Here is a 111,043-nt window from a genome sequence, read left to right on the forward strand (position 1 = left end):
TTCGAAGGTCTTGTAGTGGTCGCCGGTGTAGTAGCGCTCGGAGTGACTGCCGGTCACGATGCGGCGGGCGCCGCGGTTGCGGGCCTCCGGGGTCGGGACCGTGTACTCGTGGTAGTAGCCGCGGGGCTGCTTGGGCAGGCGGTTCTCGTAGTTGCCGAAGACGGTGCCGTCCTTCGGGTAGGGGAACGGGCCGCCCTTGTCGATGAGTTCCAGGGTGCGGCGGGCCTCGGGCGGGAGGCGGTCCGGGGTGACGGTCCGCATGCCCTTGGCCCAGGACGGGGTGGATCCGGCGGGCCCGGAGCCGGAGGTTCTGCCGGACTGGGCCGGGGCCGTGGTGGAGGTCTTCCCGGTCTTGCCGTGGCCACCGGAGGAGCAGGCGGGGAGGAGGAACAGGGGCAGGGCGGCGAGCAGCACGGTCAGGGAGCGCAGGGCGCGCCCGGCCGGCCGTCGTCCGTCTCGTCGGAACACACGTCGAAGCACGTCCATATGGTCGCAGCCCGCGCCGTCGGCGCCTCGCTAGGCTGAGCGTTCACGTGTCCATCGCGTACTGGAGGTGTCTCCGTGTCAGCTGCTCAGGGCCGTCCGCCGCTCCCTCACGACTTCCTTCCGCCGGTTCCCTCGTTCACGGTGGTGAGCGAGGATGTCGAGCCCGGGGCCCGGCTCGGTGACGGCCAGGTCCTCGACGGGGGCAACACCTCTCCCCATCTGCGCTGGGAGGGCTTCCCGGAGGGGACGAAGAGCTTCGCCGTGACGTGTTTCGACCCTGACGCGCCGACGGGCAGCGGGTTCTGGCACTGGGTCCTCTTCGACCTCCCCGTCACGGTGACGGAGCTGCCTGCGGGGGCCGGGAGCGGGGACATGAAGGGGCTGCCGGCGGGGGCGGTGCACGTCCGCAACGACTACGGGACGCGGGACTTCGGGGGTGCGGCGCCGCCGGCCGGGGACGGGCCGCACCGGTACGTCTTCACCGTGTACGCCGTGGACCGGGAGAAGTTGGGTCCGGACGCGGAGGCGTCGCCGGCGGTCGTGGGGTTCCATCTGCGCTTCCACGCGTTGGCGCGGGCGCAATTGATCGGTGAGTACGAGGTGCCGGCCGGGGGCTGACGGCGCGTCCGGGCGCGGGGCCGGCGGCCGGAAATTCCGTTGCGCGGGCGGTTGGTGTCCTGCACAGTGGTTTCTGCCGACGGTTTCGCATGCGGCCGTCGGGCGGCGGATACCGCGATGGCGGGGGCGGGTTGGCGCCGTTCTGGTGCGCCGGCCGTCTGCCGGAGCTCCGGGCGTGGGCCCGGGGTGGCCTCGTCCGTCGCAGTGCGCTCCGGGCCCACGTTTTGTACGGGGGAAGGGCCCGGAGCGTTTCCGTTTCCCGGGGGAGGGTGCCCCAGTCCCACCCCAACCCTCTTCCACAGGGGCTGCGCCCCTGTGCCCCCCCGCCGGCGCGGGTGGGGCGGGGCTTCGCCCCTGCACCCCACCGGGGGCTGCGCCCCCTGGCCCCCGCTTCGGGGCTCCGCCCCGGACCCCGCAACCGCGCTCCGCGCGGTGTCCTCAAGCGCCGGACAGGCTTCATCGCGGCTTCGCCGCCCGTCCTCAAGCGCCGGACGGGCTGATTCAGCCCGCCCGTACCCCCTTCACGGAAGCTCGACGACGAGCAGCGAAGCCGCGACCCGGGGGGTGCAGGGGGTGCAGGCGGCGAAGCCCCCGCCACCGCGCGGAGCGCGGACCCGCCCCCGGGGCACAGCACCGCCTACCCGCGCGCAACGCGATGCCGAATCCCAGGGGGCAGCCCCGCAAGGGGGCCCAGGGGTGTAGCCCCCGGTGGGGCGCAGGGGCGAAGCCCCGCCCCACCCGCGCCGAGCGCGCGGCCCCGCCTCGCCCGCACGGCAGTGCAGCCCGGACGGGGCGCACGCAAAAGGGGTCCAGGGGGCGCAGAGGCGAAGCCCCGCCCACCGCGCAGCAGCGCAGGCCCGATGGGGCACAGCCCGAAGGAGGCCCAGGGGCGCAGCCCCCGGTGGGGCGCAGGGGCGAAGCCCCGCCCCACCCGCGCCGAAGGCGCGGCCCCGACCCACCCGCGCGGCAGCGCACAGCCCCGCCCCACCGCGCGCAGCGTGGTCCCACCCCAGGGCCCGCGCAGCGTGGTCCCACCCCAGGGCGGGCGCCGCCCCGAAGAAACGGTGAAAGGGCGGGTCCGGGGCTCTCAACTCGCCTCAGCGCAGCAGCAGTTGCGCGATGGCGACGGCGCCCACCGCGACGATCACCCCGCGCAGCACAGCCGGTTTCAGGCGGCGGGCCAGTTTCGCGCCGAGTTGGCCGCCCAGGGTGGAGCCGGTGGCTATGAGGAGGACGGCCGGCCAGGCGATGGGGGCGGCGAAGAGGAAGAAGAGGGCGGCGACGCCGTTGACGACGACGGCCAGGACGTTCTTGAGGGCGTTGATGCGCTGGAGGTCGTCGGCGAGCAGCAGGCCCATCAGGGAGAGGTACAGCACGCCCTGGGCGGCGCCGAAGTAGCCGCCGTAGGCGCTGGCCACGAGGAGGCCGAGGAGCAGGGCGGCACCGCCGTGCGCGTGCGGGGCGGTGCCGTTGCGTTCGCGGCGGCGGGCGAGGGCCCGGGCGAGGCGGGGCTGGAGGACGACCAGGACGAGCGCGAGGGCAATGAGCGCGGGGACGATCGCGTCGAAGGCCCGGGAGGGCAGGGCGAGCAGCAGGGCCGCCCCGGCAAGGCCGCCCGCCAGGGCGACGAGGCCGAGGCGGACGATCCGGTCGCGCTGGCCGCGCAGTTCGCGCCGGTAGCCGACGACTCCGCTGAGGTTGCCGGTGATCAGCCCGAGGGTGTTGGAGACGTTGGCGGTGACGGGCGGCAGCCCGGTGGCGAGCAGCACCGGGAAGGTGAAGAGCGTACCGGAGCCGACGACGACGTTGAGGGTGCCGGCTCCGACGCCGGCGGCGAAGACCGCGAGTGCTTCCCAGATGGTCAAGGCCGTCTCCTTCTGGTCAGTTGACGCCTCCCCGCCATGGCAGGTCGGGGGGCGTCACTGATCATGCATGAGAACGGCCGGGAAGCATACGGCTGTTAGTCGATCGGCGGCTCTTCGCGGCGCGGGCTCTCCTTCGTCGTCCGCGGGCCGGTCCGGGGTCCGAGGTTGCCGACGGCGCCGCTGAGGCCCTTGAGGGCGTCGCCGATCTCGCTGGGCACGATCCAGAGCTTGTTGGCGTCGCCCTCGGCGATCTTCGGGAGCATCTGGAGGTACTGGTAGGAGAGCAGCTTCTCGTCGGGGTCGCCGGCGTGGATGGACTCGAAGACGGTGCGGATCGCCTGGGCCTCGCCCTCGGCGCGCAGGGCCGCGGCCCTGGCCTCGCCCTCGGCGCGCAGGATCGCGGACTGCTTCTCGCCCTCGGCGGTGAGGATCTGGGACTGGCGGATGCCCTCGGCGGTGAGGATCGCGGCGCGCTTGTCCCGGTCGGCGCGCATCTGCTTCTCCATCGAGTCCTGGATGGAGGTGGGCGGTTCGATGGCCTTGAGCTCGACGCGGTTGACGCGGATGCCCCACTTGCCCGTCGCCTCGTCGAGGACGCCGCGCAGGGCGGCGTTGATCTCCTCGCGGGAGGTGAGGGTCCGTTCGAGGTCCATGCCGCCGATGATGTTCCGCAGGGTGGTGACGGTGAGCTGCTCGATGGCCTGGATGAAGCTGGACACCTCGTAGGTCGCGGCACGCGCGTCGGTCACCTGGTAGTAGATGACGGTGTCGATGTTGACGACGAGGTTGTCCTGGGTGATGACGGGCTGCGGGGGGAACGGCACGACCTGCTCGCGGAGGTCGATGCGGTTGCGGATGGAGTCGATGAACGGGACGACGATGTTGAGGCCGGCGTTGAGCGTCCGGGTGTAGCGGCCGAAGCGCTCGACGATGGCGGCGCTGGCCTGCGGGATGACCTGCACCGTCTTCATGAGGGCGATGAAGACGAGCACCACCAGGATGATCAGGACGATGATGATCGCCATCGTGGCTCCTCGTGCCTTTGTCTCGGGTCGACCGTGGGGTCGGTCGTGCGGTCGTCGGTGATGGGCGAGTCTTCCAGAACCGGCGGGAGTGCGCAGGCCGGGCCGGTCCGTAACGGCCGTCTCACATCACCACCGCCGTGGCGCCGTCGATGTCGACGACGTCGACCTGCTGCCCCACTTCGAAGGCCCGGTCGCCGTCGAGGGAGCGGGCGGACCAGATCTCGCCGGCGAGCTTGATGCGCCCGCCGTGGCCGTCGACCCGCTCCAGGACGACGGCCTGCCGGCCCTTGAGCGCCTCGATCCCGGACTGCAGCGCGGGCCGGCCGCGGCGCTGCCGGTTGGCGATCGGCCGGACGACGGCGATCAGGGCCACGGAGACGACGGCGAAGACGACGAACTGGGCCACCGTGCCTCCGCCCAGCGCGTCCGTGACGGCCGCCGCGACGGCGCCGACCGCGAGCATGCCGAACTCCGGCATCGCGGTCACGACCAGGGGGATGCCGAGCCCGACGGCGGCCACGAGCCACCACGCCCATGTGTTCACATGGTCATGGTAGGCGCGTGGGCGGGGTCGCCGACAGGGCTCCTCGGCCCGCCGGGGGCGTCCGGCCGGTTACGAGAGCGGCAGGCCGTGGGCGGTCCAGCGGTCGCCGCGGCTCTCGACGACCAGGGGGAGCCCGAAGCACTTGGACAGGTTGCGCGAGGTGAGTTCGAGCTCGATGGGGCCGGCGGCGAGCACCTGGCCCTGACGGATCATCAGGACGTGGGTGAAGCCGGGGGCGATCTCCTCGACGTGGTGGGTGACCATCACCATCGAGGGGGCGAGCGGGTCCCGGGCGAGCCGGCCGAGGCGGCGCACCAGGTCCTCGCGGCCGCCGAGGTCGAGGCCGGCGGCGGGCTCGTCCAGCATCAGCAGCTCGGGGTCGATCATCATCGCGCGGGCGATGAGGGTGCGCTTGCGCTCGCCCTCGGAGAGGGTGCCGAACTTGCGGTCCAGGTGCTCGGTCATGCCGAGGACGTCGAGGAAGGCGCGGGCGCGCTGCTCGTCGACGGTCTCGTAGTCCTCGCGCCAGGTGGCGGTCATGCCGTAGGCGGCGGTGAGCACCGTCTGGAGGACGGTCTGACTGCGCGGCAGCTTGTCGGCGAGGGCGATGCCCGCCATGCCGATGCGCGGCCGGAGTTCGAAGACGTCGACGCGGCCGAGCGTCTCGCCGAGGATGCGGGCGGTGCCCTTGGTCGGGAAGAGGTAGCTGGAGGCGACATTGAGGAGCGTGGTCTTGCCGGCGCCGTTGGGGCCGAGGATCACCCAGCGCTCGCCCTCCTTGACCGACCAGGAGACCTGATCCAGCAGAGCCCGGCCCTCGCGGACCACGGATACGTCCACCAGTTCCAGCACATCGCTCATGAGCGCGTTGTCTCCCATTGCAGTTCGTCGTCGCTGGCGCCTGTCGGCGCAGCCCCCAGGGAAAACCTACGCCACCGGCCGTGGTCGCCAGTCCCTAGGCTGGGGCACATGCTCGATGAACATCGCTCAGGGCGGCTGACAGCCTGGGGAAATGCCCTTCTTGCCGGATTTGCCGCACCGGATGACGTGGCGCTCCACGTCACCGGCGAGGACGCCGTCCACCGGGTCGTCGGCCTGCCGGGTGAATCCGGTCCCGTGGGCCTGACCCTGGCGCTCGGGCGGCTGCGCGCGCTCGGTGCGACGGGCCTGCGGCTGGCGCTGCCCGCGCCCGGACACCCGCTGGGGCTGAGCGGGCCGCCGGAGTTCAACGCCCTCGCCCTGGAGGCCGGTGAGGCGGTCGTCGCCGTGGGGGCGGCCCTGGGGCTGGTGCCCGAGGTGCACGCGGCGGGGCCCGAGGGCGACCAGCACGTGGAGGTCCTGTGGCAGTGCCTGCCGGTGCGCGAGGCGCCGCCGGCGGACGTGCCGTCGCTGGGCGAGGCGGAGCGCGAGCTCGCGGAGGCGCTGCGGGAGGCGACCGCGGTGCTCACCCGGCTCGACGTCGCGGGCTCGGGGCCGGCGGCGGACGCGGCACTGGAGGCGTACCGGGCGCGCGCGACGGGCGGACGGGAGATCCTCGCGCCGGGTTATCCGCCGCGCGCGGCGCGCGTGCTGGAGCTGGCGCAGCGGGTGGGCGCGCTGGTCGCCATCGCGAGCGGATCCGGGGACGGCGGCGGGCGGGAGCACGGGGCCGCGGTGAGCGCGGCGGAGATCACGGCGCGGGCGGCGGCGCTGCGTCCGGTGGAGCGCACGGCCCGGCGGGCCCAGGTGGCCGCGTACAACGCGCCGTTGGAGGAGCGGGAGCGCGGCAGGCCGTGAGACGGCGCGAGGCCCCGCGGACCGACGGGTCCGCGGGGCCTTCGGGCGTCACTTGTTGATGCAGACGTTTCCGAACGTCGGGTTCAGGAGCCCGATCAGGATGTCGATCGTGTTGCCGCACGCGTTGATCGGCACGTCCAGGGGGATCTGGATGACGTTGCCGGAGATGACGCCGGGCGAGCCCTTCGCGACTCCGTGGGCGACGGCGCCGTCGTCGTGCGCGGCTGCGGTGCCGACGGAGGCGCCGACGGCGACGCCCGCGGCGGCCAGAACGAGAGCGGCCTTTTTGGCTCGGTTCATGGGTGTCTTCCTTTGCTGGTGACCTCGCGGCCCCGGTGACGGAGTCGCGCCCTGATGAACGCCACCACACCACCGACGGCACGGCCGTCCGCGGCGTTTGCCCTCGTTCGGGCGAGTTATCACCCTCGGACGTCGGCCCCGCCGCTGCGGGGCCGACCGGCCGGGCGAGTGATCGCCGGTGGGGTTGTTACTCGTTGACGCAGACGTTGCCGTGCGCCGGGTTCAGCAGGCCCACGATGCTGACGGTGTTGCCGCACACGTTGGCGTCGACCTCGACGGGCGCCTGGATGACGTTGCCGGAGACCACGCCGGGCGAGTTCTTCGCGATGCCGTCCGCGCCGTGCGAGGTGGTGGCGGAGGCGACACCCGCACCGGCGAGGGCGAGACCGCCGACCGCGAGCGTGACGGCAGCGGCCTTCTTCATGTTCTTCACTCTTCCTCTGACCTTCCTGGAACGTCCCACGGCCAGCCGCCGCGGTTACGTCATGGAGAACGGGCCACCGCCATCCGGGTTATCGGCTCGGGCCGACAATCACACGACCGCATGACCCGGTCGTCGGAATGAGACGCTCCGAGGCGACGGGGAACCCCTCCGACCAGGCCGTCAGTCGCCGACCCCGTGCCGGACCGCCCAGAGGGCCGCCTGGGTGCGGTCGGCGAGGTCGAGCTTCATCAGGATGTTGGAGACATGGGTCTTGACCGTCTTCTCCGACAGCACCAGCGCGCGGGCGATCTCCCGGTTGGACCGGCCGTCGGCGATCAGGGCGAGCACCTCCCGCTCGCGCTCGGTCAGGGCGTTCCCCCGGCCCTGGCCGCCGCCCGTGTCGTCCTGGGTCAGCAGCGCGCCCGCCACCTCGGGCTGGAGCAGGACGTGCCCCGCGTGCACCGAGCGGATGGCGCCGGCCAGCGCGTCGGGGTCCACGTCCTTGTAGACGTAGCCCGCCGCCCCGGCCTTGAGCGCGGGGATCACCGTGCGCTGCTCGGTGAAGCTGGTGACGACCAGCACCCGGGCCGGGCTGTCCAGGGAGCGGAGCCGGCGCAGCGCCTCGATGCCGTCCATGCCGGGCATCTTCACGTCCAGCAGGATCACGTCGGGCCGCAGCTCCTCGGCGCGGGCGACGCCCTCGGCGCCGTCGGCCGCCTCGCCCACCACCTCGATGTCGTCCTGGATCTCCAGAAAGGTGCGCAGGCCCTTGCGGACCACCTGGTGATCGTCCACCAGCAGAACCTTGATCGTGTGGTCCTCAGCCACCGGGCACCTCCATCTCGATCGCGGTGCCCTTCCCGGGCTCCGAGACAACCTTCAGCCTGCCGCCGACCCCGTTGGCCCGGTCCCGCATGGAGACCAGGCCCAGGTGGCGGCCCGCCTGCCGGACGGCGGACGGGTCGAATCCGATGCCGTCGTCGGCCACCCGCAGGGCGGCGCCCTGGCCCCGCCGGGCGAGGGTGACCTCGACGTGCTCCGCGCCGGAGTGGCGCAGGGCGTTGTGCAGGGCCTCCTGGGCGACGCGCAGCAGCGCCTCCTCCTGGGAGGCCGGCAGGGCGCGCATGCCGTGGGCCGCGAAGGTGACGCGGGCGGCGTGGGCCCGGTCGAGCACCTTGACCTGGGTGCGCAGGGTGGCGACCAGGCCGTCCTCGTCGAGGCCGGCCGGGCGCAGTTCGACGACCGCGGCGCGCAGTTCGTCGGTGGCCTCGGCGGCCAGGTGGGCGACCTGGTGGAGCTGCTCCTTGGCGCGGGCCGGGTCGCGGTCCACCAGGGCGGTGGCGGCCTGGGCCGTCAGGCGCAGGGAGAAGAGCTTCTGCGCGACGGCGTCGTGCAGCTCGTGGGCGAGGCGGGCGCGCTCGTCGGCGATGGTCAGCTCGCGGCTGCGCTCGTAGAGGCGGGCGTTGGTCAGCGCGATGGCGGCGTGCTGGGCGAGGACGGCGAGCACTTCCTCGTCCTCGTCGGTGAAGCCGCAGCCGGTGCCGCCGCGCTGGTACGCCTTGTTGGCGAGGAAGAGGACGGCGAGGTTCTCGTCGCCGTCGGCGACGGGCATGCCGAGGAAGTCGGCCATCTCGGGGTGGGCGTCGGGCCAGCCGCCGAAGCGGGGGTCCTCGCGGACGTCGGCGAGCCGCTGGGGGTTCTTGTCCTCCAGCATGGCGGCGAGGATGCCGTGCTGGCGGGGCAGGGGTCCGATGGCCTTCCACGTCTCGTCGCTGACGCCGTCGACGACGAACTGGGAGAAGCCGCCGTGGTCGTCGGGGACGCCGAGGGCGGCGTACTGGGCGCCGAGCAGTTCGCGGGCGGAGACGACGATCGTCTTGAGGACGTCCCGCACCTCCAGGTGTCTGCTCATGGCGAGGATCGCGGAGCTCACGGCGGGGAGGCCGGAGCGTGGGCCATGGGTCATGGGTTCACCGTAGTGCGGTGGGCGATCTCCGGGGATCGGACCGGTGGCGGGCGGGCGCTTACACCGCGCGCCCTAGGCCGAAGGGCCCTGGGGCGCCAGACTCGTGTCATGTCTATACCAACGCAGTGGACACCCACCCATGGCGATCCCTACCGTCCGGTCCCCTACCGGCCGGACCGGATGCCCGTGGCCGAGTCGCTGGCCCGGGCCGCGGAGCTGCGCGCGCGGATGGCGGAGCGGCGGACGGTGCGGCAGTTCGCACCCGACCCGGTGCCGGAGCAGGTGGTGCGGGACGCGATCGCCTGCGCGGCCACGGCGCCGTCCGGGGCGCACCAGCAGCCGTGGACGTTCGTCCTGGTCAAGGACGCGGAGGTGCGGGCGCGGATCCGGGCGGCGGCGGAAGAGGAGGAGCGCGTCTCGTACGCCGGGCGGCTCGGCGAGGAGTGGCTGGCGGCGCTGCGGCCGCTGGGCACGGACGAGGTGAAGCCGCACCTGACGGAGGCGCCGGCGCTGATCGTGGTCTTCCAGCAGCGGTACTGGCTGGGGCCGGACGGGGCGCGGCGCAAGCACTACTACGTGGACGAGTCGGTGGGCATCGCGGTCGGGATGCTGCTCTCGGCGCTGCACCTGTCGGGGCTGGCGGCCCTGGTGCACACGCCGAGTCCGATGCGGTTCCTGTCCGAGGTGCTGGGGCGGCCGGTGAACGAGAAGGCGTTCGCCGTGGTGCCGGTCGGGTATCCGGCGGCGGACTGCCGGGTGCCGGACCTGGTGCGCAAGAGCCTGGACCAGGTGCTGGTCGAGGTCTGAGCCGCTGCCCCGCCCGCCTGCCCGGCGGGCCGGGGAGCGGGCCGTACGGAAGGTGCGGACGCGGTCACACCGAGTGTGAGCGAGCGCTGCTCGGTGTGACCCCGCGCATAGGACGCACATCACCTACGACGGTGCATAGTGGACGGATAAACCGCCCGTAAAGAGGGGTGTGAGCGGGAGTCCCCCGGTTTTCGGGGCGGCCTCGCCGGGGGTTCCACAACGAAGCCGGATAGTACGTCACACCTTTGCCAGGGCTTTTTGCAGCCGCTAACAATTGCCCCGTCGCAGGGCGCCGTAGATCGATACGGCGCTTCTTTTCGCGCCGATCCGGGCCCGCGACCCCACGCGATTGGAAGAGGTTCAGCTCAGTCATGCGCTCCATCTCCGGCTATAGCCGTCTCACCAAGGTCCACAAGTTCTCCGCGGCGGGCATCGCCGCGGCCGGTGTCGCCGCTCTGGCCCTCGCGGTCGTCCCCGCCTCCGCCGAGGACGGCGAGCAGGCGATCGCCGTGAAGCCGGTGGCCTGGAACGCCAAGACCTTCGGCACCGACGACCTGGGCGCGGAGCTGTCGCGGCAGTCGGACGACGCGGCCCGGCAGGCCCGTCACGAGGCCGAGGCCAAGAAGAAGGCCGCGGCCGAGGCGAAGGCCAAGGCGGACAAGGAGCGCGCCGCGAAGGAGGCCGCAAGCCGTTCCGCCGAGCGCAAGCCGGTCGAGGCCGCGCCCGCCGCCCCGAAGGCGTCCGCCGCCCCGGCGGCCCCGGCCCCCAAGGTGTACGCGAACAACCTGGACGGCTGGATCCGCGAGGCCCTGGACATCATGGCCGCCAAGGGCATCCCGGGCACCTACGACGGCATCTACCGCAACGTCATGCGGGAGTCGACGGGCAACCCGAACGCCATCAACAACTGGGACTCGAACGCCGCCGCCGGCATCCCCTCCAAGGGCCTGCTCCAGGTGATCGACCCGACCTTCCAGGCGTACCACGTCGAGGGCACCTCCTGGAACATCTACGACCCGGTCGCCAACATCACCGCCGCGTGCAACTACGCGTGGAAGACCTACGGCTCGATGGACAACGTCAACTCGGCCTACTGAGCCGGGCGGCAGAGCGAAAAGGGCGGGCATCCGGTTTCCCGGGTGCCCGCCCTTTTCGCAGTGGCAATGCGGACTACTTCCGCATGACCTCCGGCTCGTGCCGGCGCAGCAGCCGCGCGACGGCGAATCCGCAGATGACGCCGAGGGTGACGAGGACGGCCATGTCGATGCCCCACTGGCCGACGGTGTGGGCCCACAGCGGGTCGAGGTTGGTCAGGTCGTCCTTGTCCATCGGGGCCATGACGTGGGAGAGGTCCAGCGTGGCGCCGGCGGCGGCGATGGCCCAGCGGGAGGGCATCAGCCAGGCGACCTGCTCGACGCCGGGCGCGTCGTAGACCTTGAACATGATGCCGGTGAAGACGACCTGGACGATCGCGAACATCACCAGCAGCGGCATGGTCTTCTCCGCGGTCTTCACCAGGGAGGAGATCACCAGGCCGATCATCATGGACGTGAAGCCCAGCGCGATGATCACCAGACAGAGCTCGACGGCCGGCAGCGCCTTGAGGACCAGGCCCTCCGCGGGCAGCTCGCGGATCGAGAAGCCGATGGCGGAGATGATCACGCCCTGGACGGCGGTGATCACGCCCAGGACGACGACCTTGGACATCAGGTACGCCGACCGGGACAGGCCCACGGCCCGCTCCCGTTCGTAGATCACCCGTTCCTTGATGAGCTCACGGACGGAGTTGGCCGCACCGGAGAAGCACATGCCCACCGCGAGGATCAGCATGATCGTGCCCGCGTCCTGGTTGTGGCCCTTGGGGGGCGCGGCGAGCCCGTGCTCGGCGGGGATCACGCAGCTCACGCCGCCGAGCACGGCGGGCAGGATCAGCATCAGCCCCATGAAGCCCCGGTCGGAGGCGATCACCGACAGGTAGCGGCGCATCAGCGTCCACAGCTGGGAGCCCCAGCTCTGCGGCACCGGCGGCTTGACCACCTGCGGCTGGACGTGGACGGACTGGGGCGCCACCGCGTCGATGTCCGCGGCGTACATCTGGTAGTGCTGCGAGCCCTTCCAACGTCCGGCCCAGTCGTAGTCGCGGTAGTTCTCGAAGGCGGAGAAGACGTCCGCCCAGGTCTCGTAGCCGAAGAAGTTGAGCGCCTCCTCGGGCGGGCCGAAGTAGGCGACCGAGCCGCCGGGCGCCATGACCAGCAGCTTGTCGCAGAGCGCCAGTTCGGCGACGGAGTGCGTGACCACCAGGACGGTGCGGCCGTCGTCGGCGAGGCCGCGCAGCAGCTGCATCACGTCGCGGTCCATGCCCGGGTCGAGGCCCGAGGTGGGCTCGTCCAGGAAGATCAGCGAGGGCTTGGTCAGCAGCTCCAGGGCGACGGAGACGCGCTTGCGCTGACCGCCGGAGAGCGAGGTGACCTTCTTGTCCTTGTGGACGTCGAGCTTGAGCTCGCGCAGCACCTCGTCGATGCGGGCCTCGCGCTCGGCGGGCGCGGTGTCGCCGGGGAAGCGCAGCTTGGCCGCGTAGCGCAGCGCCTTCCGGACGGTGAGCTCCTTGTGGAGGATGTCGTCCTGCGGCACCAGGCCGATGCGCTGGCGCAGTTCGGCGAACTGCTTGTAGAGGTTGCGGTTGTCGTAGAGGACGTCGCCCTGGTTGGCGGGCCGGTAGCCGGTGAGCGCCTTGAGCAGGGTGGACTTGCCGGAGCCGGACGGGCCGATGACGGCGATCAGCGACTTCTCCGGGACGCCGAAGGAGACGTCCTTGAGGATCTGCTTGCCGCCGTCCACCGTGACGGTCAGGTGGCGGGCCGAGAAGGAGACGTCGCCGGTGTCGACGAACTCCTCCAGGCGGTCGCCGACGAGCCGGAACGTGGAGTGGCCGACGCCGACGATGTCCTGGGGGCCGATGGCCTGCCGGCGGACCGGCTGACCGTTGACGTAGGTGCCGTTGTGGCTGCCGAGGTCGACGATCTCGAAGCGGCCGTCCTGGCCGGCGCGGAACTCCGCGTGGTAGCGGGAGACCTGGAGGTCGGCGACGACCAGGTCGTTCTCCAGGGCACGGCCGATGCGCATCACGCGGCCCGCGGCGAGCTGGTGGAACGTGGTCGGGCTGCGGTCGCCGTGGGCGGGCGGGGCCCCCTCGTCGCCCGGGGAGCGGTGGCCCTGCTCCGGCGAGGACGCCTGGTGCGGGATGTGCGGCTGGGGCTGCTGCCAGGAACCGTGGGGCTGTTGCTGCTGGTACGGCTGGGCCTGCGGCTGCTGGTACTGCTGCTGCGGGTGGGCCTGCGGGGGCTGGTGGCCCCAGTCGGCGGGCGGCTGCTGGTACCCCGGCTGGGCGTGGGGCTGCTGCAGGTGCCCCTGCTGCGCGTGTCCCTGTGACGCGGCCAGCGCGGTCTGCGCGCTGAACAGGTCCGCCGCGGGTGCGGCGGCGGCCGCGGCACCGGCGGTCAGCCGTGGGCCGTCCGTCGCGTTGCCCAGGTGCACGACGGAGCCGGGGCCGATCTCCAGCTGGTGGATCCGCTGCCCCTGTGCATAGGTGCCGTTGGTGCTTCCCTGGTCCTCGAGGACCCAACTGCGGCCGTTCCAGCGGACGATGGCGTGCCGCCACGAGACGCGGGCGTCCTCCAGCACCATGTCGCCCTGCGGATCGCGTCCGAGGGTGTACGACCTGGACGCGTCCAGCGTCCAGGTCTGTCCATTCAATTCCAGTACGAGTTCAGGCACTCCATGCCCCACTACTTGTCCCCCGATGTACCTCCCCGCACAGGGAGTCTGTACAGGGAGTCTAGGGATGGCGAACATCGGGAGGAACTATTTCAGGCACAGTCCCCCGATCGAAAGTCGGGCATTGACGGCGCTGCCTTCCCACGGCCTTCCCACGGCCTTCCCACGCGTTCCGCACCCGCTTCCGCCGCGCTTCCCGTGCGCCGTTGACGGGCGCGGAAACACCACCGGAGAGTGGTAATCGCCCACGGCCGCGCGGAAATCACACGCACCCGGCGGGCGCGGGGTACGGACCGGGGGGCCGTGATGACCATCACCCAGGGCAGGGGCACGGTACGGGCGGTCCTGACCGCGGTGGCCGCAGCGGGCTGGGCCTTCCTCGCCATGGCGGCGGTGGCCGCGCTCGGGCTGCATCTGCTGGGCGCCGACCGGGCCGGGTCGCTCGGGCCGATGACCGCCGCGGTCGTCGTGCTCGCCACCGGCGGCTCGGTGGCGCCCTCGGGCGCCGTCGAGGCGTTCGGGCTCACGGGCGCGGACGCCCGGTCCTCCATCGAGGTGATGCCGCTGGGCGTGACGCTCGTCGGGGCGCTGGTGCTCGGCCTGGTCTTCACCCGCTCCCTGCGGCCGTACGGGCCCGTCCTCGCCGGGCGGCAACTGGCGCTGCGGGCCGGGCTGGTGGCCGTCGTCTTCCTGGGCCTGCTCGGCGGGCTGGCCTGGGCCGGCGCCGGCGCGGTCACCATCGACGGCACCGACCTCGTCCCCGGCGGGCCGGCGCCGGAGCTTCCCGGCGTCGGCGACCTCGGTGACCTCGGCGGCCTCCCCGACCGGCTGGCCGGGCTCGCCCGCGCCAGGGCCGCCGTCGGCTTCTCGGTGCGGACCGGGCCGTCGCTGCTCGGCGGCGCCCTCTGGGTGACCGCCGTCCTGCTGGTCGCCCTCCTCGCCTCCCGCGCCGCGCCGCTGCCGCGCGGCGCGCGGGCGCTCCACCGCTCCGTCCGGCCGGCCGCCTCCGCGCTCTGCGCGGTGCTGGTGCTGGCCGTGGCCGCCGGCTGGGCCGCGGCCGTGGGCGCGGCCACCGGCGACGACCGCCCGGGGCGGATCGCCGGCGCCGCGCTCCTCGGGGCGCCGAACGGGGTGTGGCTCGGGCTGCCGCTCGGGCTCCTCGTCCCCTGGCACGGCCGCGCGGCCGGCAGCCTGCTGGGCGTCCTGCCCGATCCGCTCGGCCGGCTGCTGAACGGCGGCGCCGAGCAGACGATCGGCCTCGGCCGGCTCGTCGCCCTCGACCACCGCGTGGCCCTCCTCCCGGCCGCCTGCGCCCTGGCCCTGCTGCTCGCCGGGGTGCTCACGGCCGTGCGGACGCCGCGGGGCACGGGCGGTACGGCGGCCTACGCGGGCCGGTGCGCCCTCGCCCTCGGCGCGGTCACGGCTCTGGCCCTGCCGCTGCTCGTCCTGGCCACCCGCGTCAGGGCTGACGCGAGCCTGTCCGTCCTCGGCTTCGACGCCGCCGGGGCCGGTCTCGACCTGCGCGGCAGCGTCCCGCTCGCGGCGGCCCTCGGCGCGGCGTGGGGCCTGGCCGCCGGCGCGGCGGGCGCCCTCCTCGCCCGGGCCGCGGGAGCGGCGGGCCGCCGCTCCACGCCCTACGCCCACGCCACGGCCCCTCCCCCGCCCCCCGCCCCCTTCGTCCCCCACCGCCCCGCCTCCCCGGACACCAACCCGTATCTGCGCCCGCCGCAGTATCCGCACCCGGCGGACGGGACGTCCCCGGACCGGGCGGCGGGGGGCGCGGCGGCCGGGTACGGGGTGCCGCCCGCGGGCCCGCCCGGCGGCGGGCCGGCGCCCTGTCCCGGACACCCCGGACGGGGCCCGGCTTCCGGCGCTGCCCACCCCTGTCCCGGGCCACCGGCGGGCGGGCACCCGCGGCGGGCCGGCGACGGCCCGTACCGCCGCCCCCCGGCCGCCGGGCCGGCGGAAGGCGGCGGGTACCCGCCGGGGACGGCCGGTGATCCGTACGGGCGCACGGTGTCCTCCGGGGCGGTGGCGGACGGTGGCGGACGGGCGGAGGACGGGGGTGATCCGTATCGGCGGGGGGCCTCCGAGGAGAGGCCGTCGGAGGGGCCGCCGGGCGGGGCGGGGCGGGGGTCCGGGGAGGAGGGCGGCGGACGGCGGTACGGGAGTGCGCCCCCGCCGCCGCCCGGTCCGCCGCCGCCCCCACGCGGGTGGCCGCGGTCCGGACGGCGGCCGCCGCCCCGGTGACCCGGCGGTGAACAGTGCGGTCAGCGGTGGTTCCCGGGCCCGGCTCCCGTACGGCGGCCGGCGGGGCACCGGCTACGGTAGAGGGACCATGAGCGCACCGCAGATCCCGCCTGCCACCGCTGTCGCACCGCCCGCCGGTGACGACGCCCCCACCCTCCTCGTCAAGATCTTCGGGAAGGACCGGCCGGGCATCACCGCCGGGCTCTTCGACACCCTCGCCGCCTACGCGGTCGACGTCATAGACATCGAGCAGGTCGTCACCCGGGGCCGGATCACCCTCTGCGCCCTCGTCACCGCCCCCGCCGGGGCGGGCCGTTCCGAGGGCGACCTGCGGGCCACCGTGCACAGCTGGGCCGAGTCGATGCACCTCCAGACCGAGATCATCTCGGGCCGGGGCGACAACAGGCCGCGCGGCGTGGGCCGTTCGCACGTGACCGTGCTGGGCCACCCGCTCACCGCGGAGTCCACGGCGGCCATCGCCGCCAGCATCACCGGCACGGGCGGCAACATCGACCGTATCTTCCGGCTCGCCAAGTACCCCGTCACGGCGGTGGAGTTCGCGGTCTCGGGCGCGGAGACGGAGAAGCTGCGCACGGCGCTGGCCGTCGAGGCCGCCCGCCTCGGGGTGGACGTGGCCGTCGTGGCCGCGGGCCTCCAGCGGCGGGCGCAGCGTCTGGTGGTGATGGACGTCGACTCGACGCTGATCCAGGACGAGGTCATCGAGCTGTTCGCGGCGCACGCCGGCTGCGAGGCCGAGGTCGCGGAGGTGACGGCGCGGGCCATGCGCGGCGAGCTCGACTTCGAGGAGTCGCTGCATGCCCGGGTGGCGCTGCTGGCGGGGCTGGACGAGTCGGTGGTGGACAAGGTCCGTTCCGAGGTCCGGCTGACGCCCGGCGCCCGGACCCTGATCCGTACGCTGAAGCGGCTCGGCTTCCAGGTCGGCGTGGTCTCCGGCGGGTTCACCCAGGTCACGGACGACCTGCGGGAGCGGCTCGGGCTGGACTTCGCGTCGGCCAACACGCTGGAGATCGTGGACGGCAGACTGACGGGCCGGGTCACGGGGGAGATCGTGGACCGGGCCGGAAAGGCGCGGCTGCTGCGGCGGTTCGCCGCCGAGGCGGGGGTGCCGCTGGCCCAGACCGTGGCGGTCGGGGACGGCGCGAACGACCTGGACATGCTGAACGCGGCGGGGCTGGGGGTGGCGTTCAACGCGAAGCCGGTCGTGCGGGAGGCCGCGCACACGGCGGTGAACGTGCCGTTCCTGGACACGGTGCTGTATCTGCTGGGGGTCACGCGGGAGGAAGTGGAGGCGGCGAACACCCACGAGTGAGTGGGTGTCCGGACCTCGCTCCGCCGGTATCGGACCTCGCTCCCGCCCCGTAGCGGGCTCGGGGGCTCAGGCCCGCGGCGTCCAGAAGGCCGCCAGGCGCCCCACCCCGTGCTCCAGCCCCTTCCACGACCCGCCGAAGGAGATCACCGCGAGGGCGGCGGTCGGGAAGCCGGTGCGGTTCAGCCGGGCGAGCAGATCGCCGTCCGCCTCCCCGGAGAGGGCGTCCGCGAGCGCGTGCATCCCGGGGTTGTGGCCGATCACGACGAGGTCGGAAACCTCGTCGGAGACCTCGTTGAGCAGGGCGATCAGTTCGCCGAGTGACGCCTCGTAGAGCCGGTCCTCGTACACCGTGCGCGGCCGCTGCGGCAGTTCGTGGGCGGCGAGCTTCCAGGTCTCGCGGGTGCGGGCGGCGGTGGAGCACAGGGCCAGCTCGGGGGTGACGCCGGATCCGGCGAGCCAGCGCCCGGCGACCGGAGCGTCCTTGCGGCCGCGCTCGGCGAGCGGGCGCTCATGGTCGTCGACGTCGGGCCAGTCGGCCTTGGCATGGCGGAAGAGGACGATCCTGCGGGTCGTGTCGGCGCTCATGCGATCCAGCTTCGCACGAAACGGGCCGCGAGGCGCGGGGTGTTGGGAGGCTTGCCCTCCCCGGGGGGACGGGTCGCGGCGGGCACCTCACGCGGCCCAGTGCTCGACGAGCAGCACGACGCGGGCCAGCGGCCCGGACGGCTGCGCGGCGGGGGCGTCCTCCGCGGCGGGGGCCGGGGCCGGGGCGGCCGGCAGGGCGAAGAGGGCGGCGAAGAGGGCCACGAAGGCGAGCGCGGGCAGCGCCGCGGCCCACCACGGCAGGCGGGTCTGCGCGGTGCGCGTGCGGTCGTGCCTGCGGGCGGGCATGGCGGGGCCTCCGTACGGTCCGGTCGGGTGCGGGCACCGCGTCGCGTACGCCGCGGTGCCCCTGCCCTACGAACCTACGGAGCGGGCGCCTGCCCTCCCATCCGGTGAACCCCCCACTCCCCCCGGAGGCCCGCCCCCTAGGGGACGGTGGTGCCGGCACCACCATCACCGGCAGGACGGGCCGCCCGGGGGGGGACGGAGGGGGGACGGCCGGGCAGGGCTCAGCCGGAGGCGAAGGTGGCGATGACGCCGATGACGACGGTGATGCCGAGCATCGCGCCGAGGATGGTCAGAAACGCCTTCTGACCTTTCTTGGGGTCGGGATTGGTGTCCATGACGGGCATGCCCCCAGTGTCCCAGTCCGTCCGCCCGTTCCCGCACCGGGGTCGGCCCTCGTCCTCGACGCTGCGGTCGCGCCCCGCCAGCACCGCGGCCACGGCCTGCGGCACCAGCAGCGCCGCCAGCAGGGCGACGGGCAGGTCCCAGCCGCCGGTGGCCTGGTAGAGGCGGCCCACCAGCAACGGCCCGGGGACGGAGAGGAGGTAGCCGACGCTCTGCGCGAAGGCGGACAGCCGCACCACGCCCGCGCCGGTCCGCGCCCGCATGCCGATCATGGTCAGGGCCAGCGGGAAGGAGCTGTTGGCGATGCCGAGCAGCACCGCCCAGGCCCAGCAGCCGGCGGCCGGGGCGAACCGGAGCCCCGCGTACCCGGCGAGGCCGCAGGCGACCAGGGCCAGGGCGACGAAGCCCTGGTTGCGGACGCGGGCGGCGATGCCGGGCAGCAGCAGCGAGAAGGGCACGCCCACGAGCATGGTCACGGCCGCGAGCAGCCCCGCCGTCCCCGCGCCCACGCCCGCGTCGCGGAAGATCTGCGGCAGCCAGCCCATGGTGATGTAGGCGCCGGTGGCCTGGAGGCCGAAGAAGACGGCGAGGGCCCAGGCGGTGGGGCTGCGGGAGACGCGGACGTGCGGGGCGGGCGCCTCGCGCACCGGCCCGGCGGCCGGCGCGGCCCGTCCGTTCCGCCGGGCGAGCCCCCACCAGGCGCCCGCCGCCGCGAGGGCGAGCAGCGACCAGACCGCGAGCCCCGGCCGCCAGCCGCCGCCCAGCGCGTCCGCCAGCGGCACGGCACCGGCCGCGGAGACCGCCGAGCCGGCGGTGAGGGCCATCGAGTAGACGCCGGTCGCGGGTCCGACCCGGTCGGGGAACCAGCGTTTGACGACGACCGGCATCAGGACGTTGCCCACCGCTATGCCGGCCAGGGCCAGCGCGCTCAGCAGCAGGAACCCGGCGGTGCCGCCGGCGAACGGCCGCAGGGCCAGGCCCGCCGCGACCGTCGCGAGACCGCCGCAGACGACGGCGGCCGGGCCGAAGCGCCGGGCCAGCCGCGGCGCGGCCGGGCCCAGCAGCGCGAAGCACAGCGAGGGGACGGAGGTGAGCACCCCGGCGACGGTGCCGCTCATCCCGAGGCCCTGCCGGACCTCCGCCATCAGCGGGCCCAGCGTGGTGATCGCGGGCCGTAGGTTGAGGGCGGCCAGGACGAGCCCCGCGCCGAGCCACCACCGGGCCGCGCCGGGGAGCGCCCGCCCCGCCGCCTCCGTCGTCGTCGGCGGTTCGTCCGCCACCACACCACGCATAGCCCCCATCATAGAATCATGGGATGAATGGCGCGCCATGTCTCTGACCTCGCCCCGCCGGGCCCCGCTCGTGGACCAGGTGATCACCGAGCTGCGCCGGCAGATCACCTCCGGCGCCTGGCCCGTCGGCACCCGCATCCCCACCGAACCGGAGCTCGTCGAGCGCCTGGGGGTCGCCCGCAACACCGTCCGCGAGGCCGTCCGCGCGCTCGCGCACAACGGGCTGCTCACCATCCGCCAGGGCTCGGGCACCTACGTCGCCGCCACCAGCGAGCTGGCCGGCGTGATGGGCCGCCGCTTCGCCGGCGCCGACCCGCTGCACGTGGCGGAGCTGCGCAGCGCCCTGGAGACCAAGGCCGCGGCCCTCGCGGCCGAGCGCCGCACCGAGGAGGACCTCGCCCGGCTGGAGGAGCTGCTGGAGCGCCGCGAGCGGGAGTGGCGCTCGGGCGATCTCGAACGGTTCGTCGAGGCCGACGCGGCGTTCCACACCGCGGTGGTGGCCGCCGCCCGCAACGAGGTGCTGGCGGCGCTCTACGCGGATCTCGGCTCGGTCGTCCGGGACTTCCTGCGCGCGGACGTGGGGGCGCAGCCGCGCCCCCGGACGCCGGCCGACCACGCGCGCCTGGTCGCGGCGATCCGCTCGGGGGACGCGGCCGCGGCGGCCGCGGAGGCGGGCGCGCACCCGTATGTGACGAGGGAGGCCCCGGGGGAGCGGCGGGATCAGTCCGGGGCGTGACTGACCCAGGCGTCCCGTACGGTCAGCCAGCAGCGCTGGGCGAGGCTGACGTGCCGGGTGGGTCCGACGGTGACGGGGGCCGTGTCCATGGCCGGGTCCCACCAGCGGGCGCAGCGCAGGTGCAGCTGCACCCGGTCGGGCGTGGCGTTGCCGTTGAAGCAGTCGGCCGTGGCGTGCGAGCCGCGGACGCGGGTGTGGCACTCGGCGCCGGGCGGCGGGGCGGGGCGGGGCGCCGGGCGGGCGGAGGCCGCGCGGGGGTGGGCGGCGAGGGGGCCCGGGGCGGAGGGCCCGGCGAGGGCGGCGGCGGTCAGCAGCAGCGCCGTCGCGCGGCGGAGACCGGGCGCGGATATCGCGGTTGCCGGGGAGATCACGGCCGTACCTCCTCCCCCGCGGTCCGAGGGGCTTCGCCCCTCAGTGTGCGGGCGGCCGGCCCGTTTTTCGAGTCGGGCGGGCGCGGGGGGACGGCGCGGGGCCGCGGCCCGTCCCGGGGGACGGGCGCGCGGCCCCGGGGGCGCGGGCGGCGCGCGTCAGGCGCCCATCATGTGCACGCCGCCGTCGACGTGCACGATCTCGCCCGTGGTGCGGGGGAAGAAGTCGGACAGCATGCCGACGACGCCGCGGCCGGCCGGCTCCGGGTCGGCGAGGTCCCAGCCGATGGGCGCGCGGTGGTTCCACACGTCGGCCAGCTCCTCGAAGCCCGGGATGGACTTGGCGGCCATCGAGCGGATCGGGCCGGCCGAGACCAGGTTGCAGCGGATGCCCTTGGGGCCCAGGTCACGGGCGAGGTAGCGGTTGGTGCCCTCCAGGGCGGCCTTGGCCACGCCCATCCAGTCGTACTTCGGCCAGGCGAACTGGGCGTCGAAGGTGAGGCCGACGACGGACGAGCCCTCCCGCATCACGGGCAGCAGCGCCATGGCGAGCGCCTTGTAGGAGTACGCCGAGACGTGGACGGCCGTGGAGACGTCCTCCCACGTGGCCTCCAGGAAGTTGAAGGCGCCCTGCGGGCCGAAGGCGATGGAGTGCACGACGCCGTCCAGGGCCACGCCCTCGCCGAGGTGCTCGCGCACCTTGTCGGCGATCCCGTCCAGCTGCTCCTGGTTGGTGACGTCCAGCTCGATGACCGGCGCCGGCTTCGGCAGCCGCTTGGCGATGCGCTCGACCAGGGAGAGCCGGCCGAAGCCGGTGAGGATGACCTCGGCGCCCTCGTTCTGGGCGACCTTGGCGGCCTGGAAGGCGATCGACTGCTCGGTCAGGACACCCGTGACCAGGATGCGCTTGCCTGCGAGGATTCCACTCATGGCGATCAGTGACCCATGCCCAATCCGCCGTCGACGGGAACGACGGCTCCGGTGATGTATGCGGCCTCGTCCGAGGCGAGGAAGCGGACCGAGGCGGCGATCTCCTCGGGCTGCGCGTAACGGCCCAGCGGGACGCCGGCCACGATGGCCGCGCGCTGCTCGTCGCTGAGCACGCGCGTCATGTCGGTGTCCACGAAGCCGGGCGCGACGACGTTGACGGTGATGTTGCGGGAGCCCAGCTCGCGGGCGAGGGAGCGGGCGAAGCCCACCAGGCCGGCCTTGGAGGCGGCGTAGTTCGCCTGCCCCGCCGAGCCCAGGAGGCCGACGACGGAGGAGATCAGCACGACGCGGCCCTTGCGGGCGCGGAGCATGCCCCGGGCGGCGCGCTTGACGACCCGGAAGGTGCCGGTGAGGTTCGTCTCCAGGACGGAGGTGAAGTCCTCCTCGGACATGCGCAGCAGGAGCTGGTCACGGGTGACGCCGGCGTTGGCCACCAGCACCTCGACGGCGCCCTGCTTCTCCTCGATCTCCTTGTAGGCCTGCTCGACCTGCTCCGGGTCCGTGATGTCGCACTTGACCGCGAGGAAGCCCTCGGGCGGCTCGCCCGACCGGTAGGTGATGGCGACCTTGTCGCCCGCGTCGGCGAAGGCGCGCGCGATGGCGAGGCCGATGCCCCGGTTTCCTCCGGTGACGAGAACCGAGCGGCTCAAAGGATCACCCTTCCGTTAGTGGTCCGTTCCATGGTCAGGGACGGAGCTGGACTACACGAACGTATCGGTAGTGCTCGCCGGAGAGACAATCGGGCACTGACAGCGGACGGGTGCCGGTCACTGTGGGATCTCTACAGAATCTCCCGCCGGCCGGCGCGGCGCGCGGGCATGATGCACGGCGACGACCCTCGGGAGGTTCCGTGCCGCATTCCATCGACGCGTCATTCCTCGCCCTTCCCCTGCGTCCGCTGGCCGACGCCGCCCTGGCCCGCGCCCGCGCGCTGGGCGCCGACCACGCCGACTTCCGCTTCGAGCGGGTGCGCACCGCCGGCCGGCGGCTGCGCGACGCGCGCCTCGCGGGCTCCTCGGACACCACCGACCTCGGGTACGGGGTGCGGGTGGTGCACGACGGGGCCTGGGGCTTCGCCTCGGGCACCGAGCCGACCATGGACGCCGCCGCGCGCGTGGCCGGGCAGGCGGTGGCCATGGCCAGGCTGGCGGCGAAGGTGAACGCCACGGCGGGTTCGGCCGAGAGGGTGGAGCTGGCCGACGAGCCGTCCTACGGCGAGCGCACCTGGGTCTCGTCCTACGAGGTGGACCCCTTCTCCGTACCGGACGCCGAACAGACCGCGCTGCTGGCCGACTACAGCGGCCGGCTGCTGGCCGCGGACGGCGTGAGCCACGTGGACGCCTCGCTGGTGGCGGTGCACGAGAACAAGTTCTACGCGGACACCGCGGGCACGACGACCACGCAGCAGCGCGTCCGCGTCCACCCCCGCCTGACCGCGGTGGCCGTGGACGCGGCCGGCGGCGCCTTCGAGTCGATGCGCACCCTGGCCCCGCCGGCGGGCCGCGGCTGGGAGTACCTGACGGGCACCGGCTGGGACTGGGACGCCGAACTGGCGGAGATCCCCTCGCTGTTGGCGGAGAAGCTGCGCGCGCCGGGCGTGCGGCCGGGGGCGTACGACCTGGTCGTCGACGCGTCCAACCTGTGGCTGACGATCCACGAGTCGGTCGGCCACGCCACCGAGCTCGACCGGGCGCTGGGCTACGAGGCGGCGTACGCGGGCACCTCGTTCGCCACCCCGGACGGGCTGGGGACGCTGCGGTACGGCTCGCCGCTGATGAACGTCACCGGCGACCGGACGGCCGAGCACGGCCTGGCGACCGTCGGCTACGACGACGAGGGCGTGGCCGCCCAGTCCTGGAGCATCGTCGAGCACGGCGTCCTGACCGGCTACCAGCTCGACCGGCGCATCGCCCGGCTGCACGGCCTGGGCCGCTCCAACGGCTGCTCGTACGCGGACTCGCCGTCGCGCATGCCGGTGCAGCGCATGGCGAACGTCTCGCTGCTGCCCGCCCCGGACGGGCCCTCGACGGAGGAGCTGATCGCGGGCGTGGACCGGGGGATCTACGTCGTCGGCGACCGGTCGTGGTCGATCGACCAGCAGCGCTACAACTTCCAGTTCACACAGCAGAGGGCGTACGCGATCCGGAACGGCCGCCTGTGCGGGCAGCTCCGGGATGTCGTCTACCAGGGGACAACCCCTGACTTCTGGGGCTCCATGGAAGGGGTCGGCGGACCCCGGACTTACGTCCTAGGAGGAGCTTTCAACTGCGGAAAGGCCCAGCCCGGACAGATTGCCGCCGTGTCTCACGGGTGCCCCTCGGCACTGTTTCGGAATGTGAACATCCTCAACGCTTCGGCCGAGTCGGGTCGACCTTGACGGACCGCCCGCGCGGGGACCCCGATCGGGCACCGGGCCGACACGGCATCACGGCGAGCCGGCTAGGTCACGTCGTCCCGGTCACCGATGTCCTCCTCAGCAGGGGTCGGCTGAGGCGGCACGATGAGCCATGGGTGTGGGCCTTCCGTCGGGGGTGAAGTGCGCTTCCGCACGCGGTGGGTGTGGGTCGAGCGCTGGTTGTTCCCGCCTGTCCTGCGACCGGAGCCGGGCGCTATCCCTGAAGGAGGTGACCCACGGCAGGTGTGGGCGCGTACAAGGAGGGTGGGGACGTTGTCGCTTCTCGATCTTCAGTTGATGGAAGCCGAGTTCGGTGCGCGCGACCGCGAGACGGGCAAGGGTGCGGAGGCCGCTTCGGTCCTTGACCCCATGAGCGATCTCAGCCTGCTCCTGTGCCACTGACCGAGAGCGGGCGGCGGCTCGGGGGGGAGCCGACTCCTCAACGGCGAGCCGGGGGGCAGCCGTGGACGCCGGTGACACCCTCCAGCCCGCCCGCTTCCGGCGCCACGTCACCGGCTTTCGCCACGTGCCCGCCCTCTGCCACGTTCTGCGTCAGCCACAGGGAGTGAGGGCAGCCCGTGTAAGTCCTTATGACCTGCACAAACACATCTACGAGCAGTACGCCCCCCGCTCCCCCGGTGAACTTCCGGTTCACCGGGCAGTGTTTCTGGGGTGCGATGACGGCGGTGGGCGGCCCGGAGACCTATGTGCTGGGCGGGGCGTTCAACTGCGGCAAGGCGCAGCCGGGCCAGATCGCGGCCGTCTCGCACGGCTGCCCCACGGCCCTCTTCCGGAACGTGAACGTCCTGAACACCGCGCAGGAGGCCGGGAAATGACGAAGCGTCAGCAGCAGCCGCACGAGATCGTCGAGCGGGCCCTCGCCCTCTCCCGCGCCGACTCGTGCACGGTGATCGTCGGCGAGCGCTCCACGGCCGGCCTCCGCTGGGCGCGCAACGCGCCCACCACCAACGGCGTCACGCGCGGCCGCACCGTCACCGTGATCGCCGCCGTGGACGGCGGCGAGGGCACCGCCGCGGGTGTCGTCACCCGCTCCGGCGTCACCGCGGACGGGCTGGAGGAGCTGGTCCGGGCCGCCGAGGGGGCCGCCCGCGCGGCGGGGCCGGCCGAGGACGCCGTGCCACCGGTGACGGGCGTCCCGCAGTCCCCCGGTTTCACCGAGGAGCCCGACGAGACGACCGCGGCCGTCTTCGACTCCTTCGCCCCCGCCCTGGGCGAGTCCTTCGCGCGCGCCCGCTCCGCCGGCCGCGAGCTGTACGGCTTCGCCCACCACGAGAGCGTCACCAGCTACCTGGGCACCTCCGCCGGGCTGCGGCTGCGGCACGACCAGCCCACCGGCAGCGCCGAGCTGAACGCCAAGGGGGCCGACGGCACGGGCTCGGTGTGGGCGGCCGTGCCCACCCGCGACTTCTCGGACGTGGACCCCCTCGCCCTGGACGCCTCCCTCGCCGAGCGGCTGCGCTGGTCCCGCCGCCGCGTCGAGCTCCCCGCCGGGCGGCACCCGACGCTGCTGCCGCCGTCGGCCGTGGCGGACCTGATGGTCTACCAGCAGACCCGGGCCGACGCCCGGGGCGCGGCGGAGGGCCGCACCGCCTTCTCCCGGCCCGGCGGCGGCACCCGGGTCGGCGAGAAGCTGGCGGCCCTGCCGGTGACCCTGCGGACCGACCCCGCCGCGCCGGGCCTGGAGTGCGCCCCGTTCGTCCTGGCGGGCTGCTCCACCGACGGGATCTCGGTGTTCGACAACGGGCTGCCGGTGGGCACCACCGAGTGGATCCGCGACGGCGTGCTGGAACGGCTGATCACCACCCGGCACAGCGCCGCGCTGACGGGCCTGCCGGTCGCGCCCTATCCGGACAACCTGGTCCTGGAGGCGGGCGGCACCCGCTCCCTCGACGAGATGATCGCGGCGAGCGGTCACGACGGCCCCGAGCTGCTGCTGAGCTCCCTCTGGTACATCCGCGAGGTGGACCCGGCGACGCTGCTGGTCACCGGGCTCACCCGGGACGGGGTCTTCCTCGTGCGGGACGGCGAGGTGGTGGGCGAGGTCAACAACTTCCGCTTCAACGAGTCCCCCGTCGGCCTGCTCTCCCGGGCCGTCGAGGCGGGCCGCGCCGAACGCACCCTCGCCCGGGACATCGGCAAGTACTTCGGCCGGACGGCGATGCCGGCGCTGCGGATCCCGGACTTCAACATGAGTTCGGTGAGCAAGGGGGTCTGAGCCGGGCGCGGGCGTCCGGGCGGGGAGGCGTGCGGGCGGTCCGAATAGACTGGCGGGCGACGGGGCCCTCCCCGTCCCCTCGTCCGCCAACGACCCCAGGAACGCCATGACACGCCTCGGCGAATCCGTCGCCCGCGCCAGCGAGCTCCTCGCGCAGGACCTCTCCACCGACTCGACCGTGGAGCAGCTGCTCACCGAGACGAAGGCGCGGCGCTATCTGGACCTGACGGACCTCTCGCCGGAGGAACAGGCCGGGCTGATCGCGGGCCGCGCCGTCGAGGTGCTGCCGGGCCGGGACAAGCTGGCCGAGCGGATCGAGGAGCGCCGGGCGGCGGGCCGGGGCCTGCGCATCAAGCTGGGCATCGACCCGACGGCGGCCGACGTCCACCTCGGCCACACCGTGCCGATGATCGTCCTCAGCCGCTTCCAGCGGATGGGCCACGAGGTCACGCTGCTGATCGGCGACTTCACGGCGAAGATCGGCGACCCGACGGGCCGTACGGCCGAGCGGCCGCCGCTGACCGACGCCGACATCGAGAAGAACCTCGCGGGCTACCGCGAGCAGGTGCGGCCGTTCTTCGACTTCGAGGCGGTCAGCTTCCGCCAGAACAGCGAGTGGCTGTCGCCCTTCACCTTCCCGGAGCTGCTCGGCCTGCTCTCCCAGGTGCCGGTCTCGCAGCTGCTCCAGCGGGAGGACTTCCGCAACCGGCTCGCCTCGGGCTCCGGCCTGACGATGTCCGAGCTGCTCTACCCGGTCGCCCAGGGCCTGGACTCCGTGGCCCTGGAGTGCGACGTGGAGCTCGGCGGCGCCGACCAGCTCCTCAACCTGCAGATGGGCCGCAGGCTGATGGAGCTGCGCGGGCAGCGGCCGCAGCTCGTGGTCACCATGCCGCTCATCGAGGGCACGGACGGCACGGGCGCGAAGATGTCCAAGTCCAAGGGCAACTACGTCGGTCTGACCGCCACCGCCGACGACGTCTTCGGCAAGATCATGTCCGTCCCGGACCGGCTCATGGAGCCGTACCTCAAGGCGTGGACGGAGTGGACGGACGCGGAGATCGCCCTCGTCCTGTCCCGGGTCGAGGAGCGCTCGCTCCACCCGATGGACCTCAAGAAGGTCCTCGCCGGTGAGGTCGTGGCCGCGCTCCACGGCGTCGAGGCCGCGATGGCCGCCCGGGCGGGCTTCGTCGCGCAGTTCTCGAAGAAGAGCTTCACGGACGTGGAGGCGCTGCCGGTCGTCGAGGTCGCGGAGCACGGCTCCGAGCCGGTGACGGGGGTGCTCAGCAAGGTGCTGGGCTTCCAGCCGAGCGCGTCGGCGGCGCGGCGGGTCGCGAAGCAGAACGGGCTGCGGCTGGTCGTCGAGACGGCCGGGGCCGCCGGGCAGCAGGCGATCGTGCTCGCCGAGTCGGACGCGATTCGTCCGCTCGGGGAGGTCGTGCCCGAGCTGCTGGCCGGGTCCGGCCTGGACTCCGAGGTCACCGGCGTCTACCTGAAGGCGGGCCGGAAGGTCGCGGAGCTGCGCGGCCTGTAGGGAACGGCCGCGCCGCAAGCGGTGAGAGCGCCCCCGCCCCGGGGAGGGGTGGGGGCGCTCAGACGTCGGAGCGGCGGCGCCCCCGCACGCCGGCCCACACCCGGTCGCCCAGCGCCACCACGACCACGGCCCCGATCAGCTGCAGCGCGTGCCGGATCCAGTCGATGCCGTGCGTGTGCCGCACCCCCAGCCCGGAGGCCCCCCAGTTCCCCAGGGCGGCCCCGATCATTCCGCAGATGATCGTCAACACCAGCGGGATCCGCTGTTTCCCGGGGAGGATCGCCTTGGCGATGAGCCCGAGGACGAGACCGACGACGATGGCCCAGAACCAGTTCATGCCGCCAGTGTCGGCCGGGCCGCACGGCGCCGCACGTCGAGCGGGCCCCGCTCTCGTCTTGCCGGGAACCGCGGCGTAACGTTGAGTACATCCCGAACAGCAGAGGCGATCAGGTGGTGCACGTGATACGGAAGCGCGGCCAGACGGAGACCTTCCGGATCACCGGGGCCCGGCAGGGCCTGAAGGAGGACGTGCGCGGCCGCGAGCGCCGCTACGTCATCTCGATGGGCGTCCGCACGCTCGCGGTCATCCTGACGGTGGTGCTGTGGAACGTGGAGCGGTACGTCGCCCTCGGCACCCTCGTCCTGGGCATGTTGCTCCCCTACGTCGCGGTGGTGATCGCCAACGCGGGCCGGGAGAACGTCCCTTCGCTGCCGAAGACGTTCATCCCCGGGCCCACCCGCCCGGCCCTCACCCCCGGCCCCCCGGGCCCCGGCGGAACGGCGAACTCCGCCGGTGAGAGCCCTCGCCGGCCCCAACAGGGCGACCAGAACTGAGGCTTGGGTTCCGGAACGCACGGTCGAAGCTCAGCAAAACCTCAAATCAATCATGTCTTTAGGTGCCCTTCACGGGGCTCTCCGTGACATACTTCGTAGGCGCTCCGCATCCCCCGTCGGAGCGAATGATCGACGCCGGGCGGCTCCCCCCGTGGCTGCCCGGCGTCGTCGTGCCCGCTTACGGACACGTAGAGTTGACGGGTGACCTCCTCCGACACTCCGGACACCCCCGCCACTCCCGTCTGTTCCGCCAAGGGCTGCCGCACCCCCGCCGTCTGGGTGCTGGCGTGGAACAACCCCAAGCTGCACACCCCCGACCGCCGCAAGACCTGGCTCGCGTGCGACGAACACCGTGAGCACCTCGCGCAGTTCCTCGGCCTGCGCGGCTTCCTCAAGGACGTGGTGACGCTCGCCGAGTGGGAGGCGAGGCGCTAGCCGCCTATCGCGGACATCGGCCGGCGCGGCTGGAGGAACGCCGGGTCGTCGAGCCCGGAGCCCGCCTTCTTGCCCCACATGGCCCGCCGCCACCGCCGGGCGATCTCCTCGTCGTCCGCGTCCGAGCGCAGCGCCCCGCGCAGGTCCGTCTCCTCGGTGGCGAACAGACAGCTGCGCACCTGTCCGTCGGCGGTCAGCCGGGTGCGGTCGCAGGCCGAGCAGAACGGCCGGGTGACCGAGGCGATGACGCCGACGCGGGCCGGACCGCCGTCCACGAGCCAGCGCTCGGCGGGGGCGGAGCCGCGGCCCTCCTCGGGGGTGAGCGCGAAGCGGGTGCGCAGGCTCGCCAGGATGTCCCCGGCGGTGATCATCTCCTCGCGGCGCCAGCCGTGCTGGGCGTCCAGCGGCATCTGCTCGATGAAGCGCAGTTCGTAGCCGTTCTCGATCGCCCAGGCGAGCAGGTCGGGGGCCTCGTCGTCGTTGAGGCCGGGCATCAGGACGGTGTTGACCTTGACGGGTGCGAGGCCGGCGGCCCGGGCGGCGGCGAGGCCGTCGAGGACGTCCTGGTGGCGCTTGCGCCGGGTGAGCCGGCGGAAGACGTCGGGGCGCAGGGTGTCGAGGGAGACGTTGACGCGGTCCAGCCCGGCGGCCGCGAGTGCGCCGGCGGTGCGGGCGAGGCCGATGCCGTTGGTGGTGAGCGAGAGCCGGGGGCCCTCGGCGAGGGCGGCGCAGCGCTCGACGATGGAGACCAGCCCGGGGCGGAGCAGGGGTTCGCCGCCGGTGAAGCGGACCTCGGTGATGCCGAGCCGGGTGACGGCGATCCGTACGAGGCGGACGATCTCGTCGTCGGTCAGGAGGTCCTGCCGGGCGAGCCACTGGAGGCCCTCTTCGGGCATGCAGTAGGTGCAGCGGAGGTTGCAGCGGTCGGTGAGGGAGACCCTGAGGTCGGTGGCGACGCGGCCGTAAGTGTCGATGAGCACGGAATTGCCCCTCCCGCGATGGCCGGTGACCGTGGTGCCGATGGTCCGCAGCGTACGCGATCCCCCGGACGGGACGGCACCGGTCGTCGCCGTCCCGGGGCCGCGGGAGGGGCCGGGCGTCAGTGCGCGCCGTAGCCGGTGAGCGAACGGACCTCCAGTTCGGCGTACTTCTTCGGGTCCGCCGCCTCCTGGGGGAGCAGCGAGCCGAGCCAGCCCAGCAGGAAGCCGAGCGGGATGGAGACGATTCCGGGGTTGCCGAGGGGGAACCAGTCGAAGTCCATGCCCGGGAAGAGCGCCTTGGGGTTGCCGGAGACGACCGGCGAGAAGATCACCAGGGTGACGGAGGAGACGAGTCCGCCGTAGATCGACCAGAGGGCGCCGCGGGTGGTGAAGCGCTTCCAGAAGAGGCTGTAGAGGACCGTCGGGAGGTTGGCCGAGGCGGCGACGGCGAAGGCGAGGGCCACCAGCGCGGCCGCGTTGAGCCGGTGGGCGAAGATGCCCAGCGCGATGGAGATCCCGCCGATGACGACGGCGGCGATCTTCGCGGTGAGGACCTCCTCCCTCTCCCCGGTCGCGCCCTTGCGGATGACGTTGGCCCACAGGTCGTGGGCGAAGGACGCGGACGAGGCGAGGGTGAGCCCGGCGACCACGGCGAGGATGGTGGCGAAGGCGACCGCGGAGATCACCGCGAGCAGCACCGCGCCGCCGGTGGACCCGGCTCCCCCGCCGACCTCCTCGGCGAGCAGCGGCGCCGCGGTGTTGCCGGACTCGTTCGAGGCGACGATGGCCTTGGAGCCGACGAGGGCGGCCGCGCCGAAGCCCAGGGCGATGGTCATCAGGTAGAAGGCGCCGATGATGCCGATCGCCCAGTTCACCGACGTACGGGCCGCCTTGGCGGTGGGCACGGTGTAGAAGCGGATGAGGATGTGCGGCAGTCCGGCGGTGCCGAGGACGAGCGCGAGGCCCAGCGAGACGAAGTTGAGCCTGGAGGTGCCGTCCTTGCCGTACTGGAGCCCGGGTTCGAGGAACGCCCGGCCCTTGCCGCTCTTGTCGGCGGCGGCGCCGAGCAGGTGGGAGAGGTTCCAGTCGAACTTGTTCAGCACCAGGACCGTGATCAGCAGGGTGCCGGCGATGAGCAGGACGGCCTTGACGATCTGCACCCACGTGGTGCCCTTCATCCCGCCGATGGTCACGTAGAGCACCATCACCAGGCCCACCAGGACGATGATCCAGCGCCGCGCGCCCTCGCCGCTCGCGCCCAGCAGCAGGGCGACGAGCGCGCCCGCGCCCACCATCTGGGCCAGCAGGTAGAAGATCGAGACGACGACGGTGGAGGTGCCGGCGGCGGTGCGCACCGGGCGCTGCGCCAGCCGGTGGGCGAGGACGTCGGCCATGGTGAACCGGCCGGAGTTGCGCAGCGGTTCGGCGACCAGGAGCAGGGCGACCAGCCATGCGACGAGGAAGCCGATGGAGTAGAGGAAGCCGTCGTAGCCGAAGAGGGCGATGGCGCCGGCGATGCCGAGGAAGGACGCCGCGGACATGTAGTCGCCGGAGATCGCCAGGCCGTTCTGGAAGCCGGTGAAGGACCGGCCGCCGGCGTAGAAGTCCTCGGCGCTCTTCGTCTGCCGGCCGGCCCAGACGGTGATGCCCAGGGTGATGGCGACGAAGACCGAGAACAGCGTGATGATCAGGGTGCGGTGCTCACCGGCGCCGCCCGCGGCCAGGACCGTGAGGGAGTGGCTCATTCGGCCGCCTCCATACGGGCCTTGACGGCCTCGGCGCGGGGGTCGATGCGGGCCGCGGCGTGCCGGGAGTACCACCAGGCGATGAGGAAGGTGGTGAGGAACTGGGCGAGGCCGAACACGAGGGCGACGTTGATGTTGCCGACGAGGACGGTGTCCATGAAGCCGCCCGCGTAGTTGGACAGCAGCACGTAGAGCAGGTACCAGGCGACGAACGCGACGGTGAGCGGGAAGGCGAAGGAACGGTGGGCCCTGCGCAGTTCGCCGAACTCGTCGCTCGCCTGGACGGCGAGGAAGCGGTCGGGCTGGGCGGGGATGCCGGCCCGGGGCGGCCCGTCGGGCCGCTGTGCCGGCGTGGTGGTGGGGCTGGGGGTCTCCGCGACCTCTTCTGAGTCCACGGCCTCTCCTGACGGTGGGTGGGTGCGGGCGCGAGCCGATGCTTGTGATCCGGGTCACGCATCGTAGAGCGACACCGCAGTATGCGACAGGGGGGCGGTCGTTGAATGACGGAGCATGGCCCGGAGGGGCACAACCGCGCCGCAGGGGCCTCGTTGACCTGGCGTGAGCACCGAGTTGCCGCATCGCCGGCAGTCCCCCGGTCGACGACCGTTCGGAATCGTCAGGTTGACGGCGCCCGTGCCGGCCGCGCCCGCGGCGCGGCCGGCGGCGGTCCCGCCCGCCGGGCGCTGGTACGGTCCGCGGGTGCCGCTCCCGCCGCTGAGCATCGCGGCGCTGCGGGGGTCCGGAGCCGTCCCCCGGCCGTGAGCGCCGCCCCCGGCATGTGAGGGCACATGAAGTCCGCCGCTTTCTTGGGGAATTCATTGCTCTTCGACCATGATCGGCGCTAGCTTCACTCGTCATGTACCCGTCCGGCACGCCTGGTGCCCGGACGGCCCGGATGATGTGGAGTTCCCATGGCTCATCTGCGCACCAGACGCCGGCACGCCCTCCTCGCCGTGCCCGTCGGTCTGGCCCTCACCGCCTCCCTCGGCCTCCTGCCGGGCGTCGCCTCGGCGGCCGCCCCGGCCGCCGCCAAGGCCACGGTGAGGACGGACAGCCCCCTGCTGTCGTACGTGGTCAACACCGGTACCGAGCGCGGCACGCTCGACACCGTGAAGAAGGCCGTCCGGCAGAACGGCGGCAGCATCGTCGAGTCGTACGACAAGATAGGCGTCATCGTCGCGCACTCGGCCAACCCCGACTTCGCCAAGACCCTGCGCGCCGTGCCGGGCGTGGCGTCCGCGGGCGCCACCCGCACCGCGCCCATCGCCCCGGCGGCCACCACGGACGTCGGCAAGCCGGAGAAGGTCAAGCTGCCCAAGGGCTACGCGGCGGCCGCGGCGAAGGCGGCCGCGGCCGCGAAGTCCGGCAAGGCCGGCAAGCCCGCCCAGGAGCCGCTGGAGAGCCTCCAGTGGGACCTCCCGGCCATCAAGGCCGACCAGGCCGCGAAGGTCGACCCGGGCAGCCGCAAGGTCACCGTCGGCGTCATCGACACCGGCGTCGACGACACCCACCCCGACCTCGCGCCGAACTTCTCCCGCGCGCAGTCGGCCAGTTGTGTCACCGGCAAGGCCGACACGAGCTTCAGCGCCTGGCGGCCGTTCGACCCCAAGAGCGACTACCACGGCACGCACGTCGCGGGCACCATAGCCGCGGCCCGCAACGGCGTCGGCGTCGCCGGCGTCGCCCCGAACGCGAAGATAGCCGCGCTCAAGGTGAGCACCGCCAAGGGCAGCTTCTTCTACGCGGAGAGCGTGGTCTGCGCCTTCGTCTTCGCCGCCGACCACGGCATATCGGTGACGAACAACAGCTACTACGTCGACCCGTGGATGTTCAACTGCGCGGACGACGCCGACCAGAAGGCCATCTCCGACGCCGTCAACCGCGCGGTGCAGTACGCCGACCGCAAGGGCGTCGTCAACGTCGCCTCCGCCGGCAACTCCAACTTCGACCTCGCGGCCAAGAAGATCAACGACACGTCGAGCCCCAACGACACCAAGCCCGGCCCGCGTGACATCAACCCCGCCACCTGCCTGGACGTCCCGGCCCAGCTGCCCGGTGTCATCACCGTCTCCGCCACCGGCGTCAACTCGCTGAAGTCGTACTACTCCAACTACGGCCTCGGCGCCATCGACGTGGCGGCCCCCGGCGGCGACGCCCGCCAGATCCCCGACGCCCCCGCCAAGGACGGCCGCATCCTCTCCACCCTCCCCGGCGGCGACTACGGCTTCCTGCAGGGCACTTCGATGGCCGGCCCGCACGTCGCCGGCGTGGTGGCGCTGCTGAAGAGCACGCACCCGAAGTCCAACGCGGCGGAGATCCAGTGGATCCTCAAGGCCCAGGCCAAGAACCCGGGCTGCCCGGCCCAGGCCCCCGCCGACGCCCCCTGCGTCGGCACCAAGCACATCAACAGCCACTACGGCTACGGCATCGTGGACGCGCTGGCCGCGGTCCGCAACTGACGCCCGGCGTACGGCGGGAGGGGCCCGGGCGCACGCGCCCGGGCCCTTTCCGTACGCCCGGCGCGCAGGCGGCTACGCGCCGGCGCCCGCCGGTCCGGCGGCGCGTGCCCGCACCACCGCGTCCGCCAGGAGGGCCTGCGCCCCGAGATAGGTCAGCATGATCCAGAACTGGGGTACGGGCGCCTGCGGCCAGTCGGCGAGCGCCGACGCGATCAGCGCGTCGGAGAGCAGGAACAGCGCACCGCCCGCCGCGCCACGGCGCCCGGTGCGCCGCGCCCCGTACGCCATCGCCGTCAGCAGCAGCCCGTAGGCCGCGACGGGAACGCGCAGCCGGCCGGGCAGCCCGGACCACAGGAGCCCGGTGGTGCCGGCCCAGGCCGCGGCGTAGCCGGCGGCCGGCAGCCGGCCGGAGCGGCCCCGCGGCCGGGTGCCGTGCCGGGCGAACAGCCCGAGGTAGCAGAGGTGTCCGGCCGCGAACGCGCCCATCCCCAGCAGGAACGCCGTCTCCCCGCCGGTCTGCAGCAGGACGTCCCCGGCGCAGCCGAGCAGCAGCGCGACCGCGAGCAGCGGTGGTCCGCCGCGTACCAGGACGTACTCCGCGAGCAGCGGCATCAGCGCCGGTTTGGTGGCCCGCGCGACGGGCGCGGCCCCGGTGAGCAGGGCCCCGAGGTGGACGCCCGCGGCGGCCACCGCGAGCCGGGGACGGCGCGGGGCCCTCACGGCGCCCCCCGCCCACCCGCGCCGGTCACCGGCTCCCTCCGAGGGGGCGCCCCCGAAGCCCGGCCCCGTCCGCGCCGGGCGCCCATCACCGGTTCCGTTCCCGGGACTTGGGGCGGGCCGGGGCCGAAGCCACCGCCGCCTCCGGGGTGGCGGCGGTCCGGCCGTGCGCGGGGCGCGGGCCCGGGGCCGGGGCCGTCGGGCGGACCGGGACCGGCCCGGCGGGGCCGGAGGCGCGTGCCTGCCCGGGGATCCGCGGCTCGTGACCGCGCGGCTGCCAGCCGGGGCCGCGGAAGATCCGGCCCGCGCGTTCGCCCCAGGTGCGGGCGGCGCGGACGTCGCGGGCGATGGCGGCGTACTCGTGCGTGGCGACGCGGAGCGGGTTGTAGGTGTGGATGTTCTTCGTCAACCCGTAGACCGGCCGTTCCCCCTCCGCGACGAAGGAGCCGAAGAGCCGGTCCCAGACGATGAGGATCCCGCCGAAGTTGCGGTCCAGGTAACCGCCTTGGGAGGCGTGGTGGACCCGGTGGTGCGAGGGGGTGTTGAGGACGTACTCGAAGGGGCGCGGCAGCTTCTTGATGCGTTCGGTGTGGACCCAGAACTGGTAGACGAGGTTGGCGCCGGAGCAGAAGGCGACCGCCGCCGGGTGCACCCCGAGCGCCACCATCGGCACGTAGAACGGCCAGACCGTCCAGGTGGTCCACGGCTGGCGCAGCGCGGTGGTGAAGTTGAACTTCCGGCTGGAGTGGTGCACCACGTGGCAGGCCCACAGGATTCTGATCACGTGGTGGCCGCGGTGCGACCAGTAGTAGAGGAAGTCCTGGACGAGCAGCATCAGGGGCAGCGTCCACCACAGCAGCGGCACGCGCAGCGGCGTGAGTTCGTAGATCGCGGTGTAGATCGCGACGATGGGTATCTTCCACAGCGCGTCGAAGAACACGCTGCCGACGCCCATGCCGATGCTGGTCGCCGCGTCCTTGGCCTCGTAGCCCTCGGCCTCGTCGTCGGGATGGAGGCGGTAGCTCACCGCCTCGATCGCGGTGAGCACGGTGAAGGCGGGAACCGACCACAACACGACATCCGGAAGGTGCGGCATGACGGCACCATAAACACGCCGACGGCCGTACGGCTAGGGGTTGTTACCCTCGGGTACCGATCGTGGCGGCCGGCGGTCCGGGCGGCGGGGGCGGGGAGGCGGGCAAGCGCTGTCAGTGGGGGCCCGTAAGCTCTTGGACCATGCTCGAAGACCGCATCGCAGCCGCATCGCCCAGCCCGTGGCCGGCCGCGTATCCCGAGGGATACGCGGTCGTCGACGTGGAGACCACCGGGCTCGCCCGGGACGACCGGATAGTGTCGGCTGCCGTGTACCAGCTGGACGCCCGCGGCCGGGTCGAGGATTCGTGGTACACGCTGGTCAACCCCCGCCGCGACCCCGGCCCGGTGTGGATCCACGGGCTGACGGCCGAAGTCCTCGCCGAGGCCCCGGTGTTCGAGGACATCGCGGAGGAGTTCGGGCGGCGGCTGGACGGCCGGGTGCTGGTCGCGCACAACGCGGCGTTCGACTGGTCGATGATCGCCCGGGAGTACGCGCGGGCCGGCTCCGAGGCGCCGGTGCGCCGGCGGCTGTGCACGATCGCGCTCTCCAAGGAGCTCGGGCTGCCGCTGCCCAACCACAAGCTCGAATCCCTGGCCGCCCACTACGGCGTGGAGCAGCGTCAGGCGCACCACGCGCTGGACGACGCCCGGGTGCTGGCGGAGACCTTCCGCCCGAGCCTGGCGCTGGCGGCCGAGGCGAACCTGCGGCTTCCGCTGCTGGCGTGCCAGCCGCTGACGGAGTGGTCCGACGGCCCGGCGGCCACCCGGTCCGCGTCCGTCGGCTACCAGCCGTCCTGGCAGCACCGCGGCGCGGCGAACTGGCGGCCGAACCGCAAGCGGCCCGCCTGCCCGTACCCCAACCCCGGCCGCTACGAACCGGGCAAACAGCTCGTTCAGGGCATGCGGGTGGCCTTCTCCGGCGACACCTCCATCGACCGGGAGCTCCTGGAGGACCGGGCGACCGAGGCCGGGCTCCACGTGGCGACGAGCATCTCGCGACTGACGAGCCTTCTCGTCACCAACGACCCGGGCGCCTGCACCTCCAAGGCGGTCAGGGCCCGGCAGTACGGGACGCCGGTCGTCGACGAGGCCGCCTTCGTGCAGCTGCTCTCGCACGTGCGGCCGGCGGAGGAGGCCCGGCCCGGCGCCCGCGGCCGGTGACCCGGGCGAGGGGGGACGAACCGCACCAGGTACCGTCAATGCGTGTACCGCTTCCTGCTGACCCGGCAGTGGGTGATCCTCACGCTCGTGGGGCTCGTCCTCATCCCGGTGATGATCAAACTGGGCTTCTGGCAGCTGCATCGCCATGAGCAACGGGTGGCGCGCAACAACCAGATCGGCCGCAGCCTCGAGCACGCCCCCGTGCCCGTCACCGATCTGACGGCGCCCGGCCGCGAGGTGGCGCACGAGAACGTCTGGCGCCGGGTCACGGCCAAGGGGTCGTACGACCCCAAGGGCGAGGTCGTCGTCCGCCTGCGGACCGACAACTCCGGCAAGTCCGGCTTCATGGTCGTGACGCCGTTCGTCCTGGAGGGCGGCGAGGGCGACGGCAAGGCCGTCCTCGTCAACCGCGGCTGGATCCCGGCCGACGCCGGCCAGCGCACCTACCCGAAGGTTCCCGCCCCGCCCTCGGGACGGATCGAGCTCACCGGGCGGCTGCGGGCCGACGAGGACGCCGGCGAGGGCATCCGCGACACCAAGGGGCTGCCGCCCCGGATGATCATGATCATCAACAGCGGGCGGCAGGCGAAGGAGTTGCACCGGCCGGTGCTCGGCGGCTATCTGGAGCTCATCTCCCCCGCGGGGAAGGGGCAGCCGCAGACGATCGACGACCCCGATCACAGCAGCATCGGCAACCACATGGCGTACACCGTGCAGTGGTGGCTCTTCTCGGCGTTCGTGCCGGTGGGATGGGTGATCCTCGTGCGCCGCGAGCGCCGGGATCGCCTGGCGGCGGCGTCGTCCCCGGCAGAGCCGGTGCCGGCGGCGACGGGCTGATTCAGCCCGTCGTGGGGATACCCCCTCCGGGGGAGGGTCCGGGGCGGACTCACCCCACGCGCTCCGCGCGATGCCGCACCCCCCGCAACCGCACCTCCGCCGGCAGCCGCCCCAGCCCCAGGGACGTACGGGCTCCCTCCAGGACCTCCACCGCGAAACGCCGCAGCACAACCTCCGGCACCGCCCCCGGTGACAGCACCAGCACCGCCCGGACCCCCGGTGCGCCCCGCCGCCCCACCAACACCACCGCCGCCCTCTCGACCCCGTCCAGGGCCTCCGCCTCCGCCGCCACCGTCTCCTCCACGGCCCGCCCCCGCACAACCACCACGGGATCATCGACAGCGGGAAGCACCACCTCCCGCGGCCGCCGCCGGCGCACCTGCCCCAGCAGCCACCACAGGCCCGCCAGAACCAGCACGGCCAGGGCGCCGATCACGACGGGCCACCACCACTGGCGGTGCCGCCACCGCCGCCGGTCCGCGGCCGTGAGGAGCACGTCGTCCGGCCCCTGGAAGGGCCAGGCGGACGGCAGGGAGAAGTCCCAGTGCCGGGGCAGGTCCAGCGCCCCGACGAGCACCGCCGCGCCGAGCGCGAGGAGCAGCAGCCCGGCCAGCCCCAGCAGAACACGGTTGAACACCCGCAGCACCGCGCCCACCGCGCTCACCGCCTCGGCGGCCGGTGGACGCGGACCGACAGGACGGGCCGCCGGGCGACCCCCAACTCCCGTACGGCGTCGGCCAGGACGCCCTCCACGTCCGTCCGCACCTCGTCCAGGTCCCGGAAGTGCGACCGGGCCCGCGCCCGGACCGCCAGCCGGCCGACGTCGACGCGTACGGACTGCACCCCGGAGACCTCCATCACCCGGTCCCGCAGCACCAGCGCCGCCGCGCGGCGGTCGAGCCCGGCGCGGACGTCGGGATCGTCGCGCCGCATCGGGAGCACCCCGCGCCGGCCCGGCGTCGCGGCCAGGACGACGAGCCAGAGCCCCGCCAGCACGGCGAGCACCGCGCCGGCGACGATCCAGCCGTTGTGCAGGGGCCGGTGGGCGAGTTCGTGGGCGAGCCGGCGCCGCCAGCCCAGGGCCCGGTGGCCGGCCCGGACCGCGGCGACGTCGTAGAGGAGGACCCCGGCGGCGCCCAGGACGACCACCGCGACCACCGCGGCGGGCACCCGGCGGGCCGACCAGAAGCGCCCCGCACGGCCGCCGTCACCGGCGCCGCCCTCGCCGCCCGCGCCGCGCCGCCTCACCGCACCCGCTCCGTCCCGCCGTGCCGCAGGTGCGGCGAGTGCAGCCGCTCCACGGTGACCACGACCTCCGGCACCTCCATGCCCGCCAGGGTCCGCACGCGCTCGGTGATCCGCCGCCGGACGGCGCGGCAGCGGCCGGCGACGTCCACGGGGTAGCCGAGTTCGACGGAGACGCGCACCCGCGCCGCCTCCTCGTGGACGGTCACGGTCGCAAACGGCGGTTCCCCCGGCCTTCCGGCGCCGGCGGCCTCGGCGGCCTCGGCCAGCGCCTCGTGCGCGGCCCGCGAAGCGATCTTCGCGACGACGCGGTCGGCGATCCGGGTCGCCCCGCGTGCGGCCGGCTCCACGGCCCGCCCTCCCCGTGCGACGCTCATCGCCTACCGCCGCCGGTCGTCGCGGTCGCGGTCCCGGTCGCGCGGGCGGAAGAAGTCGCCCGCCTCCAGGTCGCCGTCCAGGAACCGGCCGACGACGAAGCCGACGGCGCCCAGCGCCGCCACCAGCAGGAAGGCGCCGAACCCGCCGAAGTACCCGGCGAATCCCAACGCCATGCCGACGATCAAGCCGACGACGGCCATGCTCATCGTGCGCTCCTCGTCACTCGGCCGTTCCGGGTCACTGGATCCTCGGCGGAGTCTCTTCCTCCTCCTCGTCGGGCAGCTTCACATCGCTGACGGCGATGTTGACCTCGACGACCTCGAGACCGGTCATGCGCTCCACCGCGGCGATGACGTTCTCCCGGACGGCGCGGGCCACGTCGGCGATCGCGACGCCGTACTCGACGACGATCTCCAGGTCCAGAGCCGTCTGGACCTCACCGACCTCCGCCTTCACCCCGCGCGTCGCGGACTTGCCGCCACCGGGCACCCGGTCGCGCACCGCGCCGAACGTCCGTGCGAAACCGCTGCCCATGGCGTGGACGCCGACCACGTCACGGGCCGCCAGACCGGCGATCTTCTCCACGACGCCGTCCGCGATGGTGGTGCGCCCGCGCTCGGCCGGGGCCACGTACTCCTTGGCCTCCTTCGCCGCCTCGGGTCCGTCCGGGCCGCCCGGCGTGTCGGTCATGGTCGTTCGCCTCGCTTCCTGGGGAATGGGGAAGGTTCCACGGGAGGGACAGTGACGCCACCGATCTGTTGACACGATAGGCCCTGTCGCCGGGAACTTCGCGGCGTGCGGGGCAGGAGGACGGACATGGACGGAATCCGGGCGGTCCGCCGGCAACTCGCCCTCGGGCGGCTTCTGCCGCTCGGCGGAGCGCGGGACGGGACGTGGATCACCGAGGCGGCGGCGGGCGCGGTCCTGCGGCACACGCCCCTGCCCCGGGGCGTGCGCCTGGGCGCCCTGCGTGTGGACCGCGCGCCGGGCGCCCCCGTCTCCCCCGCCCCGGTCGCGCCCCCGCCGAGCGCCCTGCCGGCCGGGCCGTTGCGGATCTCGGTCGAGATGGCGACGGGCCTCGGGGACGACCCGCTGCCGGTGGTGGTGGGGCGGGTGCGGGAAGCGCTGGTCGGAGTGGCGGAGGGACGGGTGGGGCTGGTGGTGGAGGGCGTGGACGTGCGGGTGGTGGAGTCGGTGACGGAGGCGCGGGGCGGGCACGCTCCGGAGTTGTCCGGCTCGTTGCCCGTACCGGGCGTGCGCGCCGCGTCCGCGGAGGGCGCGGTGACGTGGATCGCGGTCGCGGCGGGGGCGCGGGTGCTGGACGTGGCCCGGGCGGCGCGCGAGGCGACGGGCGGGGCCGTGGTCGTCGCGGCCGTGGACCGCGACTAGAGAAGCCCCGCACCCGCCCCGGAAGGACTCCCCAAAAGGACTGCCCCCAGAGGAACCGCCCGGACGGACCGTCCCCGGAGGGGCCGCTTCCGGAAGGACCGACTGGACCCCTACTCCCCCAGCCCCGCCAGGTCCCGCAGGCGGCGCCCCTGCGCGGCCCGCTCCTCCGCCCGCTGCTCGTCGTAGCCGCGCGTCACCGCACCGCGCAGCAGCGCCTTCGTCTCGACGACCGCGTCGCGCGGGGCGGCGAGCACGGCGGCGGCCAAGTCCTCGGCGGCGGCGGCGAGTTCGTCGACGGGCACGACGAGGTTGGCGAGCCCCACCCGCTCGGCCTCCGCCGCGTGCACGAAGCGCCCAGTGGCGCAGATCTCCAACGCCCGCGCGTAGCCGACGAGTCCGACCAGCGGCTGGGTGCCGCCCAGGTCGGGCACCAGGCCGAGACTGGTCTCGCGCATGGCGAACTGCACGTCGTCCGCGCAGACTCGCAGGTCGCACGCGAGAGCGAGCTGGAAGCCCGCGCCGATCGCATGCCCCTGCACGGCGGCTATGGAGACGATGTCGTTGCGCCGCCACCAGGTGAACGCCCGCTGGTATCCGGCGATTTCGGCGTCGAGGTCGGCCTCGGAGCCGCGCGCCAGGTCCAGGAACGACGGCTCGCCGTCGAAGCCCTCGGGCGTGAACGCCTGCCGGTCGAGGCCCGCGGAGAAGGACTTGCCCTCACCCCGGAGCACCACGACCCGCACGCTGCCCGGCAGCAGCCGCCCGGCCTCGGTGAGCGCCCGCCACATGGCGGGCGACTGGGCGTTGCGCTTGGCGGGACGGTTCAGCGTGACGGTGGCCACCGCGTCTTGCACGGTGAGCCGCACGCCGTCCTGGTCGAGCAGGGCCTGCGGGGCGGTCATGGAAGCCTCCGGAGTCGGAACTGCAGTCAGCTACAAGTGACTGCACAGTAACCACCCGGCCGGTAGTACGGCCGACCGGGTGGCACCGTCCATGCCTGAGGGCCCCGGAGGGCCTTCGTCGCCCGACAGGTGCGCGGTGTCAGGCCGAGGCGGCCTTCTTGCCACGCGTCGCCCCGCCGCGACCCCGGAGGATCACGCCGGATTCGCTCAGCATCCGGTGGACGAAGCCGTAGGAGCGGCCGGTCTCTTCGGCCAGCGCCCTGATGCTCGCACCGGAGTCGTACTTCTTCTTCAGGTCTGCCGCGAGCTTCTCGCGCGCGGCGCCGGTCACCCGGCTGCCCTTCTTCAGAGTCTCGGCCACCCGTGCCTCCTCATGGGAGATGCGCCTCTTGTCTCTCATGATCACCCCTTGCCGGGATCCTGGCCACCCATTCGGCAAGGTCGATGACAGAAGGTTTCCGCGATCCGGGCCGCCGACCGGCCCCGGAGCAGGCGATTCCGTCCCTGCTCGGCCGTACGGCCGTACGGGTGGCCCGGTGAAGCGGCAGGTCAGGGACGGAGCGGGGAGTGCGGGAGCGGAAGGCGGCCGGCGGCCGGTGCCCTGCGTGCGCCGGAGCGTTCCACCACACCGGGGTACGAGCCGTCCTCACTCATATGAAGGATCACGCATCGGCCGAATGATCGGGAGGGGACCGATCAAGCGAGGCCCGGGACGGCCTCAGGCGAGGGCGACCAGGTCCGCGTAGTCCGGGCCCCACAGGTCCTCGACGCCGTCCGGCAGCAGGATGATGCGCTCCGGCTCCAGCGCGTCCACCGCGCCCTCGTCGTGCGTCACCAGCACCACGGCGCCGGTGAAGGTGCGCAGCGCGCCGAGGATCTCCTCGCGGCTGGCGGGGTCCAGGTTGTTGGTGGGCTCGTCGAGGAGGAGGACGTTGGCGGAGGAGACGACCAGCGTGGCCAGGGCCAGCCGGGTCTTCTCACCGCCGGAGAGCACGCCGGCGGGCTTGTCGACGTCGTCGCCGGAGAACAGGAACGAGCCGAGCACCTTGCGGACCTCGACCAGGTCGAGGTCGGGGGCGGCGGAGCGCATGTTCTCCAGGACGGTGCGGTCGGGGTCGAGGGTCTCGTGCTCCTGGGCGTAGTAGCCGAGCTTGAGGCCGTGGCCCGGGGTGACCCGGCCGGTGTCGGGCTGCTCGGCGCCGGCCAGCAGGCGCAGCAGCGTGGTCTTGCCGGCGCCGTTGAGGCCGAGGATGACGACGCGCGAGCCGCGGTCGATGGCCAGGTCGACGTCGGTGAAGATCTCCAGCGAGCCGTAGGACTTGGAGAGGCCCTCGGCCATTAGCGGGGTCTTGCCGCAGGGCGCGGGCTCGGGGAAGCGCAGCTTGGCGACCTTGTCGGAGACGCGCTCGGCCTCCAGGCCGGCGAGCAGCTTCTCGGCGCGGCGGGCCATGTTCTGGGCGGCGACGGTCTTGGTGGCCTTGGCCCGCATCTTGTCGGCCTGGGCGTTGAGGGCGGCGGCCTTCTTCTCGGCGTTCTGCCGCTCGCGCCTGCGGCGCTTCTCGTCGGCCTCGCGCTGCTGCTGGTAGAGCTTCCAGCCCATGTTGTAGACGTCGATGGCCGAGCGGTTGGCGTCGAGGTAGAAGACCTTGTTGACGACGGTCTCGACCAGGTCGACGTCGTGGGAGATGACCACGAAGCCGCCGCGGTAGGTCTTGAGGTAGTCGCGCAGCCAGGCGATGGAGTCGGCGTCCAGGTGGTTGGTGGGCTCGTCGAGCAGGAGCGTGTCGGCGTCGGAGAAGAGGATCCGGGCCAGCTCGACGCGGCGGCGCTGGCCGCCGGAGAGGGTGTGCAGCGGCTGGGCGAGGATGCGGTCGGGCAGGCCCAGGCTGGCGGCGATGGTGGCGGCCTCGGCCTCGGCGGCGTACCCGCCCTTGGTGAGGAACTCCGTCTCCAGCCGCTCGTACTTCTTCATGGCCTTCTCGCGCGTGGCGCCCTTGCCGTTGGCCATGCGGTCCTCGTTCTCGCGCATCTTGCGGAGCACGGTGTCCAGGCCGCGGGCGGAGAGGATCCGGTCGCGGGCGAGCACGTCGAGGTCGCCGGTGCGCGGGTCCTGCGGGAGGTAGCCGACCTCGCCGGAGCGCGTGATCGTGCCGGCGGCCGGGATGCCCTCGCCGGCCAGGCACTTGGTGAGCGTCGTCTTGCCCGCTCCGTTGCGGCCGACCAGGCCGATGCGGTCGCCCTTGGCGATGCGGAAGGTGGCCGACTCGATGAGGACGCGGGCGCCGGCGCGCAGCTCGAGGCCGGAGGCGGTGATCACGGGTACTGCTCCTGGGCAGGGTGGACGGCGGTCGGGGGGTGGGCGAGCACGGCCGCGCGGGCGGCGCGGCGCCGTCTAATGCACGAGGAGAGAAGCCATGGGGAAGAGTCTAACGGGGGCGGGCAAGCGGATTTCCCGGCCGGGCGGAGGGTGGCGGGGCGCACGGTGCGTGTTCGCACGCCGGGCGTGCACCGTTCGGCTGTCGCCTGGTTCGCCGTCGTACGCCCGGATTCACTACCGTTCCGGACGGCCCGGCCGGGCACGGAACGGTCGGTGAACGGATACTCGGGGTGACGGCCCCGGGGGAAAGGCGGTGGTGCATGCAGTTCGACGACGACGCGGACCTCGACACCTCACAGGTGCAGGACGAGCGGGGCGGCCGCATCCCCGGGGGCGGGCTGACCGTGGGCGGCGGCGTCGTGGGGCTGCTGGCCCTGCTCGCCGGGCTGTTCTTCGGCATCGGCCCGGAGGAGCTGGGCCTGTCGTCCGGGTCCGGGCCGTCGGGCACGTCCTCCGGGAGCCCCCGGACCGACAGCCAGGTGGCGCAGAGCTGCAAGAAGGGGCGGGACGCGAACACGCGCGAGGACTGCCGGATCGTCGGCGTCGTCAACAGCGTCCAGTCCTTCTGGAAGCAGGAGTACGCGCGGGGCGGGCGCGCGTACGACCCGGCCCCGACCAAGCTCTTCACCGACCGGACGAACACGGCCTGCGGGACGGCGTCCTCGGCCGTCGGGCCGTTCTACTGCCCCGGTGACCACAAGGTCTACCTGGACCTGGGCTTCTTCAAGGAGCTGACCGACAAGTTCGGGGCGCGCGGCGGGCCGTTCGCCCAGGCGTACGTGGTCGCCCACGAGTACGGGCACCACATCCAGAACCTGACCGGGACGCTGGCCCGCACCCAGGACCGGCGGACGGGCGAGTCCAGCAACTCCGTCAAGGTCGAGCTGCAGGCGGACTGCTACGCGGGCGTCTGGGCGCACCACGCGACGACGACGCCGGACCCGGCGACGGGCCGCCCGCTGCTCAAGCAGCTGACGCAGCAGGACATCGCCGACGGCCTCTCCGCCGCGGCGGCGGTCGGGGACGACCGCATCCAGGAGAAGTTCCAGGGGCAGGTGACGCCGGAGAGCTGGACGCACGGCTCTGCGGCGCAGCGGCAGCAGTGGTTCACGACGGGGTATCGGACGGGGAGTGTTGTGGCCTGCAACACGTTCGGCTGACGCGGGCCCGGGGGGTGCCCTCCCCGGCCCGCCCTTTCTCCCCGGGAGGGGGTGCCCCCCGTTTCTGCGCGCTGCCGCGCGGTTTCGGGGCGCAGGGGGCGAAGCCCCCGCCCACCCGCGCGGCAGCGCGGCAAGAAACCGGGGGCACCCCCTCCGGGGGAAGGGCGGGCCGGGGGCGGACTCACCCGCTCATGTACCGCCGCGGTGGACCTGGAAGGCCGCGCGGCGGACGGCCTTGGCGAGCGCCGGGTCGGGGTGGGCGGCCGCCAGCGCCACCAGCACCTGGACGGTGCGGGGGTGGCCCACGGCGCGCACCTCCTCCAGAAGCCCCGGCACCGTCCCCTGCACGGCCGAGTCGAGATGGCGGACGAGGAGCCGGCTCTCTCCGTGGTCGGCCACGGCCGCCGCCGTGTCGACCCACAGCCACGTGGCCTCCTCACGGGTGAGCACCTCCGCCGCCTCCTCGGGGTCGTACCCCTCCTGCTCGGCGAGCCACAGCAGCGCGTACGGGCGGACGGCCGGCTCGTCGACGGCCGCGCGCACCGCGGGCTCGGCGGGCGCGCCCACCACGCGCAGCGCCTCGAAGGCCAGCCCGCGCACGAGCGCGTCGTCCCCCCGGGCCGCGTCGAGGAGTTCCTCGACCGCGCTGCGCACCGGCCGGGCGGCGATCCAGGCGCGGTACTCGGCGCGGGCGGGGCCGGGGCTGAGGTCGGCGCAGCCGCGGAGCATGGCCTCGGCGGCGAGCTCGATGTTGCCGGCGGGGCTCTGGGCGGCGACGCAGATCTGTTCGAGCTTGACCCAGACCGCCCAGTTGCCCAGCGGCGTCAGCACGGCCTCGGCCGTCGGGCCGGTGCCGCGGACGACGAGGGCGCCGACGGAGGCGAGCCCGTCCAGGGCCCAGTCCAGCAGGCCGGCGAGGGGTCCGGTCTCCTCGGGGCAGCGGGCGGACCGGTCGGGCACGGGCCGGCCCTGGTCACGGACCTCGTACCGGACCTCGCAGCGCTCGGCGCGGATCTCGGCCACGCGCTGGGTGAGCAGGTCGAGGAGCTCGGCGACGGGCACCGGGCCGCCGGACAGGTGCATGACGGACAGCAGTTGGGGCGCGGCCTCGACGACCTCGGCGGCGACGGTCGGGTCGGCGCCGTCCGGCTCGGGGCGGGCGATCGACCAGGCGTCGAAGAGCGCGACCCAGCCGCGCAGCACGGCGCTGTCGTCGCGGTCCCAGGCGGTCAGGCGCCAGCCGGGGCGGGCGGTGCCGCCGTGCAGCTCCAGGAGGCCGGCGAGCCGGGCCCGGTCCCAGTCGGCGCGGATCCGGGCGGCCGGCACGCCGAGGGCGGCCGCCGCCCGGTCGGCGGCCCGGTCGAGCTCCTCGGGGCGGGCCTCCTGGTCGGCCGCCCAGCGGGCGAGGCGGACGGCACCGGTGAGCCCGGCTCTGGCCTGCCGGGCGAGTTCGGCCCGGGCCGGGATGCCTGCGGGCGGGCGGGGGGCCGGACGGGAGCCTCGGTCGGCCACCGCCTTGCGGGCGGCGGCGATCGGCTGCCGGGGTACGAGTCTGAGCCGGGAGTCGCGCGGAGTACGGGACGTCACAGGAGCAGTCTTGCCGTTCACGCTCCGAAAACCCAATCGGAATCAACCATGCAGCCACCCATGACCCCTGGTGGCGACCGGTTCCGGTCTCCGTCGCGGGCTACACGAGGGGCGTCAGGAAGCGCCGCAGGGCCTCCTCGTAACCGGCCGGGTCGGCGTTCCACAGGGCGGCGTGCCCGGCGTCGCGGACGGTCCGCAGGGTGACGAGGCCGGGGCGGCGCCCGGCGAGGTCGCGGGAGAGGTGCCAGGGGGCCACGGGGTCGTCCGGGGTGTGCAGCAGCAGGGTCGGCACGGTCAGCCGCGCCGGGTCGGCGGCGGCCGCGAGTTCACCCTGGTCGAGGCCGGCGCGGGCGCGGGCGGAGTGCACCGCGAGCGCGCGCAGGCCGGCGGGCGGCCGGCGGCCGGCGAGCGCGCGCAGCGCGGCGTCCCAGTCGAGCACCGGGGAGTCGAGGACGAGCCCGCCGACGCGCGGGGCGACCCGCGGGTCGGCGGCGGCGAGCAGCGCCGCGGTGGCGCCGGTGGACCAGCCGAGCAGCACCACGTGCCGGGCGCCGCGCCGTACCGCCTCCGCGACGGCGGCGACGACGTCGTGCCGCGCGTCGGCGCCGAGCCGGTCGACGCCGCCCGGGGTCCGGGGCGCGCCGGGGTCCCCGCGCAGGGCGGGGACGAGCACGGGCAGCCGCGAGCGGTGCAGGAACGGCAGGACGACCAGGGGGTGTTCGCGGGTGGTGCCCAGGCCGTGCACGGCGATGACGAAGGTGTCGCGGGCGCCCGGCAGGAACCAGGCGGGCAGGGTGCCGTCCTCGGCGGGCACGTCGATGTCGCGGTGGGCGATGCCCAGGGCGGTGTACGGGTCGCCGAGGTGGACCTGCGGGGTGAAGTGGACGCGGGCGCCGGCGTGGAGATGGCCGTGGACGACGCGGACGAGGTGGCGGACGACGAGGTCGTGGGGGTGCGAGACGTCCGCGACGGGCGGCCCGACGATCGCGTGCAGGCCGGGCCCGGCGAGTCCGTGGGTGCCGGGGCGCAGGGTGGCGGGGGTGCGGGCGAGGGTGACCGTGCCGGCGTCGGCGGAGTGGACGGTGAGGGGGTGTTCGCCGGGCAGCGGGGTGTCCGGCCCGGTCCGCAGGGCGGCGGTGCCCGCGTACCGCCCGGCGGCCAGCGCGGCCGCCCCGGCCGCGGCCGCGGTCACCGCCGCCCGGACCGTCGTCCTGACCAGATGCATCCTCCAAGTGTCGGGGGGCGCGCGGGGCGCGGCCAGTCGGCGTGCGGGGGCGGGCCGCTGTTTCCGGCCGGACGGCGGCCGGAGGATGGCTTGATCGTTACGGTGCCTGCCCGTACCCGCCGAGCTTCCCGGCCGCTTCGGCGAGCTGCTCCGGGCCCAGCAGGGTGGGCGTGCGGCCGGGCACGCCCGAGGCGGCCAGCCAGACGCGGCACATCCACTCCAGCTGGGCGGTGCGGTCGTACGCCCGGTCGAGGCTCGTGGCGTGGGCGATCGTGCCGTGGTTGCGCAGCAGACAGGCGGTGCGGCCGTCGAGCGCGGCCAGGGCGTGCCGGGCGAGCGCGTCGCTGCCGTAGAGGGCGTACGGGGCGACGCGCACGGGACCGCCCAGGGCGGCGGTCATGTAGTGGATCGCCGGCAGTTCGTCGACGAGCGTGGAGACGGCGGTGGCGTGGACGGCGTGGGTGTGCACGATCGCCGTGGCGTCGGTGGCCCGGTAGACGGCGAGGTGGAGGGGGAGTTCGCTGGTGGGCGCGAGCCCGTCGCGCAGCGGGCGGCCGTCCGGGTCCACGGCGACGAGGTCGTCCGGGGCGAGCCGGTCGTAGGGGACGCCGCTGGGCGTGACGAGGATCATGTCGCCCAGCCGGGCCGAGACGTTGCCCGAGGTGCCCACCACGAGCCCCTCGGCGACCGTCCGACGGGCCGTGGCCAGCACTTCCGTCCGGATCCGGGCCTCGGCCGCGGGGTCCTTCGATTCCTTCACGCGTCACCGCCTCCGGTGGGTGACACCACGGCTCCCGTCCCCGTTCACCTTCCGTTCACCCGGAGTCCCTACGGTCGCCGCGTACTGACGTACGGACCGTCGTACGGACAATTGACCACCTGACTGATTGCCTGGGTGAATGGAACACATCACGCTTCTCATCGGGATCGTGATCGTCACGGCCTTGGTGTTCGACTTTACGAACGGCTTCCACGACACGGCCAACGCGATGGCCACCACCATTTCCACCGGGGCTCTCAGACCCAAGGTCGCGGTGGCCATGTCGGCGGTGCTCAACCTCGTCGGCGCGTTCCTCTCGGTGGAGGTCGCCAAGACGATCTCCGGAGGCATCATCGACGAAAGCGCCGGCATCCGGCCAGAGGTGATTTTCGCCGGTCTGGTCGGCGCGATCGTCTGGAACCTGCTGACCTGGCTGGCGGGCCTGCCCTCCAGCTCCTCGCACGCCCTCTTCGGCGGACTCATCGGCGCGACGCTCGTCTCCGTCGGCACGCACGGCGTCCACGGCGAGGCCGTCGTCATGAAGGTCCTCATCCCGGCCGTGGCCGCGCCCGTCGTGGCGGGCATCGCCGCGACCGCCGCGACCCGGCTCACCTACCGGCTGGCCCGCGGCCGCGACGAGGCCGACACCGCGCGCGGCTACCGCGCCGGCCAGATCGCCTCGGCCGCGCTCGTCTCGCTGGCCCACGGCACCAACGACGCGCAGAAGACCATGGGCGTGATCACCCTCGCCCTCGTCACCGGCGGCGTCGTCGCCCCGCACTCCGACCCGCCGCTGTGGGTCGTCGTCTCGGCCGGCCTCGCGATCGCCCTCGGTACGTACCTGGGCGGCTGGCGCATCATCCAGACCCTCGGCAAGGGCCTCACCGACATCCGCCCCGCGCAGGGCTTCGCCGCCCAGACCGGTGCCGCCACGGTGATCCTCGCCTCCTCGCACATCGGCTTCGCGCTCTCCACCACCCAGGTCTGCTCCGGCTCGATCATGGGCGCGGGGCTCGGCCGCAAGGGCGGCGTGGTCCGCTGGTCCACCGCCGGCCGCATGGTCGTCGCCTGGTGCCTGACGCTCCCCGCCGCCGGCCTCGTCGCCGGTGGCGCGGCCTTCCTGGCCGAGCAGGGCGACTGGGGCGTCACGGCGGTCGCCGTCCTCGGCCTCGCGGTCAGCGGCGCGATCTGGCTCGTGTCGCGGCGCAAGCCGGTCGTGCCGGACGACGCGGCGCCCGCGTCCGAGCCGGAGCCGGCCGGCGTCGTCACCCAGGCCCTCCAGGCCGTGGCCCCGCCCCCGCCGGCGGGCCCCTCCGTCACCGCTCCCGAGCCCGCCGTGGCCGCCACCAGCTGAGGATCCCTTCCACGATGAACATCAACTGGGCCGCTCTCGGCCAGGTCTTCGGGGTCAGCGTCGTCACGACGGTGGCGCTGGTCGGCGTCTTCACGCTCGGCATCGTCGGGACGGCGCCGCGCAAGGGCGGGAGTGGCGGTGCGTCCGCTCTGGTCCGTAGCGGGGCGTACGCGTGCTACGCGGCGTGTGCGGCGGCGGTCGGCTACGGGATCTACCTGATCGTTGCGTGAGGCGGCGGCGTCGCCTGCGGGTGAGGGGGAGGGGGCACCCCCCAGGACGGGCCGATTCGGCCCGTCCTGGGGGGTGCCCCCTCCGGGGGCCGCGCGCAGCGCCGTGGTACGCGCCGCGGCGCGCAGCCGGCCGTGGGCGGGCCCGCGAGGAGACACCCTCGCACCCCGAACCCCGAGTTGACGCCCGCTCAAGGGCCGTGGTGGACTGCCGGGGCCAACCGAACGGCGACAGCAGAGGAAGCCGGTGAGAATCCGGCGCGGTCCCGCCACTGTCACCGGGGAGCGCACCCCCGCGCACGAGCAGCACGCAACGCCACGGCCCGCGAAAGCCGGAAGGCAAGGGGGCCCGCGCCGATCCGGGAGCCAGGAGACTCTGGTCGCCGGCAGACGTCGAACCAGGGCGCGGACCCTGAGTGAGGACACGAACGCCATGCCCGGCCGTCGCCGCCGCCGACCACCGTCCGGACCGCGCTCCTTCCGAGGTGCCGCGGCGGTCTGAGCCATGCCCGCCGCCGACCCCCTCGGCTTCGCCTGCGGCGCCGCCCTCGGTTTCGCCTGCGACCTCGTCCTCGCCGACCCCCGCCGGGGCCACCCCGTCGCCGCTTTCGGCCGCGCCGCGCAGTCCGTCGAGCGCCTGCTGTGGCGCGACCACCGCGGCCGCGGCGCCCTGCACAGCCTGGTGTGCGCGGGGGGCGCGACCGCCGGTGCCGCGCTGCTCGCACGCGCCGTCCGCGCCACATCCGCGTCCCGACGCGGCCGCGCCGCCGACGCGGCCCTCACCGCCGCCGCCACCTGGGCCGTCCTCGGCGGCACCTCCCTCGGCCGGGAGGCCCGCGCGATCGGCTGGGCCCTGGCGGCCGGAGACCTCGACGTCGCCCGCGAACGCCTGCCGCACCTCTGCGGACGCGACCCGCAGTCCCTGGACGGGCAGCAGATCGCCCGCGCCGTCGTGGAGTCCGTCGCCGAGAACACCTCGGACGCCGTCGTCGGCGCCCTCGTCTGGGGCGCGCTCGCCGGCGTCCCCGGCCTGATCGGCTTCCGCGCGGTCAACACGCTGGACGCGATGGTGGGCCACAAGTCCCCCCGCTACCACCGCTTCGGCTGGGCCTCCGCCCGGCTGGACGACGTCGTCGGCTGGCCCGGCGCCCGCCTCACCGCCGCGCTGACCGTCCTGGCCGCCCCCGACCGGCGCGGCGCCCTGCGCGTCGCGCGCCGCGACGCGGGCCGTCACCCCAGCCCCAACGCGGGCCCGGTGGAAGCCGCGTTCGCCGGCGCCCTCGGCGTACGGCTCGGCGGCACCCTCGCCTACGCCGGCCGCGTCGAGCACCGTCCCGTCCTCGGCTCCGGCAACCGCCCGGTGGCCGTGGCCGACATCGAACGCGCCGTCCGGCTCTCGCGGCGGGTCTCCCTCCTGGCCCTGGGCGCGGCTGTCGGCGCCCGCGCGCTGGGCAGTGTCATAGGCAGGACCGTCAAGAGGAGCGGCTCGGGTGGGTAATCGGGGCGGGGGCCTGCTGATCGCGGGGACGACCTCCGACGCGGGCAAGAGCGTGGTCACCGCCGGCGTCTGCCGGTGGCTGGTGCGCAAGGGCGTCAAGGTGGCGCCGTTCAAGGCACAGAACATGTCGCTGAACTCCTTCGTGACCCGGGAGGGCGCCGAGATAGGCCGCGCGCAGGCCATGCAGGCCGCGGCCGCGCGCGTCGAGCCCAGCGCGCTGATGAACCCGGTGCTGCTCAAGCCCGGCGGCGACCGCAGCAGCCAGGTCGTCCTGATGGGCAAACCGGTCGGCGAACTGAGCGCGCGCGGCTACCACTCCGGGCGTCAGGAGCAGCTCTTCGGCACCGTGACCGGCTGCCTGGAGGAGCTGCGCGCCACCCACGACGCGGTGATCTGCGAGGGCGCCGGCAGCCCCGCCGAGATCAACCTGCGCCGCACCGACATCGTCAACATGGGCATCGCGCGTGCCGCGCGCCTGCCCGTCGTCGTGGTCGGCGACATCGACCGCGGCGGCGTCTTCGCGTCCTTCTTCGGCACCACCGCGCTGCTCTCCCCCGAGGACCAGGAGCTCATAGCGGGTTACCTGGTCAACAAGTTCCGCGGTGACGTATCGCTGCTGGAGCCGGGGCTGGAGATGCTGCGCGGGCTCACCGGCCGCCGGACGTTCGGCGTCCTGCCGTTCGCGCACGGACTCGGCATCGACGAGGAGGACGGGCTCCGCGTCTCGCTGCGCGGCGCGGTCCGCGAGTCGGTCGTCGCCCCGCCGCTGGGCGAGGACGTGCTGCGGGTCGCGGTCTGCGCCGTCCCCCTGATGTCCAACTTCACGGACGTGGACGCGCTCGCCGCCGAACCCGGCGTGATCGTCCGCTTCGTCGACCGACCCGAGGAACTGGCCGACGCGGACCTCGTTGTGGTCCCCGGCACCCGCGGCACCGTCCGTGCCCTGACCTGGCTGCGCGAGCGCGGCCTCGCCGACGCGCTGCGGCGGCGGGCCGCCGAGGGCCGCCCGGTGCTGGGCGTCTGCGGCGGCTTCCAGGTGCTGGGCGAACGCATCGAGGACGAGGTCGAGTCGCGGGCCGGGGTCGTGGAGGGGCTGGGCCTGCTGCCCGTACGGGTGCGGTTCGCGCCGGAGAAGACCCTGGCCCGGCCGGTGGGCGAGGCGCTCGGCGAGCGGGTGGAGGGCTACGAGATCCACCACGGCGTCGCCGAAGTGCTGGGCGGGGAGGCGTTCCTGGACGGCTGCCGGGTGGGTTCGGTGTGGGGTACGCACTGGCACGGCTCGCTGGAGAGCGACGCGTTCCGCCGGGCGTTCCTGCGGCGGGTGGCGGAGGCGGCGGGCCGCCGCTTCGTCCCCGCGCCGGACACGTCGTTCGGAGCCCTGCGCGAGGAACAGCTGGACCGCCTGGGCGACTTGATCGAGGAGCACGCGGACACGGACGCGCTGATGCGCCTGATCGAGGACGGGGTGCCGGAAGGCGCCCCCTTCATCCCGCCGGGGGCGCCGTGAGCACCACATCCGCGCTAACCCCGCATGCGCGGGGACCAAACAAGCACGCCACCTACGGCAGGGGAAACCGCAGGATCACCCCCGCATGCGCGGGGACGCGGGCAGCAGCCTGGCCCGAAAGGCGCAAACGCACCGCTGAAGCTGCACGGAACCACCCGAAGGAGTGATCAACGCGTGACGACCACCCCCTACCCGCTCACCGCGATTGTCGGTATGGCGGACCTGCGCCTGGCGTTGCTCCTCAACGCAGTGAGCCCCGCGGTGGGCGGAGTACTGATCCGCGGCGAGAAAGGCACGGCCAAGTCGACAGCGGTACGCGGCGTGGCCACCTTGATGCCTCACCTCGCGGTCGTCAACAACTGCCGCTTCTCCTGCGACCCGGCCGCCCCGGATCCGACGTGCCCCGACGGTCCACACGAAGCGGAGGCCGGAGACGTACGGCCGACCCGCATGGTCGAACTGCCCGTCGGTGCCTCCGAGGACCGGCTCGTCGGCGCCCTCGACATCGAGCGCGCCCTGTCGGACGGCGTGAAGTCCTTCGAGCCCGGCCTGCTGGCCGACGCGCACCGGGGCGTGCTCTACGTCGACGAAGTCAACCTGCTGCACGACCACTTGGTCGACCTGTTGCTGGACGCCGCCGCGATGGGCGCGACGTATATCGAACGCGAAGGCGTCTCCGTCCGCCACGCCAGCCGCTTCCTCCTCGTCGGCACCATGAACCCCGAGGAGGGCGAGCTCCGGCCCCAGCTCCTCGACCGCTTCGGGCTGACCGTCGAGGTCGCCGCCTCCCGCGAGCCCGACGAGCGCGTCGAGGTCGTCCGCCGGCGCCTCGCCTTCGACGAGGACCCGGCCGCGTTCGCGGCCAAGTGGGCCGCCGAGGAGGACGCGTTGCGCGAGCGCATCGCCGCCGCGCGCGCCCTGCTGCCGTCCGTACGGCTCGGCGACGGGGCCCTGCGCCGGATCGCCGCGGTCTGCGCCGGGTTCGAGGTGGACGGCATGCGCGCCGACATCGTCACCGCGCGCACGGCGACCGCGCTCGCGGCGTGGGCGGGCCGTACGGACGTCGTCACCGAGGACGTACGGCAGGCGGCCCTGCTCGCCCTCCCCCACCGTCGACGCCGCAACCCCTTCGACGCGCCCGGCCTGGACGAGGCCAAACTGGACGAGATCCTGCGGCAGTTCGAGGACGAGGACGACGACCCGGAGCCGGAGCCGGAGGGGCCGGACGACGGCCCGCAGGGCCCCGACGACAACGGCCCGGACGACAGCGGTCCGGACGGCGGCCCGGACGGCGGCGGCGAGCCCCCGCAGTCCTCCGAGGGCGAACTCCCCGCGCCGCGCGAGGAGCGGCAGCCCGCCCCCGAGCCGGCCGAGGGCGAAGCCGCCCCCCAGGAGGCTCCGGCCCCCGGGGCCGCCGCCCAGGACGCCGCACCCGTGGCCGCCGCCGACCCCTTCCGCACCCGCAAGTTCGACGTCCCCGGCCTGGGCGAGGGCGCGGCCGGCCGCCGCTCGCGGTCGCGGACGCCGCACGGCCGGACGACCGGCGCGCGCCGCCCGCGCGGCGCGCTGTCCCGGCTGCACCTGGCGGCGACCGTGCAGGCCGCGGCGCCGCACCAGCGGGCGCGCGGGCGGACGGGCCGCGGTCTGGTCGTCCGCCGGGACGACCTGCGGGAGGCGGTGCGCGAGGGCCGCGAGGGCAACCTCGTCCTGTTCGTCGTGGACGCCTCCGGCTCGATGGCGGCGCGCAAGCGGATGAGCGCCGTCAAGGGCGCGGTCCTCTCCCTCCTCCTCGACGCCTACCAACGCCGCGACAAAATCGGGATGATCACCTTCCGGGGCTCCGGCGCGGAGGTGGCGCTGCCGCCGACCTCGTCGGTGGACGCGGGCGCGGCCCGGCTGGAGAAGCTGCCGACCGGCGGCCGCACCCCGCTCGCCGCGGGCCTGCTCCAGGCGCACGAGGTGCTGCGGGTGGAGCGGCTGCGCGACCCGTCCCGCCGCCCGCTGCTGGTCGTCGTGACGGACGGCCGGGCCACCGGCGGCCCGGAGCCGCTGGCCCGCGCGGCGCGCGCGGCCGGCCTGCTGGCCGCCGGGGGCACCGCCTCCGTCGTCGTCGACTGCGAGGCGGGGCCCGTGCGCCTGGGCCTGGCCGCCGAGTTGGGCCGCTCGCTGCTCGCCCCCGTCGTCACCCTCGACGACCTGCGCGCGGACAGCGTCTCCGCGCTCGTCCGCACCGTACGCAACAGCAACGGCAACACCTCCAGGAGGGCCGCGTAATGCCCAAGGGACAGCCGACCGTCGTCCCGGACGACGGTCTCACCACGCGCCAGCGCCGCAACCGGCCGCTGGTCTTCGTCCACACGGGGATGGGCAAGGGGAAGTCGACGGCGGCGTTCGGGCTGGCGCTGCGGGCCTGGAACCAGGGCTGGCCGGTCGGGGTGTTCCAGTTCGTGAAGTCCGCGAAGTGGCGCGTCGGCGAGGAGCGGGCGCTGAAGGTGCTCGGCGAGACCGGCGAGGGCGGGACGGTCGCCTGGCACAAGATGGGCGAGGGCTGGTCCTGGGTGCAGCGCGACATCTCCTCCAGCGAGGAGGCGGCGCGCGAGGGCTGGGAGCAGGTCAAGCGCGACCTGGCCGCCGAGTCGTACCGGCTGTACGTGCTGGACGAGTTCGCGTACCCGCTGCACTGGGGCTGGATCGACACGCAGGAGGTCATCTCCGTCCTCCGCGACCGTCCGGGCACCCAGCACGTCGTCGTCACGGGCCGCAACGCCCCCCAGGAACTGGTGGACTTCGCGGACCTCGTCACCGACATGTCGAAGGTCAAGCACCCCATGGACACGGGCCAGAAGGGCCAGCGGGGCATCGAGTGGTGAGTGCGCACGTCCCCCGCCTCGTCATCGCCGCGCCGTCCTCCGGCAGCGGCAAGACGACCGTCGCGACCGGCCTGATGCGGGCGTTCGCGGACGCGGGCCTCGCCGTGTCCGCGCACAAGGTCGGCCCCGACTACATCGACCCGGGCTACCACGCCCTCGCGACGGGCCGCCCGGGCCGCAACCTGGACGCGTACCTCTGCGGCCCGGAGCGCGTCGCCCCCCTCTTCCTGCACGGCGCGGCGGGCGCCGAACTGGCCCTGGTCGAGGGCGTCATGGGCCTCTTCGACGGCGCGAGCGGCCAGGGCGAGCTGGCCTCCACGGCCCACGTCGCGAAGCTCCTGCGCGCCCCCGTGGTCCTCGTCGTCGACGCGTCGTCGCAGTCGCGCTCGGTGGCGGCGCTGGTGCACGGCTTCGCGTCCTGGGACCCGGAGGTGCGGGTCGCCGGCGTGATCCTCAACAAGGTCGGCTCCGACCGTCACGAGGCGCTGCTGCGCGAGGCGTTGGGCGGCTCCGGCGTCCCGGTCCTCGGCGCCCTGCGCCGCGCCTCCGACATGGACACCCCCAGCCGCCACCTCGGCCTGATCCCCGTCGCGGAACGCCGCGCGGAGGCGCTGGACGCGGTGGCGTCCCAGGCACGGCGGGTCCGCGAGGGCTGCGACCTGGAGGCCCTCCTGGCCCTGGCCCGCAGCGCACCCCCGCTCCCGGACGTCCCCTGGTCACCGCCCGCCTCCGTCGCACCGGCCGCCCGCCCGGTGATCGCCGTGGCGGGCGGCCCGGCCTTCACCTTCTCCTACGCCGAACACACGGAACTCCTCACGGCGGCGGGCGCGGACGTGGCCGTCTTCGACCCGCTCCGCGACGAGGAGCTGCCCGCCGGCACGTCCGGCCTGGTCATCGGCGGCGGCTTCCCGGAGGTGTACGCCCCGGAGCTCTCCGCCAACGAGCCGCTCCGCGCGGCCGTGGCCGCCCTGGCGGCCTCCGGCGCCCCGGTGGTGGCGGAGTGCGCGGGCCTGCTGTACCTCTCCCGCTCCCTGGACGACCGCCCGATGTGCGGCCTCCTGCCCACCGACGCGCGCATGTCCCCCCGCCTGACCCTGGGTTACCGCGAGGCCGTCGCCCTCACGGACTCCCCCCTGGCCACGGCGGGCACCCGCGTCCGCGGCCACGAGTTCCACCGCACCGTGACCTCCCCCGCCGCGGGCCCCTCCCCCGCCTGGGGCTTCACCCACCCCGAACGCCGCCTGGAGGGCTTTGCCTCGGCCCACGTCCACGCGTCGTACCTGCACGTCCACTGGGCCGGCGCCCCGGGCACGGCGGAACGACTGGTCGCGGCCTCGGCGGCCGTCCGTGCGTGAGTACGTGGCCGGGGTCGGGGCCCGGCCCGGGGTTCCCGCGGACGAGGTCCTGGCCCTGGTCTCCCGGGCGATCCCCCCGGACGGCCGTCTCGTGGTCCTGGCAACACTCGACTCCCGCGCGGCCGAGCCGGGCCTGATCACGGCCGCCCGCTCCCTGCGCGTGCCGCTGCTGGCGTACTCCGCCGCCGAGTTGTCGTCGGTCCCGGTGCCGTCCCCGTCGGCGAGGGTCCACGCGGCGACGGGCACGGCCGGCGTGGCGGAGGCTGCGGCGGTGCGCGGGGCGGGAGTCGGCGCGGTGCTGGTGGTCCCGAAGACGGTGGGGGACGGGCGCCGGGTGACGTGCGCGGTGGCGGCGCGGAGGCCGTGACCCGGCTGGGCACGGGGCGCACCGGCCGTCGGGTGACGGCCTGCGGCGTTCGAGCACGCCGGCTGCGAGCGGGGCGTCAGCGGCCCTTCCGGAGCGCCCCCGAGCCGACGATCGCCGCGTCGCGGTAGAGGCAGAAGGCCACCGCCTCCTTGGTCGGGTAGTACGTCCACGGCACCGCCGCCACATGGCCGTCCACCCGCCGGAACTGCTCCACGGCCTCCGCGTAGCGCTCCTGCTTGGTCAGGATGTACGCCAGCAGGTGCCGTGCGGCCGGCAGCCGGGGGTGGTCCGGACGGCAGGCCGCCACGTCCATCAGCGCGGCGTCGACCATGGCCGTGAGGTGCACGGAGCGGAAGGCGACGTCCGGGGCGTCCGCGTCGAGGTGGTCGTGCCAGTGCTGGAGCGGGAGCATGGTCATCAGGTTGCCGGGCGGTGCCGTGCGCGCGGCCCCCCACGCGAACTCGCCCACCAGCTCCTCGGAGCCGCACCATCTCGGGTACCAGTACGAAAGAGCCGAAAGGTGGGCGTCGAAGTGGTACGGCGCGCGGGAGGTGATCTCGGCCCACAGCTCCCGCATCATGTCGTGCGAGGCGCCCGTGGCCTTGTACAGCGGGATCCTGGCGATGTAGGGAGTGGGGTCCTCCGGCGCGGCCAGTGCCAGGGCCCGGTCGAGGTCGTCCCGGGCCTCCTCCAGCACCCGGTGGAAGCCCATGAACTGTTCGGCCGTGGTGTCCTTGGCCCAGGCCGTGCCACGGACCTCCCACGCCACGATGATCCTCGCCTCGGCCTTGACGATGGCCGCGCCCGGGTCGCCGGGGCGCGCGGTCTCCCAGTCCCTGAGCCAGGCGTCGTCCTGCGCCGCCGCGTGGGCGATGATCCCGACGAGCGCGGAGCGCCGCTCCCAGTCATGGCCGGTGACGTCGAGCGCCCGCGCGGCGGGCTCCCAGTCGCCCCGGACGAGGGCCGCCTCGATGGCGTCGGCCTCGGGGTCCGCGAAGGCCCGCGCCGTGTTCTGCCGCTCCGGCGGCAGCCAGCCAGCGGCGGCGAGCCGGGCGGCGGACGGCTCTGCGCCCGCGCGCCGCTTCCTCCGGATCCAGAGGGCGACGGACACCGCGATGATGATGAGGGACAGCAGCATGTCTGAAGGGAATCCGATCGAGAGAAATCGAGAGAAGGGAACAGGGGGACGTTCAGACGGCGGACGAGCGCAGCAGTTCACGCAGCGGTGCCGTGTCGGGGACGTCCGCGACGGCCGGCCGTACCGCGGCCGCCACCGCATCGGTGACCTCCCGGCCGCCCGGCAGCAGCAGTCGCGCCGGCTGCGCCCAGGACGGCTCCCAGCGGGCTGCCGCCCTTTCGGCCAGGGCCAGTTCGGTCATGTCGTGCAGCCCGGAGGACAGCTTGGGGCGCAGGAACTCCCGGGCCGCCCTGCCCCGGGCCCGCGCGGCCTCCGGTGAGGCGGGCAGGTGGCCGGCGATCCGCCACAGCGCACCCGCGTCGACGGCGTCGAGGAACACCGCGAGGTCCGCCGCCGCGCTCGCCGGGGACGCCGGGAGGCCCGCCTCCGCCAGCGCCTCCCGCAACGGGCGCGCCCCCTCCGTCGTCAGCGCGTGCAGGGCCCGGTGCGTCAACTCCCGCCAGTCCGCGGTCCGTTCCAGGGCCAGGGCCTCCGGGGCGAGAACGGCCGCCTCCAGCTCCGCCAGGACCCGCCCGGTGTCGCGCAGCAGCGCGAGCGCGGGCCCGGCCGGGGCGGCCGCCCGGCCGTCGTCGGGCAGCGCCTCGATCCGGCGGATGCGGTCGGCCGGCGCCGGGTGGGTGTCGTACGGGGAGGGCACCGGCCGGTGGTTCGTCCCGCAGCGCCGCCAGCTCCTCCCGGCGCCCCGGGGCCGTGAGCAGCCTGTGCAGGCCGCCGAAGACCTCGCCGCGCGGCGGGAGGAGGCCCGCGGGGACGCCCATCGTCGCGTAGCGGCTCATGTAGAAGTCGTGTGCCGCGACGAGCACGGCCGTCTCCCGGAGCGCCGACGCGGTGGCGTCCCGCCCGGCGATCCGCGCGGCCGTCCGGTCGGCGGCGAGCTCCTGCGCCCGGCCGACGCCATGGGTGGCCCGCAGGCAGAACCGGGCGTACGCGAGAAAGGGCCTGGCCGCCGTCCGGTGGGCGAACCCGGCCCCGCGTCCCTTGGTGCTCCCTCCGGCAACGGCCTTCTCCCGGCGGGAGCGCTCCTTGTCGATCCGCTTCCGCTCCTGCGCCCGGAACGCCTCCACGGTGCGCAGCACGCTGTCCCGGCCGCGGTGGGCGAGGCCGGCGAGCCGGGTGTCGGTGTTGCCGTAGTGGGCGAGTTCGTGGGCGAGCACGGCGCGCACCTGCGCTTCCGTGAGCCCGATCAGCAGCGGAACGCCGATGTAGAGCCGGCGCGGACCGGTCGGCAGGCCGAGCAGCCGGGTGTCCTCGGAGACGCCCGCGTTCGCGTCCCCGGTGAGGAGGATCGCGTCAGGCGCCCGCGTGCCGACCCGCTCGGCCAACGAGCGGACCGTCCGCCACAGTTCGGGCTGCTCGCTCTCGCCGAGCGGCAGCCCGGCGACGCCGGCGTCGCCCGGCCTGTCGAGCAGCAGGGTCCCCCGGACGACCGGCACCCCGAGCAGCACCGTCAGGACGGTCACCGCGACCGCGACGGCCGTCGGCGCCCAGACCCACGCCGCGACGCCGGCACCGAGCAGAGTCCCGAGCACGGCCAGGGTCAGCAGGTGGAACCCGGCCGGCAGGGCGAAGGCCCGGAGGGCGCGCAGCGAGGTGCCCACAGGACGAGGTCCCCCAGATGAAGAGTCGGCGAGGCAACGACCAGGGGATCATACGTACGATTCGGGTACGAGCGGGCGGAATTTCGCCCGACGCCGAACAGTGCCGGTCACGCCCGGTATCGCCCCTCCGAGGGGGAGCCCGGCCGAGGCACCGACGACGGCGACGAGGCACCATCGCGGGAACGCACCGCCGTACGCCTCCTCGCAGCACCGGGCCAGCCAAGCACCTCCGGCGTCAATCCGCCGCCCGGCAAGGCTCGTTCGCACTGATCGCACGGCGTACGCTGGGCGAGAGGGAGCGACTTCGTACCTGGGGGCGGAGATGACCAACCCGGCCGGGATGACCTTTGGGGAGCGCATCCGGTTCCACCGGGAGCGACGCGGAATGACGCGGCCCGTGCTGGCGGGGCTGGTCGGCCGGGGCCCCGACTGGCTGAAGAAGATCGAACGCGGCGAGCGGGAGCTCCGGGACTACACACTGCTGGTACGGCTCGCCAACGCACTGCGTCTGTCGGATCTTTCGGAGCTGACGGGGGACCCGGTCCCGCGACCTGTGGTCCCTGCGGCCCGGCTGGTGCTGCCGAACCTCGACGAGGTGCGGGAGGCCATCCGGGGGCCGCTGTTCCCGGTCGAGCCGCCGGAGCCGCCGTCCGTGGACGCGCTCCGGGGGCGCGTGGCCGAGGCGTGGAGGCTCTGGCATGTCAGCCGGTTCAACCGGACGGAGGTGGGGGCACTGCTTCCGGGTCTCATCCGGGACGCCTCGTGCCTTCCGCGGCGCCTGGAGGGCTCGGACCGCCGGAAGGCGTACAAGGTGCAGGCCGACGTCTGGCACCTCGCCCAACAGGCCACGGCCTACGCCGTCGAGGCCGAGTTGTACTGGCTGATCGCCGACAGGGGCAGGCAGGCCGCCGTGGAGGCCGACGATCCGCTGTGCCTCGCGGGTGCCTCGTGGACCTGGGGGAACGGCCTGCGGGAGACCGGCTACGCCGACGAGGCGATCCGGGTGGTGGAGCAGGCGGCCGAGGCGATCAAGCCCCGGCTCGAGGAGGGCTCCGACGACCTTCGGGCGATGTACGGGGCACTGCGCCTGCACGCGGCGATCACATACGCCCGCGAGGGCCAGGAGGGCGACGCGTGGCGGAGCTGGGACGACGCGGACCGGACCGCGCGCAGGCTGCCGAACGGATACGCGCACTCCTGGACCGTCTTCGGGTCCGCCAACGTGGCCGTGCACGGCGTCAGCGTCGGCGTGGACCTGCGGACTCCCGGAGCGGCTCTGAGCCGTGCCGAGGACATCGAGCTCGGTTCCGTGCCGAGCGTCGAGCGGCGGTCCCGGGTGCTGATCGAGCTGGGGCGCGCCCAGCGGCAACGGAAGGACATTGCTGGGGCCGTCCACTGGATGCGGAAGGCCGTGGACGTCTCACCGGAGGCCGTGCGCTTCACGCCCATGGCCCGTGACCTGACGGCCGCGCTCGTCAAGGAAGCCCGCGGCCCGCTCAGCCGTGACGCGCACGAACTCGCCGAAGAAGTGGGCGTACTGGCCGCGTAGCGGCTTCTGCGTGACCGCGAGGGGGACGCCGGGTCGATGGCCCCTGGCTGTCCCTGTCGCTCGTGCTTGGTCTGCGTAGATTCGCGGCCATGCAGATGGCGGAGAGACAGTTCGCGACATGGCGTCGCGGCGACGAGCCGACGCCGGTCGACGGCTGCGATGTATGCGCGGCCCTGCAGAAGCAGCGAGAGGAAGCCCGCAAGCGCGGCGACCATTCCAAGGTCACCGACGCCCATGTGGAGATTGCCCGGCATCCCCATGGGACGACGGCCCGGGCCAAGTGATGCCCGGTTCCGGATGCGCGGAGCACGCGTTCGCACGGGCCCCGGACGCCGGCCCGCTCTACCGGGCATTGTGCGTGTCGCGCCCGACGGCGTGCATGGCGTACTCGGGTCCGCAGCCGACCGTTGCGGCTCTGCACGAGTGGATCGCGGAGCACTTCCGGGACACCGCCCGAAGCACGGGCGAGGCCCATGAGGAATATGAACGCACCATGGGCGACCGGGTCCAGTGAGCGCAGCCGTCGCTAGGCAGGCGAGCTCGATCCGGCCCCGTCGGCGTGCTCCCCCCGGCGCCGACCGGCGCCGGCCGCCTGCGGGCACGCGCCAGCCGTCACCCCCACGCTCCGGGAGAGCGGCGGCGCGCGGCCCCCCGTCGGCCAGGTAACGTCTCCCCCCGAGGACCACGCGCACCAGAAAGCCCCGCTCCCATGCAGCAGCACATATCCCCCGAGCCCGACCTCCGCCACCACGGGGACGCGGAAGTGCGCGGAATGGGGGCGGAGTTGACCGATATGGCGGTCAACGTGCGGGCGGGGACGCCGCCGCGGTGGCTGCGGGAGCGGATCGCCGCCTCGATCGGGGGGCTGGCCGCGTATCCGGACGGGCGGGCGGCGCGGCGGGCGGTCGCGGCGCGGCACGGGCTGCCGGAGGAACGCGTGCTGCTGACGGCCGGGGCCGCCGAGGCGTTCGTGCTGCTGGCGCGGACGCTGGAGGCGAAGCGGCCGGTGGTGGTGCACCCGCAGTTCACCGAGCCGGAGGCGGCCCTGCGGGACGCGGGGCATGAGGTGGAGCGGGTGGTGCTCGGGGCGGAGGACGGGTTCCGGCTGGACCCGCGTGCGGTCCCCGGCGACGCCGACCTCGTCGTCGTCGGCAATCCGACCAACCCGACCTCGGTCCTGCACCCGGCGACCGCCCTGGCCCGGCTCGCCCGCCCGGGGCGCACCCTCGTCGTGGACGAGGCGTTCATGGACGCGGTGCCCGGCGAGGGCGAGTCGCTCGCCTCCCGTACGGACCTGCCGGGCCTGGTCGTCCTGCGCAGCCTCACCAAGACCTGGGGTCTGGCGGGGCTGCGCGTCGGGTACGTCCTGGCGTCGCCGGGGCGGATCGCCCGGCTGGAGCGGGCGCAGCCGCTGTGGCCGGTGTCGACGCCGGCGCTCGTCGCGGCGGAGGCGTGCAGCGAGCCGGCGGCGCTCGCGGAGGCCGCGCACGCGGCGCACCGGATCGCCGCGGACCGGGCGCACCTGGAGTACCGGCTGGCCAAGTTCCCCTCCGTCGAGGTGCTTTCGCCGGCGTCCGGGCCGTTCCTGCTGGTGCGGGTGCCGGACGCGACGGCCGTGCGGTCGCGGCTGCGGGGGCTGGGCTTCGCGGTGCGCCGGGGCGACACGTTCCCGGGCCTGGGCCCGGACTACCTTCGGCTGGCGGTCCGGGACCGCGCGACGACGGACCGGTTCGCGGAGGCCCTGGAGCGGGCCCTGGAGCGGCCCCTGGGCGAGAGCTGACGCGAGGGCGGAGTCGCTCAGCGGAGTCCTTCGGCCCACCAGGGCCCCTCTACGGAGTCCCTCAGCCCACCAAAACCCCTCAGCCCCCTCACCCCACCACCCTCCCCCGCAGAATCACCCGCTCCGGCGCCCCCAGCACCCGCACGTCCTCCCGCGGATCCGCCCCGTAGACGACCAGGTCGGCCGGAGCGGCCTCCTCCAGGCCGGGGCGGCCCAGCCACCGGCGGGCGTTCCAGGACGCGGCACCGACCGCGGTGGTCACCGGCAGGCCGGCCCGTACCAGTTCGGCGACCTCCTGGGCGACGAGGCCGTGGGCGAGCGAACCGCCCGCGTCCGTACCGACGTAGACGGGGATGCCGGCGTCGTACGCGGCGCCCACCGTCGCGTAGCGGCGCTCGTGCAGCCGCCGCATGTGGCCGGCCCAGCGGGGGAACTTCCGTTCGCCGCCGTCCGCGAGGCGCGGGAAGGTGGCGATGTTGACGAGCGTCGGGACGATCGCGACGCCGCGCTCCGCGAAGAGCGGAATCGTCTCCTCCGTGAGCCCGGTGGCGTGCTCGACACAGTCGATGCCCGCCTCGACCAGCGGCGCGAGCGACTCCTCCGCGAAGCAGTGCGCGGTCACCCGGGCCCCGAGCCGGTGCGCCTCGGCGATGGCCGCCTCGACGGCGCCGCGCGGCCAGCAGGCGGAGAGGTCGCCGGTCTCGCGGTCGATCCAGTCGCCGACGAGCTTGACCCAGCCGTCGCCCCGCCGGGCCTCCCGCGCGACGTAGGCGACGAGGTCCTCGGGCTCGATCTCGTGGGCGTAGTTGCGGATGTAGCGCTTGGTCCGGGCGATGTGGCGGCCCGCCCGGATGATGCGCGGCAGGTCCTCGCGGTCGTCGATCCAGCGGGTGTCGGACGGGGAGCCGGCGTCGCGCAACAGCAGGGCGCCCGCGTCCCGTTCGGTCAGGGCCTGTTTCTCGCTGGTGGCCGCGTCGACCGGGCCGTGGGCGTCGAGGCCGACGTGGCAGTGGGCGTCGACGAGTCCGGGCAGTGCCCAGCCCTCGACCGTGGTGACGTCGCGCGCCCCCGCCGGGCGGTCGAAGGTGATCCGTCCGCCGACCACCCACATCTCGTCGCGCACCCCGCCGTCGGGGTCGGCCCCGGTCAGGACCCGTCCCCTGATGTGCAGGACCGTGCTGTCGTGCTCGTCCGCCATGTTCCCTCTCCCGTCCGTCCGGCACGCTCACTTGCGGCCGACGACCATGGACTCCGCGCCGGCCAGGCGTCGCGCCCGGCTCTCGCGGAATCCGGCCTCCGCCAGCCAGCCCCGGCAGTCCGCGGTGGTGCAGTCGAAGCCGCCGGTGGTCTCGATGAGCATGTTGAGACTGCTGAGCAGCCCGGTCAGATTCTCCCTCCGGTCGTCGTCGATGAAGCTCTCGTGGACGACGACGAGCCCGCCCTCCGGCAGCGCCTCGTACGCCTTGCGCAGCAGCGTCCGTTTGCCGTCCAGGTCCCAGTCGTGCAGGACGTGCCCGAAGAGCAGGACGTCGGCGCGCGGGAGCGGGTCGGCGAAGAAGTCCCCGGCGGTGAACGACAGGCGTTCCGCGGGGCCGCGGAGCTCCCTGTTGCGCTCGAAGTTGGCGCGGACGGCCTCCAGGTCGAAGCCGGTGCCCCGCAGGTGCGGGTGGCGGTGCAGGAGGTGGCTGAGCAACGCGCCCTCGGCGCAGCCGATGTCGGCGACGGTGCGGTGGGCGGCCCAGTCGACGGCCTCGGCGAGGGCGTCGGCGGAGCGCATGGTGAGCCCGGTCATGGCCTGCTGGAAACAGGCGAGGCGCTCGGGGTCCTTGTAGAGGGCGGAGAACAGGTCGCCGCCGTCCTTGATCTCGTTCTGCGGCTTCCCGGTGCGCAGTCCGTCGGCGAGGCTGCCCCAGAAGCCGTACAGCCGGTTGTCGTACAGCTCCAGCGCGCCACCCAGATAGGTGGTCTTGTTCCGGTCCAGATAGCGCGCGGTGGCGGGGGTGTTGGCGTACCGGCCGTCGGCGCCGCCCGCGTCGTCCTCGCGCTCCAGCAGGCCGAGCGCGACGAGGGTGTCGAGGAAGTCCCGGACGGAGCGGGGGTGCAGGCCGAGCCGCAGGCGGAGTTCCTCGCCGGTCAGGGGGCCCCGGGCCAGCTCGGTGAAGAGCCCGAAGCGGGTGGCGGCGAACAGCACCTGGGAGGCCTGGAAGCCGAGGGCGATGCGCAATATGGAGTCGAGGGCGGTGGCGTCGTCGCCACGGGTGCCGCACAGGTCGTTCACAGGGCCCTCCTCGCACGCGGAATTGCGGGTGTGTGGTGGAAAGTGCAGCATGCCGCCGGGCCCGTCCAGCCCCGCCCGCGGACGTCACCGGCCCTCTGTCCCACAGGGGTTGACACCGGGGCGCGGGTGCTCTCCTCCCGGAGGGCGAGGGGGGCCCGGGCGTACCGGCCGGGAGCACGAGACGCGCATGGGCCCGGCGCAGGAGAGGTTCCGCCCGTGCGGACGACGTGCTCCGCGGCCCGGCGGACGACCATGGCGGCATGCCGTACAGGACGACATCGGCGGCACCGCGCCGGTACGGGCGGTGTCACCGACGGGGGAATGACGACCGCGCCGGCTGCCGGGAACGCCTCCGCCGCCCGGGGCGCGTCCCCGCCCCGGGCGCGGGCGGGCGCCGCGGGCGCGACGAGCACTCGGGCCTGCGCCCGGGGCACGGTCCGCGCGACGACCACCACGCCGGGCGGGCGCCCGCCCCGGGCCCCTCCCCTACTCCCCTGCCCGGTCCCGGGGATCACCGTCCCGGACGCCCTCCTGCCCGGCGCGCACGCCGGCACGGCGCCGTGACACCCGACGCGTTGTTCCGCCCGCGCGCCGTGCCGGGCTTCCGTGCGCGGCCGCGCTGGGTGCACCCCCTGCTGCTCGGGGGCGCGCCCTGCTACTCGGGGGCGCTGCTGCCCGGGGGGGCGCCCTGTTGATGCCGTACTTCCTGCTTCCTGCTTCCTGCTTCCTGCTTCCTGCTTCCTGCTTCCTGCTTCCTGCTTCCTGCCGGCGAACGCGTTCCTGCCGCTCGCCGCGCTCCCGGCGCTGCTGCTCCCGCCGACGCGGCCGCTGGGGACGGCCATGGCGCAGGCGCCGTGCGGCCGGGGCGACACCGAGCCCGCCCCCGCGGACCGCCCCCGGGTCATGGAACCGCAAAGCCCGCCCGCGCGTTCAACGGATCATGACCGCTATGACCCCCGGCTCGAACATCCCGCTCTCCGTCGCCCGCGTGACGGTGGACGTCACCGCCCCCGTGCGGCTCGACGTCTCGGGCCTGCTGCTCACCTCCGACGGCAAGGTCCGCTCGGACGACGACTTCGTCTTCTACAACCAGCCGGCCGGCCCCGGCGTGACCCACCGGGCCGCCACGGCCGGCGCGCCCGACGCGATCACGGTGGACACCGCGGCCGTCCCCGCCGGCATCGAGAAGATCGTCGTCACGGCGAGCCCGGACGCCCCGGGGGCGACCTTCGCGGGCACCGAGCCCACCGCGACCGTCCGCGACGCGGACACCGGTGCCCCGCTGGCCACGTTCACCCCGCCCCGGCTGACGACGGAGACCGCGCTGGTCGTCGTCGAGGTCTACCGGCGCAACGGCGCGTGGAAGGTCCGGGCGGTGGGCCAGGGCTACGCGAACGGGCTCGCGGGCATCGCGACGGACTTTGGCGTGAGCGTCGAGGAACCGGCGGCCCCGGCCCCCGCGGCCCCCGCCCCGCCGACCGCACCCCCGGCCCCCGCAACGCCCGCCCCGGCGGCCCCGGTTGCCCCGCCGGCCCCGTCCTTCGGCGCGCCCGCCGCGCCTCCGGCTCCCCCCGCTCCCCCGGCCCCGCCGGTGGCGCCCGCCGGGCCCGGCGGCAGCCCTCGGCCCGGCACGATCAGCCTCGACAAGGGCCGCGTCAGCCTCCAGAAGAACCAGACGGTCTCCCTCGTCAAGGGCGGCAGACCGCTGACGCAGTCCGTCCGCATGGGTCTCGGCTGGGAGCCCGCCTACGGCAGCCGCGCCATCGACCTCGACGCGTCCGTCATCGCCTACGGCCCCCAGCGCAACCTCATCGACGCCTGCTACTTCGGCAAGCTGATGATCCTGGGCGGTGCCGTCCAGCACTCCGGTGACAACCTCACGGGCGCGGGCTCCGGCGACGACGAGACGATCACCGTCCACCTGGGCGGCCTGCCGCCCGAGGTCACGGGCCTGGTCTTCACCGTGAGCTCCTTCAACGGCCAGAAGTTCACCCAGGTCGCCAAGGCGTACTGCCGGCTGATGGACGCGCAGACCGGCGAGGAGCTGGTCCGCTTCGACCTCACCGGCGCGGAGCCCAAGACGGGCGTCCTGATGTGCAAGTTCGTCCGCCAGTTCTCGGGCGAGTGGCAGATGACGGCCATCGGCGAGTACGTGAAGTCCCGTACGGTCCGCGACCTGGTCAAGCCGGCGGCCGCGGCCCTGTGACGGACGGAGCGGAACGGAGCGGAACCGAGCGGAGCGGAACGGAACAGAACGGCACGGCCGGAACTTCCGCCGCCGGACCGACGTCTTGAGGTGGGGAGTAGCCTGTGCTCCTCACCTGCCCACAGCGCAGGGCGTTTTGTTTGGAGAGCGCGTTGAACTGTTTCTTTGACCCCTCGCACGGCCCCGGCACGCAGAACGTCATGTGGGCGCCGCAGTGGGGCGTCCCCCGGAGCGTCATGAGCTGCGTCGCGTGCGCCCAGCGGTGGGCGACCGCCCAGCAGCAGGCCGCGGGGTACGCCCAGCAGGGCTACGCGCCGGCGCCCCAGCAGGGCTACGCCCCGCAGGGGTACGCACAGCAGGGCTACCCCCAGCAGGGGTACCCGCAGCAGCAGCCGCAGCGCTCCGGCCCCGGCTGGGGCGGCGTCGCGGCGGCGGGCGCGGCGGGCCTCATCGGCGGCGCGCTGATCAACGAGGCGCTGGACGACGACGAGCCGCAGCAGGTCGTCAACATCACCGAGGTGCACAACGAGTACGTCGACCCGGACGGCGACGGCGACTGGTTCTGACGGACGCCCTCAGGAGACGCCGGACGGCGCGGACGGCCCGGAGGGCCCGAACGGCCCCGCCTGCCCGGCCAGGCGGGCCAGCCGCCGGTAGGAGTCCAACAGGGCTTCCCGGTCGTACGAGTTGGTGGTGACGAGCAGCTCGTCCACCCCCGTCCGCCCGACCAGCGCGGCCAGTTCGGCCGCGACCGCGTCCTCCGTGCCGTGGACGTGCCCGCGCAGCGCCGCCTCGTAGTGCTCGCGCTCGCGGGCCGTCATCGTCCGCCCCTCGACCTCCTCCGCGGGGACGAGGGGCGGGAAGACGCCGCGCGTCCTGGAGTACGCCATGGCCCACGCCTCGGGGACGAGCAGCCGGGCCGCCTCCTCCGCCGTGCCGGCGACGGCGACGTTCCCCGCGAGCACGACGTACGGCTCCGCGCGCAGCGCCGAGGGCCGGAACCCCTTCCGGTAGCGCTCGATCGCGGCGACGGTCGCGTCCGCCCCGTGCAGCCCGCCGATCACCAGCGCCGCGCCCGCCTCGGCCGCGACGTCCGCGCCGGCGTCGTTGGCGAGGACGAACACCGGCACGCGCAGCCCCTCGGCGGGCCGGGCGTGCACCTGCGGGTACGCGGACGCCCCGCCCGCGAACCACTCCGCCAGCTCGGCGAGCCGCTCCGCGAAGCCCCCCATCGCGTCCTTCTCCGCCCCGAGCGCCCGCCGGATGCCGTCCGTGAAGCCCACGGACCGTCCCAGGCCCATGTCGATCCGTCCCGGGAACAGCGACTCCAGCACGCCGAACTGCTCGGCGACGACCATCGTCCGGTGGTTGGGCAGCATCACCCCGCCCGTGCCCACCCGGATCCGGGACGTGGCCCCCGCGACGGCCGCCGCCAGCACGGTCGGCGCCGATCCGGCCACCCCCGGCACGCTGTGGTGTTCCGACACCCAGAACCGCCGGTAGCCGAGCGCCTCCGCCTCGCGCGCGAACGCGACGGTGTCGCGCAGCGCCTCCCCCGGATCGTGCCCCCGCCGGGTGCGCGAGCGGTCGAGCACGGACAGCGGGACGGATATGCGGCTGCTCACACCCGGCTGCAACGCGCCCGGCCCCCGCCGGATTCCCGGTTCCTGCCGCCCCGGCTCCCGCCACCCCCGGGTAATAGGGTGGCCGGTGCACTCCCCGCCCCCGCCCCCGGCCCGCCCCGCCCCGCCCCGCCCCCCGGGAACTGATCCACCCGATCATGGCGTCCCTCCTGCGGGAACAGGATCCCGGCACGGGCCGGCGATCCGCCCAACCCGCCTGTGACGGCGCTCACTTGAACTTGATCCGGAGCCGGGGACGGGGTTAGATTTCGCCTGACATTCGGTCACTTGTTCGACAAAGGCCGATTTGTCGATCCGGGCGGCCCCGGCACCTCCGCGCACCGCGCGTCCGGGGCACCCATGATTTCCGCGTGTATGTCAGGTCCCTGACATACAGCGCTCCTGTCACACCAAGGGGGAAACACCCATGAGCAGTGCCCGTCAGCAGACGAAGGGCCGCGGCACCCGGACGCGCGTGGCCGTCGCCATGTCCGCCGCCGCGACCATCGGCCTCACCTCCGCGGGGATCGCCCAGGCGAGCGCCGCCGACCGGTCCGGCCACGAGGAGACCGCCAAGAAGCCCCCGTTCGCCCTGGGCGCGCTGCCGTCCGCTCCGGAGCGGAGCGCCGTGGCGGCCGGCTCGGTCGAGGCGAGACTGGACGCCCTGTCCCCCTACGGCGCCAAGGCCGGCGCCGCCAAGGCCAAGAAGGCGGGCCTGCCCGCGAGCGTCGACCTGAGCAAGTACGCGGCCGCCCCCGGCTACCAGGGCAACGTCAACTCCTGCGTCGCGTGGGCCATCGACTACTCCGCCTACAAGGTCCTCGAGGGCGTCCAGAAGATATCCGGCGGCCCCCAGGCGCCGATGTACACCTACGCCCAGATCGTCAAGGGCAAGAACATCCCCACCCCGTCCCGGGACCACTTCAACATCGCCATCAAGCAGGGCGTCGACTCCCGGAAGCACTACAAGCCGGGCGACTTCAACTACAAGACGCAGCCGTCGAAGGCCGAGCGGCGCAACGCCGCGCACTGGAAGCTGTCCGGCTACGTCCCGCTGCACACGGGCAGCCGGATCCAGAACGACGTCAAGTCGTCGCTGGCCAAGGGGATGCCGGTCGTCATCATGATTCCGGTGCGGGACGACTTCTACTACCTGACGCCCAAGCAGGCGGCCTCCTACAAGTACTACCCGGGCCGCAACGCCAAGTTCATGGGCTACCACATGATCACGATCACCGGTTACAACAGCAAGGGCGTCCGGGTGGAGAACTCCTGGGGCAAGAACTGGGGCGACCGCGGCTGGGTCAACTTCTCCTGGAACTACCTCCAGAAGCAGGTCGTCGAGGCCGACGCCGTCGGCAAGATCGTCAAGCGGTAGCCGCACCGCGCCCTCGGCTCCCACCCGACCCGACCGGGCACAGGATGTCGGGTCCCCGCGGTCACCCGCCGCCTAGCGTGGTGACCGCAATCAAGGAAGGGGACCGGACATGCTGGACCGGCTCAACCGGGCCATGGAGCACATCGAGGAGCACCTCGACGGCACCGTCGACGTGACCGTCCTGGCGCGCACCGCGGCCACCTCGGAGTACCACCTGCGCCGGCTGTTCTCCGCGCTCGCGGGCATGCCGCTGTCGGAGTACGTCCGGCGCCGGCGGCTCACCGTCGCGGGGGCCGAGGTGCTCGCCGGGCGCGAACCGCTGCTGGACATCGCGGTGCGCTACGGCTACGGCTCGGGCGAGGCCTTCACCCGCGCGTTCCGCGCCGTGCACGGCGTCGGGCCCGGCGAGGCCCGGCGCCACGGCGCGGAGCTCGTCTCCCAGCCCCGGCTCACCTTCCGTCTCACCGTCGAAGGGAGCAGCAGCATGCGCTATCGCATCGTCGACCGCCCGGAGTTCGCCGTCGTCGGCCTCAACGCCCGGATACCCCTGGTCCATTCGGGGCCCAACGCGGCGATGACCGACTTCATCCGCGGCATCGACCCGCACACCGTGGAGCGTCTCGACGCCCTCTCGGACGAGGACCCGCGCGGCATCCTCTCGGTCTGCGACGGCCTCGACCCGAGCCGCGCCGAGGGCACCGCGTTCGACTACTGGCACGGCGTGATCACGTCCGCGCCCGCCCCCGAGGGCACCTCGTCCCTGCCCGTCCCCGCCGGCACGTGGGCGGTCTTCACCACGTCCGGCCCGGCGCCGGAGGCCATCCAGCTCCTGTGGCGGGACGTCTTCACCGAGTGGTTCCCCTCCAACCCGTACCGCAGCCGGCCGGGCCCGGAGATCCTGCGCACGCGGCTCTCCGCCGACAAGTCCGAGGCGGACGCGGAGCTCTGGCTCCCGGTGGAACGGGCGTGACGCCCGGGCGGGCGCCCCTACGGACGGGGGCGCCCGCCCGAGGGCTTCCGGTTCCCGGCCCGGGAGAGCAGACGCACCATGGGTTTCTCCACGCCTTCGTGCAGGAACACCGCGCCCAGCAGGGCCACCGAGGCCACCAGGCCCAGGTGCAGGGTCAGTGGAACGGCGATGCCGTGCACACGGAAGAAGTGCCGGACGCTGAAGATCACCAATTCGTGGACCAGGTAGAAGGCGAACGAGATCTCCCCCAGGTACACGATGAAGCGGTTCCTGAAGGGAGACGGCTCGCCGCGTAGGTCCGTCCGCGCCGCCGCCGCGATGGTCAGGGTGAACGGGACGACGGTGCACGACGCCCAGTGCCAGTTGTACGGGAGGACGTGCGTGATCCCGAAAACGGTCACCGTGGCCAGGGCCAGGCTCGCCACCAGGCCGGGACCGCGCCAGGCCCCGCTCTTGACCAGGAAGGCCAGGGCCACGCCGAGGACGAACTCGGGCAGCCGGACGGGGGGCTGGATGTAGAGCAGGAACTTCGCCTCCCAGCCGGTCGCCCCGGCGAGCCACCGCACGCCGAGCGGGTACAGGGCGACGGCCAGGTTGCCGCCCACGACCACCGCCCAGAGGCCGCGCGAGGTCAGCCGCCGCAGCAGCGGGACGAAGAACGGGAAGGCGAGGTAGAAGAAGAACTCACAACTCAGCGACCACGACACGCCGTTGTAGCCGAACCACCAGTCGTGCCGGTCCGGCACCCACGTCTGGACGAGCCCCAGGTTGCCCACCGCGACGGCGGGGTCCAGGGTCCTGCCCATCCAGACCAGCATGAGCACGGCCAGGCAGAACGTCACCGCATGACTGGGATAGATCCGGACGAAGCGCCGCCACAGGAACTGCCGCGCGGTGTCCCGCGGCCGGGCCGACCAGGCCAGGACGAAGCCGGAGAGGATGAAGAAGAACGAGACGGCCGAGGGGCCGGCGTACGTGAGCTCCTTGATGCGGTACACGTGCCGGGCCGTGCCCGAGGCGCCCTGCTCGTAGGCGAAGTGGTAGCAGAACACGAGGAAGGCCGCGCACCAGCGCAGGCCGGTGAGGGAGTCCAGGCGCACCCGGGCGGGTGCGGGGGTGGATGCCGGCGACGTCGTCGTGGCCGGCGCGGCGGCCGGGGCCGGAGCCGTCACCGGACTCCGTCCCGGCCGGCCGGTATGAGGCGGAGCGGTTCGTCGGCGCGCCCGACGCAACGAGCAAGCATGCTGTTCCTTTCTGCGTTCACCCTCGGCATTCGCTGCGACGGACCGTACTCGACCGCGTTCACGCGGACCGGTCCGGCCCCGCGGCCAAGTCGGCGTACAGCCGGGACAGCAGCCTGGACTTGAGGACGTCGAACTCGTCCCGCGTCAGCTTCCCCTCGTCCAGGAGCCGCGCCAGGGACTCGACACCGGCGACGGCGTCCAGCGGGCCGGGCGGACGGGACGTCCCCGTCGCCGCCAGGTGCCTTTGCGCGAGCACCGCCTCGACCGCCTTTCTGAGCGCCTCGAAAGCCGGTTGCTGCCGGTGCGTGAAGAGCAGGGCGTTCCCGCCGCCCGCCGCGTTCCGTGCGTGCCGCCCGAACAGCGGGCGCCTCTCACCGGCACCGGCCGGGACGAACTGAATGCACCCGAGCCCGATGCGCCGCCCCGCCGGCCGCCAGCGGATGGCCCCCAGCTGAAGAACCGGAATGCGCTTCTCACTCCGCCCGGGGGTTCCGCCGGGGAGCAGCCCGTCATGAATCAAGGTGAGGAATGAGCCGTCGAATCCGACGAGGCCGCCCCGCCCTTCAGCCCACATGTCGCACTCCCACGAACTCCCCCGCTGTCCGTTGTCCACGGACAACGCCCGCCGCCTGGTCGACTCTTTCGTTCAGCCGATCGTCCGGCACCGGTGCGCCGAAGAATTCCCCCCGTTCACGCGCTCACCGGTTCCGCAAAGTCGGCCGCGGCAAAACCTATCACCGGCGGTGGCTCGCGGACGGGGGCCGTGCCCTACACCGAAAGCCCTAAGCCCTGTGTGCCGGCGAGCACTCGGCAGTACATGATTGAACGGCCGGAAAGCTTTTTACGGGTGGCAGTCTCCCCTTGAAAAAACCTTCCGGTCACGGCACGGGCGGCCCCGCGCGCCAGGGGCGGGCGGACCTTCGCAACAGCCGGTCCCCGGCGAGGGCCGAGGTGAGGGAAACCCAGGCGGGACGGGTAATTGGAGGGCGCGGCGGGGGTTGTTTGCCATCCCTTATCGACGCCATGTCCCGTACGCCGCCGGTGGCCTCGAGGCAGTCCCCGTCACCCGCACTGTGCGTGGACTTTCTCCGGACAAGGCCGCTCAGTGTCCGCATGTGCCGAGTTCCTCTGCCTGTTGTTCGATCATCGCAAGGGACGGCTTGATGGGAAGCGCCGGCGCGTGCACCACGTCGTAACGACGGGAATGCCGGAGGCGTGACAGCCCGCGGCATAAGGCAGGCCCTGCACCTCGACATTCGACGTGTGCGCCGCCTCAGAACACGGAGAAGCTGTTCACGCATCGCAACCGCCCCACCCACAGGACGGCGCAGCACCGCCTCGTCCGGAATGGACCTCAACAGCGGCGGGTCGGGCCTTTCAAGGAGCTTCCGCCGGCTGAGCCTGCGCCGCCTCGCGGTCCACCTCCTCGGCGGACAGCCAGGGCTGCGCGTCTTTCTGCCCGGCGACGGCCGATCCGACGCTTTCGCAACGTCGAGCCGTACAGGGCCGGCAAGGACGCCGACGGGTCAAGTTCCTTGAGTGCAGGGACGGTTGGCACCCATTGACGTCGCGCGCCACCGTGAACGTTACCGCTGGTGAGCGTAGCGCCACTCCCCGATGCCGGATACGGAAACGGAGCGCCGCAGACCCGCTCGGCGAGGCCGGGACGCCGACGACGGCGATGGGGCGCCATCTGCGCGAGGCGCATCGCGCGTGATCGCGAGGGCGGGCCGGCGCGCTCGCCCCTCGCCACCCCGGCGGCTTACGCTCGAAGTACGGCCTGCAGGGACAAGGAGGTCGGACCATGTTCTACGTCCTGCTGGCACACCACAGCCCCGAGACCTGTCCGACGAGCCACGCGAAGACGCGGGAGCTGCTGCTGCGGATGGCGCCGGAGATTCCGGGGATCGCCGGGAAGGCCGGTGTGAGCATCGTGGCCGGGCCCTTCGTCAACCGGGAGCACACGGTCGTCATGATCGTCGAGGCGGAGAGGCCGGAGAGTGTCGACCGGTTCCTCGTGGAGAGCCGCATTCCGCAGTGGAACCGGGTGCACATCCTGCCCTCGCTGAGGATGGAGGAGGTCATGGACGAGGTACGGGAGGCGGCACCGCTCTTCTGAGACCGCTCTCCTCTTCTGAGACCGCTCTTCCGGGTCCGGCGGCGCCCCTCACTAAGCTGGTCGGCCGGCCTCCGCGGAGAAGGGTGACCAGCAGCATCATGGCGTACGGCACAGACCGGAACGGCGACCTCCAGGCGACCCTGCGCCGTCTCGACGGCGCGCCCTACGGGCGGTACAAGTCGCTGGCCGGGCGGTGGGACGTCGCCGGGGTCGCCGTGGAGCTCGTGCGGGCGCAGGCCGATCCGTACGCGCCGCCCGCGCGGGTGGCGGTGCACGTGCCGGCGTCCGTCGCCGGGTTTCCGGCCGGGCTGTACGGGACGCCGCTGCGGCGGCGGGCGCTGGCGGGGTTCCTCGCCCGGCGGGCGGCGGCCGAGGCCGGTGACGGGGTGCTGGTCGACGGGGGCGGGCAGGAGGTGCTGCAGCGCTCGTCCTGCCAGGTCGGGGCGGACGGCGCGGTGACGCTGCGGCTGAACGTGCCGCTGCCGGGGCCCCGGCGCCGGATCGACGGGCGGGCGGCCGAGGAGATCCTGTGCCGCGGGCTGCCGCGCCTGGCCGAACGGGCCCTGCGGTACGAGGCGCTGGACGCGGACGCCGTGCGGCGCTTCGTGGAGACCGTCGAGGACTCCTGCGCCCTGCGCGACGCCCTCCCCGGCCTCGGCCTGGTCGCCTTCGTCGCCGACGGCGCCGTCCTGCCGCGCCGCAGCGGCGTCGACGACCGGCCCGCGCGGGGCGCGGGTGTCGTCCCCTTCCGCTCCCCCGACGCACTGCGGGTCACCGTCGGACTCCCGCACGCCGGCGCCGTGTCGGGGATGGGCGTGCCGGAGGGCGTCACGCTCGTCGTCGGCGGCGGCTTCCACGGGAAGTCGACGCTGCTGCGGGCGCTGGAGAGCGGGGTGTACGACCATGTCCCGGGCGACGGGCGGGAGTTGGTGGTCGCGCGGCACGAGACGGTGAAGGTGCGCGCCGAGGACGGCCGCCGGGTCGAGCGGGTGGACCTGCACGCGTTCGTGAGCCATCTGCCGACCGGGCAGGACACGACGGACTTCCGTACGGACAACGCGTCCGGCTCCACCTCCCAGGCCGCGTCGATCGTGGAGGCCGTGGAGGCGGGGGCACGGGTGCTGCTCGTCGACGAGGACACGGCCGCCACCAACCTGATGATCCGGGACGCCCGGATGCAGGCGCTGGTGGCCAAGGCCCGGGAGCCGCTGACACCGTTCGTGGACCTGGTCGGCTCCCTGCACCGGGACCACGGGGTCTCGACGGTGCTGGTCATGGGCGGGTCGGGCGACTACATGGAGGTCGCCGACCGGGTCGTGATGATGGACGGCTACCGTCCCGCGGACGTCACGGCGCGGGCCAGGGAGCTGGCCGCGGTCCCGACGGGACGCCGCGCGGAGGCGGACGCCTTCCCCGCCGTCGTCCACCGTCGCCCCGATCCGGCGTCCGTGGACGGCACGGTCCGCGGCCGGCTGCGGGTGACGGCCCGGGGCACGGACGCGCTCGTCCTGGGCGAGCACACCGTGGACGTCCGCGCGCTGGAGCAGATCACCGACTCGCGACAGGTCGTCGGCGTCGGCCTGGCCCTCGGCCTGCTCGTGCGCGCCGGGCACCTGGACGGCCGGCGCACGCTCTCCGCCGCCCTCGACCTCCTCGACCGCCAACTCGCCGAGGGCGTCGCCCCGTTGCTGGCCCTGCGCGACGAGGACTTCGCCCTCCCCCGCCGCTTCGAGGTCGCGGCGGCCCTGAACCGGCTGCGGACGCTGACCGTGGTCCGCTGACGGCTCGCGGGGCCGCCGGGGTGGACATCCGTTCGGCCAGCCGTCAGGCTGCCCCCCATGGAGGTCGTCTTCTTCATGACGCTGCCCGGGCTGGTGGTCCTCCTGACGATCGTCGCCTTCGCCGACCAGGTGCTGCTGCGCGCGGGCCGGGCCGGGTTGCTGCCGTGGCGGAACGCGGGCCGGCGTGGGCAGGTGTCGGCGACCGGGTTCGAGCAGTTGCACGCGACGTTCTCGCAGGGGAAGCAGAACGAGCTGAGGGAACGGCGGAGTTCGCTCGTGATGCGGGACGACGAGGAGGACGGGGATCCGCCGTGGTCGACGGTGGACCTGGCCGCCGGGAAGGCCGTCATCAGGCCGCCGAAGCGGTGAGGGGTCCGCTCGTCGCCGGCGGGGACGGGGTCCGCGGGGAGGCGGGGGACGGGGTCCGCCGCTTATCATCGACGCTTGTGCACGGCGGGGGCTCGTCCCGTTCGAGGAGAAGACGGGGAACGGGTGGTTCTGCTGTGATTTCAGTGCTGGTTGCCGAGGACCAGCACGTCGTACGCGCCGCGCTCGTGTCCCTGCTCGGCCGGCAGCTGGGCATCGAGGTGGTGGCCGACGTCGCCTCCGGCGCGGACGTGTGCGCGGCGGCGCTGCGGCACCGGCCGGACGTGGCGGTGCTGGACCTGGGGCTGCCGGAGGTGGACGGACTGACGGCGGCCCTGCGGCTGCGGGAGGCGCTCCCCGCCTGCCGGCCGCTGATCCTGACGGGCATGGACCGGCCGGGGCACGTGCACCGCGCCCTGTCGGCGGGCATCCCGGGCTTCCTGCTCAAGACCGCGACGGCGGAGGAGCTGACCGGTGCGATCCGGACGGTGGCGGCCGGCGGCCGGGTGATCGGCGAGGGGCTGGCCGAGGCGTCGTGGGAGCCGGGCGTGTGCCCGCTCACCGAGCGGGAGGCGCAGGTGCTGGCGCTGGCCGCGACGGGCGCGGCGCCGCGGGAGATCGCCGCGGAGCTGTTCCTGTCGCTGGGGCGGGTGCGCAACTGCCTGTCCTCGGCCACCGGGAAGCTGTGCGCCCGCACGCTGGTGGACGCGGTGCGGATCGCCGAGCGCAACGGCTGGATCTGAGGCGCTCAGCGGCACCTCAGAGGGGGAGTTCGACGGTCAGCCGGAAGCGGCCGGCGCCGTCGGGGCCGGCGTCGAGGCGCCCGCCCAGCTCCTCCGCCCGCGCGGCGAGGCCGGGCAGCCCGCTGCCCTGCGCGCCCGAAGCCCCCGGCCGTGCGCCGTCGTTGACGATCGTCAGGCGCACCGCGCCGGGCGTGCGCGTGACGGTGACGGAGCAGTGGCGCGCGTCGCTGTGGCGCAGCACGTTGGTGACGCCCTCGCGCAGGCAGGCGCCGAGCGGGCCGGAGAGGCCGGGCGGTACGGGGGCGCCGGTGACCTCGGCGGTGACGCCCGCGGCGGCGAGGGCGGCGCGGGCGCGGGCGAGTTCGTCGTCGAGGGCGAGGGGGAGGCGGCCGCGGGCGACGCCGCGTACGTCGGCGAGGGCGGTGCGCGCGATCTCCTCCAGCTCGGCCAGCTCGCGGCGGGCCTCCGCCGTGGCGTCGCCGGGCGGCAGGGCCGCGGCGGCGCCCTGCGCCTTGAGGGCGAGCGCGGAGAGCCGGCCGCCCAGCAGGTCGTGCAGGTCGCGGGCGACGCGGTCGCGTTCGCGCTGGACGGCGCGGGCGGCGGCGCGGGCCCGTTCGTCCTGCGCCTGGGAGGTGAGCCGGGACAGCCGGACGATGCCGTGCACGACGAGCCCGACGAGCAGGGTGTCGAGGGCGACGCGGAGGCCGAGGCGGTTGTCGACGGGCAGCAGGACGATGATCAGCGGCCCGCTGGCGGCGACCGCGGCGGCCGCGTAGAGCGAGAGGGGCCTGGGCAGTTGGGCGAGGGCCGCGCCGAGCAGGAACCCGAGGGCGCTCAGCCAGGGTTCGCCGAGGACGAGCAGCGGGATGTAGGTGAGGACGGCCTGGGCGGCGAGCAGGAGCAGCCCCCGGTACGGGCGGCGGGGGCGCGTCGGGGCGTGCTGGGCGACGGTCACCAGCAGCAGGGCGGCGGTGAGGGCGGCGGGCACGGCGGCGCCGTAGGGGGCGGCCTGCTCCAGCAGGCGCGGGTACGCCGTGCCGAGGGCCACGCAGAAGACCGCGCACAGGACGAGTGAGGTGAGCAGGCCGGCGCGGACCTGCCGGTCGGCGCCCGGCACTACGGCTTCCGGCAGCCGTCCGTGAGCAGCGGCGCGACCGGGTCGAGGAACCAGCGGCCCCCGTCCTGGACGGTCTCCCAGTCGACGCAGGAGACGAGGTGGCCGCGGCGGGTCGCGGTGAGGACGATGGCCGGGGCCTGCCGGGAGGTGTCGGGGGTGACGGACAGGGCGTCGAAGCCGGCGTTCGCCAGCTTCTCCTCCAGGGTGTCGGTGTACTCCCCGGCGCCGTCGCCGTGCACATACCGTTCGAGCGCGCCGACGCCGTCGTTGTGGACGGAGCGGTCGACCACCGCGGCGAGGGCCTCGAAGCTCTCCGCGCCCGCGTCGGGGGTGCGGGCGATGACGACGGTCACGACGGCCGTCCAGCCGAGGAAGGCCGCGGCGCCGGCGGTCGTCAGGAGCTTCGCGCGGGTGGTCCTCCCGCGTGTCCGCGGCGGCTGTGACATCTCTCCTCGTAACGGTCGGCTGGCGGCGGACGACCTGGTGCGACGGCGTCCACCGCCAGCCTACCCGACCCTAGTTGTGGATCGTGATGCATGCCTTCTTGCCGGGGAACTGGCTCCAATAGCCGCACATCTTGGTGTTGTTGGGGAAGCTCCGGTTGATCGTCTTCGAGACCTCGACGGTCTGCGTGCGGCGCGCGTCCTGCATCGGGCCGGTCCAGGACCAGGAGCCGGCGACGATGACGGGCTTGTCCTTCCAGGCGCGGTTGTTGGACTTCTTGCTGATGGTGAAGCGGTCGACCTTCAGCTTGGTGCCCTTGACGTCCAGGCACACGGAGCCCGAACCGTCCGTCATGCCCGCGTTGCCGGTGCAGCCGCGCGCGGAGGCGGCGGCGGGGGACGCGGCGAAGCCGATCAGGGACAGGGTGGCGGCCGCGACGACACCGGCGGCGGAGGCGCGGCGGCGCTGGAACTTGCTCATGTCTTCCTCGAACTCTGGTGCGTACTGCGCTGTGTGCGCGCTCCATCCCAGCAGGGGGCGCCGGCGGGCCGGGAGTGCGGACGTCACGCCGGAGACGTGAGATCTTCACGCCGCGGCGCGGCGCGTTCGGAAGTTCGCCTAGACGCGGGTCGCGGCCGCCCTCAGGACGGCAGCACCCGGACGTCGCCGCCCTGGGTGTGCGCCGCGACCTTGTGGCGCGAGCCCGGGTCCGTGGCGACGCCGACCTCGCGGTGACCGCCGGCGGTGGTGGCGTCCACGGCGTAGGTGCCCTTGGGCAGGCCGATGCGGACGTCACCGCCGGAGGTGCGGCCGTCCACCGTGTCGGGGACGGCCGTGAAGGAGGCCACGACGTTGCCGCCCTGGGTGTGCGCGCTCGCCGAACGGGCCGCGCTGTCCTCGATGGTGACGTCCCCGCCCTTGGTCTCGGCGGTGACGGCGCCGGAGGTGCCGCGGACGGTGAGGCTGCCGCCGTCGGAGTCCAGGGTGACGGCCGCGGTGCGGGGCACCCGGATCTCCAGGCTGACGGTGCAGCGGTGCGCGCCGCCGCAGTCGGCCTTGTCGATCGACAACGTGCCGCCGTGGAGCCGGTGTCCGGGGCTGGGCTTGCTCTTGCTGTACTCGTAGCGCTCGGTCACCCGGACCTTGCCGTCTCCGCCGCCGCCGTCCGCGAGCGGGAGGACAGTGATGTCGCCGCCGTGCGTGGCCGCGTCCACGGCCTTGACCGCGCCGTCGACGGTGTACGTCCGCTCGGCCTTCTTGACGGGGCCGGTGTCGCTCATCGAGCAGCCGGTCGCGAGGGTCGCGGTGGCGAGGACCGCGGCGGCGAGGGCGAGGGCGCGGGTCTGGCGGCGGGGCATGGCGGGTGGGCTCCAGGGCACTACGGGGACGATGCGCCCCCATCCTCCCGCGTCCCGGCCGCCATTCGCGTCCCCTCAGGGGATGACGTGCTCCCCGACGGGCCCTGGGGGTGTTCCCCGCCCCGCCCCGTCCCCCCGGCGTGCGGCGGCACCGGGGGGGACGGGACGGGCGGGGAGGGGAACCGCGGGGCTCAGCGGCGCGAGCGGGCCTTGAAGGCCGCCTTGCGGGCCTCCTTGGAGATCTTCTTGTCGGGGTGGAGGCGGCCCATGGCCTCCAGGACGTCGGCGGTGGCGGGGTGGTCGACCCGCCAGGCGGAGTCGAAGAAGCCGCTGTGCTGGCCGACCAGGCCCTGGACGAGGTCGCGGAGCTCGGCCGAGTCGTCCTCGGTGGCGAGCTGCGCGGCGATGGTGTCGACGGTGAGCCAGAAGACCATCGCCTCCCCCGGCTCGGGGATGCCGGTGGCGCCGCGCTCGGCCAGCCAGACGCGGGCGAGCCCGCCGAGCTGCGGGTCGTCGAGGACGTCGCGGAGGGCGGGTTCGGCCTCCGGGCCGAGGAGGGCGAGAGCCTGCTGGCAGGCCAGGCGGCGCAGCGGCGCCTCCTCGTCGTCGCCGCGGGCGGCGGCCAGGAGGTCGCGGGCGGCGGCGGACGGCTCGCGGCGGGCCAGCCAGAGCTCGGTCTCGGTGCGGGCGGCGGGCTCCGGGTGGTGGGGCAGGGCGGCCAGGAGCGCGGCGGCGTCGCGCTCGGCGAGGTCGCCGACGGCGGGGGCGTCGACGCCGGCCTCCAGCATCCGGGTGCGCACGGCGAAGACGCCGAGCGGGGTGAGGGCGACCATGCCGTAGCGGGTGACGTCCTCCTCCTCGGGGACGTCGGAGGCGACGCCGTCGACGGACTCGCGGATGTGGCCCTCGCCGTCGACCTCCTCGATGAGCGCCTCGTCCACCGGCTGGTACTCGACGAGCCCGGTGGGGGCGAGCATCCGGAACTGGTCGTCCAGGCGCATCATCGCGTCGGAGACCTCTTCGAGGATGTCGTCGGTGGGCTCGTCCATGTCGTCCGGGACGATCACGGAGGCGGCCAGGGCGGGCAGCGGGACGGGCCGCTCGGCGGAGCCCTCGTCCAGGGCGGTGAGCAGGTAGAGGTTGCCGAGGACGCCGTCGAGGAAGTCGGCCTCCTCCTCGGGGTTCCAGTCGATGGCGTCGAGGTCGAGGTCGCCGCCCTCGGAGATCTGCTCCACGATGTCGCCGAGGTCGGGGGCCGCCGCGTCCGCCAGGACGGATTCCAGGCCGCCCAGCCAGAGGTCCAGGATGTCCTGGGGGCTGCCGGAGGTCAGCGTGGCCAGCTCCTCGCCGGCCACCGCCGTGCCGCCGGGCTCGTCGGACGCCGCGCCCTCGGCCCCGGGCAGCTCCGTGAACTCGACCAGGCCGGTGTCCAGGGCGAGCTGCCACGCCTCGGCGGCGTACGCCGGACCTTCCTCGTCGCCGTCGAGCCCCAGCAGCCCGGTCGCGGTGCGGAGCTGGTCGGCCAGGAGCTCGCCGCCCGCGCCGACCGGGGTGCCCTCGCCGGCCCAGCGGGCCAGTCGGGCGGCACGGGCGAACAGCGGCGCGGAGAGCGCGTCGCGCGCGAGCTCCGCGTCGGAGAGGAGCCGCACCGGCGGCATGGTCGGGCGGTCTACGGGCATCAGGGGGGTCATCTCCTCGGGGGCGACGGCACCGTGGCGGGCCGGCGGGATGAACGTCATGGTCCGGGCGTGGCCGCGGCCGCCCGCCCGCGGCGGCGGGCGCGCACGGGTGCCGGGGGCGCACGTACCGCCCCAGCGTAGACGGGAATCGCCCGTCGCCGCCCGGTTCACGGACCCGTCGGGCCCCGTACACCCGCGGGACCTTGACAACTGGTCTGTCCACACAAGAAATTGACGCGCGGAGAAAACACGTCAAGATCATCGTGGCGCGATTCCTGCGAACGACGCCCTTTCTCCCGCCCTTCACGGGCTCCTCTCCCACCTCTTCCACCTCACCGGAGGCCCTCCGTGCGCAGTCGGCGCCGCCCCACCCGCAGATCGGCCGTCACCCTCACCGTCCTCGTCACCGGCGCGCTCGCGGCCGGGCTGCTCACCGCCCCCACCGCGAGCGCCGACGGCGACGGCGCCGTCCGCATCCACGACATCCAGGGCACCACACGCCTCTCCCCGTACGCGGGCGAGCGGGTCGCCGGCGTACCGGGCGTGGTGACCGCCGTCCGCGGCTTCGGCTCCGCGCGCGGCTTCTGGTTCCAGGACACCGAGCCGGACCGGGACGCGTCCACCAGCGAGGCGCTCTTCGTCTTCACCGGCTCCACCACGCCGGACGTCCGGCCGGGCGACGCGGTCCGGGTCTCCGGCACGGTCAAGGAGTTCTACCCCGGCGGGGAGAACGCCGGGCTCCAGTCGGTCACCCAGCTGACCGGCGCGACGTGGGCCGTCCGCTCCTCGGGCAACGCCCTGCCGCCCGCCGTCGTCCTCAACGCGGCGTCCATACCGGCCCGTTACGCGCCCGACGCGCACGGCGGCTCCATCGAGGACCTGCCGCTGCGGCCCGGCCGCTACGCGCTGGACCGCCTGGAGTCGCTGGAGGGCATGCGGGTCTCGGTGCGCAACGCGCCGGTCACCCAGGCGACGAGCGCGTACCACGACCTGTGGGTCACCGCCGCCCCCCGCCACCACCGCACCCCGCGCGGCGGCGTTCTCTACGGCTCGTACGCCGATCCCAACGGGGCCCGCGTCAAGGTGGCCTCGCTCATCCCCTTCGCGCGGCGGCCCTTCCCGGTGGCGGACGTGGGCGACGAGCTGACCGGCGTGACCGCCGGCCCCCTCGACTACGACAACCACGGCGGCTACACGCTCCAGGCGACCGAGCTGGGCGGCCTCGTCAAGCACGGCCTGGAGCGGGAGACCACCCGCAAGCAGCGGAGCGGCGAACTGGCCGTCGCCACCTACAACGTCGAGAACCTCTCCCCCCGCAACCCGCAGGAGAAGTTCGACCGGCTGGCCTCGGCCCTCGTCACCAACCTCGCCTCGCCCGACATCGTCGCCCTGGAGGAGGTCCAGGACGACAACGGCACCGGCGACGACGGCACCGTGGACGCCGGGGTCACCCTCAAGAGGCTCACGGACGCGATCGCCGCGGCGGGCGGTCCCGCGTACCAGTGGCGGCAGATCAACCCGGTGGACGGCCGGGACGGCGGCCAGCCCGGCGGCAACATACGCACCGCCTTCCTCTTCAACCCCGCCCGCGTCTCCTTCACCGACAAGCCGGGCGGCGACTCCACGACGCCGGTCGACGTCGTCCGCGAGGGCGGCGCGGTCGCGCTCACCGCCTCCCCCGGGCGCGTGGACCCGGCGAACGACGCGTGGCGGAACAGCCGCAAGCCGCTGGCGGGCCAGTTCTCCTTCCGCGGCGAGCGGGTCTTCGTGATCGCCAACCACTTCACCTCCAAGGGCGGCGACCAGGGGCTCGACAGCCGCTTCCAGGCGCCGTCGCGCACCTCCGAGGTGCAGCGCGTCCAGCAGGCGAAGGCCGTCAACGCCTTCGCCGGACGGATCCTCGCGGCCGACCGGAAGGCCGCCGTGATCGTCGCGGGCGACCTCAACGACTACCAGTTCTCCCCCGCGCTCTCCGCGCTCACGGCCGGGCGCGTGCTGACCGACCAGGTGGGCCTGCTGCCGGTGAAGGAACGGTACGGCTATGTGTACCAGGGCAACTCCCAGGTCCTGGACCACATTCTGACCAGCCCCTCGATGGGCCGGAAGCACACGGACTACGACATCGTCCACATCAACGCCGAGTTCGCCGACCAGGCGAGCGACCACGACCCGCAGGTGCTGCGCTGGCGCCCCTGACCGCCGGTCCCCGACCGGTGGATTGAGCAGCGCTTAAACCTCGCAGTAGAACAATTCCATGGACGTGTACGGTCGTTGGTGGCGAGGATGAGGGACGTCCCCCGCTTCCCCTCCCTCCTGGAGCGATGCCGCGATGACGCCGCCCCTCACCGGCCCCTTCGGCCGTACGGTCTGTGCGATGGTGACCCCCTTCACCGACGACGGCCGGCTCGACCTCGACGCCGCGCAGGCGCTCGCCGACCGCCTGGTGGGCGAGGGCCGCTGCGACGGGCTGGTCCTCAACGGGACCACCGGCGAGGCGCCCACCACCAGTGACTTCGAGAAGAGCGATCTGATCCGCGCCGTGCGCGACGCCGTCGCGGGGCGGGCCCGCGTCACGGCCGGCGTCGGTACGAACGACACCCGGCACACCGTCGAACTCGCCCGTGCGGCGGAGGCCGCCGGGGCCGACGGCCTGCTCGTCGTCACCCCCTACTACAGCCGCCCGCCGCAGGACGACGTCGCCCGGCACTTCCTGACGGTCGCCGACGCGGTCGGCCTGCCGGTGATGCTCTACGACATCCCGGGGCGGACGGGCACGCGCATCGAGGTCGACACGATGCTGCGGCTGGCCGAGCATCCGCGGGTGGCCGGGGTCAAGGACTGCTCCTTCGACCTCCTCGGCAGCGCGAAGGTCATCGCGCGGACGGACCTGCTCTACTACTCCGGCGCCGAGGAACTCAACCTGCCCTTGCGGGCCGTCGGCGCGGCCGGCTACGTCAGCACCGTCGCGAACGCCGCGGGGGCGCTGCTGGCGGCGGCGCTCGACGCCTTCGACGCCGGGGCCCCGGAGGAGGCCGTCCGGCACCACCAACGGGCGCTTCCCCTGGTCGAGTTGATGATGTCCTCCGGCCTGCCCGGCACGGTGACGGCCAAGGCGCTGCTCACCGCCCTGGGCCTCCCGGGCGGCGGCCCGGTGCGGGCACCCCTGCGGGTGGCGGGGGCGGAGTGGGGGGCGGAGCTGCGGAAGGCGTACGAGGAGGCGGTGGGGGCGCCGGGGCTGTGACCCCGCTCCCGCACCGCCCGTTCCCCGGGGACCCCTCACGAGGGGGCGCCGAACCAGCGGCGCAGGGCCGGCTCCGGCCCCTCCCCCTCCGGCGCACCCTCGCCCCCGCCCGCCCAGCACACATATCCGTCCGGCCGCACCAGGACGCGGTCCGGGGCGGGCGACCAGTCCACCCGGTCCGCCCAGCCGCGCAGCGGCGACGCGTCCGGGCCGAGGAGCAGGCCGCGCCCGGCCGGCAGCCGGAGCCGGGGCAGGCGGCGGCCGAGCAGCGGATGAGCGGGCGCCCCCGGCATCGGGTAGCGGAGGTCGAGGCCGGAGATCAGGCCGGCGACGCGGCGGTTGGCCTCCGGGCCGGAGAGCAGGTCGGCGACGACGGCGCGGACGGCGCGCGCGTCGACGTCGGGGAGGGCCAGCGCCCCCTGGGCGCGCGTGTTCTCCAGGACGGCCGCCCCGACCGGATGCCGCTCGTCGTGGTACGAGCCGAGCAGCCCCTCCGGCCCCCGCCCCCGCACCACGGCCGCCAGCTTCCAGCCCAGGTTGAAGGCGTCCTGGACACCGAGGTTGAGGCCCTGCCCACCGGCGGGCAGATGCACGTGGGCCGCGTCGCCGGCCAGCAGCACACGGCCGTCGACGTACGACTCCGCCTGCCGGGAGGCGTCCGTGAAGCGGGAGCCCCAGCGGAGGGCGCGCAGCCGCGGGTGGTGGCCGGGGCCGGTGTTCAGCGCGGCCCGCACCTCGTCCTCGGTGACGGGCGCGTCGCGCGGCACGTCCGCGTACGGCACGCCGCCGAAGACGAAGCGGAAGACGCCGTCGCCGAGCGGCGTCAGGGCGGCCGTCGGCCCGTGGCCGGCCTCGAAGGGCGGCGGCCGCCACTCGGTGGGCAGCGCCGGATCGTCCTCCAGCTCGACGTCGGCGACGGCGAGCGACACCCGCGCGTCCCGCCCCGGGAAACCGACGCCCAGCTCCTTGCGGACCCGGCTGCGCCCGCCGTCCGCGCCCACCAGGTAGGCGGCGCGGAAGGCGCGTGCGCCGCCGGGCCCCTCCGCGGTCACGGAGACACCGCCGGCGTCCTGCGCGAAACCGGTCAGCTCGTGCCCCCGCAGCACGGGTACGCCCTGCGCGGCGAGGCGGTCCTCCAGGAACCCCTCGACCCGCGCCTGCGGAATGCCCACTTGGTAGGGGAAGCGGGTGTCGAGCGCCCCGTAGTCGAGCGCGATGCCCGCGAAGTGCCCCCAGGGCAGGGCGGTCAGGGCGCGGTCGGCGAGCGGGTCCAGCCAGCCGCGCAGGTCGAACATCTCGGCGGTGCGCGGCTGGAGGTTCAGCGCCTTGGACTGGCCGCTGCGCCGGAGGGTGCGCTCCAGGACGAGGGTGCGGACGCCGGCGAGCCCCAGCTCGTTGGCGAGGGTCAGGCCCGTGGGCCCGGCGCCGACCACGATCACTTCCGGGTGGGTCACCGGATCACGCCTTCAGTCCGTGGCGGACGACGTACCGCCGGTGGAAGGCGATGAGGCCGCCCAGGACGGCCAGCCACTGCGCCGTGCTCACCAGCGGCACCCAGCCGACGGGCAGGGTCGTCGCCAGCACCACCCGCACCCCCGCGTCGAGCGTGAAGCCCAGGCCCCACACGGCGGTGAGGACCCTGAGCCGCCGCCGGAAGACGCCGTCGCCGTCCCACTGCGACAGCCAGGTGCGCCGGCCCTCCTCCCCCACCCGTGCGGTGACGACGGCCTGGGACAGGGCGAGGACGAACGGCCGGCGCGTCGGCAGCGTGCCGAGGATCCACAGGCCGATCAGGCCGAAGAGCCAGCTGTCCCGGATCAGCAGGACGCGGGCGTCACCGGTGACCAGGGTCATCAGCGCCCCGACGGCCATGAGGACGAGGGTGAAGACGGCCATCGCCTCGACCCTGCGCCGCTTGATCATGCCGTGGACGACCCAGGGGACGGCCAGCAGGCTGCCGACGAGCAGGGCCGCCCACTGGCCGACGCCCAGCGCCTGGAGCCCGTAGAACCCGCCGAGGGGCAGGGCGAGTTCGAAGACGAGCTGGAGTGCCAGCCGGCGGCGCACGGCGGGGGCGCCGCGCCGCTCGGCGGGCGGGGCGGCGAGCCGAGTGGTCACGGCGTCCTCCTGGTGGCGCGGTCGAAGATCTCGGCGAGCTCACGGCCGCGGACGGCCGCGTCGAAGCCGGGGTCGCGGGCGGCCCGTACGACGAGCGCGTCGATGGCGCCGCGGATGGCGATCACCATCGTCTCGGCGTCGAACTCCCGGAAGTCCCCGGCCTTCTGGGCGTGCCGGACGCCCTCGATCTGGGCGGCGGTCGCCTTCTCCATCGCCTCCGCGAACTCGCGGGCCGGCTCCCCCTGGCACCTGCCGGCGACGTTGGAGAGCACCTCGACCATCGCCGGCAGGTGGCGGGGAAACTCCTCCAGCAGCGCGAGGTTGGACTCGATGAAGGCGCGCAGCCGGCCCGAGGAGGTCGTCTCGGCCTCGACGCGGGGGCGCATGTAGCCGTCGGCGACCCGCATGACCTCGGCGACGACCTCCCGCATGAGGTCGTCCTTGCCGGCGAAGTGGTACGAGATCACCCCGGTGCTGCTCAGCCCGGCCCGGCGCGCGATCCTGCCGAACGTGGCCTTGGCGTAACCGAATTCGGCGATGACCTCGATGGCGGCGGCGACGATCTGCGCCCTGCGGGCCTCCTCGATGAAGGTCCTGCCGGCCGGCGCTTCCTGCTTGCGCTTGCTGCTTCTCGCTCCCACGGGCAAGACGGTAGGGGGGAGTTGCTCGGCCGAGCAAGCAGTGGTCCGGTCAAGCAGCTCACGAACCGCCGGTGAACAGAAGCCTGTTGGGCGTGCTGTCCCGTACGGCGGAGACGACGCCCGGCGTCGCCTGGGACGTCAGCCAGTCGGTCACCGACTGCGTCGACGCGTCGGGGTGAACCGCCTTGTAGAGCGCGGCGACTCCGGTCGTGTGCGGGGCCGCCTGGGACGTGCCGGTCATCGTCAGCGTGCCGCCGCCGGCGCGGGCGGAGGTGATGTCCACACCGGGCGCGAGGAGCCGTACGCATGTGCCCCAGTCGCTGAACGCGGCCATGCGGTCGGCCTGGTCGGTCGCGCCCGTGGGCACCGCGCCCGGGGCACCGGCCGGCGAGTTGGTGCAGGCGTCGGCCGTGTCGTTGCCCGCCGAGACGACCGGGGGGACGCCCTTCGCGGCGACGGCGGCGACGGCGGCGTTGGTGGCCGCCGAGAAGGGGCCGTTGATGGAGGCGTTGAGCACGGAGGCGGGCGTGGCGTTCTGCGCGACCCAGTCCAGGCCCTGGACGAAGCGGGCGGAGGTCGTCTCCCCCGCGCAGTCGAGGACGCGGACGCTGACCAGCGTCACCCTGCGCGCCACGCCGTGCTCCGCGCCGCCGATGACGCCCGACACGTGCGTGCCGTGGCCCGAACCGCCCGCGGCGATCGGGCAGTCGGAGCCGTCGCCGTTCGCGTCCACGAGATCGACGCCCTTGCGGGCCCGCCCGCCGAACTCCTGGTGCGTGTAGTCGATCCCGGTGTCCACGACGTACGCCGTGATCCCCTGCCCCGTGCCGTTCACCGTGAACTGCCCGTCGAGCGGCAGCCGTCGCTGATCGATGCGGTCCAGACCCCAGTCGGCGGCCGGCGCCGCCTGTTCCTCCTCCCCCCTCCCCTCCGACGCGTGGAAGACCGCGTCCTCCTCGACCGCCGCCACATCCGGCGCCTTCCGGACGGCCTCCAGCTGCTCCGGCGTGAGCGTCGCCGCGAAGCCGGTGAGAGCGTGCCCGTACACGACGTCCGGCGTCACGCCCAGCCGCGCCGTGAGCGTCCGCGGACTGGCGCCGTTGCGCAGCGTGACGATGTAGTGCCCGTGCACGGGCGTGCCCGACGTCCGCTGGAGGGGCGCGAGGACCCGTCCCCCCGGCTCGGGCGCGGCAGGGGCCGCGGCGGCGAGGGCGAGGGCGGCGAGGAGGGCGGTGGTGAGCCGATGCCGGGCGCGTCGCACGCGCCGCGTCTGTCTATGTCGGTTATGAGCCATGCCCTCTGGATAGGCGGGCGGACCGCCACCCGCGATCCGGGCTGGGCCGAGTGGCGGGAGCGGGTGCCCTTGCGGGGGAGTCGCGGCCGGGGCCCCGCCCTGGGCCCGGGCCGCGCCGCCGCACGGTGGCGGGCAGGGCCCGGTTCGCCTTCCCCGACCCCCTCCGGTTAGGTTTTCGCACATGACCGAAGCAGCAGCCCCCCGCACCGCCCCCGGCGCCGTCGCCGCCGGCCTCGCCACGATCGCCGCCGACGGGACCGTCCTCGACACCTGGTTCCCGGCTCCCGGGCTGGCCGACGGGCCAGGCCCGGCCGGTACCGAGCGGCTGGGCGCCGACGCCGCCGCCGAGCTGCTGGGCGAGAGCGCCCGGAAGGCCGTCGGCCCGGACCCGCGCCGGGGCGTGGAGGTCGTCGCCGTCCGCACGGTCATCTCGTCGCTCGACGACAAGCCGCTCGACGCGCACGACGCCTACCTGCGCCTGCACCTGCTCTCGCACCGCCTGGTGAAGCCGCACGGCCAGAACCTGGACGGCATCTTCGGCCTGCTCGCCAACGTCGCCTGGACCTCGCTCGGCCCCGTCGCCGTCGACCAGGTCGAGCGGGTGCGGCTGAACGCCCGCGCCGAGGGCCTGCACCTGTCGGTCACCAGCATCGACAAGTTCCCGCGCATGACCGACTACGTGGCCCCCTCGGGCGTCCGCATCGGTGACGCCGACCGCGTCCGCCTCGGGGCGTACCTCGGCAAGGGCACGACCGTCATGCACGAGGGCTTCGTGAACTTCAACGCCGGCACGCTGGGCACCTCGATGGTCGAGGGCCGCATCAGCGCGGGCGTCGTCGTCGGCGACGGCAGCGACATCGGCGGCGGCGCGTCCACCATGGGCACGCTCTCCGGCGGCGGCAAGCAGATCATCTCCGTCGGGAAGAACTGCCTGCTCGGCGCCGAGTCCGGCATCGGCATCGCGCTCGGCGACGAGTGCGTCGTCGAGGCCGGCCTGTACGTGACGGCCGGCACCCGCGTGACCATGCCCGACGGCGAGATCGTCAAGGCCCTGGAGCTCTCCGGCGCGAGCAACATCCTCTTCCGCCGCAACTCCACCACGGGCGCCGTCGAGGCCCGCCCGTACAAGGCGAACTGGGGCGGCCTCAACGAGGCGCTGCACAGCCACAACTGACCCCAACAGACGCACGGGACACGCCCGTTCGTCGAGCGGCCGTACGGCGGGAGACCGCGGTACGGCCGCTCTGGCGTGTCCCCGAGGTGCTGCGCCACCATGGGTGCCGTTCGGTCCACGGGAAGCGACCCATGGAGGCGTCATGAAGCTGGGCAAACCGCTGGCCGTCGGCTTCGCGGAGGAGGCGGACGAGGCCGTGGGGACGGAGGAGGTCCCCGAGGAGGCCGTCGCCGTCCCGGTCCCCGAAGAAGCCGTCCCGGCCGGGCGATGAGGCTCCGGCTCCCCCAGGAGCGCCCCGCCGAGCCGCCCACCGGCTACAAGATCGCCTACCCGGTGCTGTCCCGCGACGGCACCGGGGCCGGCTTCACCGGGGTCTCGCTCGGCGGCGGCGCGCCCTACCGCGCCCTGGACGATGCCCGCTGCGTCTACGGCCGGCGGCACCGGCCGCCGGCCCGCCGCTGCGACTGCGGCTTCCACTGCCTGCACTCGCTGACCGAGGCCCTGGCCCTGACCTGCGCCGGGCAACACCGCCGCGCCGTCGTCCTGGAGGTCGGCGTCCTCGGCGCCTACATCCGTTACGAGCGCGGCATGCGCTACGCCCGCCAGCGCGTGCGCACCGTCCGCGTCGGCTCCTGCGCCTGCGGCCGCGACGCCGTCCGCTTCGCCGACGCCGGCTGGGGACGGCCGGGCTGGCGGGTGGTCGCCGCCGACTGCGGCGGCTGCGGGCTCGGCGGGGCGGCCGTGGGCTTCGAGGAGTTCGAGCGGCTGGCCGGCGACGGCGTCCGCGTCCTGCCCGACCGCAGCGGCGCGGTCGCCGACCGCACCCTGCCGGAGCTCATGGCGGAGGCGGCCCTGCTCCAGGCCCGACTGGACTGGTTCGAGGGCCAGTTGGCGAAGTTCTCGTCCTCCGGCGAACGGTGAGGGGCGACGGCCGCTCAACCCCGGCCGGGGAAGAGGCGTCCTCGCCCACGACCGCACCGCCCCCTCCGAAAGGCGCCGCCCGTGTTCCGCATGCCGGCCGAGTCCGAGCCCCACGCCCGCACGTTCCTCGGCTGGCCCCCGTACGGCCCCGTCTGGGGCCCGTACACGAGCGCAGTGCGGCGTGACGTCGCCGCCCTCGCGCGGCTGATCGCCGAGTACGAGCCCGTGAGCGTCCTCGCCGCGCCGCAGGACGCCGACGAGGCGCACAGGGCGTGCGGGGGCGCCGTGCGCGTCGAGCCGATTCCCGTGGACGACCTGTGGCTGCGCGACGCGGGGCCGACGTTCGTCGCGCGGGAGGACGACGGGACGGTCGCGGGGATCGACTTCCACTTCAACGGGTGGGGCGGCAAGCAGGAACACCCCCGCGACGGGCGCGTCGCCGCGCGGCTGCTCGACGCCGTCGGCGTGCCGCGGATCGACGCGGGGCTCACCGCCGAGGGCGGCTCACTGGAGACCGACGGCGCGGGGACCCTGCTCGTCACCGAGAGCTCGCTGGTCAACGACAACCGCAACCCCGGGCGTCCGCGCGACGCCGTCGAGCGCGAGCTGAAGGCGCTGCTCGGCGTCACCACCGTCGTCTGGCTGAAGGGCGTGCGCGGTGAGGACGTCACCGACTGCCATGTGGACGCCCTCGCCCGCTTTCGCCGCCCCCGGCACCGTCCTCCTCAGCGCCCCGCCGCCCGGCGCGCCGCGGGACGACGTGTGGACGCGGGTGTACGAACAGGCCCGCGCCGTCCTGGAGTCGGCGTCCGACGCCCGCGGCCGCACCCTGGAGATCGTCGACCTGCCCGAGCCGGACCCGGCCGAACTCGGCGAGCGCGGCGCCGACTTCCTCGGCTGCTACGCCAACTACTACGTGGCGAACGGGGTCGTGGTGGTGCCCCGCTTCGGCGACCGCCGCGCCGACGAGCGGGCGGTGTCGCTCCTGCGCGACCTGTACCCGGGCCGCGCCGTGCGGGCGGTGGAGATCCACGACCTGGCCGAGGGCGGCGGCGGCATCCACTGCGCGACGCAACAGCAGCCCGCCGCCCGGGTGGTGCCGGGCGACGGGCTGCCGGAGGCGGGCGCGGTCAGACGTTGAAGCCGAGCGCGCGGAGCTGCTCGCGGCCCTCGTCGGTGATCTTGTCGGGGCCCCACGGCGGCATCCAGACCCAGTTGATCCGGAGCTCGTTGACGATGCCCTCCGTGGCGGACTTCGCCTGGTCCTCGATGACGTCGGTCAGCGGGCAGGCCGCGGACGTCAGGGTCATGTCGAGGGTGGCGATGTTGGCGTCGTCGATGTGGATGCCGTAGATCAGGCCGAGGTTGACGACGTCGATGCCCAGCTCGGGGTCGACCACGTCGTAGAGGGCCTCGCGGACCTCCTCCTCGGTGGCCGGCTTGGTGGTGGTCACTTCGTCGCTCATGCCGACTTCCTTGCCGTCTCGTCGGTGCTCTCGCCCAGGGCCTGGGCGGTCGCGTCCTTCCACGCCATCCAGCTGAGGAGGGCGCACTTCACCCGCGCGGGGTACTTGGAGACGCCGGCGAACGCGACCGCGTCCTCCAGCACCTCCTCCATCGCGTCGTCCGGCTCGATCCGGCCCTTGGACTGCATCAGCTCCAGGAAGGTCTCCTGGATCCGCCGCGCGTCGCCGAGCTCCTTGCCGACCAGCAGCTCGTTCAGCACCGAGGCGCTGGCCTGGCTGATGGAGCAGCCCTGGCCCTCGTACGAGACGTCCTCGATCGTCTCGCCGGAGAGCCGGACCCGCAGGGTGATCTCGTCGCCGCACGTCGGGTTGACGTGGTGCACCTCGGCGTCGCCGGGACGCAAGCCCCGCCCGTGCGGGTGCTTGTAGTGGTCCAGGATGACGTCCTGGTACATCGAATCAAGCTTCACAGTCCGCTGCCCATCAGCCGAAGAAGTTCCGTACGTGCTCCAGGCCCTCGACCAGCGCGTCGACCTCGCCGGGGGTGGAGTACAGGTAGAACGACGCCCGGGTGGTCGCCGGAATTCCGTACCGCAGGCAGACCGGACGCGCGCAGTGGTGGCCCACGCGGACGGCGATGCCCTGCTCGTCGAGGACCTGGCCCACGTCGTGCGGGTGGATGTCGCCGAGCGTGAAGGAGATCGCGGCGCCGCGGTCCTCGGCCGTGGTGGGGCCGATCAGCTTGAGGCCGGGGACCTCCTGGAGCCGCTGGATCGCGTACTGGGTGATCGCGTGCTCGTGCCGGGCGATCTTCTCCATGCCGATCGAGGTGAGGTAGTCCACCGCGGCGCCGAGGCCGACGGCCTGGGCGATCGGGGGCGTGCCCGCCTCGAACTTGTGCGGCGCCGGGGCGTAGGTGGAGGAGTGCATCGAGACGGTCTCGATCATCTCGCCGCCGCCGAGGAACGGCGGCAGGTCCTCCAGGAGCTCCTGGCGGCCCCACAGGACGCCGATGCCGTCCGGGCCGCACATCTTGTGGCCGGTGAAGGCCACGAAGTCGGCCTGGAGCGACTGGACGTCCAGCGGCATGTGCGGCGCGGCCTGCGAGGCGTCGATGACGACCAGGGCGCCGACCTCCTGGGCACGCCGGACGATCGCCTCGACCGGGTTGACCGTGCCCAGGATGTTGGAGACCAGCACGAACGAGACGACCTTGGTCTTCTCGGTGATGATCTCCTCGATGTTCGAGAGGTCGAGCCGGCCGTCGTCGGTCAGGCCGAACCACTTCAGCTTCGCGCCGGTGCGCTGCGCGAGCAGCTGCCACGGAACGATGTTGGAGTGGTGCTCCATCTCCGTGATGACGATCTCGGTGTCGTGGTCGACCCGGTAGGGCTCGTCCGCGAGACCGAGCATGTTCGCCACGAGGTTGAGCGACTCCGAGGCGTTCTTGGTGAATATCACCTCGTCGCGGCTGGGCGCGTTGACGAACGCCGCGATCTTGTCGCGGGCGCCCTCGTACAGCGCCGTCGCCTCCTCGGCGAGGACGTGGACGCCGCGGTGGACGTTGGCGTTGTGCCGCTCGTAGTACTCGGCGAGCACGTCGAGGACCTGGCGCGGCTTCTGGGAGGTCGCCGCGTTGTCCAGGTAGACGAGCTTCTTCCCGTCGTGCACGACGCGGTCGAGGATCGGGAAGTCCTTGCGGATTGCCTCGGTGTCCAGCAACCCCGGGATATGGGTCACGCGGTGACGCCTCCCTTCGTCACGTACGCCTCGTAGCCCTCTTCCTCCAGCTTGTCGGCGAGCTCGGCGCCACCGGACTCGGCGATGCGGCCGTTGGCGAAGACGTGCACGAAGTCGGGCTTGATGTAGCGCAGGATGCGGGTGTAGTGCGTGATGAGCAGGGTGCCCACCTCCCCGGTCTCGCGGACTCGGTTGACGCCCTCGGAGACGATGCGCAGGGCGTCGACGTCCAGGCCGGAGTCGGTCTCGTCGAGGATGGCGATCTTCGGCTTGAGGAGCTCCAGCTGGAGGATCTCGTGGCGCTTCTTCTCACCGCCGGAGAAGCCCTCGTTGACGTTGCGCTCGGCGAAGGAGGGGTCCATGTGGAGCCGCTCCATGGACTCCTTGACCTCCTTGACCCAGGTGCGCAGCTTGGGGGCCTCGCCGCGGATGGCGGTGGCGGAGGTGCGCAGGAAGTTGGAGACCGAGACGCCGGGGACCTCGACGGGGTACTGCATGGCGAGGAAGACGCCGGCGCGGGCGCGCTCGTCGACGGACATCTCCAGGACGTCCTCGCCGTCGAGGGTGACGGTACCGCCGGTGATCGTGTACTTGGGGTGGCCGGCCAGGGAGTAGGCCAGGGTGGACTTGCCGGAGCCGTTGGGGCCCATGATGGCGTGGGTCTCGCCCTGCTTCACGGTCAGGTCGACGCCGCGCAGGATCTCCCGGGAGCCGTTGTCGGCCTCGACGGAGACGTGCAGGTCGTGGATCTCAAGCGTTGCCATGGGGAACTCAGGACTCCTGGGTGATGGAGACGAGCACGGACGCGTCCGGGCCGTCTCCTTCGATCTTGACGGGGTAAACGGGGACCGGTCGGGTGGCGGGGAGCCCCGACGGCTTTCCGGTGCGCAGGTCGAACGTGGAGCCGTGCAGCCAGCACTCGATGGCGCAGTCCTCCACCTCGCCCTCGGAGAGCGAGACGTTCGCGTGCGAGCAGATGTCGTGGATGGCGAAGACCTCGCCCCCGGTGCGGACGATCGAGACGGGGGTGCCCTCGATCTCCACCCGCTTGGGGGTGTCCTCCTCGAGCTCGCCGAGCGCGGCCACGCGTACGTAGGTCATGCCACGGACGCCTTCAGCTCGGCCTCGATCTTGTCGATGAGGCGCTCCTCCACGTCCGGGATGCCGATCTGCTGGACGAGCTCGGCGAAGAAGCCGCGGACCACCAGGCGGCGGGCCTCGTCGGCGGGGATGCCGCGGGCCATCAGGTAGAAGAGCTGCTCGTCGTCGAAGCGGCCGGTCGCGGAGGCGTGGCCGGCGCCGACGATCTCACCGGTCTCGATCTCCAGGTTGGGGACCGAGTCGACGCGGGCGCCGTCGGTGAGGACGAGGTTGCGGTTGAGCTCGTAGGTGTCGGTGCCCTCGGCGGCGGCGCGGATGAGGACGTCGCCGATCCAGACGGCGTGGGCGTCCTTGCCCTGGAGCGCGCCCTTGAAGACCACGTTGCTGCGGCAGTGCGGCGTGTCGTGGTCGACGAAGAGGCGGTGCTCCTGGTGCTGGCCGTTGTCGGTGAAGTAGAGGCCGAACAGCTCGGCCTCGCCGCCCGGGCCGCCGTAGACGACGCGCGGGTGGAGGCGGACGAGGTCGCCGCCGAAGGTGACGATCACGGACTTGAAGCTCGCGTCCCGGCCGACCAGGGCGGTCTGCTGGGCGGCGTGCACCGCGGTGTCGGCCCAGTCCTGGACGGAGACGACGGTGAGCTTGGCGCCGTCGCCGAGGACGTACTCGATGTTGGCGGCCAGGGTGGCGTCGCCGGTGTGGTCGATGACGACGACGGCCTCGGAGAAGGCGCCGATCTCGACGAGCGCGTGGGCGAAGGAGACCCCGCCCTCGCCGTGCACCGCGACGCGGACGGGCTCGGTGAGCCGGGTGTCCTTCGGGATCGAGACAACGGTGGCCTTCTCGAAGGAGCTGAACGCCTGGGCGGCGACGCGGTCCACCGGCTTGCCGGCCTTGCCGAGCCGGGAGTCGTCCCGTCCGACGGTCTCGACGGTGACGCCCTCCGGGGCGGTCACCTCGACCTTGACGCCGGCGCCGTCGGCCTTCTCGGCGGCGGAGCCGTCGTGCAGGCCGCGCAGGCGCTCCAGCGGGGTGAAGCGCCACTCCTCCTCACGGCCGTGCGGCACGGGGAAGTCGGCGACGTCGTACGAGGCCGGGGCGCTGACCCGCGCGTCGATGGGCTGCCGGGGCCCGCCCACCTGGATGGCGCCGTCGGTGGTGCTGCCGGCGGGAGTGTTGTCAGCCATGGCTGTCGTGGTTTCTCTTCCTGTCCAAAGGTTCGCTGCGGTCTGCGGGCGGCGGCCGGTCAGCCGACGGCGCCTTCCATCTGCAGCTCGATCAGCCGGTTGAGCTCCAGGGCGTACTCCATGGGCAGCTCGCGGGCGATCGGCTCGACGAAGCCGCGCACGATCATCGCCATGGCCTCGTCCTCCGAGAGGCCGCGGCTCATCAGGTAGAAGAGCTGGTCGTCGCTGACCTTGGAGACGGTCGCCTCGTGGCCCATGGACACGTCGTCCTCGCGGACGTCCACGTAGGGGTAGGTGTCGGAGCGGGAGACGGTGTCGACCAGCAGCGCGTCGCACAGCACGTTGGACTTCGACCCGGCGGCGCCCTCGCCGATCTCGATCAGACCGCGGTAGGAGGTGCGGCCGCCGCCTCGCGCCACCGACTTGGAGACGATGTTGGACGAGGTGTTGGGCGCCATGTGGACCATCTTGGCGCCGGCGTCCTGGTGCTGGCCCTGGCCGGAGAAGGCGATGGACAGGGTCTCGCCCTTGGCGTGCTCGCCCATCAGGTAGACGGCCGGGTACTTCATGGTCACCTTGGAACCGATGTTGCCGTCGATCCACTCCATGGTGGCGCCCTCGTAGGCGACGGCGCGCTTGGTGACCAGGTTGTAGACGTTGTTCGACCAGTTCTGGATGGTCGTGTAGCGGCAGCGGCCGCCCTTCTTGACGATGATCTCCACGACGGCGCTGTGCAGCGAGTCCGAGGAGTAGATCGGGGCGGTGCAGCCCTCGACGTAGTGCACGTAGGCGTTCTCGTCGACGATGATCAGGGTCCGCTCGAACTGACCCATGTTCTCGGTGTTGATGCGGAAGTACGCCTGGAGCGGGATGTCGACGTGGACGCCCGGCGGGACGTAGATGAAGGAGCCGCCCGACCACACCGCGGTGTTGAGCGCGGCGAACTTGTTGTCACCGGCGGGGATGACGGTGCCGAAGTACTCCTGGAAGAGCTCCGGGTGCTCCTTCAGGGCGGTGTCGGTGTCCAGGAAGATGACGCCCTGGGCCTCCAGGTCCTCGCGGATCTGGTGGTAGACGACCTCCGACTCGTACTGGGCGGCGACGCCGGCGACCAGGCGCTGCTTCTCGGCCTCGGGGATGCCCAGCTTGTCGTAGGTGTTCTTGATGTCCTCGGGCAGGTCCTCCCAGGTGGCGGCCTGCTTCTCGGTGGAGCGGACGAAGTACTTGATGTTGTCGAAGTCGATGCCCGAGAGGTCCGAGCCCCAGGTCGGCATGGGCTTCTTGTCGAAGAGCTTCAGTCCCTTGAGGCGGAGCTTGAGCATCCACTCGGGCTCGGACTTCTTGGCCGAGATGTCGCGGACGACCTCCTCGGAGAGGCCGCGCTTCGCCGCGGCACCGGCCTCGTCGGAGTCGGCCCAGCCGTATTCGTACGTGCCCAGGCCCTCGAGCTCAGGGTGGGCAGTCTCCGTGGGGAGAGTCATGCGGGGTTCCTCCCGGCCGTGCTGGTGGATGCTGATGTCTTAGGGGGCTTGCTGGGGATGAACGTCGTGCACACCCCGTCGCCGTGGGCGATGGTGGCAAGACGTTGCACATGCGTCCCGAGCAGGCGGGAGAAGACCTCGGTCTCCGCCTCGCACAGCTGCGGGAACTGCTCGGCGACGTGGGCGACCGGGCAGTGGTGCTGGCAGAGCTGTTCGCCGACCGGCGCTGTGCGCGCCGTAGCAGCGTACCCGTCCTCGGTCAATGCCCTGGCCAGCACCCGGGCCCGGTCCTCGGGGGCGGCGGCCTCCAGGGCCGCGCGGTACGCCTCGGCCTGGGCGGCCATGCGGGCGCGGGCGAAGGCCGCGACCGCGGCCTCCCCCATCTCCCCGCCGCCGGCGGCCTGGGCGATCCAGCGCAGGGCGTCGCTCGCGAGCTTGTCGTAGGCCTGGTCGAAGGCGTCCCGGCCGCAGTCCGTCAGGGCGAAGACCTTGGCGGGGCGGCCGCGCGTACGGGCGCCGTAGACCCGCTTCTCGCGGGGCTCCACGAGGCCCTCGGCGACCAGGGTGTCGAGGTGGCGGCGGACGGCGGCCTGGGTCAGCTCCAGGCGCAGGGCCAGCTCGGCGGCGGTGGACGGGCCGTGGTCGAGGATGGACCTCACCACGCGGGCCCGGGTGCCGCGCTGCTCGTCCTGGACGCGCTGGTCCTCCCGGGCCGGGGGGACGCGGGTGCCCGCGGGTACGCGCCCGTGCGGCCCGGCGGCCTGCCCGGCCGCGGGCCCCTCCGGAGCCTCGCCCGCGTATTTCACAACACCATTGTTGCGTAATTTGCTGAGCCCGGACAAGCCTCGGCCGGGCCGTCCGGGGTGGTTTCAATCACTTAGGGTCACCTAACCAGCACGGTTTTCCAGGGGCTTTCCCGGCCCTGTGGCATGGCCGGAGCGACCGGCTTCGTAGACTGCGCGGCATGCGCAGCGCCATCCCGGGGGACCCCGGGACCCCCGGACGCCGGCCGGCGGTCGAGGTCCGCGGCCTCGTCAAGCGGTACGGGAACAAGACCGCCGTGGACGGGCTCGACCTCACCGTGGCGGCCGGCTCCCTCACCGCCGTCCTCGGCCCCAACGGGGCCGGCAAGACCACCACCATCGAGACCTGCGAGGGCTACCGCCGCCCGGACGCGGGCACGGTCCGGGTGCTCGGGCTCGACCCCGTCGCCGACGCCGCCGCCCTGCGCCCGCGCGTCGGCGTCATGCTGCAGAACGGCGGCATATACGCCGGAGCCCGCGCCGAGGAGATGCTGCGGCACGTCGCCGCCCTGCACGCCCACCCGCTCGACGTGGACGCCCTCATCGAGCGCCTGGGGCTGGGCGGTTGCGGCCGCACCGCCTACCGCCGGCTCTCCGGCGGCCAGCAGCAGCGGCTCTCGCTGGCCATGGCCGTCGTCGGCCGCCCCGAGCTCGTCTTCCTCGACGAGCCCACGGCCGGCCTCGACCCGCAGGCCCGCCGCGCCACCTGGGACCTGGTCCGCGAGCTGCGCGCGGACGGCGTCACCGTCGTGCTCACCACCCACCACATGGACGAGGCGGAGGAGCTGGCGGACGACGTCGCCATCGTCGACGCCGGCCGGGTCATGGCCCAGGGCAGCCCCGAGGAGCTGTGCAAGGGCGGCGCCGAGAACACCCTCCGCTTCACCGGCCGCGCCGGCCTGGACATCGCCTCCCTCCTCAAGGCCCTGCCCGCGGACACGGCGGCCATCGAGGTGACCCCCGGCAGCTACCGGGTCAGCGGCGCGATCGGCCCCCAGCTGCTGGCGACCGTCACCACCTGGTGCGCGCAGCACGGCGTGATGCCGGACCGGATAGCCGTGGAGCGGCACACGCTGGAGGACGTCTTTCTGGAGCTCACCGGCAAGGAGTTGCGGGCATGACGCAGGACACCACGACGGGCCGGGGGTCCGGGGGTCGCCCCCCGGGACAACACAGCCTGGAGCCCACCGGCAAGGAGTTGCGGGCATGACGCAGGACACCACGACGGGCCGGGGGTCCGGGGGTCGCCCCCCGGGACAACACAGCCTGGAGCCCACCGGCAAGGAGTTGCGGGCATGACGCAGGACACCACGACGGGCCGGGGGTCCGGGGGTCGCCCCCCGGGACAACACAGCCTGGAGCCCACCGGCAAGGAGTTGCGCGCATGACCACCTCGACCGGGACCTTCGTCCCGAAGCCCGGCGCCGCGCCGCTCCCCCGGATGATCCGGGCGCAGGCCGCGCTGGAGACCCGGATGCTGCTGCGCAACGGCGAACAGCTCCTGCTGACCGTCGTCATCCCCACGCTGCTGCTGGTCCTCTTCAGCACCGTGGACATCGTCACCGTGCCCGCCGACGGGACGGGCGGCTCCGGCAAGGCCGTCGACTTCCTCGCCCCCGGCGTCCTGGCCCTGGCCGTCATGTCCACCGCCTTCACCGGCCAGGCCATCGCGACCGGCTTCGAGCGCCGCTACGGGGTGCTCAAGCGGCTGGGCGCGTCCCCGCTGCCGCGCTGGGCGCTGATGACGGCGAAGACCTGCTCGGTGCTGGTCACCGAGATCCTCCAGATCGTCCTGCTCACCGCGATCGCCCTCGCGCTCGGCTGGTCGCCGCACGGCAACCCCCTCACCGTGGCCCTGCTGCTCGTGCTGGGCACGGCGGCGTTCTCCGGGCTCGGCCTGCTGATGGCCGGCACGCTCAGGGCGGAGGCCACCCTGGCCGCCGCCAACCTGGTCTTCCTGCTGCTCCTGGTCGGCGGCGGCGTCATCGTCCCGCTGGACAAGTTCCCGGACGCGGCCCGCTCGGTGCTGGAACTGCTGCCCGTCTCGGCGCTCTCCGACGGCCTGCGGGACGTCCTGCGGGACGGCGCCGGGGTGCCCTGGGGCGACCTCGGGATCCTCGCCGTGTGGGCGGCGCTGGGGCTGGGCGCGGCGGGCCGCTTCTTCCGCTGGGAGTAGCGGGGAGCGGGCCGCGCCGGGGGTGACGGCCCGGGCGGTTCGGCGACCCCTCGTGAATCCATGCACAAGCGGGTGCTTACGATGACGGGGTGCCGAAATCGATGAACCCCCTCCAGCTCGTGGCCGACCGCTGGCAGCCCTCCGCGCAGGTCGTCCGGCGGGCCGCGTTCGCCTGTGTCGTCATGGGCGTGGTCATCGTGGTGACGGGCGGCGCCGTCCGCCTCACCCAGTCCGGACTGGGGTGCCCGACGTGGCCGACCTGTACCGAGGACAGCCTGACGCCGACGCCCGCGATGGGCATCAACGGCGTCATCGAGTTCACCAACCGCATGCTGACGTACGTGCTGTGCGCGGTCGTCGGCGTCGCGATCATCGCCGCGCGGGCGCGGTCGCCCCGCCGGCGCGACCTGACGCGGCTGGGCTGGGCCCAGTTCTGGATCGTCGCCGGCAACGGCATCATCGGCGGCATCACCGTGCTCACGGGCCTCAACCCGTACATCGTCGCCGCGCACTTCCTCGCGGCGACCTCGCTGCTGACCGTCGCCGTGATCATGTGGCTGCGGGCCTCCGAGGGCGACGACGAGCCGCGCGACCTCGTGCCCCGGCCGGTGCGCCAGCTCGGCTGGGTGCTGGCCGTGGCGGCGGCCCTGCTGATCGTGGCGGGCACGGTCGTCACCGGCTCCGGCAAGCACGCGGGCGACGCGAAGAAGGACGTCCACCGGATCCCGCTCAGCTACCGCGAAGTCACGCAGCTGCACGTCGACTTCGTCTTCGTCGTGCTCGGCCTGACGGTCGCCCTGTGGTTCGTCCTGCGGGCCCTGAAGGCGCCGGCGGGGCCGCGGCGGCGGGTGGTGGAGCTGTTCGTGGTCCTGATGCTTCAGGGTGTCGTCGGGTACGTGCAGTACTTCACGGATTCGCCCGAGGTGATCGTGGGCGTGCACATGCTGGGGTCGTGCCTCGTGTGGATCGCGGTGCTGCGCGTTGTCCTGTCCCTCCGGGACCGGGGGGAACTGGTGGCCCTTCCGGCGCAGACGGCCACCGACACAACCTCGCCACTGGCGACCGCGGGCCGGTAGGGAGTCTTTGCCCCGGACCTGCCCCCTCTGGGAGAGGGTCCGGGGCAAACTCAACGGCCCTCAGGCCGCCGCCGTCGGATTCCGTCGCCCACCCAGCTGCAACCCCGCCATCCGCCCCCACTCATACGGCCCGGTGCGCACCTTCGCCGCCATCTCCCCGTCGAACTCCTCCCGGGCCTCGACGCCCGCCCCCGCCGCGACCGCGAGTTCGAGCGCCCGCTCGGCCGCCGCGTACGAGCGGGCCACGACGTTGCCCCACTCCCCGTCCGTGCCGACGAGCGCGATCCGGGTGCGCCCACGCCCTATGTGGGCGAGCTGCACCTCCGCCCCGCCCCCGTGGTCGCGGGCGAACACGCCGATCTGCCTGGCCAGCCGGGCCGCCTCGCGCTGCGCACGCGCGTCCGGCCGGGCCTCCTGCTGGGTGTCTGCGTCTGCCATGGGCAGGATGCTACCGACGGGTAGTACATAAGGCGACGGGCGGCGCGGGTGGCCTTGACCACCCGCGCCGCCCGTTCGGACGACCAGGACCCGCGCGCGGGACCTACCGCAGGAAGGGATCGATCGCGACCGCCGTGAACAGCAGCGACACATACGTGATCGACCAGTGGAACAGCCGCATCTCCTTGAGCTTCGCCCCGGTGATCCCGGCCTTGGCCCGCGCCTGGAGCGCGTGCGCCTCCTTCAGCCAGAGACCGCCGCAGGCCACGGCCACGACCGTGTAGAACCAGCCGGTGTAGCCCAGCGGCGTCAGCAGCAGCGAGACGCCGACCATGACCCAGCTGTAGAGGACGATCTGCCGGGCGACGGCCTTGTTGCCCGCGACGACCGGCAGCATCGGCACGCCGACGCGCTCGTAGTCGTCCTTGACCTTCATCGACAGCGGCCAGTAGTGCGGCGGCGTCCAGAAGAAGATGACGAGGAAGAGGATGAGCGAGGCCCAGGAGACCTCGTTCTTCACGGCGGACCAGCCGATGATGACCGGCAGGCAGCCGGCGATGCCGCCCCACACGATGTTCTGCGCGGTACGGCGCTTGAGGATCATCGTGTAGACGACGGTGTAGAAGAGGGAGGCCCCGAGCGAGAGCATCGCCGACAGGGGGTTGACCAGGAACCAGAACCAGACGGTCGAGCCGACGGTGAGCGTCGCGGCGAAGACCAGGCACTCGCGCGGCGAGACCATGCCGGTGACGAGCGGACGCTGGGAGGTCCGGTCCATCATGGCGTCGATGTCGCGGTCGTAGTACATGTTGAACGCGCCCGCGCCACCGGCGGAGAGGTATCCGCCGACGCAGGTCGCCAGCACGAGCCACATGTCCGGGACGCCCTGCGCGGCGAGGAACATCACCGGAACCGTCGTCATCAGCAGAAGCTCGATGACGCGCGGCTTCGTCAGCGCCACGAAAGCCTTGACACGGGCCCCGAACGGCCGGTGTTCGGGACTCTCGGCGGCGATGAGCCCCGCAGGACGGGATTCGACGGCCGTCACGCACACCCCTGACAGAGATAAGGCCAGCAAGCACATCCGGCCCTCGTGCGACCGGGGAAGACTTGCGCGTACCAAGCCACTCTAGACGCAGGGCCTGGCACGGCCTCCGCCGGGGTGGGTCGTGTTGGACGACCCCGGGGCCACCCCCCGGACCGCCCCGCACCCACCGGCGGCGCCGCTCGGGAGGCGGGCTCCGGCGTCGCACCCCACGCTGGACATATGGCCACTACCTGCCAAAGGGGAATCTTTCCGGCCGCATGCCGGTTGCCACGGCGAAGAGCGGGCGACCGCTCGGCGAAGAGCGGGTAACCGCTCAAATGGGCCGCCCCGCAACCGACTGCACGTCGAAAAGACGCGCGTTCGCGCAAGGGTAGGCTCGACACCGCCGCGTCGTGGCGGAACATACCGCCCCCGGCCAGACAATGTGGAGAGGAGCCCTGAACTAGGGTGAGCAACAAGCCGACCACCTCAGAGCTCGAGTGGACCGAACTGGACCAGAGGGCGGTCGACACCGCCCGAGTCCTGGCCATGGATTCCGTGCAGAAGGTCGGCAACGGCCATCCCGGAACGGCCATGAGCCTGGCGCCCGCCGCTTACCTGCTCTTCCAGAAGCTGATGCGGCACGACCCCAGCGACGCGGACTGGATCGGCCGCGACCGGTTCGTCCTCTCGCCCGGTCACACCAGCCTCACGCTCTACGTGCAGCTCTTCATGGCCGGTTACGGCCTGGAGCTCTCGGACCTCAAGGCGTTCCGCACCTGGGGCAGCAAGACCCCGGGCCACCCGGAGCACGGCCACACCCGCGGCGTCGAGACCACGACCGGCCCGCTGGGCCAGGGCATCGCCAACGCGGTGGGCATGGCGATGGCCGCCCGCTACGAGCGCGGCCTGTTCGACCCGGAGGCCCCGAAGGGCGAGTCCCCCTTCGACCACACCATCTGGGCGATCGTCTCCGACGGCGACCTGGAGGAGGGCATCTCCGCCGAGGCGTCCTCGCTGGCCGGCCACCAGAAGCTGGGCAACATCGTCGCGCTGTACGACGACAACCACATCTCGATCGAGGGCGACACCGAGACCGCGTTCTCCGAGGACGTCCTCAAGCGCTACGAGGCCTACGGCTGGCACGTGCAGCGCATCGAGCAGGCGCCCAACGGCGACTTCGACGTCCAGGCCCTCTACGCGGCCCTGAAGGCGGCGCAGGCGGAGACCGAGCGTCCGTCGATCATCGCCGCCCGGACGATCATCGCCTGGCCCGCCCCGAACGCCCAGAACACCGAGGCGTCGCACGGCTCGGCGCTCGGCGAGGCCGAGGTGGCCGCGACCAAGGAGGTGCTCGGCTTCGACCCCGAGCAGCACTTCCAGGTCGAGGAGAAGGTCTTCGAGCACGTCCGCAAGGTCGTCGACCGCGGCCGCGAGGCCCACGCGACCTGGGACAAGCGGATCCAGAAGTGGCGCGAGGCCAACCCGGAGCGGGCGGCCGACTTCGACCGGATCATGGCCGGCGAGCTGCCCGACGGCTGGGAGAAGGCCCTCCCGGTCTTCCCGGCCGGCAAGGCCGTCGCCACCCGCAAGGCCTCCGGCGAGGTCCTCAAGGCGCTGGGCGGCGTGATCCCCGAGCTGTGGGGCGGCTCCGCCGACCTCGCCGGCTCGAACAACACCACGATCGACCCGTCGTCGTCCTTCCTCCCCGAGGGCAACCCCCTCCCGGAGGCCGACCCCTACGGCCGCACGGTGCACTTCGGTATCCGTGAGCACGCCATGGGCTCGACGATGAACGGCATCGCGCTCCACGGCAACACCCGTGTCTACGGCGGCACCTTCCTGGTGTTCTCCGACTACATGCGCCCGGCCGTCCGCCTGGCCGCGCTGATGAAGCTGCCGGTCACCTACGTGTGGACGCACGACTCCATCGGCCTCGGCGAGGACGGCCCGACCCACCAGCCGGTCGAGCACATGGCCGCGCTGCGCGCCATCCCGGGCCTGAACATGGTCCGCCCGGCCGACGCCAACGAGACCGCCATCGCCTGGCGCGAGATCGTCAAGCGCCACTCCACCAAGCCCGCGCCGCACGGTCTGGCCCTCACCCGCCAGAACGTCCCGACGTACGAGGCCAACGAGGGTGCCGCCAAGGGCGGTTACGTCCTGTTCGAGGCCGAGGGCGGCCGCGCCCAGGTGATCCTGATCGGCACCGGCTCCGAGGTCCAGCTCGCCGTCGAGGCGCGCGAGCGGCTCCAGGCCGAGGGCATCCCCACCCGCGTGGTCTCGATGCCGTCGGTGGAGTGGTTCGAGGAGCAGGACCAGGCGTACCGCGACGGCGTCCTGCTGCCGGACGTCAAGGCCCGCGTGGCCGTCGAGGCGGGCATCGCCCTGACCTGGCACCGCTACGTCGGCGAGGCCGGCCGCGTCGTCTCCCTGGAGCACTTCGGCGCCTCCGCCGACTACAAGGTCCTGTTCCAGGAGTTCGGCCTGACGACCGACGCCGTCGTCGAGGCCGCCCGCGAGTCCCTGGCCGACGCCGGCCGACGCTGAGCGCGAAGCACCCGTAACTTTCCAGTAGGAGATGTAGAACCCATGACCGACGCACTCAAGCGCCTCTCCGAGGAAGGCGTCGCGATCTGGCTGGACGACCTGTCGCGCAAGCGCATCACCTCCGGCAACCTCGCCGAGCTGATCGACGACAGCCACGTGGTCGGTGTGACCACCAACCCGTCGATCTTCCAGAAGGCGATCTCCAGCGGTGACGGCTACGAGCAGCAGCTCGCCGACCTCGCGGCCCGCAAGGTGACCGTCGAGGAGGCCATCCGCATGATCACCACGGCGGACGTCCGCGACGCCGCCGACATCCTGCGCCCGGTCTTCGACCGGACCGACGGCCAGGACGGCCGGGTCTCCATCGAGGTCGACCCGCGCCTGGCCCACAACACGGCGGCCACCGTCGCCGAGGCCAAGCAGCTGGCCTGGCTGGTGGACCGGCCCAACACCCTGATCAAGATCCCGGCCACCAGGGCGGGCCTGCCGGCCATCGCCGAGACCATCGGCCTGGGCATCAGCGTCAACGTCACGCTGATCTTCTCGCTCGAGCGCTACCGCGCGGTCATGGACGCCTACCTGACCGGTCTGGAGAAGGCCAAGGCGGCCGGCCTGGACCTGTCGCTCATCCACTCGGTGGCGTCCTTCTTCGTGTCCCGCGTGGACACCGAGATCGACAAGCGCCTGGACGCCCTGGGCACCGACGAGGCCAAGGCGCTGCGCGGCAAGGCCGCCCTCGCCAACGCCCGCCTGGCCTACCAGGCCTACGAGGAGGTCTTCTCCTCCGACCGCTGGCTGGCCCTGGAGAAGGCCGGCGCCAACAAGCAGCGTCCGCTGTGGGCGTCGACCGGCGTCAAGGACCCGGCGTACAAGGACACCCTGTACGTGGACGACCTGGTCGCCCCGAACACGGTGAACACCATGCCGGAGGCCACCCTGGAGGCCGCCGCCGACCACGGGCAGATCACCGGTGACACCGTCCGCGGCACCTACGAGCAGGCCAGGGCCGAGCTCGACGCGGTCGCCAAGCTGGGGATCTCGTACGACGACGTCGTGCAGCTCCTGGAGGACGAGGGCGTCGAGAAGTTCGAGGCGTCCTGGAACGACCTGCTGAAGTCCACCGAGGCGGAGCTCAAGCGCCTCGCACCGGAGGCGTGAATTGAGCAGCAGCAACCCGCTGCGTGACGCTCAGGACCGACGGCTCCCGCGCATCGCGGGGCCGTCGGGCCTGGTCATCTTTGGCGTCACGGGCGATTTGTCACGGAAAAAGCTGATGCCTGCCGTCTACGACCTCGCCAACCGGGGTCTGCTGCCGCCGGGCTTCTCCCTCATCGGCTTCGCCCGCCGCCAGTGGGCGGACGAGGACTTCGCGCAGGTCGTGCACGACGCCGTCAAGGAGCACGCGCGCACGCCCTTCCGCGAGGAGGTCTGGCAGCAGCTCGTCAACGGCTGCCGGTTCGTCCAGGGCGACTTCGACGACGACGCCGCGTTCGAGACGCTCAAGGAGACCATCCACGAGCTCGACAAGGCCCAGGGCACGGGCGGCAACTTCGCCTTCTACCTGTCCGTCCCGCCGAAGTTCTTCCCCACCGTCGTCCAGCAGCTCAAGAAGCACGGCCTGGCCGAGCAGACGGAGAACTCCTGGCGCCGCGCGGTCATCGAGAAGCCCTTCGGCCACGACCTGAAGAGCGCCCAGGAGCTCAACCGGATCGTCCACGACGTCTTCCCCACCGAGGCGGTCTTCCGGATCGACCACTATCTGGGCAAGGAGACGGTCCAGAACATCCTGGCGCTGCGCTTCGCCAACACCCTCTTCGAGCCGATCTGGAACCGGTCGTACGTCGACCACGTGCAGATCACCATGGCCGAGGACATCGGCATCGGCGGCCGGGCAGGCTACTACGACGGCATCGGCGCCGCGCGGGACGTCATCCAGAACCACCTGCTCCAGCTGCTGGCGCTGACCGCCATGGAGGAGCCCGCCTCCTTCGACGCGGACGCGCTGGTCGCCGAGAAGACCAAGGTGCTGGGCGCCGTCCGGCTCCCCAAGGACCTCGGCAAGGAGACCGTCCGCGGCCAGTACGCGGCCGGCTGGCAGGGCGGCGAGAAGGTGCTCGGCTACCTGGAGGAGGAGGGCATCGACCCCCGCTCCAAGACCGACACCTACGCCGCGATCAAGCTGGAGATCGACAACCGCCGCTGGGCGGGCGTCCCCTTCTACCTGCGCACCGGCAAGCGGCTCGGCCGCCGCGTCACCGAGATCGCGGTCGTCTTCCAGCGCGCCCCCCACTCGCCCTTCGACGACACCGCCACCGAGGAACTGGGGCAGAACGCCCTGGTCATCCGGGTGCAGCCGGACGAGGGCGTCACGCTGCGGTTCGGCTCCAAGGTGCCGGGCACGCAGATGGAGGTCCGGGACGTCTCTATGGACTTCGCCTACGGCGAATCCTTCACCGAGTCCAGCCCCGAGGCGTACGAGCGGCTCATCCTCGACGTGCTGCTCGGCGACGCCAACCTCTTCCCGCGCCTGAAGGAGGTCGAGCTCTCCTGGCAGATCCTCGACCCGATCGAGGAGTACTGGGACAAGCACGGCAAGCCCGCGCAGTACCCGGCCGGCACCTGGGGGCCGGTCGAGGCGGACGAGATGCTCGCACGAGACGGACGGAGCTGGCGTCGGCCATGAAGATCGACCTGACGGACACCACGGCCAGCAAGATCAACAATGCCCTGGTCGAGGGACGCCGCGCCATCGGCACCCCCGCCATCGGCATG

At 73.6% G+C, this 111,043-nt stretch carries 109 protein-coding genes, 4 pseudogenes and 1 riboswitch (2 of these 114 only partly in view); of the genes and pseudogenes, 52 read left to right on the forward strand and 61 right to left on the reverse strand.

Going from position 1 to position 111,043, the window contains the following annotated elements; all coding sequences use genetic code 11:
- Window positions 1-480, reverse strand: the 5' portion of a protein-coding gene (locus tag AC230_RS33510; RefSeq protein WP_241833129.1) for a guanyl-specific ribonuclease. The gene continues 18 nt to the left of window position 1, outside the view; only the first 480 of its 498 coding nucleotides appear in the window; it begins with the start codon at window positions 478-480; its stop codon lies beyond the left edge, outside the window.
- 81 nt (window positions 481-561) lie between these two features.
- On the opposite strand from AC230_RS33510, the gene AC230_RS07405 reads away from it, so the two are divergent.
- Entirely contained in the window at window positions 562-1,104 is a 543-nt protein-coding gene (locus AC230_RS07405; protein ID WP_049715269.1) for a YbhB/YbcL family Raf kinase inhibitor-like protein, read from the forward strand.
- Window positions 1,105-2,201: 1,097 nt separating this feature from the next.
- On the opposite strand, the gene AC230_RS07410 is transcribed toward AC230_RS07405, so the two are convergent.
- The 4 genes from AC230_RS07410 to AC230_RS07425 all read right to left on the reverse strand — a co-directional run bounded on the left by AC230_RS07410 (window position 2,202) and on the right by AC230_RS07425 (window position 5,417).
- A complete protein-coding gene (locus AC230_RS07410; protein WP_049715270.1) occupies window positions 2,202-2,969 on the reverse strand; it encodes a sulfite exporter TauE/SafE family protein in 768 nt (255 codons plus the stop codon).
- Between the two features lie 95 nt (window positions 2,970-3,064).
- Complete coding sequence (locus AC230_RS07415) at window positions 3,065-3,994, reverse strand: SPFH domain-containing protein (RefSeq protein WP_049715271.1); 930 nt, start codon at window positions 3,992-3,994, stop codon at window positions 3,065-3,067.
- Between the two features lie 121 nt (window positions 3,995-4,115).
- Entirely contained in the window at window positions 4,116-4,538 is a 423-nt protein-coding gene (locus AC230_RS07420; RefSeq protein ID WP_049715272.1) for an NfeD family protein, read from the reverse strand.
- A 69-nt stretch (window positions 4,539-4,607) separates the two neighbouring features.
- Window positions 4,608-5,417 carry an ABC transporter ATP-binding protein gene (locus AC230_RS07425; protein ID WP_049715273.1) on the reverse strand — a complete coding sequence of 270 codons (810 nt, stop codon included), beginning with the start codon at window positions 5,415-5,417 and terminating at the stop codon, window positions 4,608-4,610.
- 90 nt (window positions 5,418-5,507) lie between these two features.
- On the opposite strand from AC230_RS07425, the gene AC230_RS07430 reads away from it, so the two are divergent.
- A complete protein-coding gene (locus AC230_RS07430; RefSeq protein ID WP_049715274.1) occupies window positions 5,508-6,314 on the forward strand; it encodes a hypothetical protein in 807 nt (268 codons plus the stop codon).
- A 48-nt stretch (window positions 6,315-6,362) separates the two neighbouring features.
- Here AC230_RS07430 and AC230_RS07435 read toward each other — a convergent pair whose 3' ends face one another.
- From AC230_RS07435 to AC230_RS07450, 4 genes are all read right to left on the reverse strand, one after another.
- A complete protein-coding gene (locus tag AC230_RS07435; RefSeq protein ID WP_049715275.1) occupies window positions 6,363-6,614 on the reverse strand; it encodes a chaplin in 252 nt (83 codons plus the stop codon).
- Between the two features lie 187 nt (window positions 6,615-6,801).
- Window positions 6,802-7,047 carry a chaplin gene (locus tag AC230_RS07440; protein WP_049715276.1) on the reverse strand — a complete coding sequence of 82 codons (246 nt, stop codon included), beginning with the start codon at window positions 7,045-7,047 and terminating at the stop codon, window positions 6,802-6,804.
- A 171-nt stretch (window positions 7,048-7,218) separates the two neighbouring features.
- Entirely contained in the window at window positions 7,219-7,866 is a 648-nt protein-coding gene (locus AC230_RS07445) for a response regulator (protein ID WP_049715277.1), read from the reverse strand.
- Window positions 7,859-9,004 carry a GAF domain-containing sensor histidine kinase gene (locus AC230_RS07450; RefSeq protein ID WP_049715278.1) on the reverse strand — a complete coding sequence of 382 codons (1,146 nt, stop codon included), beginning with the start codon at window positions 9,002-9,004 and terminating at the stop codon, window positions 7,859-7,861. The genes AC230_RS07445 and AC230_RS07450 overlap by 8 nt, the downstream gene beginning before the upstream one ends.
- Window positions 9,005-9,112: 108 nt before the next feature.
- On the opposite strand from AC230_RS07450, the gene AC230_RS07455 reads away from it, so the two are divergent.
- Window positions 9,113-9,811 carry a nitroreductase family protein gene (locus AC230_RS07455; protein WP_049715279.1) on the forward strand — a complete coding sequence of 233 codons (699 nt, stop codon included), beginning with the start codon at window positions 9,113-9,115 and terminating at the stop codon, window positions 9,809-9,811.
- A gap of 371 nt (window positions 9,812-10,182) precedes the next feature.
- A complete protein-coding gene (locus AC230_RS07460; protein WP_049715280.1) occupies window positions 10,183-10,908 on the forward strand; it encodes a transglycosylase SLT domain-containing protein in 726 nt (241 codons plus the stop codon).
- A 73-nt stretch (window positions 10,909-10,981) separates the two neighbouring features.
- On the opposite strand, the gene AC230_RS07465 is transcribed toward AC230_RS07460, so the two are convergent.
- Entirely contained in the window at window positions 10,982-13,585 is a 2,604-nt protein-coding gene (locus AC230_RS07465) for an ABC transporter ATP-binding protein/permease (RefSeq protein ID WP_422125562.1), read from the reverse strand.
- Window positions 13,586-13,891: 306 nt separating this feature from the next.
- On the opposite strand from AC230_RS07465, the gene AC230_RS07470 reads away from it, so the two are divergent.
- Together AC230_RS07470 and serB are read left to right on the forward strand one after the other, a co-directional pair.
- On the forward strand, window positions 13,892-15,835 hold the full coding sequence (locus tag AC230_RS07470) for a streptophobe family protein (RefSeq protein WP_049715282.1): 1,944 nt from the start codon (window positions 13,892-13,894) through the stop codon (window positions 15,833-15,835).
- Between the two features lie 88 nt (window positions 15,836-15,923).
- On the forward strand, window positions 15,924-17,165 hold the full coding sequence (serB, locus tag AC230_RS07475; RefSeq protein WP_049715819.1) for a phosphoserine phosphatase SerB: 1,242 nt from the start codon (window positions 15,924-15,926) through the stop codon (window positions 17,163-17,165).
- Window positions 17,166-17,231: 66 nt separating this feature from the next.
- Here the strand turns inward: serB and AC230_RS07480 are convergent, their stop codons facing one another.
- From AC230_RS07480 to AC230_RS07490, 3 genes are all read right to left on the reverse strand, one after another.
- A complete protein-coding gene (locus AC230_RS07480; RefSeq protein ID WP_049715283.1) occupies window positions 17,232-17,750 on the reverse strand; it encodes a SixA phosphatase family protein in 519 nt (172 codons plus the stop codon).
- 87 nt (window positions 17,751-17,837) lie between these two features.
- Complete coding sequence (locus AC230_RS07485) at window positions 17,838-18,056, reverse strand: hypothetical protein (RefSeq protein ID WP_049715284.1); 219 nt, start codon at window positions 18,054-18,056, stop codon at window positions 17,838-17,840.
- A gap of 221 nt (window positions 18,057-18,277) precedes the next feature.
- A complete protein-coding gene (locus AC230_RS07490) occupies window positions 18,278-19,699 on the reverse strand; it encodes an MFS transporter (protein WP_422125563.1) in 1,422 nt (473 codons plus the stop codon).
- Window positions 19,700-19,727: 28 nt separating this feature from the next.
- On the opposite strand from AC230_RS07490, the gene AC230_RS07495 reads away from it, so the two are divergent.
- Window positions 19,728-20,426 carry a FadR/GntR family transcriptional regulator gene (locus tag AC230_RS07495; RefSeq protein ID WP_049715285.1) on the forward strand — a complete coding sequence of 233 codons (699 nt, stop codon included), beginning with the start codon at window positions 19,728-19,730 and terminating at the stop codon, window positions 20,424-20,426.
- Here the strand turns inward: AC230_RS07495 and AC230_RS07500 are convergent.
- From AC230_RS07500 to fabG, 3 genes are all read right to left on the reverse strand, one after another.
- Complete coding sequence (locus AC230_RS07500) at window positions 20,411-20,797, reverse strand: hypothetical protein (protein WP_241833131.1); 387 nt, start codon at window positions 20,795-20,797, stop codon at window positions 20,411-20,413. The two genes, AC230_RS07495 and AC230_RS07500, sit on opposite strands and share 16 nt — an antisense overlap.
- A gap of 156 nt (window positions 20,798-20,953) precedes the next feature.
- Window positions 20,954-21,724: an enoyl-ACP reductase FabI gene (gene fabI / locus AC230_RS07505; RefSeq protein WP_049715286.1), complete on the reverse strand. Its 771-nt coding sequence runs from the start codon at window positions 21,722-21,724 to the stop codon at window positions 20,954-20,956.
- Between the two features lie 5 nt (window positions 21,725-21,729).
- Window positions 21,730-22,434: a 3-oxoacyl-[acyl-carrier-protein] reductase gene (gene fabG / locus AC230_RS07510; protein WP_049715287.1), complete on the reverse strand. Its 705-nt coding sequence runs from the start codon at window positions 22,432-22,434 to the stop codon at window positions 21,730-21,732.
- Window positions 22,435-22,634: 200 nt separating this feature from the next.
- Here fabG and AC230_RS34630 point away from each other — a divergent pair, with 200 nt between their 5' ends.
- The 5 genes and pseudogenes from AC230_RS34630 (at window position 22,635) to tyrS (ending at window position 27,946) form a co-directional block, all read left to right on the forward strand.
- Entirely contained in the window at window positions 22,635-24,161 is a 1,527-nt protein-coding gene (locus AC230_RS34630; protein ID WP_049715288.1) for a TldD/PmbA family protein, read from the forward strand.
- Window positions 24,162-24,452: 291 nt separating this feature from the next.
- Entirely contained in the window at window positions 24,453-24,581 is a 129-nt protein-coding gene (locus tag AC230_RS31830) for a SapB/AmfS family lanthipeptide (RefSeq protein ID WP_157868535.1), read from the forward strand.
- A 257-nt stretch (window positions 24,582-24,838) separates the two neighbouring features.
- Window positions 24,839-25,015, forward strand: a pseudogene (locus AC230_RS31835) (TldD/PmbA family protein); the annotation flags it as partial.
- A complete protein-coding gene (locus tag AC230_RS07520) occupies window positions 25,012-26,415 on the forward strand; it encodes a metallopeptidase TldD-related protein (protein ID WP_049715289.1) in 1,404 nt (467 codons plus the stop codon). The pseudogene AC230_RS31835 and the gene AC230_RS07520, both read left to right, overlap by 4 nt.
- A 106-nt stretch (window positions 26,416-26,521) precedes the next feature.
- Entirely contained in the window at window positions 26,522-27,946 is a 1,425-nt protein-coding gene (gene tyrS, locus AC230_RS07525) for a tyrosine--tRNA ligase (RefSeq protein WP_049715290.1), read from the forward strand.
- A gap of 58 nt (window positions 27,947-28,004) precedes the next feature.
- Here the strand turns inward: tyrS and AC230_RS07530 are convergent, their stop codons facing one another.
- The gene (locus AC230_RS07530; RefSeq protein ID WP_049715291.1) at window positions 28,005-28,283 is read right to left on the reverse strand and encodes a GlsB/YeaQ/YmgE family stress response membrane protein; all 279 of its coding nucleotides are present in this window, start codon (window positions 28,281-28,283) and stop codon (window positions 28,005-28,007) included.
- 125 nt (window positions 28,284-28,408) lie between these two features.
- Between AC230_RS07530 and AC230_RS07535 the strand changes: the two genes are divergently transcribed.
- Together AC230_RS07535 and AC230_RS07540 are read left to right on the forward strand one after the other, a co-directional pair.
- Window positions 28,409-28,780 carry a DUF3099 domain-containing protein gene (locus AC230_RS07535; RefSeq protein ID WP_049715822.1) on the forward strand — a complete coding sequence of 124 codons (372 nt, stop codon included), beginning with the start codon at window positions 28,409-28,411 and terminating at the stop codon, window positions 28,778-28,780.
- Between the two features lie 201 nt (window positions 28,781-28,981).
- Complete coding sequence (locus tag AC230_RS07540; protein ID WP_049715292.1) at window positions 28,982-29,215, forward strand: hypothetical protein; 234 nt, start codon at window positions 28,982-28,984, stop codon at window positions 29,213-29,215.
- On the opposite strand, the gene moaA is transcribed toward AC230_RS07540, so the two are convergent.
- From moaA to AC230_RS07555, 3 genes are all read right to left on the reverse strand, one after another.
- A complete protein-coding gene (gene moaA, locus AC230_RS07545; RefSeq protein ID WP_049715293.1) occupies window positions 29,212-30,195 on the reverse strand; it encodes a GTP 3',8-cyclase MoaA in 984 nt (327 codons plus the stop codon). The genes AC230_RS07540 and moaA overlap by 4 nt on opposite strands.
- Window positions 30,196-30,314: 119 nt before the next feature.
- Window positions 30,315-31,940, reverse strand: a complete 1,626-nt coding sequence (locus AC230_RS07550; protein WP_049715294.1) for a solute symporter family protein — start codon at window positions 31,938-31,940, stop codon at window positions 30,315-30,317.
- Window positions 31,937-32,335, reverse strand: a complete 399-nt coding sequence (locus AC230_RS07555; RefSeq protein ID WP_198535471.1) for a DUF485 domain-containing protein — start codon at window positions 32,333-32,335, stop codon at window positions 31,937-31,939. Before AC230_RS07555 ends, AC230_RS07550 begins: the two co-directional genes overlap by 4 nt.
- 516 nt (window positions 32,336-32,851) lie before the next feature.
- On the opposite strand from AC230_RS07555, the gene AC230_RS07560 reads away from it, so the two are divergent.
- Window positions 32,852-34,399 (forward strand): S8 family peptidase, encoded by a 1,548-nt coding sequence (locus tag AC230_RS07560; RefSeq protein WP_049715295.1) that lies wholly within the window; start codon window positions 32,852-32,854, stop codon window positions 34,397-34,399.
- 72 nt (window positions 34,400-34,471) lie between these two features.
- Here the strand turns inward: AC230_RS07560 and AC230_RS07565 are convergent, their stop codons facing one another.
- Together AC230_RS07565 and AC230_RS07570 are read right to left on the reverse strand one after the other, a co-directional pair.
- On the reverse strand, window positions 34,472-35,119 hold the full coding sequence (locus AC230_RS07565; protein ID WP_049715296.1) for a lysoplasmalogenase: 648 nt from the start codon (window positions 35,117-35,119) through the stop codon (window positions 34,472-34,474).
- Between the two features lie 85 nt (window positions 35,120-35,204).
- Window positions 35,205-36,212: a sterol desaturase family protein gene (locus tag AC230_RS07570; protein ID WP_049715297.1), complete on the reverse strand. Its 1,008-nt coding sequence runs from the start codon at window positions 36,210-36,212 to the stop codon at window positions 35,205-35,207.
- A 140-nt stretch (window positions 36,213-36,352) separates the two neighbouring features.
- Between AC230_RS07570 and AC230_RS07575 the strand changes: the two genes are divergently transcribed.
- Together AC230_RS07575 and AC230_RS07580 are read left to right on the forward strand one after the other, a co-directional pair.
- Window positions 36,353-37,372 carry a DEDDh family exonuclease gene (locus AC230_RS07575; RefSeq protein ID WP_049715298.1) on the forward strand — a complete coding sequence of 340 codons (1,020 nt, stop codon included), beginning with the start codon at window positions 36,353-36,355 and terminating at the stop codon, window positions 37,370-37,372.
- 42 nt (window positions 37,373-37,414) lie between these two features.
- On the forward strand, window positions 37,415-38,209 hold the full coding sequence (locus AC230_RS07580; protein ID WP_049715299.1) for an SURF1 family cytochrome oxidase biogenesis protein: 795 nt from the start codon (window positions 37,415-37,417) through the stop codon (window positions 38,207-38,209).
- A 49-nt stretch (window positions 38,210-38,258) separates the two neighbouring features.
- On the opposite strand, the gene amaP is transcribed toward AC230_RS07580, so the two are convergent.
- From amaP to AC230_RS07605, 5 genes are read right to left on the reverse strand one after another with little or no spacing between them, the layout of a single operon-like run.
- A complete protein-coding gene (gene amaP, locus AC230_RS07585) occupies window positions 38,259-38,864 on the reverse strand; it encodes an alkaline shock response membrane anchor protein AmaP (RefSeq protein ID WP_107082106.1) in 606 nt (201 codons plus the stop codon).
- Between the two features lie 5 nt (window positions 38,865-38,869).
- Window positions 38,870-39,457: a DUF6286 domain-containing protein gene (locus tag AC230_RS07590; RefSeq protein WP_049715300.1), complete on the reverse strand. Its 588-nt coding sequence runs from the start codon at window positions 39,455-39,457 to the stop codon at window positions 38,870-38,872.
- Window positions 39,454-39,831 carry an Asp23/Gls24 family envelope stress response protein gene (locus AC230_RS07595; RefSeq protein ID WP_049715301.1) on the reverse strand — a complete coding sequence of 126 codons (378 nt, stop codon included), beginning with the start codon at window positions 39,829-39,831 and terminating at the stop codon, window positions 39,454-39,456. The genes AC230_RS07590 and AC230_RS07595 overlap by 4 nt, the downstream gene beginning before the upstream one ends.
- A gap of 3 nt (window positions 39,832-39,834) precedes the next feature.
- The gene (locus AC230_RS07600) at window positions 39,835-40,038 is read right to left on the reverse strand and encodes a hypothetical protein (RefSeq protein WP_049715302.1); all 204 of its coding nucleotides are present in this window, start codon (window positions 40,036-40,038) and stop codon (window positions 39,835-39,837) included.
- A 31-nt stretch (window positions 40,039-40,069) separates the two neighbouring features.
- Entirely contained in the window at window positions 40,070-40,522 is a 453-nt protein-coding gene (locus AC230_RS07605; RefSeq protein ID WP_049715303.1) for an Asp23/Gls24 family envelope stress response protein, read from the reverse strand.
- A 126-nt stretch (window positions 40,523-40,648) separates the two neighbouring features.
- On the opposite strand from AC230_RS07605, the gene AC230_RS07610 reads away from it, so the two are divergent.
- Window positions 40,649-41,221 carry a hypothetical protein gene (locus tag AC230_RS07610; RefSeq protein WP_053161081.1) on the forward strand — a complete coding sequence of 191 codons (573 nt, stop codon included), beginning with the start codon at window positions 40,649-40,651 and terminating at the stop codon, window positions 41,219-41,221.
- Between the two features lie 110 nt (window positions 41,222-41,331).
- On the opposite strand, the gene AC230_RS07615 is transcribed toward AC230_RS07610, so the two are convergent.
- The 3 genes from AC230_RS07615 to AC230_RS07625 form a co-directional block, all read right to left on the reverse strand.
- The gene (locus tag AC230_RS07615) at window positions 41,332-42,123 is read right to left on the reverse strand and encodes an enoyl-CoA hydratase/isomerase family protein (protein ID WP_049715304.1); all 792 of its coding nucleotides are present in this window, start codon (window positions 42,121-42,123) and stop codon (window positions 41,332-41,334) included.
- Between the two features lie 139 nt (window positions 42,124-42,262).
- A complete protein-coding gene (locus AC230_RS07620) occupies window positions 42,263-42,484 on the reverse strand; it encodes a helix-turn-helix domain-containing protein (protein ID WP_030366669.1) in 222 nt (73 codons plus the stop codon).
- A 357-nt stretch (window positions 42,485-42,841) separates the two neighbouring features.
- The gene (locus tag AC230_RS07625) at window positions 42,842-44,440 is read right to left on the reverse strand and encodes an ABC-F family ATP-binding cassette domain-containing protein (RefSeq protein WP_049715305.1); all 1,599 of its coding nucleotides are present in this window, start codon (window positions 44,438-44,440) and stop codon (window positions 42,842-42,844) included.
- Window positions 44,441-44,760: 320 nt separating this feature from the next.
- Here AC230_RS07625 and ypfJ point away from each other — a divergent pair, with 320 nt between their 5' ends.
- Window positions 44,761-45,660 carry a KPN_02809 family neutral zinc metallopeptidase gene (gene ypfJ, locus AC230_RS07630; RefSeq protein ID WP_049715306.1) on the forward strand — a complete coding sequence of 300 codons (900 nt, stop codon included), beginning with the start codon at window positions 44,761-44,763 and terminating at the stop codon, window positions 45,658-45,660.
- 189 nt (window positions 45,661-45,849) lie between these two features.
- Here the strand turns inward: ypfJ and AC230_RS07635 are convergent, their stop codons facing one another.
- The 3 genes from AC230_RS07635 to AC230_RS07645 all read right to left on the reverse strand — a co-directional run bounded on the left by AC230_RS07635 (window position 45,850) and on the right by AC230_RS07645 (window position 49,232).
- Window positions 45,850-47,247 (reverse strand): hypothetical protein, encoded by a 1,398-nt coding sequence (locus AC230_RS07635; RefSeq protein ID WP_078871059.1) that lies wholly within the window; start codon window positions 47,245-47,247, stop codon window positions 45,850-45,852.
- Between the two features lie 100 nt (window positions 47,248-47,347).
- Window positions 47,348-48,472, reverse strand: coding sequence for an alpha/beta fold hydrolase (locus AC230_RS07640; RefSeq protein ID WP_049715307.1), 1,125 nt, complete (start codon window positions 48,470-48,472; stop codon window positions 47,348-47,350).
- 97 nt (window positions 48,473-48,569) lie between these two features.
- Window positions 48,570-49,232, reverse strand: a complete 663-nt coding sequence (locus tag AC230_RS07645; RefSeq protein ID WP_049715308.1) for a class II aldolase/adducin family protein — start codon at window positions 49,230-49,232, stop codon at window positions 48,570-48,572.
- Between the two features lie 139 nt (window positions 49,233-49,371).
- Here AC230_RS07645 and AC230_RS07650 point away from each other — a divergent pair, with 139 nt between their 5' ends.
- From AC230_RS07650 to AC230_RS07685, 8 genes are all read left to right on the forward strand, one after another.
- Window positions 49,372-50,586 (forward strand): inorganic phosphate transporter, encoded by a 1,215-nt coding sequence (locus tag AC230_RS07650; protein ID WP_049715309.1) that lies wholly within the window; start codon window positions 49,372-49,374, stop codon window positions 50,584-50,586.
- 14 nt (window positions 50,587-50,600) lie between these two features.
- Complete coding sequence (locus tag AC230_RS07655) at window positions 50,601-50,816, forward strand: hypothetical protein (protein ID WP_049715310.1); 216 nt, start codon at window positions 50,601-50,603, stop codon at window positions 50,814-50,816.
- Window positions 50,817-51,051: 235 nt separating this feature from the next.
- Window positions 51,052-51,189: riboswitch (cobalamin riboswitch) on the forward strand.
- A 129-nt stretch (window positions 51,190-51,318) separates the two neighbouring features.
- Window positions 51,319-52,311, forward strand: coding sequence for a cobalamin biosynthesis protein (locus tag AC230_RS07660; protein WP_049715311.1), 993 nt, complete (start codon window positions 51,319-51,321; stop codon window positions 52,309-52,311).
- Complete coding sequence (locus tag AC230_RS07665) at window positions 52,304-53,818, forward strand: cobyric acid synthase (RefSeq protein WP_049715312.1); 1,515 nt, start codon at window positions 52,304-52,306, stop codon at window positions 53,816-53,818. The genes AC230_RS07660 and AC230_RS07665 overlap by 8 nt, the downstream gene beginning before the upstream one ends.
- Before the next feature lie 174 nt (window positions 53,819-53,992).
- The gene (locus AC230_RS07670) at window positions 53,993-56,092 is read left to right on the forward strand and encodes a putative cobaltochelatase (RefSeq protein ID WP_049715313.1); all 2,100 of its coding nucleotides are present in this window, start codon (window positions 53,993-53,995) and stop codon (window positions 56,090-56,092) included.
- Window positions 56,092-56,688 (forward strand): cob(I)yrinic acid a,c-diamide adenosyltransferase, encoded by a 597-nt coding sequence (cobO, locus tag AC230_RS07675; RefSeq protein ID WP_049715314.1) that lies wholly within the window; start codon window positions 56,092-56,094, stop codon window positions 56,686-56,688. The genes AC230_RS07670 and cobO overlap by 1 nt, the downstream gene beginning before the upstream one ends.
- Window positions 56,682-58,043: a cobyrinic acid a,c-diamide synthase CobB gene (locus AC230_RS07680; RefSeq protein ID WP_049715315.1), complete on the forward strand. Its 1,362-nt coding sequence runs from the start codon at window positions 56,682-56,684 to the stop codon at window positions 58,041-58,043. Before cobO ends, AC230_RS07680 begins: the two co-directional genes overlap by 7 nt.
- Window positions 58,036-58,410: a cobalamin biosynthesis protein gene (locus tag AC230_RS07685; RefSeq protein ID WP_241833133.1), complete on the forward strand. Its 375-nt coding sequence runs from the start codon at window positions 58,036-58,038 to the stop codon at window positions 58,408-58,410. Before AC230_RS07680 ends, AC230_RS07685 begins: the two co-directional genes overlap by 8 nt.
- Window positions 58,411-58,486: 76 nt before the next feature.
- Here the strand turns inward: AC230_RS07685 and AC230_RS07690 are convergent, their stop codons facing one another.
- The 3 genes and pseudogenes from AC230_RS07690 to AC230_RS34490 form a co-directional block, all read right to left on the reverse strand.
- On the reverse strand, window positions 58,487-59,548 hold the full coding sequence (locus AC230_RS07690; protein ID WP_241833134.1) for a DUF4034 domain-containing protein: 1,062 nt from the start codon (window positions 59,546-59,548) through the stop codon (window positions 58,487-58,489).
- Window positions 59,549-59,600: 52 nt separating this feature from the next.
- Window positions 59,601-60,245 (reverse strand): hypothetical protein, encoded by a 645-nt coding sequence (locus AC230_RS34485; protein WP_338399789.1) that lies wholly within the window; start codon window positions 60,243-60,245, stop codon window positions 59,601-59,603.
- A gap of 178 nt (window positions 60,246-60,423) precedes the next feature.
- Window positions 60,424-61,206, reverse strand: a pseudogene (locus AC230_RS34490) (M48 family metallopeptidase); the annotation flags it as partial.
- A 340-nt stretch (window positions 61,207-61,546) separates the two neighbouring features.
- Between AC230_RS34490 and AC230_RS07700 the strand changes: the two are divergent.
- From AC230_RS07700 to cobC, 3 genes are all read left to right on the forward strand, one after another.
- Entirely contained in the window at window positions 61,547-62,755 is a 1,209-nt protein-coding gene (locus AC230_RS07700) for a helix-turn-helix domain-containing protein (protein ID WP_277816844.1), read from the forward strand.
- Between the two features lie 89 nt (window positions 62,756-62,844).
- Window positions 62,845-63,039, forward strand: a complete 195-nt coding sequence (locus tag AC230_RS07705) for a hypothetical protein (protein ID WP_049715317.1) — start codon at window positions 62,845-62,847, stop codon at window positions 63,037-63,039.
- Window positions 63,040-63,464: 425 nt separating this feature from the next.
- Window positions 63,465-64,535, forward strand: a complete 1,071-nt coding sequence (gene cobC, locus AC230_RS07715; RefSeq protein WP_049715319.1) for an Rv2231c family histidinol phosphate aminotransferase CobC — start codon at window positions 63,465-63,467, stop codon at window positions 64,533-64,535.
- An 88-nt stretch (window positions 64,536-64,623) separates the two neighbouring features.
- On the opposite strand, the gene AC230_RS07720 is transcribed toward cobC, so the two are convergent.
- Both AC230_RS07720 and AC230_RS07725 read right to left on the reverse strand, forming a co-directional pair.
- The gene (locus tag AC230_RS07720) at window positions 64,624-65,733 is read right to left on the reverse strand and encodes an amidohydrolase family protein (RefSeq protein WP_049715320.1); all 1,110 of its coding nucleotides are present in this window, start codon (window positions 65,731-65,733) and stop codon (window positions 64,624-64,626) included.
- Window positions 65,734-65,760: 27 nt separating this feature from the next.
- Entirely contained in the window at window positions 65,761-66,813 is a 1,053-nt protein-coding gene (locus tag AC230_RS07725) for a methyltransferase (RefSeq protein WP_049715321.1), read from the reverse strand.
- Window positions 66,814-67,762: 949 nt separating this feature from the next.
- Between AC230_RS07725 and AC230_RS07730 the strand changes: the two genes are divergently transcribed.
- Both AC230_RS07730 and AC230_RS07735 read left to right on the forward strand, forming a co-directional pair.
- Window positions 67,763-69,019 carry a TerD family protein gene (locus tag AC230_RS07730; protein ID WP_049715322.1) on the forward strand — a complete coding sequence of 419 codons (1,257 nt, stop codon included), beginning with the start codon at window positions 67,763-67,765 and terminating at the stop codon, window positions 69,017-69,019.
- Window positions 69,020-69,171: 152 nt separating this feature from the next.
- Entirely contained in the window at window positions 69,172-69,585 is a 414-nt protein-coding gene (locus AC230_RS07735; RefSeq protein WP_049715829.1) for a hypothetical protein, read from the forward strand.
- 9 nt (window positions 69,586-69,594) lie between these two features.
- Here the strand turns inward: AC230_RS07735 and AC230_RS07740 are convergent, their stop codons facing one another.
- Entirely contained in the window at window positions 69,595-70,644 is a 1,050-nt protein-coding gene (locus tag AC230_RS07740) for an MsnO8 family LLM class oxidoreductase (RefSeq protein ID WP_049715323.1), read from the reverse strand.
- A 424-nt stretch (window positions 70,645-71,068) separates the two neighbouring features.
- On the opposite strand from AC230_RS07740, the gene AC230_RS07745 reads away from it, so the two are divergent.
- Both AC230_RS07745 and AC230_RS07750 read left to right on the forward strand, forming a co-directional pair.
- Window positions 71,069-72,019: a C1 family peptidase gene (locus tag AC230_RS07745; RefSeq protein WP_049715324.1), complete on the forward strand. Its 951-nt coding sequence runs from the start codon at window positions 71,069-71,071 to the stop codon at window positions 72,017-72,019.
- 109 nt (window positions 72,020-72,128) lie between these two features.
- On the forward strand, window positions 72,129-72,989 hold the full coding sequence (locus tag AC230_RS07750) for an AraC family transcriptional regulator (protein WP_049715325.1): 861 nt from the start codon (window positions 72,129-72,131) through the stop codon (window positions 72,987-72,989).
- Between the two features lie 17 nt (window positions 72,990-73,006).
- On the opposite strand, the gene AC230_RS07755 is transcribed toward AC230_RS07750, so the two are convergent.
- The 3 genes and pseudogenes from AC230_RS07755 to AC230_RS34635 form a co-directional block, all read right to left on the reverse strand.
- On the reverse strand, window positions 73,007-74,161 hold the full coding sequence (locus AC230_RS07755) for an acyltransferase family protein (RefSeq protein ID WP_049715326.1): 1,155 nt from the start codon (window positions 74,159-74,161) through the stop codon (window positions 73,007-73,009).
- A 130-nt stretch (window positions 74,162-74,291) separates the two neighbouring features.
- Window positions 74,292-74,807 carry a hypothetical protein gene (locus AC230_RS07760; protein WP_157868536.1) on the reverse strand — a complete coding sequence of 172 codons (516 nt, stop codon included), beginning with the start codon at window positions 74,805-74,807 and terminating at the stop codon, window positions 74,292-74,294.
- A 304-nt stretch (window positions 74,808-75,111) separates the two neighbouring features.
- Window positions 75,112-75,651 (reverse strand): annotated as a pseudogene (locus tag AC230_RS34635) (Scr1 family TA system antitoxin-like transcriptional regulator); the annotation flags it as partial.
- Window positions 75,652-76,037: 386 nt separating this feature from the next.
- Between AC230_RS34635 and AC230_RS07765 the strand changes: the two are divergent.
- The 4 genes from AC230_RS07765 (at window position 76,038) to AC230_RS07780 (ending at window position 79,242) form a co-directional block, all read left to right on the forward strand.
- Window positions 76,038-76,352, forward strand: coding sequence for a hypothetical protein (locus AC230_RS07765; RefSeq protein ID WP_049715328.1), 315 nt, complete (start codon window positions 76,038-76,040; stop codon window positions 76,350-76,352).
- Between the two features lie 83 nt (window positions 76,353-76,435).
- A complete protein-coding gene (locus AC230_RS07770; RefSeq protein ID WP_338399785.1) occupies window positions 76,436-78,133 on the forward strand; it encodes a P-loop domain-containing protein in 1,698 nt (565 codons plus the stop codon).
- A 57-nt stretch (window positions 78,134-78,190) separates the two neighbouring features.
- On the forward strand, window positions 78,191-78,502 hold the full coding sequence (locus AC230_RS07775) for a DUF6191 domain-containing protein (protein WP_049715329.1): 312 nt from the start codon (window positions 78,191-78,193) through the stop codon (window positions 78,500-78,502).
- Between the two features lie 143 nt (window positions 78,503-78,645).
- A complete protein-coding gene (locus AC230_RS07780; RefSeq protein ID WP_422125564.1) occupies window positions 78,646-79,242 on the forward strand; it encodes a response regulator in 597 nt (198 codons plus the stop codon).
- 16 nt (window positions 79,243-79,258) lie between these two features.
- On the opposite strand, the gene AC230_RS07785 is transcribed toward AC230_RS07780, so the two are convergent.
- From AC230_RS07785 to AC230_RS07805, 5 genes are all read right to left on the reverse strand, one after another.
- On the reverse strand, window positions 79,259-80,359 hold the full coding sequence (locus AC230_RS07785) for a sensor histidine kinase (protein WP_049715331.1): 1,101 nt from the start codon (window positions 80,357-80,359) through the stop codon (window positions 79,259-79,261).
- Window positions 80,359-80,805, reverse strand: coding sequence for a hypothetical protein (locus tag AC230_RS31840; protein WP_049715332.1), 447 nt, complete (start codon window positions 80,803-80,805; stop codon window positions 80,359-80,361). Before AC230_RS31840 ends, AC230_RS07785 begins: the two co-directional genes overlap by 1 nt.
- 70 nt (window positions 80,806-80,875) lie before the next feature.
- Entirely contained in the window at window positions 80,876-81,283 is a 408-nt protein-coding gene (locus tag AC230_RS07795) for a hypothetical protein (protein ID WP_049715333.1), read from the reverse strand.
- A 161-nt stretch (window positions 81,284-81,444) separates the two neighbouring features.
- Entirely contained in the window at window positions 81,445-82,161 is a 717-nt protein-coding gene (locus tag AC230_RS07800; RefSeq protein ID WP_049715334.1) for a DUF4097 family beta strand repeat-containing protein, read from the reverse strand.
- A gap of 191 nt (window positions 82,162-82,352) precedes the next feature.
- Complete coding sequence (locus AC230_RS07805; protein WP_049715831.1) at window positions 82,353-83,840, reverse strand: hypothetical protein; 1,488 nt, start codon at window positions 83,838-83,840, stop codon at window positions 82,353-82,355.
- A 348-nt stretch (window positions 83,841-84,188) separates the two neighbouring features.
- Here AC230_RS07805 and AC230_RS07810 point away from each other — a divergent pair, with 348 nt between their 5' ends.
- Complete coding sequence (locus AC230_RS07810; protein WP_049715335.1) at window positions 84,189-86,036, forward strand: endonuclease/exonuclease/phosphatase family protein; 1,848 nt, start codon at window positions 84,189-84,191, stop codon at window positions 86,034-86,036.
- Window positions 86,037-86,169: 133 nt separating this feature from the next.
- Window positions 86,170-87,081 carry a 4-hydroxy-tetrahydrodipicolinate synthase gene (gene dapA / locus AC230_RS07815; protein ID WP_049715336.1) on the forward strand — a complete coding sequence of 304 codons (912 nt, stop codon included), beginning with the start codon at window positions 86,170-86,172 and terminating at the stop codon, window positions 87,079-87,081.
- Window positions 87,082-87,116: 35 nt separating this feature from the next.
- On the opposite strand, the gene AC230_RS07820 is transcribed toward dapA, so the two are convergent.
- From AC230_RS07820 to AC230_RS07835, 4 genes are read right to left on the reverse strand one after another with little or no spacing between them, the layout of a single operon-like run.
- Complete coding sequence (locus AC230_RS07820; RefSeq protein WP_049715337.1) at window positions 87,117-88,535, reverse strand: FAD-dependent monooxygenase; 1,419 nt, start codon at window positions 88,533-88,535, stop codon at window positions 87,117-87,119.
- A gap of 4 nt (window positions 88,536-88,539) precedes the next feature.
- Complete coding sequence (locus AC230_RS07825) at window positions 88,540-89,199, reverse strand: VC0807 family protein (protein WP_049715338.1); 660 nt, start codon at window positions 89,197-89,199, stop codon at window positions 88,540-88,542.
- On the reverse strand, window positions 89,196-89,840 hold the full coding sequence (locus AC230_RS07830) for a TetR/AcrR family transcriptional regulator (protein ID WP_049715339.1): 645 nt from the start codon (window positions 89,838-89,840) through the stop codon (window positions 89,196-89,198). Before AC230_RS07830 ends, AC230_RS07825 begins: the two co-directional genes overlap by 4 nt.
- A gap of 58 nt (window positions 89,841-89,898) precedes the next feature.
- Window positions 89,899-91,101, reverse strand: coding sequence for a S8 family peptidase (locus AC230_RS07835; protein WP_049715340.1), 1,203 nt, complete (start codon window positions 91,099-91,101; stop codon window positions 89,899-89,901).
- A gap of 214 nt (window positions 91,102-91,315) precedes the next feature.
- Between AC230_RS07835 and dapD the strand changes: the two genes are divergently transcribed.
- The 5 genes and pseudogenes from dapD to AC230_RS34270 all read left to right on the forward strand — a co-directional run bounded on the left by dapD (window position 91,316) and on the right by AC230_RS34270 (window position 94,370).
- On the forward strand, window positions 91,316-92,308 hold the full coding sequence (dapD, locus tag AC230_RS07840) for a 2,3,4,5-tetrahydropyridine-2,6-dicarboxylate N-succinyltransferase (RefSeq protein WP_049715341.1): 993 nt from the start codon (window positions 91,316-91,318) through the stop codon (window positions 92,306-92,308).
- Between the two features lie 142 nt (window positions 92,309-92,450).
- Window positions 92,451-92,579, forward strand: a complete 129-nt coding sequence (locus AC230_RS34260) for a hypothetical protein (protein ID WP_277816845.1) — start codon at window positions 92,451-92,453, stop codon at window positions 92,577-92,579.
- Window positions 92,576-93,229 (forward strand): hypothetical protein, encoded by a 654-nt coding sequence (locus tag AC230_RS07845; protein ID WP_049715342.1) that lies wholly within the window; start codon window positions 92,576-92,578, stop codon window positions 93,227-93,229. Before AC230_RS34260 ends, AC230_RS07845 begins: the two co-directional genes overlap by 4 nt.
- A gap of 90 nt (window positions 93,230-93,319) precedes the next feature.
- A pseudogene (locus AC230_RS34265) lies at window positions 93,320-93,865 on the forward strand (agmatine deiminase family protein); the annotation flags it as partial.
- A 43-nt stretch (window positions 93,866-93,908) separates the two neighbouring features.
- Window positions 93,909-94,370 (forward strand): agmatine deiminase family protein, encoded by a 462-nt coding sequence (locus tag AC230_RS34270; RefSeq protein WP_053161085.1) that lies wholly within the window; start codon window positions 93,909-93,911, stop codon window positions 94,368-94,370.
- Here the strand turns inward: AC230_RS34270 and AC230_RS07855 are convergent.
- Genes AC230_RS07855 through AC230_RS07890 form a run of 8 tightly spaced genes read right to left on the reverse strand, consistent with a single transcriptional unit; the run spans window position 94,360 to window position 101,007 of the window.
- Complete coding sequence (locus AC230_RS07855; RefSeq protein ID WP_049715343.1) at window positions 94,360-94,695, reverse strand: metal-sulfur cluster assembly factor; 336 nt, start codon at window positions 94,693-94,695, stop codon at window positions 94,360-94,362. The two genes, AC230_RS34270 and AC230_RS07855, sit on opposite strands and share 11 nt — an antisense overlap.
- Window positions 94,692-95,165: a Fe-S cluster assembly sulfur transfer protein SufU gene (gene sufU / locus AC230_RS07860; protein ID WP_049715344.1), complete on the reverse strand. Its 474-nt coding sequence runs from the start codon at window positions 95,163-95,165 to the stop codon at window positions 94,692-94,694. Before sufU ends, AC230_RS07855 begins: the two co-directional genes overlap by 4 nt.
- Before the next feature lie 13 nt (window positions 95,166-95,178).
- A complete protein-coding gene (locus tag AC230_RS07865; protein WP_049715345.1) occupies window positions 95,179-96,435 on the reverse strand; it encodes a cysteine desulfurase in 1,257 nt (418 codons plus the stop codon).
- Window positions 96,432-97,199 (reverse strand): Fe-S cluster assembly ATPase SufC, encoded by a 768-nt coding sequence (gene sufC, locus AC230_RS07870; protein ID WP_049715346.1) that lies wholly within the window; start codon window positions 97,197-97,199, stop codon window positions 96,432-96,434. Before sufC ends, AC230_RS07865 begins: the two co-directional genes overlap by 4 nt.
- Before the next feature lie 7 nt (window positions 97,200-97,206).
- Entirely contained in the window at window positions 97,207-97,536 is a 330-nt protein-coding gene (locus AC230_RS07875) for a non-heme iron oxygenase ferredoxin subunit (RefSeq protein WP_049715347.1), read from the reverse strand.
- The gene (sufD, locus tag AC230_RS07880; protein ID WP_049715348.1) at window positions 97,533-98,720 is read right to left on the reverse strand and encodes a Fe-S cluster assembly protein SufD; all 1,188 of its coding nucleotides are present in this window, start codon (window positions 98,718-98,720) and stop codon (window positions 97,533-97,535) included. The genes AC230_RS07875 and sufD overlap by 4 nt, the downstream gene beginning before the upstream one ends.
- Window positions 98,721-98,779: 59 nt before the next feature.
- Window positions 98,780-100,201, reverse strand: a complete 1,422-nt coding sequence (sufB, locus tag AC230_RS07885; protein ID WP_049715349.1) for a Fe-S cluster assembly protein SufB — start codon at window positions 100,199-100,201, stop codon at window positions 98,780-98,782.
- Window positions 100,198-101,007 carry a helix-turn-helix transcriptional regulator gene (locus tag AC230_RS07890; protein WP_049715350.1) on the reverse strand — a complete coding sequence of 270 codons (810 nt, stop codon included), beginning with the start codon at window positions 101,005-101,007 and terminating at the stop codon, window positions 100,198-100,200. Before AC230_RS07890 ends, sufB begins: the two co-directional genes overlap by 4 nt.
- Before the next feature lie 158 nt (window positions 101,008-101,165).
- Between AC230_RS07890 and AC230_RS07895 the strand changes: the two genes are divergently transcribed.
- The 3 genes from AC230_RS07895 (at window position 101,166) to AC230_RS07905 (ending at window position 104,256) form a co-directional block, all read left to right on the forward strand.
- Window positions 101,166-102,125 carry an ABC transporter ATP-binding protein gene (locus AC230_RS07895; protein ID WP_049715351.1) on the forward strand — a complete coding sequence of 320 codons (960 nt, stop codon included), beginning with the start codon at window positions 101,166-101,168 and terminating at the stop codon, window positions 102,123-102,125.
- A gap of 263 nt (window positions 102,126-102,388) precedes the next feature.
- The gene (locus AC230_RS07900) at window positions 102,389-103,180 is read left to right on the forward strand and encodes an ABC transporter permease (protein WP_049715352.1); all 792 of its coding nucleotides are present in this window, start codon (window positions 102,389-102,391) and stop codon (window positions 103,178-103,180) included.
- An 89-nt stretch (window positions 103,181-103,269) separates the two neighbouring features.
- Window positions 103,270-104,256 carry a COX15/CtaA family protein gene (locus AC230_RS07905; RefSeq protein ID WP_049715353.1) on the forward strand — a complete coding sequence of 329 codons (987 nt, stop codon included), beginning with the start codon at window positions 103,270-103,272 and terminating at the stop codon, window positions 104,254-104,256.
- Window positions 104,257-104,316: 60 nt separating this feature from the next.
- Here AC230_RS07905 and AC230_RS07910 read toward each other — a convergent pair whose 3' ends face one another.
- Together AC230_RS07910 and AC230_RS07915 are read right to left on the reverse strand one after the other, a co-directional pair.
- On the reverse strand, window positions 104,317-104,694 hold the full coding sequence (locus AC230_RS07910; RefSeq protein WP_049715354.1) for a hypothetical protein: 378 nt from the start codon (window positions 104,692-104,694) through the stop codon (window positions 104,317-104,319).
- A 103-nt stretch (window positions 104,695-104,797) separates the two neighbouring features.
- Window positions 104,798-105,742 carry a heme o synthase gene (locus tag AC230_RS07915; RefSeq protein WP_107082090.1) on the reverse strand — a complete coding sequence of 315 codons (945 nt, stop codon included), beginning with the start codon at window positions 105,740-105,742 and terminating at the stop codon, window positions 104,798-104,800.
- A 447-nt stretch (window positions 105,743-106,189) separates the two neighbouring features.
- Here AC230_RS07915 and tkt point away from each other — a divergent pair, with 447 nt between their 5' ends.
- The 4 genes in view from tkt to opcA are tightly spaced (at most 42 nt apart) and all read left to right on the forward strand, a layout consistent with a single transcriptional unit that may run on beyond the window.
- Window positions 106,190-108,271: a transketolase gene (gene tkt / locus AC230_RS07920; protein ID WP_049715355.1), complete on the forward strand. Its 2,082-nt coding sequence runs from the start codon at window positions 106,190-106,192 to the stop codon at window positions 108,269-108,271.
- A 42-nt stretch (window positions 108,272-108,313) separates the two neighbouring features.
- Window positions 108,314-109,429: a transaldolase gene (tal, locus tag AC230_RS07925; RefSeq protein WP_049715356.1), complete on the forward strand. Its 1,116-nt coding sequence runs from the start codon at window positions 108,314-108,316 to the stop codon at window positions 109,427-109,429.
- Between the two features lies 1 nt (window position 109,430).
- Window positions 109,431-110,954: a glucose-6-phosphate dehydrogenase gene (gene zwf / locus AC230_RS07930; RefSeq protein ID WP_049715357.1), complete on the forward strand. Its 1,524-nt coding sequence runs from the start codon at window positions 109,431-109,433 to the stop codon at window positions 110,952-110,954.
- Window positions 110,951-111,043, forward strand: partial view of a glucose-6-phosphate dehydrogenase assembly protein OpcA gene (gene opcA / locus AC230_RS07935; protein WP_049715358.1) — the start only. It continues 942 nt past the right edge of the window; the window shows 93 of its 1,035 coding nt (coding positions 1-93); it begins with the start codon at window positions 110,951-110,953; its stop codon lies off the right edge, out of view. The genes zwf and opcA overlap by 4 nt, the downstream gene beginning before the upstream one ends.

Origin of the sequence: Streptomyces caatingaensis, assembly GCF_001187435.1 — a bacterium.
In the GTDB taxonomy this organism is placed as follows: Bacteria; Actinomycetota; Actinomycetes; order Streptomycetales; family Streptomycetaceae; genus Streptomyces; species Streptomyces caatingaensis.

What these genes read in the sequence shown, in the direction of transcription:
- AC230_RS07415 (WP_049715271.1), bottom strand. Translation starts at nt 3,994, where the DNA reads ATGGCGATCATCATCGTCCTGATCATCCTGGTGGTGCTCGTCTTCATC.
- AC230_RS07425 (WP_049715273.1), bottom strand. Translation starts at nt 5,417, where the DNA reads ATGGGAGACAACGCGCTCATGAGCGATGTGCTGGAACTGGTGGACGTA.
- AC230_RS07430 (WP_049715274.1), top strand. Translation starts at nt 5,508, where the DNA reads ATGCTCGATGAACATCGCTCAGGGCGGCTGACAGCCTGGGGAAATGCC.
- AC230_RS07435 (WP_049715275.1), bottom strand. Translation starts at nt 6,614, where the DNA reads ATGAACCGAGCCAAAAAGGCCGCTCTCGTTCTGGCCGCCGCGGGCGTC.
- AC230_RS07450 (WP_049715278.1), bottom strand. Translation starts at nt 9,004, where the DNA reads ATGACCCATGGCCCACGCTCCGGCCTCCCCGCCGTGAGCTCCGCGATC.
- AC230_RS07455 (WP_049715279.1), top strand. Translation starts at nt 9,113, where the DNA reads ATGTCTATACCAACGCAGTGGACACCCACCCATGGCGATCCCTACCGT.
- AC230_RS07460 (WP_049715280.1), top strand. Translation starts at nt 10,183, where the DNA reads ATGCGCTCCATCTCCGGCTATAGCCGTCTCACCAAGGTCCACAAGTTC.
- AC230_RS07470 (WP_049715282.1), top strand. Translation starts at nt 13,892, where the DNA reads ATGACCATCACCCAGGGCAGGGGCACGGTACGGGCGGTCCTGACCGCG.
- serB (WP_049715819.1), top strand. Translation starts at nt 15,924, where the DNA reads ATGAGCGCACCGCAGATCCCGCCTGCCACCGCTGTCGCACCGCCCGCC.
- AC230_RS07480 (WP_049715283.1), bottom strand. Translation starts at nt 17,750, where the DNA reads ATGAGCGCCGACACGACCCGCAGGATCGTCCTCTTCCGCCATGCCAAG.
- AC230_RS07485 (WP_049715284.1), bottom strand. Translation starts at nt 18,056, where the DNA reads ATGCCCGCCCGCAGGCACGACCGCACGCGCACCGCGCAGACCCGCCTG.
- AC230_RS07490 (WP_422125563.1), bottom strand. Translation starts at nt 19,699, where the DNA reads ATGGGGGCTATGCGTGGTGTGGTGGCGGACGAACCGCCGACGACGACG.
- AC230_RS07495 (WP_049715285.1), top strand. Translation starts at nt 19,728, where the DNA reads ATGTCTCTGACCTCGCCCCGCCGGGCCCCGCTCGTGGACCAGGTGATC.
- fabI (WP_049715286.1), bottom strand. Translation starts at nt 21,724, where the DNA reads ATGAGTGGAATCCTCGCAGGCAAGCGCATCCTGGTCACGGGTGTCCTG.
- AC230_RS07520 (WP_049715289.1), top strand. Translation starts at nt 25,012, where the DNA reads ATGACGAAGCGTCAGCAGCAGCCGCACGAGATCGTCGAGCGGGCCCTC.
- tyrS (WP_049715290.1), top strand. Translation starts at nt 26,522, where the DNA reads ATGACACGCCTCGGCGAATCCGTCGCCCGCGCCAGCGAGCTCCTCGCG.
- AC230_RS07530 (WP_049715291.1), bottom strand. Translation starts at nt 28,283, where the DNA reads ATGAACTGGTTCTGGGCCATCGTCGTCGGTCTCGTCCTCGGGCTCATC.
- AC230_RS07550 (WP_049715294.1), bottom strand. Translation starts at nt 31,940, where the DNA reads ATGAGCCACTCCCTCACGGTCCTGGCCGCGGGCGGCGCCGGTGAGCAC.
- AC230_RS07560 (WP_049715295.1), top strand. Translation starts at nt 32,852, where the DNA reads ATGGCTCATCTGCGCACCAGACGCCGGCACGCCCTCCTCGCCGTGCCC.
- AC230_RS07570 (WP_049715297.1), bottom strand. Translation starts at nt 36,212, where the DNA reads ATGCCGCACCTTCCGGATGTCGTGTTGTGGTCGGTTCCCGCCTTCACC.
- AC230_RS07575 (WP_049715298.1), top strand. Translation starts at nt 36,353, where the DNA reads ATGCTCGAAGACCGCATCGCAGCCGCATCGCCCAGCCCGTGGCCGGCC.
- AC230_RS07595 (WP_049715301.1), bottom strand. Translation starts at nt 39,831, where the DNA reads ATGAGCGTCGCACGGGGAGGGCGGGCCGTGGAGCCGGCCGCACGCGGG.
- AC230_RS07600 (WP_049715302.1), bottom strand. Translation starts at nt 40,038, where the DNA reads ATGAGCATGGCCGTCGTCGGCTTGATCGTCGGCATGGCGTTGGGATTC.
- AC230_RS07605 (WP_049715303.1), bottom strand. Translation starts at nt 40,522, where the DNA reads ATGACCGACACGCCGGGCGGCCCGGACGGACCCGAGGCGGCGAAGGAG.
- AC230_RS07610 (WP_053161081.1), top strand. Translation starts at nt 40,649, where the DNA reads ATGGACGGAATCCGGGCGGTCCGCCGGCAACTCGCCCTCGGGCGGCTT.
- AC230_RS07615 (WP_049715304.1), bottom strand. Translation starts at nt 42,123, where the DNA reads ATGACCGCCCCGCAGGCCCTGCTCGACCAGGACGGCGTGCGGCTCACC.
- ypfJ (WP_049715306.1), top strand. Translation starts at nt 44,761, where the DNA reads ATGCAGTTCGACGACGACGCGGACCTCGACACCTCACAGGTGCAGGAC.
- AC230_RS07640 (WP_049715307.1), bottom strand. Translation starts at nt 48,472, where the DNA reads ATGCATCTGGTCAGGACGACGGTCCGGGCGGCGGTGACCGCGGCCGCG.
- AC230_RS07650 (WP_049715309.1), top strand. Translation starts at nt 49,372, where the DNA reads ATGGAACACATCACGCTTCTCATCGGGATCGTGATCGTCACGGCCTTG.
- AC230_RS07655 (WP_049715310.1), top strand. Translation starts at nt 50,601, where the DNA reads ATGAACATCAACTGGGCCGCTCTCGGCCAGGTCTTCGGGGTCAGCGTC.
- AC230_RS07660 (WP_049715311.1), top strand. Translation starts at nt 51,319, where the DNA reads ATGCCCGCCGCCGACCCCCTCGGCTTCGCCTGCGGCGCCGCCCTCGGT.
- cobO (WP_049715314.1), top strand. Translation starts at nt 56,092, where the DNA reads ATGCCCAAGGGACAGCCGACCGTCGTCCCGGACGACGGTCTCACCACG.
- AC230_RS07690 (WP_241833134.1), bottom strand. Translation starts at nt 59,548, where the DNA reads ATGCTGCTGTCCCTCATCATCATCGCGGTGTCCGTCGCCCTCTGGATC.
- AC230_RS07700 (WP_277816844.1), top strand. Translation starts at nt 61,547, where the DNA reads ATGACCTTTGGGGAGCGCATCCGGTTCCACCGGGAGCGACGCGGAATG.
- AC230_RS07705 (WP_049715317.1), top strand. Translation starts at nt 62,845, where the DNA reads ATGCAGATGGCGGAGAGACAGTTCGCGACATGGCGTCGCGGCGACGAG.
- cobC (WP_049715319.1), top strand. Translation starts at nt 63,465, where the DNA reads ATGCAGCAGCACATATCCCCCGAGCCCGACCTCCGCCACCACGGGGAC.
- AC230_RS07720 (WP_049715320.1), bottom strand. Translation starts at nt 65,733, where the DNA reads ATGGCGGACGAGCACGACAGCACGGTCCTGCACATCAGGGGACGGGTC.
- AC230_RS07730 (WP_049715322.1), top strand. Translation starts at nt 67,763, where the DNA reads ATGACCCCCGGCTCGAACATCCCGCTCTCCGTCGCCCGCGTGACGGTG.
- AC230_RS07745 (WP_049715324.1), top strand. Translation starts at nt 71,069, where the DNA reads ATGAGCAGTGCCCGTCAGCAGACGAAGGGCCGCGGCACCCGGACGCGC.
- AC230_RS07750 (WP_049715325.1), top strand. Translation starts at nt 72,129, where the DNA reads ATGCTGGACCGGCTCAACCGGGCCATGGAGCACATCGAGGAGCACCTC.
- AC230_RS07760 (WP_157868536.1), bottom strand. Translation starts at nt 74,807, where the DNA reads ATGTGGGCTGAAGGGCGGGGCGGCCTCGTCGGATTCGACGGCTCATTC.
- AC230_RS07765 (WP_049715328.1), top strand. Translation starts at nt 76,038, where the DNA reads ATGTTCTACGTCCTGCTGGCACACCACAGCCCCGAGACCTGTCCGACG.
- AC230_RS07775 (WP_049715329.1), top strand. Translation starts at nt 78,191, where the DNA reads ATGGAGGTCGTCTTCTTCATGACGCTGCCCGGGCTGGTGGTCCTCCTG.
- AC230_RS31840 (WP_049715332.1), bottom strand. Translation starts at nt 80,805, where the DNA reads ATGTCACAGCCGCCGCGGACACGCGGGAGGACCACCCGCGCGAAGCTC.
- AC230_RS07795 (WP_049715333.1), bottom strand. Translation starts at nt 81,283, where the DNA reads ATGAGCAAGTTCCAGCGCCGCCGCGCCTCCGCCGCCGGTGTCGTCGCG.
- AC230_RS07800 (WP_049715334.1), bottom strand. Translation starts at nt 82,161, where the DNA reads ATGCCCCGCCGCCAGACCCGCGCCCTCGCCCTCGCCGCCGCGGTCCTC.
- AC230_RS07805 (WP_049715831.1), bottom strand. Translation starts at nt 83,840, where the DNA reads ATGCCCGTAGACCGCCCGACCATGCCGCCGGTGCGGCTCCTCTCCGAC.
- dapA (WP_049715336.1), top strand. Translation starts at nt 86,170, where the DNA reads ATGACGCCGCCCCTCACCGGCCCCTTCGGCCGTACGGTCTGTGCGATG.
- dapD (WP_049715341.1), top strand. Translation starts at nt 91,316, where the DNA reads ATGACCGAAGCAGCAGCCCCCCGCACCGCCCCCGGCGCCGTCGCCGCC.
- AC230_RS34260 (WP_277816845.1), top strand. Translation starts at nt 92,451, where the DNA reads ATGAAGCTGGGCAAACCGCTGGCCGTCGGCTTCGCGGAGGAGGCGGAC.
- AC230_RS07845 (WP_049715342.1), top strand. Translation starts at nt 92,576, where the DNA reads ATGAGGCTCCGGCTCCCCCAGGAGCGCCCCGCCGAGCCGCCCACCGGC.
- AC230_RS34270 (WP_053161085.1), top strand. Translation starts at nt 93,909, where the DNA reads ATGTGGACGCCCTCGCCCGCTTTCGCCGCCCCCGGCACCGTCCTCCTC.
- AC230_RS07855 (WP_049715343.1), bottom strand. Translation starts at nt 94,695, where the DNA reads ATGAGCGACGAAGTGACCACCACCAAGCCGGCCACCGAGGAGGAGGTC.
- sufC (WP_049715346.1), bottom strand. Translation starts at nt 97,199, where the DNA reads ATGGCAACGCTTGAGATCCACGACCTGCACGTCTCCGTCGAGGCCGAC.
- AC230_RS07875 (WP_049715347.1), bottom strand. Translation starts at nt 97,536, where the DNA reads ATGACCTACGTACGCGTGGCCGCGCTCGGCGAGCTCGAGGAGGACACC.
- sufD (WP_049715348.1), bottom strand. Translation starts at nt 98,720, where the DNA reads ATGGCTGACAACACTCCCGCCGGCAGCACCACCGACGGCGCCATCCAG.
- sufB (WP_049715349.1), bottom strand. Translation starts at nt 100,201, where the DNA reads ATGACTCTCCCCACGGAGACTGCCCACCCTGAGCTCGAGGGCCTGGGC.
- AC230_RS07895 (WP_049715351.1), top strand. Translation starts at nt 101,166, where the DNA reads ATGCGCAGCGCCATCCCGGGGGACCCCGGGACCCCCGGACGCCGGCCG.
- AC230_RS07900 (WP_049715352.1), top strand. Translation starts at nt 102,389, where the DNA reads ATGACCACCTCGACCGGGACCTTCGTCCCGAAGCCCGGCGCCGCGCCG.
- AC230_RS07910 (WP_049715354.1), bottom strand. Translation starts at nt 104,694, where the DNA reads ATGGCAGACGCAGACACCCAGCAGGAGGCCCGGCCGGACGCGCGTGCG.
- tal (WP_049715356.1), top strand. Translation starts at nt 108,314, where the DNA reads ATGACCGACGCACTCAAGCGCCTCTCCGAGGAAGGCGTCGCGATCTGG.